The organism is Variovorax sp. UMC13 (assembly GCF_014170375.1).
GTDB lineage: Bacteria > Pseudomonadota > Gammaproteobacteria > Burkholderiales > Burkholderiaceae_C > Variovorax.
This window is the reverse complement of sequence record NZ_LZZW01000018.1, coordinates 334,562-434,774: the sequence shown is the minus strand read 5'-3', so window position 1 is coordinate 434,774 and position 100,213 is coordinate 334,562. Positions and strand designations below refer to the sequence as shown.

Annotated in this window: 110 protein-coding genes and 1 pseudogene (1 of these 111 only partly in view); 52 read left to right on the top strand and 59 right to left on the bottom strand. The window is 68.1% G+C overall.

The features are described 5' to 3' along the window. Positions 1–207, top strand: a pseudogene (locus tag A9977_RS16835) (ABC transporter permease); the annotation flags it as partial. Positions 208–250: 43 nt separating this feature from the next. Here A9977_RS16835 and A9977_RS16830 read toward each other — a convergent pair. Further along, entirely contained in the window at positions 251–1,438 is a 1,188-nt protein-coding gene (locus tag A9977_RS16830) for a substrate-binding domain-containing protein (RefSeq protein ID WP_183025995.1), read from the bottom strand. A 340-nt stretch (positions 1,439–1,778) separates the two neighbouring features. Here A9977_RS16830 and A9977_RS16825 point away from each other — a divergent pair, with 340 nt between their 5' ends. Further along, entirely contained in the window at positions 1,779–2,366 is a 588-nt protein-coding gene (locus A9977_RS16825) for a YSC84-related protein (RefSeq protein WP_183025994.1), read from the top strand. Between the two features lie 81 nt (positions 2,367–2,447). Here the strand turns inward: A9977_RS16825 and A9977_RS16820 are convergent, their stop codons facing one another. After that, positions 2,448–3,299: an AraC family transcriptional regulator gene (locus A9977_RS16820; RefSeq protein WP_183025993.1), complete on the bottom strand. Its 852-nt coding sequence runs from the start codon at positions 3,297–3,299 to the stop codon at positions 2,448–2,450. Positions 3,300–3,403: 104 nt separating this feature from the next. On the opposite strand from A9977_RS16820, the gene A9977_RS16815 reads away from it, so the two are divergent. From A9977_RS16815 to A9977_RS16805, 3 genes are read left to right on the top strand one after another with little or no spacing between them, the layout of a single operon-like run. Beyond that, complete coding sequence (locus tag A9977_RS16815) at positions 3,404–4,381, top strand: tripartite tricarboxylate transporter substrate binding protein (RefSeq protein WP_183025992.1); 978 nt, start codon at positions 3,404–3,406, stop codon at positions 4,379–4,381. A gap of 3 nt (positions 4,382–4,384) precedes the next feature. After that, on the top strand, positions 4,385–5,263 hold the full coding sequence (locus tag A9977_RS16810; RefSeq protein ID WP_183025991.1) for a PhzF family phenazine biosynthesis protein: 879 nt from the start codon (positions 4,385–4,387) through the stop codon (positions 5,261–5,263). Continuing rightward, on the top strand, positions 5,250–5,681 hold the full coding sequence (locus tag A9977_RS16805) for a RidA family protein (RefSeq protein WP_183025990.1): 432 nt from the start codon (positions 5,250–5,252) through the stop codon (positions 5,679–5,681). Before A9977_RS16810 ends, A9977_RS16805 begins: the two co-directional genes overlap by 14 nt. Here A9977_RS16805 and A9977_RS16800 read toward each other — a convergent pair. Further along, a complete protein-coding gene (locus A9977_RS16800) occupies positions 5,670–6,050 on the bottom strand; it encodes a helix-turn-helix domain-containing protein (RefSeq protein WP_183025989.1) in 381 nt (126 codons plus the stop codon). The genes A9977_RS16805 and A9977_RS16800 overlap by 12 nt on opposite strands. Positions 6,051–6,108: 58 nt before the next feature. Between A9977_RS16800 and A9977_RS16795 the strand changes: the two genes are divergently transcribed. Beyond that, on the top strand, positions 6,109–6,924 hold the full coding sequence (locus tag A9977_RS16795; protein WP_183025988.1) for an SDR family oxidoreductase: 816 nt from the start codon (positions 6,109–6,111) through the stop codon (positions 6,922–6,924). 9 nt (positions 6,925–6,933) lie between these two features. Here the strand turns inward: A9977_RS16795 and A9977_RS16790 are convergent, their stop codons facing one another. Beyond that, the gene (locus A9977_RS16790) at positions 6,934–7,776 is read right to left on the bottom strand and encodes an oxidoreductase (protein WP_183025987.1); all 843 of its coding nucleotides are present in this window, start codon (positions 7,774–7,776) and stop codon (positions 6,934–6,936) included. A gap of 211 nt (positions 7,777–7,987) precedes the next feature. On the opposite strand from A9977_RS16790, the gene A9977_RS16785 reads away from it, so the two are divergent. Both A9977_RS16785 and A9977_RS16780 read left to right on the top strand, forming a co-directional pair. Then, positions 7,988–8,938, top strand: a complete 951-nt coding sequence (locus A9977_RS16785; RefSeq protein ID WP_183025986.1) for an AraC family transcriptional regulator — start codon at positions 7,988–7,990, stop codon at positions 8,936–8,938. 305 nt (positions 8,939–9,243) lie between these two features. After that, positions 9,244–10,431 carry a porin gene (locus A9977_RS16780; protein ID WP_310936149.1) on the top strand — a complete coding sequence of 396 codons (1,188 nt, stop codon included), beginning with the start codon at positions 9,244–9,246 and terminating at the stop codon, positions 10,429–10,431. 72 nt (positions 10,432–10,503) lie between these two features. Here the strand turns inward: A9977_RS16780 and A9977_RS16775 are convergent, their stop codons facing one another. Both A9977_RS16775 and A9977_RS16770 read right to left on the bottom strand, forming a co-directional pair. Further along, positions 10,504–12,039, bottom strand: coding sequence for a sigma-54-dependent Fis family transcriptional regulator (locus A9977_RS16775; protein ID WP_183025984.1), 1,536 nt, complete (start codon positions 12,037–12,039; stop codon positions 10,504–10,506). A 48-nt stretch (positions 12,040–12,087) separates the two neighbouring features. Further along, a complete protein-coding gene (locus A9977_RS16770; RefSeq protein ID WP_183025983.1) occupies positions 12,088–13,047 on the bottom strand; it encodes a LysR family transcriptional regulator in 960 nt (319 codons plus the stop codon). Positions 13,048–13,148: 101 nt separating this feature from the next. Here A9977_RS16770 and A9977_RS16765 point away from each other — a divergent pair, with 101 nt between their 5' ends. Further along, positions 13,149–14,153 carry an aldo/keto reductase gene (locus tag A9977_RS16765; RefSeq protein WP_183025982.1) on the top strand — a complete coding sequence of 335 codons (1,005 nt, stop codon included), beginning with the start codon at positions 13,149–13,151 and terminating at the stop codon, positions 14,151–14,153. Between the two features lie 22 nt (positions 14,154–14,175). On the opposite strand, the gene A9977_RS16760 is transcribed toward A9977_RS16765, so the two are convergent. After that, complete coding sequence (locus tag A9977_RS16760) at positions 14,176–15,018, bottom strand: dienelactone hydrolase family protein (protein ID WP_183025981.1); 843 nt, start codon at positions 15,016–15,018, stop codon at positions 14,176–14,178. Between the two features lie 132 nt (positions 15,019–15,150). After that, positions 15,151–16,158 (bottom strand): zinc-dependent alcohol dehydrogenase family protein, encoded by a 1,008-nt coding sequence (locus tag A9977_RS16755; protein WP_183025980.1) that lies wholly within the window; start codon positions 16,156–16,158, stop codon positions 15,151–15,153. A 108-nt stretch (positions 16,159–16,266) separates the two neighbouring features. Here A9977_RS16755 and A9977_RS16750 point away from each other — a divergent pair, with 108 nt between their 5' ends. From A9977_RS16750 to A9977_RS16700, 11 genes are all read left to right on the top strand, one after another. Then, entirely contained in the window at positions 16,267–17,118 is an 852-nt protein-coding gene (locus A9977_RS16750) for a LysR family transcriptional regulator (RefSeq protein ID WP_183026021.1), read from the top strand. A gap of 101 nt (positions 17,119–17,219) precedes the next feature. Continuing rightward, positions 17,220–17,975: a TetR/AcrR family transcriptional regulator gene (locus A9977_RS16745; RefSeq protein WP_183025979.1), complete on the top strand. Its 756-nt coding sequence runs from the start codon at positions 17,220–17,222 to the stop codon at positions 17,973–17,975. Then, positions 17,972–19,504 carry an efflux transporter outer membrane subunit gene (locus tag A9977_RS16740; RefSeq protein WP_259651993.1) on the top strand — a complete coding sequence of 511 codons (1,533 nt, stop codon included), beginning with the start codon at positions 17,972–17,974 and terminating at the stop codon, positions 19,502–19,504. Before A9977_RS16745 ends, A9977_RS16740 begins: the two co-directional genes overlap by 4 nt. Further along, the gene (locus A9977_RS16735; protein ID WP_183025978.1) at positions 19,501–20,676 is read left to right on the top strand and encodes an efflux RND transporter periplasmic adaptor subunit; all 1,176 of its coding nucleotides are present in this window, start codon (positions 19,501–19,503) and stop codon (positions 20,674–20,676) included. The genes A9977_RS16740 and A9977_RS16735 overlap by 4 nt, the downstream gene beginning before the upstream one ends. Positions 20,677–20,691: 15 nt before the next feature. Beyond that, positions 20,692–23,802, top strand: a complete 3,111-nt coding sequence (locus tag A9977_RS16730) for an efflux RND transporter permease subunit (protein WP_183025977.1) — start codon at positions 20,692–20,694, stop codon at positions 23,800–23,802. A gap of 9 nt (positions 23,803–23,811) precedes the next feature. Beyond that, entirely contained in the window at positions 23,812–24,498 is a 687-nt protein-coding gene (locus A9977_RS16725) for a response regulator (protein WP_183025976.1), read from the top strand. Beyond that, a complete protein-coding gene (locus A9977_RS16720) occupies positions 24,479–25,951 on the top strand; it encodes a sensor histidine kinase (RefSeq protein ID WP_183025975.1) in 1,473 nt (490 codons plus the stop codon). Before A9977_RS16725 ends, A9977_RS16720 begins: the two co-directional genes overlap by 20 nt. A gap of 249 nt (positions 25,952–26,200) precedes the next feature. Continuing rightward, positions 26,201–26,623 carry a tripartite tricarboxylate transporter TctB family protein gene (locus A9977_RS16715; RefSeq protein ID WP_183025974.1) on the top strand — a complete coding sequence of 141 codons (423 nt, stop codon included), beginning with the start codon at positions 26,201–26,203 and terminating at the stop codon, positions 26,621–26,623. Next, positions 26,623–28,155: a tripartite tricarboxylate transporter permease gene (locus A9977_RS16710; RefSeq protein ID WP_183025973.1), complete on the top strand. Its 1,533-nt coding sequence runs from the start codon at positions 26,623–26,625 to the stop codon at positions 28,153–28,155. Before A9977_RS16715 ends, A9977_RS16710 begins: the two co-directional genes overlap by 1 nt. A gap of 284 nt (positions 28,156–28,439) precedes the next feature. After that, entirely contained in the window at positions 28,440–28,745 is a 306-nt protein-coding gene (locus A9977_RS16705; protein WP_183025972.1) for a hypothetical protein, read from the top strand. Between the two features lie 236 nt (positions 28,746–28,981). Continuing rightward, positions 28,982–29,314, top strand: a complete 333-nt coding sequence (locus A9977_RS16700) for a hypothetical protein (protein ID WP_183025971.1) — start codon at positions 28,982–28,984, stop codon at positions 29,312–29,314. Positions 29,315–29,326: 12 nt separating this feature from the next. On the opposite strand, the gene A9977_RS16695 is transcribed toward A9977_RS16700, so the two are convergent. The 31 genes from A9977_RS16695 to A9977_RS16545 form a co-directional block, all read right to left on the bottom strand. Next, complete coding sequence (locus A9977_RS16695) at positions 29,327–30,118, bottom strand: DNA adenine methylase (RefSeq protein ID WP_183025970.1); 792 nt, start codon at positions 30,116–30,118, stop codon at positions 29,327–29,329. Beyond that, complete coding sequence (locus A9977_RS16690; RefSeq protein WP_183026019.1) at positions 30,066–30,278, bottom strand: Com family DNA-binding transcriptional regulator; 213 nt, start codon at positions 30,276–30,278, stop codon at positions 30,066–30,068. Before A9977_RS16690 ends, A9977_RS16695 begins: the two co-directional genes overlap by 53 nt. Positions 30,279–30,486: 208 nt before the next feature. Continuing rightward, the gene (locus A9977_RS16685) at positions 30,487–33,006 is read right to left on the bottom strand and encodes a glycosyl hydrolase family 28-related protein (protein WP_183025969.1); all 2,520 of its coding nucleotides are present in this window, start codon (positions 33,004–33,006) and stop codon (positions 30,487–30,489) included. Continuing rightward, the gene (locus A9977_RS16680; RefSeq protein ID WP_183025968.1) at positions 33,003–33,347 is read right to left on the bottom strand and encodes a hypothetical protein; all 345 of its coding nucleotides are present in this window, start codon (positions 33,345–33,347) and stop codon (positions 33,003–33,005) included. Before A9977_RS16680 ends, A9977_RS16685 begins: the two co-directional genes overlap by 4 nt. A 2-nt stretch (positions 33,348–33,349) precedes the next feature. Further along, positions 33,350–33,949 (bottom strand): hypothetical protein, encoded by a 600-nt coding sequence (locus tag A9977_RS16675; RefSeq protein ID WP_183025967.1) that lies wholly within the window; start codon positions 33,947–33,949, stop codon positions 33,350–33,352. Then, positions 33,949–37,755 (bottom strand): DUF1983 domain-containing protein, encoded by a 3,807-nt coding sequence (locus A9977_RS16670; RefSeq protein ID WP_183025966.1) that lies wholly within the window; start codon positions 37,753–37,755, stop codon positions 33,949–33,951. Before A9977_RS16670 ends, A9977_RS16675 begins: the two co-directional genes overlap by 1 nt. Further along, entirely contained in the window at positions 37,743–38,156 is a 414-nt protein-coding gene (locus A9977_RS16665; RefSeq protein WP_183025965.1) for a DUF6950 family protein, read from the bottom strand. Before A9977_RS16665 ends, A9977_RS16670 begins: the two co-directional genes overlap by 13 nt. Beyond that, a complete protein-coding gene (locus A9977_RS16660) occupies positions 38,156–38,767 on the bottom strand; it encodes a hypothetical protein (protein ID WP_183025964.1) in 612 nt (203 codons plus the stop codon). The genes A9977_RS16665 and A9977_RS16660 overlap by 1 nt, the downstream gene beginning before the upstream one ends. Then, on the bottom strand, positions 38,764–39,390 hold the full coding sequence (locus A9977_RS16655; RefSeq protein WP_183025963.1) for a hypothetical protein: 627 nt from the start codon (positions 39,388–39,390) through the stop codon (positions 38,764–38,766). Before A9977_RS16655 ends, A9977_RS16660 begins: the two co-directional genes overlap by 4 nt. Further along, a complete protein-coding gene (locus tag A9977_RS16650) occupies positions 39,387–42,467 on the bottom strand; it encodes a phage tail tape measure protein (protein WP_183025962.1) in 3,081 nt (1,026 codons plus the stop codon). Before A9977_RS16650 ends, A9977_RS16655 begins: the two co-directional genes overlap by 4 nt. 13 nt (positions 42,468–42,480) lie before the next feature. Further along, positions 42,481–42,738, bottom strand: a complete 258-nt coding sequence (locus tag A9977_RS16645; protein WP_310936151.1) for a DUF1799 domain-containing protein — start codon at positions 42,736–42,738, stop codon at positions 42,481–42,483. A gap of 83 nt (positions 42,739–42,821) precedes the next feature. Continuing rightward, entirely contained in the window at positions 42,822–43,208 is a 387-nt protein-coding gene (locus A9977_RS16640) for a hypothetical protein (RefSeq protein WP_183025961.1), read from the bottom strand. A gap of 28 nt (positions 43,209–43,236) precedes the next feature. Then, positions 43,237–44,172 (bottom strand): phage tail tube protein, encoded by a 936-nt coding sequence (locus tag A9977_RS16635; RefSeq protein WP_183025960.1) that lies wholly within the window; start codon positions 44,170–44,172, stop codon positions 43,237–43,239. A gap of 1 nt (position 44,173) precedes the next feature. Then, positions 44,174–44,350, bottom strand: a complete 177-nt coding sequence (locus A9977_RS16630; RefSeq protein WP_183025959.1) for a hypothetical protein — start codon at positions 44,348–44,350, stop codon at positions 44,174–44,176. Continuing rightward, the gene (locus tag A9977_RS16625) at positions 44,347–44,775 is read right to left on the bottom strand and encodes a hypothetical protein (RefSeq protein ID WP_183025958.1); all 429 of its coding nucleotides are present in this window, start codon (positions 44,773–44,775) and stop codon (positions 44,347–44,349) included. The genes A9977_RS16630 and A9977_RS16625 overlap by 4 nt, the downstream gene beginning before the upstream one ends. A 6-nt stretch (positions 44,776–44,781) precedes the next feature. Next, on the bottom strand, positions 44,782–45,318 hold the full coding sequence (locus tag A9977_RS16620) for a gp436 family protein (protein WP_183025957.1): 537 nt from the start codon (positions 45,316–45,318) through the stop codon (positions 44,782–44,784). A 13-nt stretch (positions 45,319–45,331) separates the two neighbouring features. Beyond that, a complete protein-coding gene (locus A9977_RS16615; RefSeq protein ID WP_183025956.1) occupies positions 45,332–46,240 on the bottom strand; it encodes a Mu-like prophage major head subunit gpT family protein in 909 nt (302 codons plus the stop codon). A 53-nt stretch (positions 46,241–46,293) separates the two neighbouring features. Further along, positions 46,294–46,716, bottom strand: a complete 423-nt coding sequence (locus A9977_RS16610; RefSeq protein WP_183025955.1) for a hypothetical protein — start codon at positions 46,714–46,716, stop codon at positions 46,294–46,296. Positions 46,717–46,782: 66 nt separating this feature from the next. Further along, entirely contained in the window at positions 46,783–47,880 is a 1,098-nt protein-coding gene (locus A9977_RS16605) for a phage protease (protein WP_310936148.1), read from the bottom strand. Between the two features lie 129 nt (positions 47,881–48,009). Next, positions 48,010–48,570 carry a phage virion morphogenesis protein gene (locus tag A9977_RS16600; protein WP_183025953.1) on the bottom strand — a complete coding sequence of 187 codons (561 nt, stop codon included), beginning with the start codon at positions 48,568–48,570 and terminating at the stop codon, positions 48,010–48,012. Beyond that, complete coding sequence (locus tag A9977_RS16595; protein ID WP_183025952.1) at positions 48,570–49,823, bottom strand: PBECR2 nuclease fold domain-containing protein; 1,254 nt, start codon at positions 49,821–49,823, stop codon at positions 48,570–48,572. The genes A9977_RS16600 and A9977_RS16595 overlap by 1 nt, the downstream gene beginning before the upstream one ends. Positions 49,824–49,927: 104 nt before the next feature. Continuing rightward, positions 49,928–51,571, bottom strand: a complete 1,644-nt coding sequence (locus A9977_RS16590; protein WP_183025951.1) for a DUF935 domain-containing protein — start codon at positions 51,569–51,571, stop codon at positions 49,928–49,930. Between the two features lie 18 nt (positions 51,572–51,589). Next, positions 51,590–53,269 (bottom strand): hypothetical protein, encoded by a 1,680-nt coding sequence (locus tag A9977_RS16585; RefSeq protein ID WP_220811830.1) that lies wholly within the window; start codon positions 53,267–53,269, stop codon positions 51,590–51,592. Continuing rightward, positions 53,269–53,856 (bottom strand): phage protein Gp27 family protein, encoded by a 588-nt coding sequence (locus tag A9977_RS16580; protein WP_183025950.1) that lies wholly within the window; start codon positions 53,854–53,856, stop codon positions 53,269–53,271. The genes A9977_RS16585 and A9977_RS16580 overlap by 1 nt, the downstream gene beginning before the upstream one ends. A gap of 3 nt (positions 53,857–53,859) precedes the next feature. Next, entirely contained in the window at positions 53,860–54,168 is a 309-nt protein-coding gene (locus A9977_RS16575) for a hypothetical protein (protein ID WP_183025949.1), read from the bottom strand. Beyond that, positions 54,165–54,521, bottom strand: a complete 357-nt coding sequence (locus tag A9977_RS16570; RefSeq protein WP_183025948.1) for a hypothetical protein — start codon at positions 54,519–54,521, stop codon at positions 54,165–54,167. Before A9977_RS16570 ends, A9977_RS16575 begins: the two co-directional genes overlap by 4 nt. 102 nt (positions 54,522–54,623) lie before the next feature. Then, positions 54,624–55,037: a hypothetical protein gene (locus A9977_RS16565; protein ID WP_183025947.1), complete on the bottom strand. Its 414-nt coding sequence runs from the start codon at positions 55,035–55,037 to the stop codon at positions 54,624–54,626. Then, on the bottom strand, positions 55,034–55,594 hold the full coding sequence (locus A9977_RS16560) for a transglycosylase SLT domain-containing protein (RefSeq protein WP_259652007.1): 561 nt from the start codon (positions 55,592–55,594) through the stop codon (positions 55,034–55,036). Before A9977_RS16560 ends, A9977_RS16565 begins: the two co-directional genes overlap by 4 nt. A 107-nt stretch (positions 55,595–55,701) precedes the next feature. Beyond that, on the bottom strand, positions 55,702–56,049 hold the full coding sequence (locus A9977_RS16555) for a putative holin (protein WP_310936150.1): 348 nt from the start codon (positions 56,047–56,049) through the stop codon (positions 55,702–55,704). A gap of 145 nt (positions 56,050–56,194) precedes the next feature. Beyond that, the gene (locus tag A9977_RS16550; RefSeq protein ID WP_183025945.1) at positions 56,195–56,623 is read right to left on the bottom strand and encodes a hypothetical protein; all 429 of its coding nucleotides are present in this window, start codon (positions 56,621–56,623) and stop codon (positions 56,195–56,197) included. A 294-nt stretch (positions 56,624–56,917) separates the two neighbouring features. Further along, positions 56,918–57,487: a helix-turn-helix domain-containing protein gene (locus A9977_RS16545; RefSeq protein WP_183025944.1), complete on the bottom strand. Its 570-nt coding sequence runs from the start codon at positions 57,485–57,487 to the stop codon at positions 56,918–56,920. A 78-nt stretch (positions 57,488–57,565) separates the two neighbouring features. On the opposite strand from A9977_RS16545, the gene A9977_RS16540 reads away from it, so the two are divergent. The 19 genes from A9977_RS16540 to A9977_RS16455 all read left to right on the top strand — a co-directional run bounded on the left by A9977_RS16540 (position 57,566) and on the right by A9977_RS16455 (position 71,062). Further along, positions 57,566–57,778, top strand: a complete 213-nt coding sequence (locus tag A9977_RS16540) for a DNA-binding protein (RefSeq protein ID WP_310936146.1) — start codon at positions 57,566–57,568, stop codon at positions 57,776–57,778. A gap of 78 nt (positions 57,779–57,856) precedes the next feature. After that, positions 57,857–58,357 carry a hypothetical protein gene (locus tag A9977_RS16535; RefSeq protein ID WP_310936145.1) on the top strand — a complete coding sequence of 167 codons (501 nt, stop codon included), beginning with the start codon at positions 57,857–57,859 and terminating at the stop codon, positions 58,355–58,357. Further along, positions 58,354–58,665: a helix-turn-helix domain-containing protein gene (locus A9977_RS16530; RefSeq protein ID WP_183025943.1), complete on the top strand. Its 312-nt coding sequence runs from the start codon at positions 58,354–58,356 to the stop codon at positions 58,663–58,665. Before A9977_RS16535 ends, A9977_RS16530 begins: the two co-directional genes overlap by 4 nt. 16 nt (positions 58,666–58,681) lie before the next feature. Beyond that, the gene (locus tag A9977_RS16525; protein WP_183025942.1) at positions 58,682–59,602 is read left to right on the top strand and encodes a hypothetical protein; all 921 of its coding nucleotides are present in this window, start codon (positions 58,682–58,684) and stop codon (positions 59,600–59,602) included. 13 nt (positions 59,603–59,615) lie between these two features. Continuing rightward, positions 59,616–61,403, top strand: a complete 1,788-nt coding sequence (locus A9977_RS16520; protein WP_183025941.1) for a DDE-type integrase/transposase/recombinase — start codon at positions 59,616–59,618, stop codon at positions 61,401–61,403. 7 nt (positions 61,404–61,410) lie between these two features. Next, positions 61,411–62,646, top strand: a complete 1,236-nt coding sequence (locus tag A9977_RS16515; RefSeq protein WP_183025940.1) for an ExeA family protein — start codon at positions 61,411–61,413, stop codon at positions 62,644–62,646. Beyond that, on the top strand, positions 62,643–62,792 hold the full coding sequence (locus A9977_RS16510) for a hypothetical protein (RefSeq protein ID WP_183025939.1): 150 nt from the start codon (positions 62,643–62,645) through the stop codon (positions 62,790–62,792). The genes A9977_RS16515 and A9977_RS16510 overlap by 4 nt, the downstream gene beginning before the upstream one ends. A 29-nt stretch (positions 62,793–62,821) precedes the next feature. Continuing rightward, positions 62,822–62,989 carry a hypothetical protein gene (locus A9977_RS16505; protein WP_183025938.1) on the top strand — a complete coding sequence of 56 codons (168 nt, stop codon included), beginning with the start codon at positions 62,822–62,824 and terminating at the stop codon, positions 62,987–62,989. Then, positions 62,986–63,447, top strand: a complete 462-nt coding sequence (locus A9977_RS16500) for a hypothetical protein (protein ID WP_183025937.1) — start codon at positions 62,986–62,988, stop codon at positions 63,445–63,447. Before A9977_RS16505 ends, A9977_RS16500 begins: the two co-directional genes overlap by 4 nt. Beyond that, on the top strand, positions 63,444–63,704 hold the full coding sequence (locus tag A9977_RS16495) for a hypothetical protein (protein WP_183025936.1): 261 nt from the start codon (positions 63,444–63,446) through the stop codon (positions 63,702–63,704). The genes A9977_RS16500 and A9977_RS16495 overlap by 4 nt, the downstream gene beginning before the upstream one ends. Before the next feature lie 12 nt (positions 63,705–63,716). After that, a complete protein-coding gene (locus tag A9977_RS16490; protein ID WP_183025935.1) occupies positions 63,717–64,337 on the top strand; it encodes a DUF3164 family protein in 621 nt (206 codons plus the stop codon). Next, positions 64,337–64,750: a hypothetical protein gene (locus tag A9977_RS34085; protein WP_220811828.1), complete on the top strand. Its 414-nt coding sequence runs from the start codon at positions 64,337–64,339 to the stop codon at positions 64,748–64,750. Before A9977_RS16490 ends, A9977_RS34085 begins: the two co-directional genes overlap by 1 nt. Then, on the top strand, positions 64,750–65,241 hold the full coding sequence (locus A9977_RS16485; protein ID WP_183025934.1) for a hypothetical protein: 492 nt from the start codon (positions 64,750–64,752) through the stop codon (positions 65,239–65,241). Before A9977_RS34085 ends, A9977_RS16485 begins: the two co-directional genes overlap by 1 nt. Then, complete coding sequence (locus tag A9977_RS16480; protein WP_405054689.1) at positions 65,238–65,522, top strand: hypothetical protein; 285 nt, start codon at positions 65,238–65,240, stop codon at positions 65,520–65,522. Before A9977_RS16485 ends, A9977_RS16480 begins: the two co-directional genes overlap by 4 nt. 3 nt (positions 65,523–65,525) lie before the next feature. Beyond that, positions 65,526–66,224, top strand: coding sequence for a DUF2786 domain-containing protein (locus A9977_RS16475; RefSeq protein ID WP_183025933.1), 699 nt, complete (start codon positions 65,526–65,528; stop codon positions 66,222–66,224). Beyond that, complete coding sequence (locus tag A9977_RS16470; RefSeq protein ID WP_183025932.1) at positions 66,221–66,892, top strand: gp16 family protein; 672 nt, start codon at positions 66,221–66,223, stop codon at positions 66,890–66,892. Before A9977_RS16475 ends, A9977_RS16470 begins: the two co-directional genes overlap by 4 nt. Beyond that, on the top strand, positions 66,889–67,266 hold the full coding sequence (locus tag A9977_RS16465) for a Mor transcription activator family protein (RefSeq protein ID WP_183025931.1): 378 nt from the start codon (positions 66,889–66,891) through the stop codon (positions 67,264–67,266). The genes A9977_RS16470 and A9977_RS16465 overlap by 4 nt, the downstream gene beginning before the upstream one ends. A gap of 212 nt (positions 67,267–67,478) precedes the next feature. After that, complete coding sequence (locus A9977_RS16460; RefSeq protein WP_259651992.1) at positions 67,479–69,653, top strand: TonB-dependent siderophore receptor; 2,175 nt, start codon at positions 67,479–67,481, stop codon at positions 69,651–69,653. A 152-nt stretch (positions 69,654–69,805) separates the two neighbouring features. Next, positions 69,806–71,062, top strand: coding sequence for a retroviral-like aspartic protease family protein (locus tag A9977_RS16455; RefSeq protein WP_183025930.1), 1,257 nt, complete (start codon positions 69,806–69,808; stop codon positions 71,060–71,062). Between the two features lie 19 nt (positions 71,063–71,081). Here the strand turns inward: A9977_RS16455 and A9977_RS16450 are convergent, their stop codons facing one another. The 3 genes from A9977_RS16450 to A9977_RS16440 all read right to left on the bottom strand — a co-directional run bounded on the left by A9977_RS16450 (position 71,082) and on the right by A9977_RS16440 (position 74,278). Continuing rightward, on the bottom strand, positions 71,082–72,596 hold the full coding sequence (locus A9977_RS16450; protein ID WP_183025929.1) for a tripartite tricarboxylate transporter permease: 1,515 nt from the start codon (positions 72,594–72,596) through the stop codon (positions 71,082–71,084). 1 nt (position 72,597) lies between these two features. Continuing rightward, entirely contained in the window at positions 72,598–73,134 is a 537-nt protein-coding gene (locus tag A9977_RS16445) for a tripartite tricarboxylate transporter TctB family protein (RefSeq protein ID WP_183025928.1), read from the bottom strand. 184 nt (positions 73,135–73,318) lie between these two features. Next, positions 73,319–74,278 (bottom strand): tripartite tricarboxylate transporter substrate binding protein, encoded by a 960-nt coding sequence (locus tag A9977_RS16440; protein ID WP_183025927.1) that lies wholly within the window; start codon positions 74,276–74,278, stop codon positions 73,319–73,321. Positions 74,279–74,398: 120 nt separating this feature from the next. Here A9977_RS16440 and A9977_RS16435 point away from each other — a divergent pair, with 120 nt between their 5' ends. From A9977_RS16435 to A9977_RS16425, 3 genes are read left to right on the top strand one after another with little or no spacing between them, the layout of a single operon-like run. Further along, entirely contained in the window at positions 74,399–75,085 is a 687-nt protein-coding gene (locus A9977_RS16435; RefSeq protein ID WP_183025926.1) for a response regulator transcription factor, read from the top strand. Continuing rightward, positions 75,085–76,491, top strand: a complete 1,407-nt coding sequence (locus A9977_RS16430; protein ID WP_183025925.1) for a sensor histidine kinase — start codon at positions 75,085–75,087, stop codon at positions 76,489–76,491. The genes A9977_RS16435 and A9977_RS16430 overlap by 1 nt, the downstream gene beginning before the upstream one ends. A gap of 8 nt (positions 76,492–76,499) precedes the next feature. Next, positions 76,500–76,919 (top strand): RNA-binding S4 domain-containing protein, encoded by a 420-nt coding sequence (locus tag A9977_RS16425; RefSeq protein ID WP_183025924.1) that lies wholly within the window; start codon positions 76,500–76,502, stop codon positions 76,917–76,919. 22 nt (positions 76,920–76,941) lie between these two features. Here the strand turns inward: A9977_RS16425 and A9977_RS16420 are convergent, their stop codons facing one another. The 9 genes from A9977_RS16420 to A9977_RS16385 form a co-directional block, all read right to left on the bottom strand. Next, positions 76,942–77,490, bottom strand: a complete 549-nt coding sequence (locus A9977_RS16420; protein ID WP_183025923.1) for a GNAT family N-acetyltransferase — start codon at positions 77,488–77,490, stop codon at positions 76,942–76,944. Further along, entirely contained in the window at positions 77,487–78,482 is a 996-nt protein-coding gene (locus A9977_RS16415; protein WP_183025922.1) for a succinylglutamate desuccinylase/aspartoacylase family protein, read from the bottom strand. Before A9977_RS16415 ends, A9977_RS16420 begins: the two co-directional genes overlap by 4 nt. Before the next feature lie 5 nt (positions 78,483–78,487). Further along, positions 78,488–79,966, bottom strand: a complete 1,479-nt coding sequence (locus tag A9977_RS16410; RefSeq protein ID WP_183025921.1) for a sodium:solute symporter — start codon at positions 79,964–79,966, stop codon at positions 78,488–78,490. After that, positions 79,963–80,178: a DUF3311 domain-containing protein gene (locus A9977_RS16405; protein WP_183025920.1), complete on the bottom strand. Its 216-nt coding sequence runs from the start codon at positions 80,176–80,178 to the stop codon at positions 79,963–79,965. Before A9977_RS16405 ends, A9977_RS16410 begins: the two co-directional genes overlap by 4 nt. Before the next feature lie 94 nt (positions 80,179–80,272). Then, positions 80,273–81,703: an NAD-dependent succinate-semialdehyde dehydrogenase gene (locus tag A9977_RS16400; RefSeq protein ID WP_183025919.1), complete on the bottom strand. Its 1,431-nt coding sequence runs from the start codon at positions 81,701–81,703 to the stop codon at positions 80,273–80,275. Between the two features lie 53 nt (positions 81,704–81,756). Then, positions 81,757–81,942 (bottom strand): hypothetical protein, encoded by a 186-nt coding sequence (locus tag A9977_RS34310; protein WP_259651991.1) that lies wholly within the window; start codon positions 81,940–81,942, stop codon positions 81,757–81,759. A 36-nt stretch (positions 81,943–81,978) separates the two neighbouring features. Continuing rightward, positions 81,979–82,977, bottom strand: coding sequence for an MFS transporter (locus tag A9977_RS16395; RefSeq protein WP_259651990.1), 999 nt, complete (start codon positions 82,975–82,977; stop codon positions 81,979–81,981). Positions 82,978–82,994: 17 nt separating this feature from the next. Continuing rightward, complete coding sequence (locus tag A9977_RS16390; protein WP_183025918.1) at positions 82,995–83,495, bottom strand: flavin reductase; 501 nt, start codon at positions 83,493–83,495, stop codon at positions 82,995–82,997. Between the two features lie 32 nt (positions 83,496–83,527). Next, on the bottom strand, positions 83,528–84,895 hold the full coding sequence (locus A9977_RS16385; RefSeq protein WP_183025917.1) for an LLM class flavin-dependent oxidoreductase: 1,368 nt from the start codon (positions 84,893–84,895) through the stop codon (positions 83,528–83,530). A gap of 130 nt (positions 84,896–85,025) precedes the next feature. On the opposite strand from A9977_RS16385, the gene A9977_RS16380 reads away from it, so the two are divergent. After that, entirely contained in the window at positions 85,026–85,583 is a 558-nt protein-coding gene (locus A9977_RS16380) for a helix-turn-helix domain-containing protein (RefSeq protein ID WP_183025916.1), read from the top strand. A gap of 117 nt (positions 85,584–85,700) precedes the next feature. Next, complete coding sequence (locus A9977_RS16375; protein ID WP_183025915.1) at positions 85,701–85,889, top strand: hypothetical protein; 189 nt, start codon at positions 85,701–85,703, stop codon at positions 85,887–85,889. A 21-nt stretch (positions 85,890–85,910) separates the two neighbouring features. Here the strand turns inward: A9977_RS16375 and A9977_RS16370 are convergent, their stop codons facing one another. Continuing rightward, entirely contained in the window at positions 85,911–86,144 is a 234-nt protein-coding gene (locus A9977_RS16370) for a hypothetical protein (protein WP_220811826.1), read from the bottom strand. A 299-nt stretch (positions 86,145–86,443) separates the two neighbouring features. On the opposite strand from A9977_RS16370, the gene A9977_RS16365 reads away from it, so the two are divergent. Then, a complete protein-coding gene (locus A9977_RS16365) occupies positions 86,444–86,827 on the top strand; it encodes a hypothetical protein (RefSeq protein ID WP_183025913.1) in 384 nt (127 codons plus the stop codon). A 100-nt stretch (positions 86,828–86,927) separates the two neighbouring features. On the opposite strand, the gene A9977_RS16360 is transcribed toward A9977_RS16365, so the two are convergent. The 7 genes from A9977_RS16360 to A9977_RS16330 all read right to left on the bottom strand — a co-directional run bounded on the left by A9977_RS16360 (position 86,928) and on the right by A9977_RS16330 (position 94,634). Beyond that, positions 86,928–87,200: a hypothetical protein gene (locus A9977_RS16360; protein WP_183025912.1), complete on the bottom strand. Its 273-nt coding sequence runs from the start codon at positions 87,198–87,200 to the stop codon at positions 86,928–86,930. Positions 87,201–87,473: 273 nt separating this feature from the next. Further along, positions 87,474–87,692, bottom strand: coding sequence for a hypothetical protein (locus A9977_RS16355; protein ID WP_183025911.1), 219 nt, complete (start codon positions 87,690–87,692; stop codon positions 87,474–87,476). Positions 87,693–87,820: 128 nt separating this feature from the next. Then, a complete protein-coding gene (locus A9977_RS16350; RefSeq protein WP_183025910.1) occupies positions 87,821–89,689 on the bottom strand; it encodes a bifunctional diguanylate cyclase/phosphodiesterase in 1,869 nt (622 codons plus the stop codon). 123 nt (positions 89,690–89,812) lie between these two features. Then, complete coding sequence (locus A9977_RS16345; RefSeq protein ID WP_183025909.1) at positions 89,813–90,253, bottom strand: molybdopterin-binding protein; 441 nt, start codon at positions 90,251–90,253, stop codon at positions 89,813–89,815. 235 nt (positions 90,254–90,488) lie between these two features. Further along, positions 90,489–92,126 (bottom strand): 3-(methylthio)propionyl-CoA ligase, encoded by a 1,638-nt coding sequence (locus A9977_RS16340; protein WP_183025908.1) that lies wholly within the window; start codon positions 92,124–92,126, stop codon positions 90,489–90,491. 34 nt (positions 92,127–92,160) lie between these two features. Continuing rightward, on the bottom strand, positions 92,161–93,393 hold the full coding sequence (locus A9977_RS16335) for an ABC transporter substrate-binding protein (RefSeq protein WP_183025907.1): 1,233 nt from the start codon (positions 93,391–93,393) through the stop codon (positions 92,161–92,163). 14 nt (positions 93,394–93,407) lie between these two features. After that, a complete protein-coding gene (locus tag A9977_RS16330; protein WP_183025906.1) occupies positions 93,408–94,634 on the bottom strand; it encodes an ABC transporter substrate-binding protein in 1,227 nt (408 codons plus the stop codon). Between the two features lie 185 nt (positions 94,635–94,819). Here A9977_RS16330 and A9977_RS16325 point away from each other — a divergent pair, with 185 nt between their 5' ends. The 7 genes in view from A9977_RS16325 to A9977_RS16295 are tightly spaced (at most 43 nt apart) and all read left to right on the top strand, a layout consistent with a single transcriptional unit that may run on beyond the window. Then, a complete protein-coding gene (locus A9977_RS16325; RefSeq protein WP_183025905.1) occupies positions 94,820–96,010 on the top strand; it encodes an acyl-CoA dehydrogenase family protein in 1,191 nt (396 codons plus the stop codon). Between the two features lie 19 nt (positions 96,011–96,029). Continuing rightward, positions 96,030–97,133 carry an acyl-CoA dehydrogenase family protein gene (locus A9977_RS16320; RefSeq protein ID WP_183025904.1) on the top strand — a complete coding sequence of 368 codons (1,104 nt, stop codon included), beginning with the start codon at positions 96,030–96,032 and terminating at the stop codon, positions 97,131–97,133. After that, the gene (locus tag A9977_RS16315; protein ID WP_183025903.1) at positions 97,130–98,311 is read left to right on the top strand and encodes a CaiB/BaiF CoA-transferase family protein; all 1,182 of its coding nucleotides are present in this window, start codon (positions 97,130–97,132) and stop codon (positions 98,309–98,311) included. Before A9977_RS16320 ends, A9977_RS16315 begins: the two co-directional genes overlap by 4 nt. A 28-nt stretch (positions 98,312–98,339) precedes the next feature. Then, on the top strand, positions 98,340–99,011 hold the full coding sequence (locus tag A9977_RS16310) for a nitroreductase (RefSeq protein WP_183025902.1): 672 nt from the start codon (positions 98,340–98,342) through the stop codon (positions 99,009–99,011). Positions 99,012–99,013: 2 nt separating this feature from the next. Further along, on the top strand, positions 99,014–99,592 hold the full coding sequence (locus A9977_RS16305) for a MaoC family dehydratase N-terminal domain-containing protein (protein WP_183025901.1): 579 nt from the start codon (positions 99,014–99,016) through the stop codon (positions 99,590–99,592). A 5-nt stretch (positions 99,593–99,597) separates the two neighbouring features. Beyond that, positions 99,598–100,071 carry an acyl dehydratase gene (locus A9977_RS16300; protein ID WP_183025900.1) on the top strand — a complete coding sequence of 158 codons (474 nt, stop codon included), beginning with the start codon at positions 99,598–99,600 and terminating at the stop codon, positions 100,069–100,071. 43 nt (positions 100,072–100,114) lie between these two features. After that, positions 100,115–100,213, top strand: partial view of a tripartite tricarboxylate transporter substrate binding protein gene (locus A9977_RS16295; protein ID WP_183025899.1) — the 5' end (the start) only. It continues 897 nt past the right edge of the window; only the first 99 of its 996 coding nucleotides appear in the window; its start codon is at positions 100,115–100,117; its stop codon lies beyond the right edge, outside the window.

Below are 100,213 nucleotides of genomic sequence, written 5' to 3'. Positions count from 1 at the left end.
ACCAACAAGCTCATCAGCACCATGGAAGGCATGAGCTTCGACACGCCCAAGGGCAAGATGACCTTCCGCAAGGAAGACCACCAGGCGATGCAGTCGATGTACCACTTCAAGATCAAGGTCGACCCGGCCTTCGCCTGGGGCGTGCCGGAGCTGGTGCACGAGATCAAGCCCGAAGAGATGGACATCCCGATCAAGAACAAGCGCTGATCGGTCTTTCTCCCTCCCCCAGCGGGGGAGGGAGAAAGACCGATCAGCGCTTGTTCTTGATCGGGATGTCCATCTCTTCGGGCTTGATCTCGTGCACCAGCTCCGGCACGCCCCAGGCGAAGGCCGGGTCGACCTTGATCTTGAAGTGGTACATCGACTGCATCGCCTGGTGGTCTTCCTTGCGGAAGGTCATCTTGCCCTTGGGCGTGTCGAAGCTCATGCCTTCCATGGTGCTGATGAGCTTGTTGGTGCTGGTGTCGCCGTTGGTCTTCTTGAGCGCCGTCACCACCGCCATCGCGGCCGAGAAGCCACCAGCCGTGAAGAAGTCCGGCGGCGTCTTGAACTGCTTGTAGTGGGCCGAGACCAGCGCCTCGTTGACCGGGTTCTTCGGGATGCCGAAGTAGTAGTAGGCCGCACCTTCCATGCCTGGCAGGCTCTTGTAGGCGGCCATGGCCGGCAGGATGTTGCCGCCGGTGGCGATCTCGATGCCGTAGCGCTTGAGGTCGAGGTCGACGATCTTGAACGGGTTGCCGGCGCCGGCCCAGACGATCCAGATGATCTTGCGGCCGGGCACGTCCTTGAGCTTGTCGATCAGGCGCTGCGCACCGGCGGTGAAGTCGGTGGTGGCGGGCGGCAGGTATTCCTCGTGCGCCAGCTTGGCCTTCTTGAGCGCGCCGGCAAAGGCCTTCACGCCGTCGCGGCCGAAGGCGTTGTCCTGGGCCAGCGTGGCGACCGTGACGCCGGCCTTGTCGACCGCGACCGCGTTGGAGATCGCGTCCTGCGAGCTGTTGCGGCCGGTGCGGAAGATGTACTTGTTCCACTTGTCGCCGGTGATCGAGTCGGCCACTGCGGGCTCGACGATCAGGATCTTCTTGTACTCCTCGGCCACCGGCAGCATGGCCAGCGCCACGCCCGAAGCGGTCGGGCCGACGGCCAGCGCGGCCTTGTCGTCGGAATACGCGGCGGCCAGCAGCGACTTGCCGAGGTCGGGCTTGCCCTGGTCGTCCTTCTCGATCACGACCAGCTTCTTGCCGTTGACCATCATGGTGCCGCCGGTGGCGTAGTCCAGGCCCATCATCAGGCCGGTCTGCGTCTGCTTGCCGTAGGCCTCGAGGGCGCCGGTCTTGCTGTAGACGTGGGCGATGCGGATTTCGTTGGACTGCGCATGCGCCGTGAGGGCGGCGGTGCAAGTGGCCAAGGCGGCCAGAGCGACGAGGTGGCGACGGTTCATGGTGGATGTCTCCTGGTTTGAATGACTGAATATTGCACATGTCGTGCCAACCCGGAAACACTTGATTGCAAACGACTTTTCATTGGACGCCACACGCCACGACCTCGTTTCAGTCATTCGATATGTCCGACATTCAGGCAATTGACTGAAAATCGATCAGGGTTTTCCACAGGAAGACGGATCGCCCGCGACCGGGCTCCCAAACCGCCCGACTTCGCGTAGGCCGTCTCCCTCAGTGCGTTTTTCGCCCTGCCAGCCGACTTAGCATCCGTCCGGGCCGCTTGATTTCCCGCCGCAGATGCGGGACCGGCAGGCCCGATTCATACAAGGAATTCGAACCATGCAAAAAAGCTTCACGCTCCGCACCCTCGTCACCACCGCCGCGATCGCCGCCTGCAGCGTGGCCTTCGTCGGCTGCACCACGACCCGTCCCGGTGACACCGGCACCAAGACCTCTTCGCGCGCCTCGATCGACGCCCAGGTCGACGCGTCGCTGTCGAAGCTGTACGACACCGTGCCGGGTTCGCGCGAGATGGTCGCCAAGTCGGCCGGCGTGCTGGTCTTCCCGGCCGTGGTCGGCGCCAGCTTCGGCGTCGGTGCCGAATACGGCCGCGGTTCGCTGCGCACCGGTGGCCGCACCCAGGCCTACTACAGCACGACGGCGGGTTCGATCGGCTTCCAGGCCGGCGCGCAATCCAAGGCCGTGATCTACCTGTTCAACACCCAGGACGCGCTGGCCAAGTTCCGCGCGAGCAAGGGCTGGACCGCCGGCGCCGATGCCACCGTGGCCGTCGCCAACATCGGTGCCAACGGTGCAGTCGACACCAACACCATCCGCCAGCCGGTGGTCGGCTTCGTGCTGACCAACGTGGGCCTGGAGGCCGGCGTGTCGATCTCGGGCGCCAAGATCACCGAAGTGAGTCTGTAAGTCCGCCGCCGCGCGCCGGTATCACCGGCCGCGGCGCCGCACCAACGAGCAAGGGCCCCGCTGCGCGGGGCCTTTTTGCGTTCAGGGACGCGGCAGCGCCGCGTTCCGGATCTCCGCCGCCGTCAGTGCCCAGGTCTTCTGCAGCACGCGGGCCAGATAGGACCCGGATTCCCAGCCCACCTGCTGCGCGACCGACAGCACCGAGTCCGATGTGGTGGCGAGCAGGTAGCGTGCACGGTCGGCGCGCTGGACCTGTTGGAAGGCCAGCGGCGACATGCCGAACTCGGCGCGGAAGCTGCGTTCGACCTGGCGCCGCGACAGCCGATGCCGCAGCGCGAAGGCCTCGAGCGGCAGCGCCTGCGACAGGTCTGCAACGATGGCGTCGGCCAGCGCCTGCGCCACCATGCGCGCGGGCGTGCGCCGTTCCTGCAGCAGCGGATTGGCGCTCAGGCGCGCGGCTTCCATGATCAACGCGCCGCAGTACACCGCGCCGTTGTCGCTGTCGGCGCCCGCGCCGGCGCGGGCCACTTCCAGCATCTTCTGCGACAGCATGGCGAGTGCGGCGCTGCCCGCGCGCATGCCTTGCGGCGGCCGCTGCACGCCGTTCGCACGCAGGGCCGTGCTCCAGAAATCGGGATCGATGTAGACCGCGACGTGGGTCTGGCGCAGCGTCTGCGCGGCGGTCGCATGGGCGGCGCCGGCGGCGAACCACACGAAATCACCGGGCGCGGACTGCATCGCCTCGCCGCGTGCATCGACCACATCGAAGCGGCCCGCGACCGGTACGAAGAGCATGTCGCAATCGTGCGCATGCAGCGGGGTCGCATAGCCCTCGCGCGTGTTGGCGACCATCGTCGCGCGCCGGGCCACCCCTTCGGCGAAGAGCGACATCGGCGGTGGCGGCGCGGACGGTGGCGGGCGTTGCATGGTCATGGGATTGTCGCAATTGGCTGTGCTGGCGTCGCGATCGGGTGCATGCGCCGTGCTGCGCTCGACAGAATCGGAAGCCGTCGCATCGCACATGCAAGGAACATGCAATGACCTCGAGAACCCTTCGCCGGACCTGGCTCGCCGCCACGGCCGCCGCCCTGCTCGGCCCGGCCATCGCCTGGTCGGCCACACCCTACCCGGCCAAGCCGGTCACCATCGTCGTGCCCTTTCCCGCCGGCGGCGGCACCGACGTGATCTTCCGCTCGGTGCAGGTGCGGCTGCAGGCCGAACTCGGCGTGCCGGTGATCATCGACAACCGCGCGGGTGCGGGCGGCACGGTGGGTACGGGCTACGGCGCCAAGGCGCCGGCCGACGGCTACACGCTGGTGGCCGCGACCACCACCACCATCGCGTCGGCCCAGGCCGTCTACCCCAAGCTGCCCTACGACCCGCTGGCCGACCTGACGCCCGTGGGCACCATTGGCAGCACGCCCTTCGTGCTGGTCGTGACGCCCGCGCTGCCGGTGCGCACCCTGGCCGAATTCATCGCCCATGCGAAGAGGCATCCAGGCGCGCTCAACTACGGCAGCATCGGCAACGGCACCTCCAGCCACTTGGCGGCCGAGCTGTTCAAGCAGCGCACCGGCATCGAGATGACGCACATCCCCTACCGCGGCGCCGCGCCTGCGCAGTCGGACCTGATGGGCGGCCAGATCCAGGTGCTGTTCGACAACCCGACCGCGCTGGTGCCGCAGGTGCGCGCCGGCCGCATGCGTGCGCTGGCCATCAGCGAGCCCTCAGCCGTGTTCCAAGACCTGCCGACCTTCGAGGCCAGCGGCGTGAAGGACTTCAAGCCCGCGCTCTGGTATGGCCTGATGGCGCCGGCCGCCACGCCCGCCGAGCTGGTGCTGCGCGTGCGCACCGCCCTCGACCGCGCACTGCAGGACCGCGCGCTGCGCGCCGACATGCTGGCCAAGGGCGTGGCGCCGCTCACGCTGAGCCCGGCGCAGTTCGCCGCGCAGATCAAGGCCGACATCGCGCTGTGGGGCGGCATCGCGCGTTCCGTCAACGCCAAGGCGGACTGAGCCATGGAACTGATTCGCGTCTTCCCCAGCCCCGGCAGCGAGCGCGGCGGCAACCCGGCCCCGGTGTGGCTCGCGGCCGACGGACTCTCGACCGCCCAGATGCAGGAGCGCACCCGCGCCAGCGGCCACGAGTCGGTCTTCGTGCTGCGCGCGTCCGACCCCGCGGCGCATGACTGGCGCATGCGCTACTTCGTGCCGCGCCACGAGATGGAGATGTGCGGCCACGCCACCCTCGGCGCACTGTGGCTGCTGCACCGCGACGGCCACTGGAGCGGCCGGCCCACCACCGTCGAGACCCTGAGCGGCACGGTGCACGGCCGCCATGTCGACGGCCTGGTCGAGATCAGCCAGCCGCGTGCCACGGTGCAGGCCGTGGGCGAGGTGCTGCGCGACGAGATCGCGCGCTGCCTGCGCATCGCGCCCGCACAGATCCTCGGGACTGTGCTCAACGCATCGACCAGCCGGGTCAAGACCCTGGTGCGGCTTGCAAGCGTCGAGACGCTGCATGCGCTGCGGCCCGATTTCACCGCCGTCGAGGCGCTGTGCGAGCGCCTGGGCTCGACCGGCCTCTATCCCTATGCGGTGGCAGACGGTGCCGAGGCCACGGTCAGCGCGCGCCAGTTCCCCAAGTCCTCGGGCTACCCCGAGGACGCCGCCACCGGCATCGCGGCCGCGGCGCTGGCCTGGGGCCTGCGCGAGGCGGGGCGGGTCGGCGAGGCTGCGACACTCGTGACCGTGCGCCAGGGCGAGGCCATGGGTTCGCCCTCGGCCATCTTCGTGCGGCTGCCGGCGGCCACCGCGACCACGGAAGGCTGCTGGCTGCGCGGCGAGGCCCGGGCGATGCCATCCCCTTCTTCGAAAGAAAGCCATGACAGCCATTGAACGTGCCCGGCCCGCGGGCCTCTACGCCAGTTTTTCCCAGGCCGGCGGCCTGCTGCATTCCAGCGGCGTGGTCGGACGCCACGAAGGCAAGCCGATCACCGGCATGCTGGCCGGCCCCGAGGACGTGGCACGCGGCGAAGCCGCCGTGGTGGCTGCGGTCGGCGCGATCCTGCGCGCCGTGGAAGACGAATTCGGCAGCCTGGCCGCGGTGAGCAAGGTGGTCACGCTCACCGGCTACCTGCAGGCCAGCGCCGACTTCACGCAGCACGCCGCCGTGATGAACGCCGCCTCGGCCGTGCTGCAGCGCGCCTTCCCCGACGCGCCGCTGCCCGCGCGCACCACCATCGGCGTCGCCTCGCTGCCGGGGGGCGGGGTGGCGGAGGTGTCGATGGTGCTGGCACTGGCTTCAGCCGGCTGACGCCTCCCGCGCCTCGGCCCACACCAGGATCGCATCGAGCGCCGGGCACAGCGCCTGGCCCCAGGGCGTGAGGCGGTAGTCGACGCGCGGCGGCAGTTCGTCGTAGGCCGTGCGCTCGACCAGGCCATCGGCCTCGAGCTGGCGCAGTTGCTGGGCCAGCATCTTCTGCGAGATGCCATCGATGCGTTTCTCGAGGTCGGAGAAGCGCTGCACCTTCCCGTCGAACAGCTGGAACAGGATGACCAGCTTCCATCGCCCTTCGAGCAGCCCGAGCGCCGCCTCGACGTCGATGGCGGCCGACAGCGGCGTGTAGTGGGGCCGTTGCTTGCCCTTTTCCGGAGCGCTTACTTCGAGGTGCGTTCTTGTCATGGCACGAGGGTATCGCGAGCATCGAGGCCTTGCCATCCAGCCTTGAAAGCGCCCCCGCATGACGCCCTCTTCTCCCCTCTCCTCTTCCTCGTTCGGCAACGATCTCCAGGGCCGCCGTGCCCTGGTCACCGGCGGCAGCAAGGGCATCGGCCAGGCCGTCGTGGCCCATCTGGCGCGTGCCGGTGCCACGGTGCTGACCACCGCGCGCCAGCGGCCGCCGGCCGGCGCGCTCCCCGAGGGCGTGCGCTTCGTCGAAGCCGATGTGTCCAGCGCCGACGGCTGCGCCACCGTGGCCGCGGCCGTGCAGGCGCAGCTCGGCGGCGTCGACATCGTGGTGCATGGGGTGGGCGGCTCGTCCGCCCCGGCCGGCGGCTTCGCGGTGCTCGACGACCGCGAATGGCAGCAGGCGCTCGACCAGAACCTGATGCCTGCGGTGCGCCTCGACCGCGCGCTGCTGCCCGGCCTGCTGGCGCAACGCAGCGGCGTGATCGTGCACGTCACCTCGATCCAGCGGCAACTGCCCTTGCACGAAGCCACCACCGCCTACGCTGCGGCCAAGGCGGCGCTCTCGACCTACAGCAAGAGCCTGTCGAAGGAAGTCGGTCCCCAGGGCGTGCGCGTGGTGCGCGTGTCGCCGGGCTGGGTCGAGACCGAGGCCGCGGTCGGACTGGTCAACGAGATCGCGCGCAAGGGCGGCACCGACTACGAAGGCGCGAAGCAGGCGCTGATGGCCTCGCTCGGCGGCATCCCGCTGGGCCGCCCGGCGCGGCCGGAGGAAGTGGCCGAACTGGTCGGCTTCCTCGTGTCCTCACGCGCCGCCGCGATCACCGGTGCCGAATACGTGATCGACGGCGGGACGGTGCCGACGGCCTGAGGCGCAGGTTCAAGCGAAGTCGGTCGAGGCCGACACCCCTTCCCAGCGCGTGATCTCCGCGGCCATCGTGCCGAGCTTGGCCCGCACCAGCGCGAGCGAGTCGGTGCCCAGCAACAGGTGCGCCGGGGGATCGCGTTGCTCGACCAGGTCCAGCAGCACCTGCGCGGCCCTGGCCGGGTCGCCGGCCTGCTGGCCGCTCTTGGCCTGCCGGGCCGCGCGGATCGGGTCCATCAGCGCGTCGTAGTCGGCGATGCTGCGCTCGGCGCGCACCATCGAGCGGCCGGCCCAATCGGTACGGAAGGAGCCCGGCGCCACCGCCGTGACCTTGACGCCGAAGCCCTTGACCTCCTGCGCCAGCACCTCGGAGATGCCCTCGAGCGCGAACTTGCTGCCGCAGTAGTAAGCGATGCCCGGCATCGTGATGAAGCCCCCCATCGAGGTGATGTTGAGGATGTGGCCCGTGCGGCGTTCGCGCATCGTGGGCAGCACCGCCTTGATCATCGCCACCGCACCGAAGACGTTGACGTCGAACTGGTGCCGCATCGCGTCGAGCCGGGATTCTTCCAGCACGCCCTCGTGGCCGTACCCCGCGTTGTTGACCAGCACGTCGATGGGGCCGACGCGCTGCACGATCGCCGCCACCGCCGGCGCGATGGCCTCGAAGTCGGTCACGTCGAGCCGCAGGCCGTGCGCCCGGCCGCTGGCATGCGATTCGAAGGCTGTGCGCGCGGCGTCGTTGCGCACCGTGCCGACGACGGTGTGGCCGGCGGCCAGCGCGGCCGAAGCCAGGGCCTGGCCGAAACCGGAGCTCACGCCGGTGATCAGGAAAACACGGGAAATGGGGGCGCTCATGACGTTCCTTGTAAGGCGGCTGCGTCGGCCCGCCGACGGAATGGCGGCGGCCTGCAGGCGCGGATGACATGCACCGATGCTAGGAGTCGAGGCCCTGCGCGCGAAGACCTGCGCGTCTCGCATCCTTGCCTGAAACGATGAGCACTGAAGAGGCAGGCGTGCACCTGAAGGTGTAAAACAACGGCAACCACTGCCTGAAAGACTCCGCCCCATGAACGCCCTCCGCGGCACCTCTGCCCCTGTCGCGCGCCAGATGGTCACGCTGCTCGCGGCCCTGGCGCCGGACGAGGGCTACAACCTCACGGCCCTGCCCGACGTGCGCTTCCTGCGCTCGAACCGCCCGCTGCGCCGCGCGCCGGTGCTCTACGACCCGGGCGTGGTGATCGTCTGCCAGGGCTGCAAGCGCGGCTTCCTGGGCCAGACCACCTACCTCTACGACGCCCAGCACTACCTCGCGGTGTCGGTGCCCGTGCCCTTCTCGATGGAGACCGACGCCAGCGCGGAGGAACCGCTGCTCGCGATCTACCTGCGGCTGGACTTCACGGTCGCCAGCGCCCTGGTGCTGCAGCTCGACGAGGCCGGCATCGCGGCCGACGCGCCGCCCCAGGGCCTGATGTCCACGCCCATGGATGCGGCCTTGCAGGAGGCGGTGCTGCGCTTCCTGCGCGCCATGGGTTCGCCGCTCGAGGCCGCGATCCTCGGGCCGGCACTGGTGCGCGAGATCTACTTCCGCGTGCTGACCGGGGCGCAGGGCCCGTCGATGCGCGCCGCGCTCGCGGCCAAGGGCCAGTTCGGCAAGGTCGCCAAGGCGATCCGCCGGATCCACGGTGGCTACAAGGAGGCACTCGACGTCGACCAGCTGGCCAGCGAGGCCGGCATGAGCGTGCCCTCCTTCCACAGCCACTTCAAGGCCGTGACGCAGACCTCGCCCATGCAGTACCTGAAGTCCACGCGTCTGCACCAGGCGCGGCTGCTGATGGTGCGCAGCGGCATGACGGCGTCCGCCGCCAGCGGACAGGTCGGCTACGAAAGCGCCTCGCAGTTCAGCCGCGAGTTCAAGCGCATGTTCGGGCTCAGCCCGGTCGAGGAAGCCGAGCGCATGAAGCGGGCCTTCGCGCTGCCGCACCCGGGGGCGGGGTCGGCCTATGTGGCTTCGCACTGACCGAAATGCGACCGAAAGCGTCACCCGCGCAAACAACATTAATAAGAAAAGTGAACTGAGAAGAAACTGAGTTCTTTCGCTATCACCTCGCTGCACCCGGCCATCGCCGGGACGGTGCTCCTTTCCTACCATCGGCCTCCGGAAAAAAGAATGCCTCGGATGTCCCGAGGTTGCACAGAGAGACAGTTCAGATGGAAAGAATTCACGCGCACCAGGAAGCAGCCCGGCGGCAGGCCCCACGGTTTCGACATGTCGGAGGCCTCGTCATCCGGCAGCTCACGAAGCGTCCGGCGCGACGCACCTGCGTGGCGTGCGCCGCACTGGCCGCCGCTGGGCTGGCATCGGCGCAGTCGAGCGTCACCCTCTTCGGCGTCGTCGATGCCGCGCTCAGCGGCTACAGCAACCGCTCGAGGGACGAGCGCCCCGGCGCCGTCAACCAGGGCAGCGTCAGGACGAGTCAGACGGCCTTGACCAACTCGGGCTACAACTCGAGCCGCCTGGGCTTCCGTGGCACCGAAGACCTGGGAGGCGGCATGGCGGCCGGCTTCTGGCTCGAAGGGCAGCTCACGAACGACGACGGCAACGTCGGCGGCCTGAGCTTCACGCGTCGCTCGACCGTCAGCCTCTCGGGCCCCTGGGGCGAGGTGCGCCTGGGGCGGGACTACGCCGCCACCTTCTGGAACGACACGGTGTACGACCCCTTCGGTACGGTGGGGGCCGGCGCCACGCTGCTCATGGCGGCGCAGCTCTATCCACTGCCGACCGGCACGCGCACCTTCGGCGGCAATCCCAACTACGTGCGCACCAGCAACAGCGTCGGGTACTTCCTGCCGCCGAACCTGGGCGGCGTCTATGGCGAACTCCAGTATTCCCTGCCCGAGAACGTCGGATCGTCTCAGCCCTCGTCCACGCCCGTGGCCGCGAACAGCACGCGCACGGGCCGCTATGTCGGCGGCCGCATCGGCTACGCCAGCGGACCGCTCGACATCGCGATCGCCTACGGCAACAGCGCCATCGGCGACAACCACGATGCCGGCACCACGGATTCGGTCAAGACCGTGAACCTGGGCGCGTCCTACGACTTCGGCGTCGTCAAGCTGCTGGGCGAGGTCTCCAGGCTGCGCACGCGCCGCGCCTACGATGCCGCGCCGCCGGTGCGAACGCCCGATGTCGACACGACCGGCTTTCTGCTGGGCCTGACGGCGCCCGTCGGTGCCGGCCTGGTCCGGGCCTCCTGGTCGCAGGTCGACTATGACCTGAACCGGGTGACGCCTCCGGGGATGGCCGCCCTGCCCGACCCCAAGGCCCGCAAGCTCGCGCTGGGCTATGTCTACAACCTGTCGAAGCGCACCGCGCTCTACGCCACCGTGGCGCAGGTCCGCAACAGGAACGGCGCGGCCCTGGTCACCGGCGGACCGGCGCTGGTCAACACCGCGAGCTTCACGCCGCGGACGTCGACCGGCTACGACCTGGGCATCCGGCACGCCTTCTGAGGCCGACGCCTGCTGCGCCATGGCGAAAGCGATGGCTGCGCTGCGTCATGGCGCCGGACGGGCGATGGCCGTTCAGTCCTCCGCCATCCGGTCATACAGCGTGGCGCGCGAGATCCCCAGCAGCCGCGAAGCCGCGAGCTTGTTGCCGCCGGTGGTGGCCATCGCGGCGGCGATGGCGCGGCGCTCCAGCTCGGCGATCTGCTCGGCCATCGGGCGCAGCAGGCGGGCCTGGTCGGCGTCGTCGCCGATCGGGACCAGCGGCTCGGGCGCCGCGATCTTCTCCAGGCCGGTCTCGGCCAGCACGCGCTTGACCTCGGCCGCATCGATGCGGGTCGCATCGCTGCGCATCGCCAATTGCTCCAGCACGTTGCGCAGCTCGCGGGTGTTGCCGCGCCAGTGCTGAGCGGCCAGCAGCGCCAGCGCGTCGGGCAGCAGCTCGGGCGGGGCCTCGCCGCTGCGCTGGGCCATGTCCTCGCCCAGGGCTTCGACCAGCGCGGGGATGTCGCTGCGGCGCTCGCGCAGGGGCGGCACGCGCAGCGGCAGCACGTTGAGCCGGTAGTACAGGTCTTCGCGAAAGCGCCCGTCGCGCACCAGCGCCGGCAGGTCGCGCGAGGTGGCGGCGATCACGCGCGCATCGAAGGGCACCAGCTTGTTCGAGCCCAGCGGCTCGATCTCGCCTTCCTGCAGCGCGCGCAGCAGCTTGGCCTGCAGTGCCAGCGGCATGTCGCCGATCTCGTCGAGGAACAAGGTGCCGCCGTCGGCGAGCTTGAACTTGCCCTCGCGCCCCTTGCGGTCGGCACCGGTGAAGGCGCCGGGCGCGAAGCCGAAGAACTCGGCCTCGAGCAGCGTGTCGGGCACGGCCGCGATGTTGAGGCTCACGAAGGGTCCGTTGGCGCGCGCCGAGGCCGCGTGGATCGCATGCGCCAGCAGTTCCTTGCCGGTGCCGGTCTCGCCCAGCAGCAGCACCGGGCTCGAGGACTGCGCCGCGCGCCGCGCATGGCGCTTGACGTCGACCGCCGCCGGGCTGCTGCCGATGAAGCTGGCGAAGGTGTGCTTGGCGCGGCGCTGGCCGTCGGCGCCGGCCTGCTTCCACAGCGGATGGTTGCGCTGGGTCGCGAGCTCGCGGCGAGCGTCGTCGAGGTCGCGCTGCAGCATCGCGAACTTGCTGATCAGCGGCTGCAGCGTGGTCTGCGGATGGTCGAACAGCACGATGCCGATCGCGCCGATCACCTCGCCCAGCGCGGCGTCGCCCTCGGCGCCCGCCACCTCGGCATGCAGCGGGATGCGGCTCACGACGAAGGTGCCGGCCTTGTTGGTCAAGAGGTCGATCAGGATCGGCTTGCCGCTTTCCAGCACCTCGCGCATCTGCGTGTTGTGGATCACTTCCTCCACCGGCCGGCCCACGAACTGGTCGACCGAACTGAAACCCAGCGCCGGCAGGAAGCGCTTGTAGCCCTCGTTGACCCAGACGATGCGGCCGCTGCGGTCGACCAGGAACATGCCCTGGCTGATGCTGGAGAACAGGTGGAACATCGAGCGCGCGGCGAGCGCGAGGATGCCCTGGGGGTCGAGGGGGAGCGCAGGCGGTGGCGCCGGGACGGTAGGCATGCGCGGGATCGTAGCGCGAGCGCTGCGACCCTTGCCCGGCGCCCTGCCTCAACGCCGGTTTCGCCGGACCTTGGCCGGCGGCGCCGCATCCGCCGCGGCGGCCTTGGCCCGGCCGAGATCCACGCTCGCCAGCAAGGTCTCGCGAAAAATGCCGACCAGCGGCCGCAGGTTGACCTTGTGCCAGGCAGCCCACAGCGGCGTGCGGTGGTCGAACCATGGCACTTCGCGCAGCACGACGCCGGCCGGCGCGTGATGCCGCAGGCTGCTCTGGACCATCGCCAGGCCCAGCCCGGAGGCCACGAGGCCCAGCGCGGTCAGCGGTTCGCTGGCTTCCATCCGAACGTCCGGCATGAAGCCGGCACGCGTGCAGGCGGCCACGAAGTTGTCGTGCCTGAGCGCATCCTCCTCTTGCATCACCGCGATCCATTCCTGGCCGGCCAGGTCGGCCGGCGCCAGCACGGCGCGCGCGGCCAGCGGATGCGCTTCGGGCAACGCAAGCAGCATCGGGTCGCTCAGCACCTGGGCGCAGTCCAGGTCGGGGTCGTCGCGCGTCGGCGGGTCGCACAGCAGCGCGATGTCGAGGCTGCGCTGGCGCAGGCCTTCCAGTTGCCCGGGCGAGCGCAGGCTGTACAGCGCCACATGCACCTTCGGGCGGCCGGCGCGCAGCGTGCGCAAGGCCGCGGGCAGCAGGCCGGAGTGCATGGCGTTCTCGATGTAGCCGATGCACAGGCCGCCTTCGTCGCCCCGGCCCAGCCGTTTCGCCATCGCCTGCAGGCGGTGGCCATGGGTGAGGAAGGCGCGCGCCTCGGCCAGGAAGGTGCGCCCGTCGCGCGTCAGGCGGATGCGCTGCTGGCTGCGCTCGAACAAGGTCAGTTCGAGCTTCTCCTCGAGCTGGGCGATCTGGCGGCTCAAGGGCGACTGCGAGATGTGCAGCTTTTCGGCCGCGCGCCCCACGTGTTCTTCCTCGGCGACGGCCACGAAGTAGGCCAGTTGGCGAATGTCCAGCATCTAAGACCTTCAGTGACTCAAGTTGGTCGAATTATGTCTTGGACAACATCAAGCGCGAAACCCACACTTCGCATCCTGATTCACTTTTCCCACCAGACACCATGCGCATCCGCGACCAACTCACCGGCCGACTCGGCTTCGGCACCGCCCCGCTGGGCAACATGTTCCGCAACATCCCCGAGGCCGAGGCGCTCGCCACCGTCGACGCCGCCTGGGACAGCGGCATCCGCTACTTCGACGCGGCACCGCTCTATGGCGCCGGCCTGGCGGAGATCCGCCTGGGCGAGGCGCTGGCCAGGCACCGGCGCGACGACTACGTGCTGAGCACCAAGGTCGGCCGCCTGATCCTCGACGAGGTGGTCGACCCGTCCGCCCGCGAACTGGGCGAGAAAGGCGGGCTGTTCGAGTTCGGCCGGCCGAACAGGATGGTCGACGACTACTCGGCCGACGCCACGCTGCGGTCGATCGAGGACAGCCTGAAGCGCCTGAAGACCGACCGCATCGACATCGTCTGGGTGCACGACATCGCCCAGGACTTTCATGGCGACGACTGGCTGCGGCAGTTCGAGATCGCGCGCACCGGCGCCTTCCGCGTGCTGACCCGGCTGCGCGAGGAAGGCGTGATCCGGGCCTGGGGCCTGGGCGTCAACCGGGTCGAGCCCTGCGAACTCACGCTGGACCTCGCGGAGTCGAAGCCCGACGGCTTCCTGCTGGCCGGCCGCTACACGCTGCTCGACCACGAACGCGCGCTGCAGCGCCTGATGCCGGCGGCCGCCAGCCAGGGGGTCGACATCGTCGTGGGCGGGCCCTACAGCTCCGGCATCCTGGCCGGCGGCACGCACTTCGAGTACCAGAAGGCGCCGCCGGAGATCCTGGCCAAGGTGGCGCGCATCCAGGCGATCGCGCAGCGCCATGGCGTGCCGATCAAGGCTGCGGCGCTGCAGTTCTCGCTGGCGAACCCGGCCGTCGCGGCCGTGATCCCGGGCGCCAGCCGCCCGGAACGCATCGAGGAAGACCAGGCGGCGCTGAAGGCGGTGATTCCCGCGGCCTTCTGGGACGAGATGCGCGAGGCGCAGCTGGTGGAGAGCGACGCGCCCTTGCCCTGAGCCCGCGCCCCCGGCGCCGCGGTCAGGCCAGCGCCGTGCCGAAGGTCGCCAGCAGCCGCGCCCAGGCGCGTTCGGACTGGGCCGCGTCGTAGACCTGGGTGTCGGGCGGGCACCAGCCGTGCGCTGCGGGGTACACCTCCACCTCGGCCGGGAGCTTCGCGCTCTCGAACGCGGCGCGCAGCGTGAGCTTGGCTTCCGGGTCCTTCTTGTCGTCGTTCTCGGCCACCGCGATCAGGTAGCGCGCCTTCGTCTGGCCCACCAGGCGATGGGGGCTGTCGGGCGCCGCGGTCACCATGGCGGCGCCGTGGAAGGTCCCGACCGCGCCCACGCGCTCGGGCGCCACGGTAGCCGTGCGAACCGCGATCGGGCCGCCCATGCAATAGCCGGTGGTGCCGAGCTTGCGCGCCTTGTCCACCTCTTTTTGGGCATCGAGCCAGGCCACGAAGGCCTTGCCGTCGCTCAGGTGCATGGCCGGCGTCAGGGCCTGCATCAGCGGCAGCACTTCGGCGATCGGCGTCTGGCCGCCCTGCGCGGCGGTGGGCGCCTTCTTCTGCCGGTAGAAGGGGTTCACCACCAGCACGCTGTAGCCCGATTCGGCCAGCCGCCGTCCCATCTGCCTGAAGGCCGGGCGCAGGCCGAACACGTCGGGCCACACCAGCACGCCGGGTGCCGGGCCCGAGGTGGGGGCGACGAAGTATGCGTCGCAAACGCCATCGGCGGTGGTGATGCTCACCTCGCGCTCGGACACCGCCACCGCGTTGGCCACGCCGGGCAGTGCGGTCAGCAGGCCCGCGGATGCGGCCAGTGCACCGAAATCGCGGCGGGTGTACTTCTTGAGTTCTTCGGGATCGTTCAGCTCACACATGGTCGGTTTACCTCATAAGGTGGGATCGGTCGGACGTCAGCTTGTGCCACGAATCGCGAAGGCCAGCAAGCACGCAGGTCTTCCAGGGCCTGTGCGTGACGCCGATGACGGCCGGCCGACCTGCGGGCGCGATCAGCCGCCCACCACCAGGTCCACCACCAGCTTGCCCTGCGCGCCGCCGGCCTTCAGCACCCGGTAGGCCTCGCACACGGCATCGAGGCTGAAGCGCCGGTCGTCCAGCTGGACCGACAGCTGCCCGGCCGCGGCCATGCGCGCCGCCTCGCGCAGGATCTCGCCGTGGTGGGCCGCGCCTTCGCCGGTGAGCATGGGCAGCAGCGTGAACACGCCCGAATAGGTGGCGGCGCGGAAGGACAGCGGCGCCAGCGCGTGGGTGCCCCAGCCCAGGCAGCTCACCACGTGCCCGAAGCGGCGCACCGCCTGGAAGGAGGCGTCCAGCGTCGCGCCGCCGACCGTGTCGTAGACCACATCGAAGCCCTGCCCCGCCGTGTGCTGCGCCACGTAGTCGGGCACGGCCTGCGCGCGGTAGTCGATGGCGGTCGCGCCCAGGCTTTCGATGAAGGCGCGCTGCCCGGCGGTGCCGGTCGCGAAGACCTGGGCGCCGCGGGCCCGGGCGACCTGGATCGCGATGTGGCCCACGCCACCGGCCCCGCCGTGCACCAGCACCTTCTGCCCGGCCCGCACCCCGGCACGATCGACCAGGCCTTCCCAGGCGGTGATGAAGACCAGCGGCAGCGCCGCCGCCTCGCGCAGGGCCAGGCCGGCCGGCACCGGCGCGAGCAAGGCGGCGTCGACCGCCGCATATTCGGCCAGCGAACCCTGCAGGCCCGCGACGCCGCCGGTCATGCCGAACACGCGATCGCCGACGCCGAAGGCCGTCACGCCCGCGCCCAGCGCGGCCACGGTGCCGGCCAGGTCGATGCCCAGGACCGCGGGCAGCGGATGGCGCGCGTGCGCCGCTTCGCCGGCATGGATCTTGGTGTCGAGCGGGTTGACCGCGCTCGCGTGGATGCGCACCAGCACCTGGCCGGCCGCCGGCTGCGGGCGCGGGACGGAGGCGATGCGGAAGGCGCTGCCGTGGGTGTCGAGCACGGCGGCGGTCATGGTGGGAGCGGGGGTCATGGTGAAGTCCTGTGAATCAGAGATGCGCCATTGTTCGACCCACGACATCGTTTGAAAATAGACAATACTGATCTCTCTTTATTCACTTTTGAATGGATCGCCATGCCCATGGAATGGAGCGACCTGCGCGTGTTCCTCGCGATCGCGCGCACCGGCACGCTGGGTGCGGCGGCACGCAGCATCGGCCAGAGCCAGCCGACCATGGGCCGGCGGCTCAACGCCCTGGAGTACGCGCTGGGCCAGGCGCTGTTCCAGCGCACGCGCGAAGGCTTCGTGCTGACCGACGAGGGCTCGGCCGTGCTCGCGCATGCCGAGCGCATGGAGGAAGAGGCGCAGGGCCTGGAGCGCCAGCTGTCCGGGCGCGAGCGCCACCTCGAGGGCATGCTCCGGCTCTCCTCCTCCGACTGGTTCGGCGCCCACCTGCTGGCGCCGGTGCTGGCCGAGTTCGCGCAGCTGCAGCCGCGCGTCACGGTCGAGCTGCTGACCAGTGCCGCGCATCTGAGCCTGCCGCGGCGCGAGGCCGACATGGCTTTCCGCATCCGGCCCTTCGAGGAGCCCGAGGTGGTGTCGCGCAAGCTCATGCACATCGGCTACGGCGCCTACCTGCACAACGAGCGCGCGGCCCCGCAGGCCGGCGACGGCACGGGCGTCACGCTCATCACCATGGACACCGCCTTCGGCGGCATGCCCGATGCGATCTGGCTCAAGAAGACACTGCCGAACGCGCAGGTGATCTCGCGCAGCAACAACCGCGACGTGCAGGCGCGGCTGTGCGCGCTCGGCGCAGGGGTCGCGGTGCTGCCGCGGCCGCTGGGCGATGCGCTGCGCGGCGTGCGGCTGCTCGACCTGGGCGAGGCGCCGCCCGGGCGCGACACCTGGGTCGGCTACCACCGCGACATGCGCCGGCAGGCGCGGCTGCGGGCCCTGCTGGACCTCGTGGTCGCGCGCCTGGGCGGCTGATTCGCCATGGCCGCGGGTCTGTCTCCCTGCCCGAATGTTTCAGTCGTCGAAACAAAATAAGTCAATCAATCGATTGATCTCCATGCTGTAATGGGCGCCGCATGACCACGCCCACAGCCCCACCGCCGCCCTCCCGCGGCCCCCGCAGCGACGGCGTCGAGGCGCGCTCGCGCATCCTCTACACCGCGCTGCGCCTGTTCGCCGAAGGCGGCTTCGCCAAGACCTCGACCCGCGAGATCGCCAAGGCCGCGGGCGTGAACATCGCGGCGATCAGCTACTACTTCGGCGACAAGGCCGGCCTCTATGCGGCCACCTTCAACGAGCCCATGGGCGGCAGCGCCAACGACCTGGTAAAGCTGTTCGAAGACCCGGCGCTGCCGACACGCGAGGCCCTGCGCCTGTGCATGAACGCCTATGTCGAGCCGCTCAAGCGCGGCGAGATCGTGCGCCAGTGCATGCGCCTGCACATGCGCGAGATGGTCGAGCCGACCAGCCAGTGGGCCGAGGAGATCGAGCGCGACGTGCGCGGCCCGCACGAGGCGCTGGTGGGCATCCTGTGCCGTCACCTCGGCGTCAAGAAGGCCGACGACGATGTGCACCGGCTGGCGCTGGCCGTGAGCGGCCTGGCGATGCAGCTGTTCGTGATGCAGGACCTGGTCGACACGCTGCGCCCCTCGCTGCTCAAGTCGGCCCAGAGCATCGACACCTGGGCCGAGCGCCTGCACCTCTACGCGATGGCCATGCTCGAGGCCGAGGCGGCCCGCCGGGCCGCGACCGCGGCACCCGTTTCCACCATCCCCACCACGCCAGCCTCGAAGCCAGCCACGCCCAAGACTTCCAGGAAGAAAAGCCCATGAACCTGCGCCTGCCGATGACCTCCCCGACCTTCGGCCCGGCCTCCCGCCGCCTGGCCCTGCTGTGCCTGCCGCTGGCCCTGGCCGCCTGCGGCCTCACGCGGCCGCCCGCGGTCGCCGATGCGCCGGTCCCCCCGCAATGGAACGCGCCGCTGCCGAAGGCGACGGCCGCGGCCGCCCTGCCCCACGCCGGCTCGCTGCCCGGCCTGAGCGACTGGTGGCGCCAGCTCGACGACCCGGTGCTGCTCGCGCTGATCGAATCGGCGCAGGCCGTGAGCCCGACCGTGGCCAGTGCCTCAGCGCGCATCGTCGAGGCGCGCGCCACGCGCGTGCAGTCGGGCGCGGCGCTGCTGCCCACGCTCGACGGCACGCTGTCGGCGCAGCGCAGCAACTCGCCGACCAGCGGCACGGGCGGCGGCGCGAGCGAGTCCAGCACCTCGCTGCCGGGCGTGACCACGCTGCAGGCCGGCCTGCAATCGAGCTGGGAGATCGACCTGTTCGGCGGCCGCCGCGCCAGCCGCGACGCCGCCCAATCGCGGCTGCAGGGCGCCAGCGCCAAGTGGCACGACGCCCGCGTGTCGGTGGCGGCCGAAACGGCCAATCAGTACTTCGCCGAGCGCGCCTGCCAGCGGCAGCTGGCGGTGGCCGAGTCCGACGCGCGCTCGCGCGGCGAGACCGCGCGGCTCACCGACCTGTCGGCCAAGGCCGGCTTCACGGCCCCCGCCGATGCGGCCTTGGCACGCGCCAGCGCCGCCGACGCCGCGGGCCGGCTCACCCAGCAGAGCGCCCAGTGCGCGGTGCTGCGCAAGGGCCTGGTCGCGCTGAGCGGGCTCGACGCGCGCGCGCTCGACCAGCAACTGGCCACCGTGCCGGCCGACCGCGCGCTGCCCCTGGTGCACGCGGTCGCCAGCGTGCCGGCCCAGATGCTGGCGCAGCGGCCCGACGTGTTCGCGGCCGAGCTCGCGGTGGCCGCGGCCAGTGCCGACGTGGGCGCGGCCGAAGCCGACCGCTATCCGCGGCTCACGCTGCAGGGTTCGGTCGCGGCGCTGCAGTTGCGCAGCGGCGGCGCCAGCCAGGACCTGCAGACCTGGACCATCGGCCCGCTGGCGCTCACCTTGCCGATCTTCGATGGCGGCACGCGCGCGGCCAACGCCGCCTCGGCCAAGGCCCGCTACGACGAAGCCGTGTCGCTCTACCGCGGCAACGTGCGCACCGCGGTGCGCGAGGTCGAGGAGGCGCTGGTCAACCTGCAGGCCACCGACGAGCGCACGGGCAACGCCGACATCGCGGTGCAGAACTACCAGGCCTCGTTCAACGCGACGCAGGCCCGTTACGAGAGCGGGCTCGCCAGCCTGTTCGAACTCGAAGACGCGCGCCGCACCCTGTTCGCGGCCCAGACCGCTCGCGTGGCGCTGCAGCGCGAACGGGCCGAAGCCTGGGTCGCGCTCTACCGCTCGACCGGCGGCGGCTGGACGCGGCACGATGCCGCGCTCGCGCAGAACACCTCCTCCCTTTCCTCGACGACGCCATGAAAAGACTCAACCGCTCCACCCTCATCGCCGTGCTGCTGGCCGTCGTGGTCGTCGCCGCGCTCGGCTTCTGGCTGCTGCGCAAGCCGGCCGACAAGACCCCGGCAACGCAGCCCGCCGCCGCCAAGGAAGGCGCCGCGCGCCCGGCGCTCACCGTCTCTGTCGCACGGGCCGAGCCCAGCGAACTGAACGTCACGCTCGCGGCCAACGGCAACGTGGCGGCCTGGCAGGAGGCCAGCATCGGCTCCGAGTCCAACGGCCTGCGGCTGGCCGAGGTGCGCGTGAACATCGGCGACGTGGTGAAGAAGGGCCAGGTGCTGGCCGTGTTCTCGCCCGAGACCATCAACGCCGACGTGGCCCAGGCCCGCGCCTCGCTGGCCGAGGCCAAGGCGACCGCGGCCGACGCGGCCGGCAACGCGGCCCGCGCCCGCACGCTGGCCCAGACCGGCGCGCTGAGCCAGCAGCAGATCAACCAGTACCAGACCACCGAGCAGACCGCCAAGGCGCGCGTCGAGGCGGCCGAGGCGGTGCTGGCCGCGCAGCAGGTGCGCGGCCGCAACACGCAGGTGCTGGCGCCCGACGACGGCGTGATCTCGGCGCGCACCGCGACCGTGGGCAGCGTGGTCGCGGCCGGCACCGAGCTGTTCAAGCTGATCCGCAAGGGCCGGCTCGAATGGCGTGCCGAAGTCACTTCGGCCGAACTGGGCCGCGTGGCGGTCGGCACGCCGGCCACCGTGGTCAGCGCGAGCGGCGCCGAGGTCAAGGGCACGGTGCGCAGCATCGCCCCGACCGTCGACCCGCAGACGCGCAATGCGCTGGTCTATGTCGACATCCCCAACGTGCTGCAGAACACCGGAATCAAGGCGGGGATGTTCGCGAATGGCGAGTTCCAGCTCGGTCGCAGCAATGCACTCACCGTGCCGCAGGCCGCCATCGTGCCGCGCGACGGCTTCAACCACCTGCTGGTGCTGCAGCCCGACCAGCGTGTGTCGCAGCTGAAGATCCAGACCGGCCGCCGCGTCGGCGACCGCGTGGAGGTGCTGACCAAACTGCCGGCCGACGCGCGCGTGGTGGTGCAAGGCGCGGGCTTCCTCAACGACGGCGACCTGGTGCGCGTGGTCGACACGCCCGCGGCCGGCGCCCCTGCATCGGCCGCCTCGGCCGCGGCCAAGTAAGGAGCCTCGCTCACCATGAACGTTTCCGCCTGGTCCATACGCAACCCGATTCCCGCGGTGATGCTGTTCGTGCTGCTCACCTTCGGCGGGCTGCTGTCCTTCAACGCGATGAAGGTGCAGAACTTCCCGGACATCGACCTGCCGACCGTCACCGTCACGGCGGCGCTGCCCGGCGCCGCGCCCTCGCAGCTCGAGACCGACGTCGCGCGCAAGCTCGAGAACGCGATCGCCACCATCCAGGGCCTCAAGCACATCACGACCAAGGTGCAGGACGGCGCGGCCACGCTGATCGTCGAGTTCCGGCTCGAGAAGCCGGTGCAGGAGGCGGTCGACGACGTGCGCTCCGCGGTGCAGCGCGTGCGCGCCGACCTGCCGGCCGACGTGCGCGACCCGGTCGTCACCAAGCTCGACTTCGCGGCGCAGCCGGTGCTGGCCTACACCATCTCCTCGACCAAGATGGACGCCGAAGGCCTGAGCTGGTTCGTCGACAACGACGTGACCAAGAAGCTGCTGAGCCTCCCCGGCGTGGGCGCGGTCAACCGCGTGGGCGGCGTGACGCGCCAGGTGCACGTCGACCTCGACCCGGCCAAACTGCAGGCGCTGGGCGCCAGCGCGGCCGACATCTCGCGCCAGCTGCGGCTGGTGCAGACCGAGAGCGCGGGCGGCCGCTTCGACCTCTCGGGCAGCGAGCAGCCGGTGCGCACGCTGGCCACGGTGCAGTCGGCCGACGAGCTGCGCGACATCCAGATCCCGCTGTCCGACGGCCGCCGCATCCGGCTCGACCAGGTGGCGCGCATCAGCGACACCATCGCCGAGCCGCGCGCCACCGCGCTGCTCGACGGCAAGACCGTGGTCGGCTTCGAGGTCGCGCGCAGCCGCGGCGAGAGCGAAGTGGCCGTGGGCAAGCTGATCCAGGGCGCGCTGGCCGAGATGCGCACCCAGCACCCCGACATCCAGCTCAACGAGGCCTTCAACTTCGTCAAGCCGGTGCAGGAGGAATACGACGGCTCGCTGCACCTGCTCTACGAAGGCGCGATCCTGGCGGTGATCGTGGTCTGGCTGTTCCTGCGCGACTGGCGCGCTACCTTCGTCTCGGCCATCGCGCTGCCGATGTCGGTGATCCCGGCCTTCATCGGCATGCACCTGCTGGGCTTCTCGATCAACATCATCTCGCTGCTCGCGCTGTCGCTGGTGGTGGGCATCCTGGTCGACGATGCGATCGTGGAGGTCGAGAACATCGTGCGCCACCTGCGCATGGGCAAGACGCCCTACGAGGCGGCGATGGAGGCGGCCGACGAGATCGGGCTGGCGGTGATCGCCACCACCTTCACGCTGATCGCGGTGTTCCTGCCGACCGCCTTCATGAGCGGCGTGGCCGGCAAGTTCTTCAAGCAGTTCGGCTGGACCGCCTCGCTCGCGGTGTTCGCCTCGCTGGTGGTGGCGCGGGTGCTCACGCCCATGATGGCGGCCTACATCCTGAAGCCCATCGTCACGCAGGAGAAGGAAGCCGGCTGGCTCAAGCTCTACATGCGCGCGGCCGAGTGGTGCATGACGCACCGCTTCGCCACCATGGTGATGGCCACGCTGTTCTTCTTCGGCTCGATCGCGATGATCCCGCTGCTCAAGACCGGCTTCATCCCGCCAGACGACGGCTCGCAGACCCAGGTCTACCTCTCGCTCGCGCCCGGCGCCACCCTGTCGCAGACCACGGCCACGGCCGAGGAAGCGCGGCTGCGCGTGATGAAGATCGCGCATGTGAAGAGCGTCTACACCACGGTGGCGGGCGGCAGCGCGGGCGGCGATCCCTTCGCCGGCCTGGGCACGCCCGAGACGCGCAAGGCCACGCTGACCATCCAGCTCGACCCGCGCGGCGAACGCCCGCGCAAGCAGCTGATCGAGGACCAGATGCGCGCCGCGCTCGAGTCCCTGCCCGGCGTGCGCAGCACCGTGGGCCTGGGCGGCTCGGGCGAGAAGTACATCCTGGCGCTGTCGGGCGAAGACCCGGTCGCGCTCACGGCCGCGGCCCGCGCGGTCGAACGCGACCTGCGCACCGTGCCCGGCCTGGGCAACATCACCTCCACCGCCAGCCTGGTGCGGCCCGAGATCGCGGTGCGCCCGGACTTCGCGCGCTCCGCCGACCTGGGCGTGACCAGCACCGCCATCGCCGAGACCCTGCGCGTGGCCACGCTGGGCGACTACGACCAGTCGTTGCCCAAGCTCAACCTCGCGCAGCGCCAGGTGCCGATCGTGGTCAAGCTCGAGGACAGCGCGCGCCAGGACCAGGCGCTGCTCGAACGGCTGACCGTGCCCGGCACGCGTGGCCCGGTGATGCTGGGCCAGGTCGCGAAGATCACGGTCGAGGGCGGCCCGGCCGTGATCGACCGCTACGACCGCTCGCGCAACGTCAACTTCGAGATCGAGCTGTCGAAGGTGGGCCTGGGCGATGCCAAGACCATGGTCGCCGCCCTGCCCTCGATGCGCAGCCTGCCGCCGGGCGTGCGCGTGGCCGAGATCGGCGACGCCGAGGTCATGACCGAGCTGTTCGGCAGCTTCGGCCTGGCGATGCTGACCGGCGTGCTGTGCATCTACATCGTGCTGGTCTTGCTGTTCAAGGACTTCCTGCATCCGGTGACCATCCTGTGCGCGCTGCCGCTGGCACTGGGCGGCGCCTTCGTCGGGCTGCTGATCGGCCAGAAGGCCTTGTCGATGCCCTCGCTGATCGGGCTGATCATGCTGATGGGCGTGGCGACCAAGAACTCGATCCTGCTGGTCGAGTACGCGATCGTGGCGCGCCGCGACCAGGGCATGAGCCGCTGGGATGCGCTGCGCGACGCCTGCCACAAGCGCGCCCGCCCGATCATCATGACCACCATCGCGATGGGCGCGGGCATGATGCCGATCGCCTTCGGCTGGGGCGCGGCTGACGCGAGCTTCCGCTCGCCGATGGCGATGGCCGTGATCGGCGGTCTGATCACCTCCACCGTGCTGAGCCTGCTGGTGGTGCCGGCGGTGTTCACCTATATCGACGACATCGAGCACTGGATCCGGCGCACCGTGCGTCGGCTGCGCGGTCAGCCCGCCGACCTGCACATCGACGAGGACCTGAAGCCCGCCCTGCCGCGCTAGGATCGGCGCATGCGTCTGCTCCTGGTCGAAGACGAAGCCGAAATGGCTTCCTGGCTCCTGCGTGCCTTCAAGCAAAGCGGGTACGTGACCGACCATGCGCCCGATGCGGCCATGGCCGCCTCGCTGCTTGCCTCGGGCGACCACGACGTCATCGTGCTCGACCTGCAGCTGCCGGACCGGCACGGCCTGTCGGTGCTGGCCGACCTGCGCGCCGCGGGCAACCGCACGCCGGTGCTGATCCTCACGGCCCAGGGCTCGGTCAAGGACCGGGTCAAGGGCCTGAACACCGGCGCCGACGATTTCCTGAGCAAGCCCTTCGCGATCGAGGAACTCGAGGCCCGTCTCGAGGCCCTGGCGCGCCGCGCGCGCGGCAGCCCGCATGCCGCGCTGCGCTGCGGCTCGCTCTCGCGCGCCCACGGCAGCCGCGCCTTCATGCTGGGCGACACGCTGCTGCAGCTCACGCCGCGCGAGAGCGCCGCGCTCGCGGTGCTGCTCACGCGCGCCGGCTCGCCGGTCGAGAAGTCGCAGCTCTCGGCCAAGGTCTTCCCGGCCGACAGCGACGCCGGCCCCGACGCCATCGAACTGGTGCTGCACCGGCTGCGGCGCAAGCTGGCCGGCGGCGACGTGCGCATCGTCACCGTGCGCGGCCTGGGCTACATGCTGGAGAGCACCGGGCATGACGCCGCCGGCGACTGAAGCCCGCAGCCGCTTCGGCATCCGCGCGCGGCTGCTCGCGCTGCTGCTGCCCTGCATCCTGGGCCTGCTCGCGCTCGACAGCTGGAACGACTACCGCGCCCTGCGCGACCTGGTCCAGGGCGCCTACGACAGCGTGATGCTCGACGCGGCCGATGCCCTGCGCCGCAGCGTCTCGCCTGGGCCCGACGGCGCGCTGCAGCTCGACGCCAGCGCCGCCCAGGTGCAGCGCATGTTCGATGCGGCCAGCCGCAAGACCGGGCACCTGCGCGTCGAACTCGTGCCGCAGGGCACGGCGGCGGGCGCGGGGCGGCTGTTGCTGGGCGATGCCGATCTACCACCGCCGCCCCGCAGCGGCGACAGCGCCTCGCCGGTCTGGTTCGACGGTCACTACCAAGGCCGCGCCGTGCGCATGGTCGCGCTGCGCAGCACCGTGGCCGACGGCCACGGCCAGGCCTACGAGCTGCGGGTGCAGACGGCCGAGGGCACCGAGCCGCGCGATCGGGCCGAAGCGGCTTCGCTGCGCCAGCAGCTGTTCCGCGATGCGCGCATGGTGCTGATCGTGGTGCTGCTGGTCTGGCTGGGCGTGACCTGGTCGCTGCGACCGCTCGAGCGGCTGCGGCGCTCGGTGGTGCAGCGACGGGGCCAATTGCCCGAGCCGCTCGATGCGGGCGGCGTGCCGCACGAGGTGGCGCCGCTGGTCGAGGCGGTGAACCACAACGTCGCCAGCTACCGCGGCCTGCTCGACCAGCAATCGCAGTTCCTGGCCGATGCCTCGCACCAGCTGCGCACCCCGCTGGCCATCATGCTGACCCAGGCCGGCGTGGCGCTGCGCGAGAAGGACAGCACGCAGCTGCACGCCACGCTGCGCGCCATGGTCACGCAGATCGCGCGCAGCCGGCGCCTGTGCGAACAGCTGCTCTCGCTGGCCCACGCGAGCGACGCCGCGTCGCCACAGGCCGCCGAAGTCGCCGACCTCAACGCCATCACCAAGGACGTGGTGCTGCAGTACCTGACGCTGGCGCACGAGAAGGAGCAGGACCTGGGCTGGGTCGACGCGCGCGAGGACGCTCCGGCCGGCGCCGCGCCGAGCCCCGCGGTGCCCGTGCAGGCCGACGCGGCCGAGCTGCACGAGGCGCTGGCCAACCTCGTGCACAACGCGATCGTCTACACGCCCGTGGGCGGCCGCATCACGGTCAAGGCCGGCAGGGTCGAGGGCATGGCCTGCGCCGAGGTCAGCGACGACGGCCCGGGCATCGCAGCCGCGCGGCGCGCGGAGGTCTTCGAGCGCTTCCGCCAGGCCGGCGACCGCGCCGGCGGCGCCGGCCTGGGCCTGGCCATCGCGCGCGCCTATGCACAGCGCAACGGCGGCGACATCGTGCTGGCCGAGGCCGATGGCGGCACCGGCCTGCGCGCCATCCTGCAGCTGCCACCGGCCACGCGACAGGCCGGCTGACCGACCGACCGACGGGGCTACGGCATCGGCGTGTCACCGCAGTGAATGCCCTTAGCGGCAGGTCAGTGATAACACGTATTTTGGGGCGCAGCAGGCAAAACGAAAGCCGATTGGAAGCATCGTTTTCTACGATTCGCCGCCTGTCCACCATTGCTCACAGAGAGCCCCGATGGCCAGGCGTGAACCACAAGGAGACCTTTGCATGCCACGCCATCACCCCCTCATCCCTTCGCCCGCGGGAGGGACGCCATGAACAACCGCAACTTCGTGAGAGGCGTGGTCATCATGGCCATCGCGCTGCTCTTCGGCGGCGTCGCGTTCTCGTACAGCCTGGGCAACCTGGCCCGCTCCGGCCCCGGCCTGTTCCCGCTGATGGTGAGCGGCTTCCTGTTCGTGATCGGCCTGATCACCTCGGCCCGCTCCTTCTTCGTCGAGCGCCTGCCGGTGGACTACGGCGTGAAGAACATCGTGCTGATCCTGCTGAGCCTGATCGGCTTCGCGGTGATCTCCGAGTACATCAACATGATCCTCGGGATCATCTTCCTGGTGTTTTGCTCGACCTTCGCGGGCACCTCGTACTCGGTGGTGCGCAACATCAAGATCTCGATCGGCCTGGTCCTCGTCGCGTTCGCCTTCAAGAATTTTCTCGGCCTGAACCTGCCGCTCTACTGATGGAAGTCCTCAACAACCTCGCGTTCGGATTCAGCCATGCGCTGACCATCCAGAACCTGCTCTACTGCGCGCTCGGCTGTACCGTCGGCACGCTGGTCGGCCTGCTGCCCGGCCTCGGTCCGCTCTCGACCATCAGCCTGCTGCTGCCGCTGACCTACTCCATCCCCACCGGCGGCGCCCTCATCATGCTGGCCGGCATCTACTACGGTGCGCAGTACGGCGACAGCGTGAGTGCGATCACCATGAAGATCCCGCACGCCAGCAGCATCGTGGCCTGCATCGACGGCTACCAGATGACGCTCAAGGGAAAGACGGGGTTGGCGCTGTTCACCGCGGGCATCTCCAGCTTCATCGGCGGCACCGTGGCGATCGTGGTGCTGTCGACGATGGCGCCGGCGCTCGGCGAGGTCGGCTTCCTGTTCGGCCCGGCCGACTACTGCGCGCTGATGCTGCTGGGCTTCTTCTGCGTGAGCTTCGTCAGCAGCGGCAGCCTGCTCAACGGCCTGGCGATGGCCATGATCGGCGTGCTGCTGGGCATGGTCGGCACCGACGTCAACAGCGGCGTGGCGCGCTACACCATGAACCTGGCCTTCCTGCAGGACGGCATCGGGCTCATCAGCATCGCGCTGGGCTGCTTCGGCATCGCCGAGGTGGTGAAGAACCTCGACAACAAGAACGTGCTCACGCCCTTCAACGGCAAGATCAAGCTGATGCCGACCTGGCCCGAGTTCAAGCGCATCATCCCCAGCGCGCTGCGCGGCAGCGTGATCGGCTCGGTGCTGGGCATCCTGCCCGGCGGCGGCCCGACCATCGCCCAGTTCGCGGCCTATGCGGCCGACAAGAAGTTCAGCAAGTACAAGCACGAGATCGGCACCGGCTGCATCGAAGGCGTGGCCGGCCAGGCCGCCGCCGACGAGGCTGCCGCCCGCACCAGCTTCATTCCGCTGATGGCCATCGGCATCCCCGAGAACGCCGTGATGGCACTGATGATGGCGGCCTTCATCGTCAAGGGCATCCAGCCGGGTCCCAACATGATCGCCACGCACCCGGACCTGTTCTGGGGCCTGGTGGCCAGCATGTGGGTCGGCAACTGCTTCCTGGTGGTGCTCAACGTGCCGCTGGTGCGCTACTGGCTGTCGGTGTTCAAGATTCCGTACACCGTGCTGTTCCCCGCGATCCTGTTCTTCTGCTGCATCGGTACCTACAGCATCAACAACAGCCTCGACGACATCTACACGACGGCCGTGTTCGGCCTGATCGGCTACCTGTTCCTGCGGCTGGACATGGAGGCGGCCCCGCTGATGCTGGGCTTCATCCTGGGCCCGATGCTGGAAGAGAACTTCCGCCGCTCGATGCTGCTGAGCCGCGGCAGTTTCAGCGCCTTCGTGACCCGCCCGATCAGCGCCACGCTGCTCAGCGTGATCGGCATCGTGATCGTGTGGCAGGTGGTCGCCTTCCTCCGGCGCGCCATGAACAAGAAGCAGGCGGTCCCCGCCGCCGTGCCGGTGGACGCGATTCCCCTGGGCAAGTGAGACGCGGCGACGAGGGGTTCGAGACCGCCCTCCTCGCCGCCGGCTTCGGATGGGGCAGCGGCCTGCATGTCGCAATGACGATGCAACGACGGCGCACTCCAAGGTTGAAGCGCGGCGCGATAAATTGCGTCCGGCTAGTGCGATAACTACCGCGTCTTCTCGTTACGCCTGTAGCAACCGAATTGCCTTAGAAGCAAACTCTGTGAGGCAGTAGGTACCATGTGGGCACGCCGCGTTTCGGCGACCCCCCTGGCGCGGGCTTGCGGCGCCTTGAAATGAACCCTATGACGATGTACACCGATCGTGTCTTTCGTAACGAGACGGTCAACGTGGATGACAACACCTACGAACGCTGTGAATTTGAGTTTTGCCGCATCGTCTATGCGGGTGGCCCAGCTCCTAGGCTGTTAAAAAACAACTTTGAAAGCTGTGAGTTTGTCTTGGATGGAGCAGCCGGTCGGACCTTGGCCTACATACGCGGGCTATATCTAGGCGGCGCGCGCGACCTCGCGGAGGACTTCATCACCGCGATACGTACGCCGGACGATGAGCTGCCGCCGCGGGATCCCAGCAAAGGCCCACAGCGATGAGTTCGGCGCCTGGTGCTGACTCCAGTGCCGCCGACGCCGCCGCTAAGGACGCGGCTCGTTTAATCAGTAAGTTCACCCGTAACCGCACGGCGAGCATTGATGAGCCCTCCGTCGAGTACAGCGGAAACAGTATCGGAGGCCGGAGCAAAGGCAATGTCGTTAGCCTTTCGGTGGTGCCCCCCCCTCCAGTACCACCTCGCTCAAGGGGCTCGGACGAGCCGCCCTATGATGACCCCATGCAAGAACGTGTGGAGAAACTGGAAGACTTCGCGAATGATGCTCGTGATCGGCTCGCGCGCATCGAGACCAAGCTCGACCATATCGGCACCGAGGTTGGCAACTTTAAGTGGTGGGTTGTTGCTCAGATCGCCGCTGTAGTTCTCACTGTTCTGGGAACCAGCCTGGTGATCCAGCAGATGACGGTGGCCACCTTCCAGGCTGCTGGGCAGCAGGCTAATCCCCCTGCACAACCTCAGGCGCCAATTATCATTAACGTGCCACCCGCAGCGCCCGCAGCGCCCGCAGCGCCCGCAGCGCCCGCAGCGCCAACTAGCTCGCCGGCGAAATAAGGGCGCGACTGGTCAGAAAAGGCCCGCAGGCTCTCTGTCTCGGTCCCAGCTGTAGATGACCAGTTCACGCCTTTCCGCCCTGTTCGCACCGCCGCCCACGGTGTAGTCGATGGCCAGGCTCTCCATGTCGAAGCCCTCGAAGCACCGACGGATGTCCGGGTGGTCGTTGAGGCTGATGATCGCCTTGCCCTTGAGCTGGCGTAGCTTGGCGGCCATCAGCTCGTACTGGGGCCACTCGAAGGGCACCCCGTAGCCCTCGGTCTGCCAGTACGGCGGGTCCAGGTAGAAAAGCGTGTGCGCCCGGTCATAGCGGTCCATGCAGGCCGCCCAGTCGAGCTGCTCAATGTAGGCGCTGGCCAGGCGCAGATGCGCAGCGCTCAGGTTCTCCTCGATCCTCAAGAGGTTGATGGCCGGCGCGGTGGTGGCCGTGCCCCAGGTCTGGCCGTCGACGCGCCCGCCAAACGCCTGCTGCTGCAGGTAGAAGAACCGCGCCGCTCGCTGCACATCGGTCAGGACCTCGGGCGGGGTGGCCTGGGTCCACTTAAAGATCTGGCGGCTGGACAGCGCGTACTTGAACTGCCGGACGAACTCTTCCAGGTGGTGCTTGACAACCCGGTACAGGTTGACCAGGTCGCCGTTCACGTCGTTGATCACCTCGACCTCGGCGGGGTGGCGCAGGAAGTACAGCGCGGCACCTCCGGCGAACACCTCGACATAGCAGCCGTGCGCCGGGAAGCGGCTCAGCAGCAGGTCAGCCAGGCGGCGCTTGCCTCCGAGCCAGGGGATGATGGGTGCGGGGTTCATGAGTCGCTCTTTCGGTTGAAAGGCGCTCAAGGCGCTCAGGTAAGGAGCTCGTGGCTCTCAGGGTGTTCAGGGCCCCGCAGCGGGGGCATTTGATGACCAGGTGCGTGTACACGCCGCTGCCCAGCTTGCGGCCGCAGGCGCCGCATCGTATTTCTTCCATTTGCAAGCCAGTTCCTCTATTTGGAAATTTGGTAGGCTCGGCCGCACTCTGTACAGGGTGGCGGGCCTTGCCGGCTTGCAGGCTCGATCTGCAGGTTGGGTCTTGGGGAGGTGTTAGCGCACCGACCCAGGTCGCCCGTCTTTTTTTTGTGGCAGCGGTATCGATTCCGAACTCGGCCCGGCCTGCCGCTCTGCGACCGTGCTTCTCTCTAGAACAGAGTCGAGATGAACTCAGCCATCACGCGCAACGTGCCGCTGTTGAAAGTTACGGAGGCTCCGGTGATGTTGTAGGCCGTCACGCGAACGGTGTTGGCGGCCGTGACAGCTGCTCCAAGGACCACGCCTGGCGGCAGCGCCGAGTGCGTGACTTTGGGGATGGCGTGGACGTTCGTTGCGACGCCCACGATCGCGACGTCGGTGAACACCGAAGCGTTGGCAGCGATGGCGCCAGGAGCCCAGGTGCCCGTGTAGGGCAGCACATTCCACGAGTTGTCCTTCTCGATGACTTTGCCGGTGATGCCGACGAGATAGGCACGGTCCTCCGCAGCACTGACCATGTTCGAAGCGTTGCCATCGATCTGCAGCGACTTGCAGATCACCGACCTGGCACTGACCGCACCCGACGCCGCGGCCGACGCCGTCGACTGGTTGATGTTGTTTCCATCGATGATGATCGTGGCAGTCGGGGCATCGATGTCTCGCAGGCTGACACCTCCCGCAAAGTATCCCGAGTCGAAGTCATCGAGGTTGTTGCCAGTAGCGGTGATGCGGCCAAACCGCGCGCCGGCAAATGAATCGCCTTGCTGCGAACCCGTTTGGTCACCGAAGCCGATCTGCGCCCGCTTGAGATTGTTGTCGACCACGGAGACCTGCTTGCATTGCCCGATGTACAGGCGGTTCGCCGTCCCGCCAGTGAAGTGGAAGGTGTTGTCAGCGAGATGCGCGGAGTGGTAGTACTTGACGGCTGAAAGGGTCGATCCGCTCGTCTCGGAGGCCGAGCTGATCACCATGTTCCCCGTGATTTTCACAACGCACTCCCCGACGTTGTAGGTTGGATTTGCATTGCCGTAGAACCCCTCGAACACGAAAGGCACTTGGGTGTCAGTGAGGATGGTGTTGCCATTGATCACAGCGGACAGGGTGATGCCGGCGGTGCCACGCGACGTTTTGTTCTCGATGACTCGCCCGAATCCGGTGCTCTCGATCGAGTTGCCGCCGATGGCGATATTGCGGGTTCCCGAGAAGAGATCGATCAGTTGCTTGTGGCCGCCACCTCCCACACCACGGATGACGTTGCCGTTGATGGCGACCCGCGAGGAGTCCCCCGCGCCGGGGTTGTAGCCGGCCGTCGTGCCCTTGATCTTGATTCCGCGGTGCACGCCGACCAGGGCGATCTGGTTGTTGGCCAGGACCACGTCCGAAACGCCACCGATGGTCACGCCGTCGTTCTCGTTGACGACGGCCTCATAGGCGGAGAGGTCGATGGACAGACCGCAATTCGTCATCGAGAAACGCGAGTTCGCTGACGCGTTCAGCGGCGTCTCGACCCGAACCCGGCCATTGATCAGCAGGCAGCCGTCGAGCTTCACCCCATTGCGGTTCGGGCCGTAGATGGTGTACGGAGCGACGTTCGGGCTGGTCGCGGAGATGTTTCGGCAGGCAATTGCGACAGCGGTCATGCTGACCCCGTCCGCACCGAGCTGCAGGGCGACCGCATTGCCGCTCTCAATGAGCGCACCTCGGCCGTCAATGGCCGTGTAGACGGTCAGGGCACTTGCCGCGTAGTACCGGCCACCGGACAAATCGACGGTGGCCCCAACCAGGCGCGCGTAGTCGAATGCCTTTTGCAGCGCCACAGCGTCATTCGTCACGCCATCGCCGACGGCGCCAAAGTCCTTCGCGCTGATGTTCTCGCGCAGCTTGGCCAAGGCGTTTCGAACTACCGAACCGGCCCCGCTCTGAACGTAGCCGAGAAGCGCCGGGCCCGTGGGCAACGCAAGATTGGTCGCATCGATGTTGGGAATCAGCCAGCCGCCGCCCACGCGGAGGTGCTCATATGGCACTGTGCCGACGAGAACCACGCAGCGGTCTCCATCAGCACACGGCGCACCGCTGTGCGGCTTATTCGTTGGTGGCGTTGCGTAGACCCCGGGGTACACGCGATCCTCGTAGTCCTTGCGCGTGGTGTCAGCCGCCAACGCGGAACCGATCGCCAGGCCGGCCGACGTGCCAGCCGCGTCGCGGAGCGCTTCAAGCTCGGGCGTTGAGACAGTGGCCCCCTGGTCGAGCCACGCCGAGCCCGTCCACACGTGCATGTGGCCATCGACCATCCAGGCATCACCAGGAGCGTTGCCGCTGGGCGGCAGCTCGCCCACGGTGTTCTTCACGCCCTTGAGCGCGACGCCCTTACCGACCAGCGTGCCGTCCTGCCAAGCGTCTTTCAGCTCGCCGAAATCGCCGAGCACTCCGTTGAGCTGCTTGGCCAACGCGACGACGTAGCCCTGTGTCGGGGCGATCGAATACTCTGCGCCGGCCACGGTCGCTCCGCCGTATGGCGTCACCAGCTTGAGCGAGGTGTCGCTGGTGACGCGCTGAACCTCGACCAGGCCAGCGGGCGTGAAAAAGATGCCGCCGGGCAGTACGTTGTCCACCCATTCGGTGCCGACGCCAGCGACGAGATCGGAGCCCGACGTCAGCGTGACCAGACCCTCGCGATACCAGGTGGTCATTGCGCGGGCTCCTCGGCAACTGCAGCGGGCTCGGCCGCGTACACGGGCACCGCGTCGGCCAGCACGTTGGTGCCTCCGGTTTCCGCGTTCAGGATCTGACGGCAGAACCAGTCCGGCCATGCCGCCGAGTCGCCGGTCGGCGCGTCCTTGATCTGTGCCGTGATGTGCATCAGCGGCTGCTTGCCGGCCTCGGCCGCAGCCTGCGACACGAAGCCGGCCAGCGTCACGGCGCTGGTGCGCGTGCGCAGCTGCACCAGATGCTGCACGACCACGTGATAGCTGGCCATGCCGCCCGTGCCGGGGTCTTCGATGGGCTTTTCGAGCCCGATGATCTGCTGCATGGTCACTCCTCAGGTGTTGGCCAAGCGATCGCATCGATCTGCGCGCGCGTGGCGTTGGGGTTCTGGATGGCGTCGCGCAGGGCCTGGCGGGTGCCCACAAGCCACTGCGAATCGGTTCGGAAGGTATTGACCGCTTCGAAGGTCCTCATGCGCATGTCGGCCGGGTCGATGCCCCGCGCTGACGCGATGCCGTCGAGGTACGGCGTGGGTGTGTTGTTGTCGGCGGCCCAGGCCAGTGCCTCGGCTTCCTGTGCGGCCCAGGTCTGACGCTCCTCGAGCGGGTAGCCGGCGATCAGCGCGGCCGACTCCTGCGAGAAGCGCTGATTGATCTCGAACAGCTTGGCCGCGCGCACCTGGTCGAGGGTGCGCGAGTCGGCCCACACTTTCGTCGGCCAATCGAAGACATGCAGCGCGCTGGGCTGCTTTGGGATGGGCAGCCACGCGGAGCCCGAACGGTAGGTGTTCAGCGGGGCCGCTTCATCGAGCGAGGTCAAGCCCGGCACGAGCGGCAGCTCGAGCGTGTGGCCGCGCATCACGACTTGGCCGTGCGCATCGATGGCGCAGAACGGGCGAGTGCCGGATGGCGTCGTGTTGTCGCTCATCAGGCGCCTCGCTTCTGCAAGTCGACCATCAGCAGCACCGGCGCGCTGGTCGAAATGATGGGTGCGGTCGACCAGCTGGCGGAGATCGTGTGCGTGCCGGGGCCGTAGTCCACCAAGCTTCCGCAAGTCACAGGTGTGGACTGATACAGGTTGCTGATGCCGCCTTCAGAGCCAGGACCTTGACGGGAGATGACAGATTGGGAGGTCGCGGTCGCGGTGGCGCCTGTCACAAACAAGCCGGCGGCGAACCTCGCCTCTTCGATCTCGCCGGAATTGCCAGCGATAGCCAATGACGATGCGCGCCACACCTGTCCAGCCGGGACGGTGAAGGCCACGGCCGCGTTGGACAGGCCATCCGACGCCAGGGAGATGCCCAGGGCAAAGCCGGCCACCTTGAGCGTCCCGATGTCCGCGTCCTTGATCTTGGCGACGTTGATGAAGACCACGCCGCCCTCGACGCGGAAAGGGGCGTCCAGAGCCGAGGAGCTTGCATCGGCTGCCACCACGAATCGGTCGGCGAAGACCACCACCTCGGACTGCGTCGGCGCGCCACCGCTGCCCGCCGACACGCCGATCGACAGCCCCGCCAGCGCGCGGCGGCCCGTGCTGCCGACAACCTCGGTGCGGATCATGTACTGGGCCGCGACATTGCCGTTGAGGCTGGCCAGCGTGTTGGCCTGAACCTCGACGCTGCCCGACAGGCTGCCAACGCTCGACTGGATCGTGGTGATCTGCGAGGCCACGGCGCTGAACTGAGTGGCGGTCGTCTCGGTCAGCGTGGCCACCGCGGCCGTCGTGGTGTCCGTGATCGCCGCCACCAGATCGAGGCGAGACGCGGTCGCCGACTGCGCTGTGGCGAGAGTGGTGATCTGCGTCGAGACGATCGCATGGTTCTCGTCGACGGTGGACGACAGCGCCGTGAATTTGCTGGCCAGGGCCGTGGCGTCGGTCACCACGACCTCGATCGCCTCGTAGACGCCAGCGCGCGTGCGGGCCAGCTTGCCGTCGGACGTCAGCGCACCCTGCATCTGCAGGCGGGCCACCTCGTCGAGGGCCGCGTCGACCTTGCCGCGCAGGTTGCCGATCGCGCTGTCGAGCGACCCCAACGTGACGGTGTTGGTGTAGCCCGGCGCGCCACGGTTTCCAGCGACGTCGACGGCCGTCACCCAGTAGCGGTGATCGCCGAACTTGGGCTGCACGCCACTCCAGCTCAAGGCCAGAACCTCGGTGACATATGTCGATGTCTCCCAGGTCGCGCCGATGCGGATCTCGTAGTGCGCGATCGGCTGCGTGGTCTTGCAGTCCTGCCACAGCAGCGCGACGGTGTTGCGGTTGTTCACCGTGCCGTGCGGGTCGGCCTGCGCCGGCGGATCGATCTCCACGGTCTTGAAGACCGGCTCCGACCACTGGTCGATGGTGTTGTGGTGGGCGGCCCACACCGCCTGGCTGCCCACGGGAAACCAGCCGAGGTTCGCGCTCGAAGCGCGGCCGTCGAACAGGATCGTGCCCTCGGCCAGTTCCCAACTCGGCCCACGGCGCAGCTGCGTCGCCGACCAGCCCAGTAGGTCGATGCCCTCCGGCTCCTGCCAGTAGGCAAAGATGCCGGTCAGCTCGGGCTCGACGTGCAGGCCCAGCACGCTGTCGGGCGGCCCCTCGAGGCCGTGCACCTCGTGCTGGATCATCGACCAGTTGCTGCTGGCGTAGGCGGTCAGGAACTGCACGCGGATCACGTACGCGTTGTGGACCTCGAGGCCCAGCAGGTACAGCTCGGTCGAGTTGCCCGGCAGGTCGCGCGACTCCCAGGCCGAGCCGTTGGCGGCCAGGCGCCACTGGACGCGCACGACACCGCTGCGCACCACCGCCTCGTCCGCCGCCAACGCCCACGACACCTTCACGCGAACAACCATCACGCCGTCCTGCTGGACCATCTGGCTCTCGCCGCTGAGCGCGATCAGGTCGAGCGGCGGGCCCGGCTTGAGGAAGGGGCTCGGCAGCTCGGTGTTCGGCGCCGGGTCCGCACGTGTCTCGTCGACCAGGTCGTAGAAGGTCTCCTCGTCCTCGACGCATTGCAGCGTGAGGGGCGCGTTTTGGGTGTAGCCCCAGTCCTGGACGCGAAAGCGCTTGTTGGTGAAGCCGTAGAGCGCGCTCGAGACCGTGATCCGATTGCCGGGCTGCAGCTTCCAGGCGGACATCTTCGGCCGGATCTGGACAACGAAGCCGCCGCGGCTTTGCTCAACCAGGATGCGGCTGATCTGGTGTGCGCGGATGTGGTTGCCGGTGAACGACAGCGTGGTGTCGAAGAACTTGTCCTTCTCGTCGATCGCCCGGAAAGTGGGATTCTGGTAGGGGGTGAAGTCCTCGGAAACGCCGTTGCGCACCGAGTTGACATAGGTGCCGCGCACTCCGTTGAAGTGAGCCGTGCCGATGTTGCAGGTCTGCACCACGGAGGTGGGCGCCAGCATGTCGTTGTCGGTCAGGGCCATCACTGGAGTCGACCAGGCGCCCGCCTGGATGCGCCACACGCCGCCCGACTCAAGCGAGAAGCCAGCCATGGCGTCCTCGATCTGCTGCCTGGTGGCGTCACGGTCCTGGTCGGAGCGGAGCATGCCGTCGCAGGTGTAGCGGGCCCGCGAGCCGCCGTAGGTAGCGGCGTCGGAGTCCACCGTCGCCTGGTCATAGACCGCCACGTCGCAGTCGTTCGCTGCGGCGATCAGGGCGTCCATCTCGACCTGGGTAGTGAAGTCCGCCTTGTAGCCGACCTCCGAGGTGATGAAGTCGGCCAGGCACAACGCTGGGTTGCGGCTGTACGCCACCTGGTTGGTCCGAGGGTCGTAGACCTTCTTGCCGCGCAGCTTCACAGTGATCTGTGGCACGCCGCCCTGGAACTGCTCCAGGAGCAGGTTCATCGTGATGACCAGGTAGGTGAACCCGCTGAGCTTGTGGTCGATGGTCCACTGGTCGGGCCTGGCCGCGCGTAGGAACGCGTCCGCGGTGTCCACGCCGCCGGGTGAGAGGTGGACCTGCACATTCAGCGCAGCGCCCGCGCCGTTGACCCAGTAGGCGACACGCCCCTTCACGCCCTTTTCACCGACCAGCGCTCGGCCGCCGAAGGAGTTCGGCAGCTGTCCGAGCACCACGCCCGCCAGCGGGCCGCCGTCAAGGGCGGTGATGCTCTGCAGCTCGAAGCCCTCTACGTCGAGGCGCAGCGGCAAGATCCAGTAGCCGGCCGGGTAGATCTCGGTACCGCCCTCGGTCTCGCGCCGGAACTCAGTCAGCTCGAATTCGGCGGTCTCCAGGCGGCGCACGCCTTCGTCGAGCTGGAAATTGGCCCCGGTCGCATACCCCTGGGGATCGAGTTCTCCGACCCATTCGCCGCCCATGTAGATCGCCTCGACTGCGTCACATTCGTGCGCGGCCAAAGCCAAGACGACGTGTTTGAACTGGTCTCGATCGCCACTGGTCAGCAGCGCAACGACTGAGCCACCGATCGGGGCCGGCGAGCCGTAGACCATGACCCAAGGCGAGTCCGAGGCGATGACGTTGGTCGTGCGGTCCTTGAGGTTGGCGGCTTCCTGCTCCGCGAGGCGCTGGGCCATCGCCCGCGCCTTCTTCTTGGCTTGTACCGAGCCGTAGACCGCGTAGGCCGTGGCTGCGATGACCGCGCCGTAGGTCACGACGAAGGCGGCGGCGGCGCTGCCGATGTACGGAGCCAGGAAGGCGACGATGGTGATCGGGTCGGCGCTCGCGGCCGAGCTCAAGCCGAGCAGCGCCAAGAAGACGAGCGTGCAGCGGATCAAACGCGCCATGCAGCCACCCCACTGGTGATCGGGAGGAAAACCAGGCCGTCGTTGTCCGGCGCCGCGATGTGCGAGCCGGTGCATACCCCGAAGGTGAACCCACGCACGCGGCCAACCGGTCGACCGCTCATGACCAGCATCACGTCGCCACGCTGCGCCAGCAGCGGAGGGAGGTCAGCTCCAAGCCGCTGGGTGGCCATGGCCTGGTAGCCGCCGGCGGCACGGACCAGGCGCAACGCCGCAAGAAGGTTCCGAGCCTCGAAGGGCCCGCCCGGCGATCGGAGATCCGCAAGCGGGTCTGCCCCGGTCTTGGCAAAGACCCAGTCCGCGGCAATGTGCGCGCAGTCCTGCAGGAAGTACTCGAACGGCGTGTTGCGGCGCGCGTCGATGAAAGCGTCGAGGTCAGCCATCAGCCCTTCCTCCGCGCGATCTCGTTCAGTCGGCCCTGAAGGCTCTTCGACAGCCAGACGGACGGATTGCCGATGAGCGAGGTGAGGTACTCAAAGCCGCGTTCACCTGGGCGACGCGCCTGGTGCTGCGCCTGGTTCATCCGCAGGGCGGCCGGGTTGCTGCGCACGTCGTAAGAGGCGGTGCGGCAGTCCAGCGAGATGCTGCCGCTGCTGCCGTCCCGAACAATTTTGGCCTGGTCCATCACGCCAGCGAACCGCAGCACCGGCTCACCGCTGAGCTGGTGGGTGTTGGCGTCGAGCAGCGCGACCCACAGGCGCATGGGCCTGTCCTTGTACTCGTTCGGGCTGCCGAGGGCGATCGACCGGGTGCCGATGTCGACGAGCGAGAGACCCAGCGACAGCTTCTCTTCGGCGCCATCTTCGGATTCGTGCAACTGGCCGATCTGACCGAGGCTGCCGACGCCTTTCCAGGTCTGCCCCATCACCGTGACATCAAGTGGCCAGGTGGTGAACCTGGCCGTGCCGGCTCGCAGCTGCAGTTCCACCAATGCAAGGGCGCCATGCGCCGAGCTGCTCGCCGCGGCCTCAAAGCCGCTGTTCGTCGTGATCATGATTCCCAGCTCTCCACCAGCTCGAGGCTGAAGCCACCTTGCGTATGCCCCTCCGACGACCAGCCAGCCTTTGAGTCGGCCCGGCGCATAAGACACACCGGGCGCTCCCAGACGACCGCGCTGCCGGCCACGACCGGCCGCCGCAGCACGAAGCCGAATGCGACCGTGAGCAGCCCCGCCTCGTCGACGACCGCGTCGGACTGGACGTGCAGCAGCTGCGGGTCGAGGCCCCCCTGGTTCACGCCGATCCAATCGCCCGTCAGGAGCGTTTTGCCGGCCTGAGCCAGGCCAGCCTGGATCGACAGCGTCGAAGCCCCTGCTGGGGCCGCCAGCGCCGTCCAGGCGCCCCGCGCTGTGCCGCGCGGGAACGGGTGTTGCAGATCGAAGACCGCCAGCTTGTTTACCTTGCCCGGCAGCGCGTGCTGCAGTCGGCGCCAGGCGGCGGCCTCCGCGACATTGACCAGGCGTGATTCGCTGACCAGGCTGCACGTGCGTCGGGCGGGGCCGAGCACCACAACCTGGGACGAGCCCGTGTCGGTGTTGCTGAAGTCCAGGTCGAACGACATGAATCCGAAGTCCTGCCGCTGGACAGGCAGGGTCACGGGGAGCAAGACGATGCTCATGCGGGGACCACCTTCCGGCGCTTCAGCTCCTCGAGCTGCGCCTCGTTGTTCTGGTTCTGGGCGCGCTGGATGTCAGCCATGATTGACGCGCGGTCGGTGCGCGAGTCGATGTGGAAGTTGTTCGTCGGCGCGAAGTAGATGCTTGACGCCGCCGCGCCGCCGCCCTGGGCCGTGACGCCGAGCCGGCCCTGCGAGTCGCGGGTGAGCGGCATGATGGCTTCGGGTCCGGCCTCAGCGAAGATGCCAGCGCCCTTGGCGAATGCGAAAGTGCGGGGCGTGTCGTAGACGCCGTTGGAGTAGCTACTCAAGCTGGGCGAGCTGTACACGCCGCCTTTGGCGTTCTTCGTGGCGCCGCCGAAGATTCCGGTCACCGCGCCCATGATCGAAGAGCCCCAGCCCGACGCCGCGCTCCCAATGCTGGCCATGGCGGCCTTGATCTGCATGCGGATCAGCTCGGTGGCGACGAAGTCGCCGAGCGACTTGAAGTCGGCCTTGCCGGTCGCAACAAGCGATGTGAGGCGGTCCTCGATGCCGTCCAGGGACTGGTCGAACAAACCCTTTGTCTGCCCAGCTACGTCGCGCGCGCCGTCGAGGTAGTTCGACCAGGACTCCTTTGCGCCATTGCTCCAATCGCCTTGAGCAACTGCGAGGTCAGCGTAGTAGGCCTCGTTGGCTGCAAGGGCCTGAGCCATCGCATCACGGATCTTCTGCACATCGGCCAAGTACTTGTCAGACCCGAGCAGGTCCTTGCTAGCAGCATCCTTGGTGAGCTGGTCTTCGAATCGTTGATGTTCCCGCCGAATACCCTTCTGGGAATCCATCCGCTCGCGCGCCTGACTTCCCATTCCGACAACGCTCAGGGAGCGGTCGTACTGCTCTTCTCGGCTCTGTGCCCCAGATCGCAGGCTGATCGTTACGCCTGCAGCGGTCTGGTTGTACTGTTCCAGAGCTTTGACACGCTCCTCTTCGGCCTTCACCTGCTTCTTCTTGATCTCTAGAAGCGCCTCGTTCGCAACGTTCTCTTGCAGCTGGACCTTAATGCGATCTGCCCCGGCCAACAGGCTCTTTTGATCTGCGGTGAGGATTGCCTTGCCCTTGAGGTCGGCGATCTGTTGCAGAAACTCAGCTTGCTTTTTTTGGGCTCCCGTCAGCTTCTCTTCGCTGGCCAGCTGGGTGAGAACAGCCGCGTTCGATTCCTTGAGCTGTTGGATGTAGCGCGTCGCGGCGTCGTCCTGGTACGCCTTCGGCTTGGCCGTTTTACCGCCCAGCTCTTTCTCGATCGCAGCAATCTCTTTGCGCTGGGCTTCAGCGCTTGGCACGGGCAGCCCTGCGGCCTGGGCATCGACGATGGCCTTCTTGTACTTTTCTACCGCCTTCTGGGCCTCTCCGGCCTTGTCGATCCGCTTGCGAATATCCGACAAAAACTGCGACGCGGCGATGCCAGCGTTTTCAGACTGGACGCGCTTCGCATCCGCCGCGGCCCCGGCGCTCTGCGCGCTCTGTGTCGCACGCAACGCCGCCAGCGCCGCCTCCTGCTGAACAATTCGGTCTTGGCCCGACGCCGAACGAGCACCGAGGCCTGCCCGCGCCTTGTTCAGTCGGTCTTCTGCCTCGGCGATCTTTTGCGTCAGTGTGTCTTCGCGACCGAGGTTGAGCATCGCGTCCCAAGCGGCCTTTGCGCCGCTCTTCACGCCGTTCCACGAGCGCTCGATGACACCGAGGTTCGCCACGATCTGATTCTTCCGTTGCTCCATGGCCGACGCATAGGTGCGCTGCGCGAGCGCGGCCGCCTCTTCTTCACGACCTTGATCGGTCAGCGCCTTGATCTGGGTGTAGACCGCAGCCGTGAGGTAGTTGTACTGTTCCGTAAGCCGGATGCTGGCTTGCACAGGTTCCTTGCCCAGCGCGGCCAGGTCATCGACGGTCTTCTTGACGGGCACACCCACGTAGCGCTCCAAGTCCAACGCTACAGAGGTGAAGCTCTGCAGGCTCTCGTAGGCAACGCGTCCGCTCCCGGCCATGGCAGCCAGGCCCGCGGCAGCTGCACCCTGAGTGCCGCTGACCACGCTGATGGCCCGCGCCATGTCGGAGAGCTGGCTCACTGTCGCGCCGGCCGCATTGCCGCTCATCACCAGCGCGTGGCGGTAGACGTCAACCTCCTTGGCTCCCTGGTAGTAGGCCAGCCCGACAGCAGCTCCTGCGACTGCGACGCCGCCAAGAGCGACCTTCATCGGCGACAGCAGCCCGGTCAACGTGCGAATCGTCGGCCCGATGCCGCCGAACGAGTCCTTGATCTGTCCACCCTGCTGGATGGCAATCAGCCAGATCGGCATGCCGCTGGCGATGCTGGTCGTGATGTCGGTGATCTGGGCCGGCAGCATGCGAAGCGCGGCCTGCGTCTGGCCGGCCGAGACGCCGAGGCGCCGGCCGCCGGCGTCGAGCTGCTCCATCTGACGGATCAGCACTTCCGCGTCGTCGCCCACGCCCAGCTTCCCCGCCCGGTATCGGAGAACGTCGCTGCCGCTCTTGCCCTGCAGAGCGATCTGCTCGCGCAGGCCGGCGAGGAAGGCGGTCTGCGAGTCGCTGGCTGCTCGCCGCGCCTGTGCGGCCTCTCGCTGGGCAACCTCTTCTTGGCGAGCCGCCTCTGCGGCCTGCTGCTGGGCGGTGCGCTGCTGCTGCAGCTGTTGAATGAAAGGCTCGGCTTCTTTCGTGACGCCGGCCTGCGCGGCGCGGTGGCGCAGCAGCTGCTCGGCGGACATGCCGTAGGTTTCTGCCTGGTCGCGCAAGCCTGAGAGGAAGCGGGCTTGAACGTCAGCTGCGACGGATCGCTCGCGGTTGGCTTCGCGTTGAGCTGCAGCCTCCTTCTGAGCGCCATCGGCCACCTTGGCCTGCGCCGTGCCGACCTGGGCGACCTGGGCCGCCAGTGCGGCCAAGCTGCGTGCGCCGCTCTCGGCCGCCTCGGCCACCCGCTGACCGAACAGCTCGAAGGCCTGGCTCGAGCCTTGCGTCTCGGTTTTGACCGACGACGCGTCGACCGAGATCTTGACGCCGAGGTGCTCGATGGCGGTCGTGGTCATGCTTCTTTCACCCTCAGTTACGGATCAACTTCTCTTCGTCCTCGAGGACCTGGACCTGCGCGAACACGTCGTCTTGCTGCCCTTCGGGTACGCCATAGCGGCGCATCACGATCTCGACGCCGCCGTAGTCCAGGCCGAGCCAATAGGAGCTGGCCATGCCGACCGCTATGCGCCATTGGCTTGTGCAGCCGAGGTAGACAGTCCATGCCAGCTCGTGCTCTGGCCAGAGCTCGTAGTCCGGCGTCTGCCCAACCTGGCGCGCCTTGGGAATCAGGCGATCGACGTCGACGCCGAGCAGCTGGCAATCAGCAAGCAGCTGGGCATCGACTACGTTTCGGTCGGCGTCGTCCGCTCCTAGGCGGCGACGGACGGCGCCGCGGAGTTTTTTAGGGCGGCCTCACGCTGCGTGACAGCGAAGTTGTCGAAGAAGGCCACGCCCATGGCCTGCTCCAATCCGTCCCACGCCTCGTTGGCTGCGCGGCGCTCTGCGTGCGTGTACACAACGGGCTGCTCAGCCTCGTCGAGCATGCCGCCCCAGCCGATCACAAGGCGGTCCAGGGCATCGCGCAGCGACACCTTGCCGTCGACGATGTCCTTCACGGTGGCCTCGCGCTCACTGGTCGTCAGTCGACGAAAGTGCACGCTGAAAACGTGCTTGAAGAACGCGCCGTTCTCGCCCGGGAGATACAGGGTTGCGGGAACGACGACCACGGCCGGTGCGCCTGAAATTTTGACTGCCATTGCTTGAATCCTCTTGTGGTGGTGGCGATCAGCGGACGACGATGGCGAACTCGTCGTCACCTGCGGACGTCGGGACGTACTCGAGCGGCACCGTGATCATTTGGACGCCGTCCTGCTCGGCGTAAGTGGGCTTACCCAGCTGGACGTTCGGACCATTCAGTTCGATCACGTTGGAGGCGCCTGGGCCATGGCGGAATGCGAGAGGTCCGCGCGTCGAAGCAGCAGCCAGGCCGACCCAGTCTTTGGTGGCGATCGGCGTGGCCTGGAAGGTCACGCTGCCGACGCTCTTGCGAGCGGTGATGGCCACGCTGTCGACGTTGATCAGATCGCGCTTGACAACCGTCAGACCCATGTCGAAGCTGAAGGCGCTTGCCGCGACCTGGACGCCGTGCAGCGACAGCGTGGTGTTGGCCTTGTTGATGCCGTACGGGTCGCTGAAGGGCGTGTAGTCGACCACGGGTTTGGCCTGGTCGGTCACGGGCGAATAGGCGCCGGTGAACTCGAACTCGAACTTCGGCAGCGTCTTGGCGTCACCTGCCAGGCGCACCGTACCCATGGCGTTTGTGAGCTTGTGGAGCAAGCCGTCCACCGAGACGTAGATCGTCACGCTCTCCATGCCGTCGGAGACAGGCGCGAAGACCGCCTGCACGCCGGCTTCTACCGTCACGGCACAGGCGCACGCCCGCAGGAGTGCGGCATAGGCGGGTGCAGTCCCGGCGGCGGCTACGCCCGCGGCCTCGACGGAGAATGAGACCTTGCGGAAGAAGCTGACCATGGTGCTGCCGCTGCCGCCGAAATACGGCCGCAGGTTGTCGCGCTCGACCGAGTCACCGTCGATCGGGGTCACCGTCACGTTACTGGCCAGGATCGCGTTGGCGTCGCCGGTAGGGACCGAGTCGGTGCCTTGGACGGCTTCGATCTTCGCGAGGATCGCAGTCTTGCGAGCGAACTTCTCGTTTGCCATTTCAGGCTCCTTGCTTGAGTTGAGGGTCTTGGGCAGGCTCGCTGCGCTCCGTCAGGACGCGCTTGCCGTCGACGAGGCGGTAGGCCCCGCCCTTGCCGTGGTTCGCGTCCCGGCCGGGCGCCGGGGCCGACACGGGGCCAGCCTTCGGCGCGGTCGACGCCGCGTTGTTCGTGTTCATTGGGGGCTCCTGTAAAAGCTGATCAGCTGGAATTCGTCGCTCCACCACAGCTTCCCGTCGCCCTCGGCCTGGACGAGTTCGCCGCTGGTGAAGATCACCGGCTCGCCGACCTGGTCGTCTGGCACCCACCCGACCAGCGCATCGAAGAGCTGCGTGCGCAAGCCGTTGAGGTCGACAAGAGACGCGGCGCCGGTGTTGTCACGAACGTTCTCGATCACCAAGATCACGCCGAACAAGGAGGTCAGGCGCTGCCTGGTCGGGCCGGTCGTCGGGATTTCTCGGCCCTGCTCGACAAGCGGCATCACATAGGCCGACGGTGCGACCACGACGCCGCGCATGGCGGCATCGAGGTCGGCGCTGCCGCCGATGGCGCGCAGGCCGATGAGCTTTGTCCGCAGCCGAGCGATGACGGGGCTCAGGTCCATCTGGGCCTACCGAAAGCTGCGGAGCTGGTCACGGCCGAAGACCGTGGGTGCACCCGCGAAGCGCACGTCGGTGCTGCCGCTGCTGCCGGCCTGGGCCGGATCGTCCGCGCCGAGGCTGTACTTGCCCTCGGCGAGCAGCTTGAGCATCTTCACGGCGTCGCGGTAGTCGCGGGCGATCGGGTCTTTCGACTCGTCGGTGATGCGGCCCTTGTGCAGCATGTAGCGCGAGATCGACCGCGCCCAGGCGCCCAGCACGCTCTTGCCGGTGCTGCTCGGCGGCAGCTCCAGGGGGAGCGAATAGCCGCGCTGAGCCAGGAAGCCGTCGATCACAGCGCCAGCCTCGTCGACCGCGTCTTTGATGCGCGCCACCGCTGCATCGGCCGAGGCGATTGCATCAGACGGCCAGGCTGCGCGGTCGACGCCCCGCAGCGTGGCGTCCATGAGCGCGGCCTCGACCACCACCAGGTGCTCGGCGCCGGCCACCTGGGCCAGCTCGCGGGCACCGGGGCGCTCGGCCAGGTCGACGAGGGTGACGTAGGGCATCAGCAGCTACCGCTCAGTCGAGCCAAGGGGCGACGATGACCTTGAGGCGGTTCGCCAGCGGGTTGGCTTCGGTGCCGCCGGCCACAGCGATGGTGGCGCTCTCGAACAGGCGCTTGGCCTTGAACTCGAGCGTCGACGGCACGACGATGACGCTGGCGCGCAGGCCGAGCGGGCGGCCGTGGTCGCCCTTGCGAGCACCGATGGCCGTGATTGCCGCCTCGGCGTTTTCCACGTTCAGCTCCTTGTTGCTGGCTTGTGCCAGCTGCCAGAAGCCGAAGCCACCATTGCCGCGGCGGTCGGTGCCGTACTTGAACTCGGCCTTGTCGAAAACGTTGTCGTCCGTCTCGGAGTCCTTGGCCACGAAGTTCGGCGACTTGCGGTTCTGGTAGATCAGCGGCTTGAGGGCACGCGACGTGTCCATCACGTACCAGCTCGAGCCGTTGCCGCCGTCGTCGTCCAGGTTGGAGACGTTGACGGGCTTGCCTTTTTCGTTGAGCACCGGGTGCTGAGCGCTGAAGAAGGGGACCTTGTCATAGCCCAGCTCAGCGCGACCGAGGGCCAGCAGCTCGAAGATGGTCTGGTCCGGGTGCGCGGCAACGCTGCGACCCATTTCCTGGAACAGCGGGCTGAACGTGCCGTACTGGTCATCTTCGATGGCAGTGCGCGGGACGCCGATGGTCAGCTCGAACGGCTTGTTCTTGATGGTGTAGCCATGGTTTGCGATCCCGTGCACGACGCGATCGCCGATCCACTCGCGCATGTTGGGCAACTGGCCGAGCCAGCCGTATTCCTCGCTGGAGGTTGTGCTGGGCACGATGGTGGCGATCAGCTCGTGCTGGCTCGCGGCCTGGCCGAAGCCGTTTTGGAAGTTCGCCTTGAAGGCGACGTAGAGGGAGCGCAGGTTGGCTTGGTTGACGAGCATGTGGGATCTCCGAAGTGGTCGCAGGGGTGAGCGGGTCGAGGGGGTGCCCGGGTTTAGGGAGCGGCGGTGGTCACGCTGGCGGTGCCGACGTCGACCCACACCTCGCCGTCGTCGATGTCGACCACGGTGCCGGCCACGGCTGTGCCGGTCTTGCTGACGGTCTGGTCGTCGGCCACGAAGGCGACGCCGCCGATGTCGGGTCGCTTGAGCTCGGCGGCGCCGGTCGAGTTCGCGAAGCGGTAGACGCCGCGAGCACCTTCGGTACGAACGGCACCGATTGCGCCGCCGGTGTTGTCGGCGCGCTGCTCCGCGACAGCGCGGACGCGAGTGCCGCCCGCGGTTGCGGGCACAGCGTTGCCAGCGGCGTTGAGCGCGTACAGCGAGCCGGCGAAGATGACGGTTGCAGCAGCAACGGGGTCGCTGACGAGAGCGCCAGCACGGCGCGGGGTGTTGCGGTCAGCAGAGAGAGCAGCCATGAAGGCCTCCTAGGTCAGGTGTGAGGACGGTTGGGAATGGAGCGGTCTTGACGCGGGGGTGCTGGGTCAGGTCTTGGCCTTGGCGAAGGCTTCAGGCGTGACGCCGGTCGCAGCGGCGACCGCGGTCTCGTCGGCGGTCAGGCCGTTTTCGCCCTTTGCCGGCGGCTGGCCACGCGTCTGCGTGCCGCTGAGTGCCGCGATCGGGGCGGCGGCCTTGAGGTAGCTGCTCAGCGCCGCGAGGTTGGACTTCCCAAGGTCCCGTGCCCAGGTTTCCATCGCAGGAAGCAGGCGGCCATCATCCAGCGCGTCACCAACCTGCTGGTCGATGTCGCCCTGCAGCTGGCGCGCCGAGAGCGCTGCCAGGTTGGTGCGCAGCTCTTCGACCGTACCGATCGGCACGTACTTCGCCGGGTCCGGCACGCCCGTGGAGCGCAGGCTCGAGCACGCGGCGATCACGGAGTCGGCCGAGGCGTCATCGCCCAGCTTGAGCGCGGTGCGAGCGGCAGCGGCCTGCGCGCGAGCGGTGGTCACGTCGGTCAGGCTGCCGATGGCGGTGAGCGCAACGACGGCCTGGTCTTCGGTGGTGGTCTCGGGCAGGCCGAGGGCGGCCAGCAAGGCCTTCAGCAAAGGGTTCAAGGTTTTCTCCTGCGAGGGTTGGGGACGGGAAACGAAGGCAGCCGTCGCGGCGGCGAGCAGCGACAGCGGCGCCATGCCATGGATGGCCGGGTTGTTGGTGAGCGCGCCCATGTGGACGTCGAGCACGGCCCCCGTCGAGCGCGAGTACTCGAAGACCGGGCTGAAGTAGAGGTACTCCTTGGCGTCGATGAGGCCTCGGGCCCGCGGCGTCAGGTCGGCCACGGCGAACAGGCCTTCCCCTTCGACCCAGCGGAGATCGCGCATCCAGCCGGCGGCGGGCGCGGGCTGGCCGTTCTTCTCCTTGTTGAGGGTCTGGTGCTCGTAGTCGATGACGCTGGGATTTGCTCGCGCTCGGAAGCGATCGATCACGCTGGACGCGCTGGCCGCAGTGATGTGCCAGGGCGGCGAGTCCATGTCGCGGCCGTCGTTCGGCAGGAAGCTGCCGGCGGGCGTGACCTGCAGCAGCACCGAGCCGTCAGCTTGGACGGTGGGCTTCGCCAGCTCGAACACGCACGCGGCGATGGCCACGGCGCTTGTGGCGACTACAGGGGGGGGGCGAAGCGAAGGCATGCCCGCATCGTCTGCGGGAGGCCGGGGGGGCGTCTTAGAACCGAGGTGCCTAACTTCGGTGCATAAGACCGGCGCTTGTGACGGCGCTCAGCGGGCGGTGCGTTCCCTGATCCAGTCGCGGACGATGTCGATGACGCTCTTGCGATCGGCGTCGGAAATGCCGAGGAACGGGCGTGCTGGCATTTTGATCTCGTGAGCGCCGATCATCACGTTGCGCTCCTCGGCCTTCTTGTGCTTCTTGCCGGCGAACAGGATGCGACCGGACACAGTCCGCAGCCGCACCTTGGCCTGGCGCGCGGCCCTGGTGAACACGCCGCCGAACTGGTGCATCGCGGCATACGGCGAGTTGGTGCCAACCACTGCGGCCGTCTCCCCCTCTGGCTGGTACCGGATGCCGCCGCGAAGGTAGCCGCGGAGCGTGAGCACCTTGTCCTTGTTGTACTTCTTGCGCCTGGCGTAACGCGGTTGCAGCGGTTGCCAGGGTGTGCCGTCGGGTGCCTGCTGCGCTGCGAACCGGTCCTTGGTGGAGCGGAGCAGGTATTCGCCCAGGCGCGGCACGAGGTCGCCGGTGCCGTCTTGGCCAAGATGGCCGAGCAGCACCTTGACCTCGCCTTTGCTGACCTCGACCTTGAGGTGCGTGCCGGCCATCAGTCCTCCGCGCTTTCGTCCGGTCGCCGGTACAGGCGCACGCCGAGGCGCCAGGCGTCCAGGTCGACCGTGCGGCCGTCGCGCGCCGTGATACCGAGCCAGCCGTCCTGGCCGTGCTCGAACACCGCGAGTGCCGGCTGCTGCTCGCCCTCGATGTCGAAGCGGGCGATGTAGGTTCGGCGCACAACAGCCCGATCGGACTCGGGCAGCCATTCCAGGCGCGTCCAGATCTCGTCGGGGCCCAGCAGTGCATGTGCCAGGAGTGGAATGCTGCTGTCATCGATCCGCGGATTCCACTGGCCGCTGGCGTCAGTGAACAGCTCGCGGCCTACGACCAGGCGCTCGCCGATCACGTCACGTGCTACGGCCGGCCGCGCCAGGCTGGCACCGAACTGCTCGAGGAAGTCGCTGACGTACGACTCGGTGCCGAGGCCGGCAGGCGGCAGCGCGGCGGCGGGAAGCGGCCGCGGCGCTGGAAGGGGCTCGTCGGGACGTCGGTTTGGGAGTCCGATGTCGCTCGGGGCCGCCAGCGGCATGGCTCCCGCTGCCCCTGAACGCTCGCTCGGGATGGCGCTGCGCGAGCGCGCTGCACCAGGTGCGTACTCAAACCCGGGATCGATCCCTTCGGGCACGCGCACCGTGCGAGGGCCCAGCTCGCTGCGCGCACCGATCGTCCGGTCTTGTAGTGCGACCGCAGGCGCTGTGTCGGGCCCACCCTTGCCCATGCGATCGAGGTCGCGCTGCCAGAGGCCGCGCACCTCGCAGTGGCAGCCCCAGCCGTTCGGCGGATAGTGCGTCTGCCACCAAGGATCATCCTTCGCGAGCACGAGCCCGTTCCAGCTCTGGTGCAGGGGCCGTGGGTGCTGGACCCAGTCCTGGTGAACGTACTCCCAGAACGGCGCGGCCTGGAGCTGCTCGTGCCGGCCTGCCGCATAGCTGGTGCTCAGGTTCGTGTCGTAGATGACGCGGCTGCGCCAGTCGCGCCCGCCGTTGTAGTCCCAGCCGTGGGTGGAGACGATGCGGTCGAAGTCTTTGCGGAAGTCCTCGAGCGTGCTCTGCCCGTCGATCGCCTTCTGCACAGCGCCCCGGAAGTCGGAAACGATGGCGTCGCGATTCGCGCCAGCGACGACGAACGCCCAGTCGTGCTCGCGGGTGTAGATGTCGGTCCAGCCGCTGGTCGGCAGGCTGACCTTTCGTGCGAAGAACTGGGCCTGCTCCCGAAAGGGCAGCGACCCGTATGCGGCATCAGCCATGAAGGCCCCCTGTAAAGTCTTTAGAGGGCTTTACAGGCCCCGGGGCAGGCCGAGCCGCGCCCGTGGGCACGGAACCGCCTTCTAGCCCCTTCTGGCGCGTCGCATCAACCACGGGCGCCGCCTGCCTCTCGCAGCACTTCGTGCCGGCCAGCCAGCTCGGCCGCGCGCATCGCTTCGGCCATGGCGTCGGCGTACTGGTCCAAGGTCATGTCAGGCAGCAGCGACTCGAGCCCGTCGCGGATCTCGCCAAGCGAGGCAGCACGTTCGACCAGGTCGCGGATGAGGCTGACCCAGTTGGCGACCGCTGGCGCGAGGTCGGTGGCCAGGCGCCCCGCCATCAGCATGGGAGGCGTGGAGACCGAGGCTGCGGGCTGGGAGGTGGCCACCGCGACGCCGAGAAGTCGCGCCACGGCGGCGGCACGCGCGCCGGTGGGGTCGTTCGCTGCGGGCGTCACAGGTACTACCAACGGACCGGGCGCGGCGGCGGTGCCGAGCACCTCTTCGCCGGCCTGGGCCTGTGGAATGCCGAGCTTCTCGTGCACCCACTGCACTGTCGGCCGCACGCCGATGGCCACCAGCTTCGGCAGCGCGTCGGCGTAGGCCGTCAGGTCCTCGGCCTCCTGAGCGTTTAGGCGCATCTGGGGGGCGCGCCGGATGCCGCCAGGCGCGAGCCCGTTCAGCGCCGCGATCGCGTAGACCAGGTCGCGGCTGGCCGTCGAGTTGACCTGGCGGATGTCTGAATCCCGGAGATCCTTGCGGACCTCGTTGTGCACGTTGCCGAGCGCGTTGGTGCTGCTCTTGCCGTCGGCGCCGCTGGTGAGCGTGCCGCCAAGGATGACCTTGCTCTGGTTCTTCTCGCACCAATCGATCATGAGCGCGAACGCATCGGGGTCGCCGGTGGCCGCGTCGTGGAACTCGAGCAGCATGCCCTCGGGCACGATGCCGGCAGCGTTGTGCCCGATGCCAACCAGAGCGCGCAGCAGCGTGGCCTTCTCGCGCTCGGATGCCGAAGGCGGGTACTTGCCAAGGCGCAAGGGGATGCCGTAGATCTCCAGGAACTCGGCCAGGTCGCCGACGCTGTAGTTCTTGAACAGGTAGGTCCACACCAGTTGCCGGAACAGCGCCGCGCGCTCCAGGTAACCGCTCTTCGCCTTATGCACGTGCGTGATCCAGCCGAAGGGCTGGAGAGGCTCACCCGGCACACCGTCGATGGAGGAGTTGGTGCGCAGCCGCAGCTCCTGCCGGAAGCCGCGATGCAATTGGAACCAGCTTTGCGGACGATGCGTGATCGTCTTGGGAAGCCAGTAGCCCTCGAGTCGATGCCACTCGATCTCCAAGCACGAGAAGCCCTTGCCGATCGCGTCGGTGACGTCGAAGAGCATGTCCTCAAAGTCAGGCACGTCGGTCATCAGCTCGCCGAGCTTCTCGGCGTTCTTCTTCTCGGTCGCGTCGGCGTTGACCGGTGGGACGATTTCCCACTCGAGCAACAGCGCCCGGCGGCGCTTGCCCATCTCGCTGGCAATGTGCCCATCCTTTTCCTCCATGTCCTCGAACAGCTCGAACTGCGAGGTGAGGTCGCCGTTCTCGGCGGCGTCGAGGATCTGTGCCAGGCGGCTGGGGGTGAGGCCGCGCGTGGGGTGGCTCTGCAGCTCGCGCTGCAGGTGGCCGAGCCGCGAGGTCTGGGGCTCGGCCAGTTGGCCGGTCTGGATGGGCTGGCCATCGGCCCCGAGAATGCGTGAAGTTGCCATGGAGTTCTGCCTGGTCGGCTACCAGCCCTGCGGTTCCGGTAGCTGTACATCGGCGGTGCCGCCGTCGAAGCTGTCGGACATGCGCGAGCTGCTTTGGTTGTCGAAACCGCGCGGGTGGGCCGGCGCGGGGGTGTATGCGATGGCGCCGCTCATGTTCAGGCTGGCGAACCATCCGAGCGCGAGCATCACGGCCGAGTCGCCGTGACGCATGAGATCGGGGTCCTTGATGTCAGCACGACGAATCGTCGAGACCATGGCAATGCCGTCGATCTCTTCGATCGCGCGCAGGTCGCTCGCCATATCGGCGTCCTGCGGCAGGTCTAGCATCCCGTCCTCGAAGCCCTTGATCAGCTTCGGCATCCAGGTGCCGTACCAGTTGCGGCTGAGCTTGACCTGGTGCACGTGGGTGTGGCCGAAGCGATCGGCGGTCTCTTCAGCAAGCGTCTCACCGGAGCCTGTCGCGTCCATGGCGCCGCCGCAGCGGTTAGGCAGGCGCTCGATGGCGTACCAGGTGATCTGCTTCTGCTGGGCGTAGGGCACCTTGTGCATTTCGATCGAGATCGGCAGCTGGCGCCGAAGCCCCGACCCGATAGCCAGGCCGCCCCAGATCGAGAAGTCTCGGTGTCGTGCGTAGTCCTGCGCGAATACATGGCGCAGCCGGACATCGAGCTTGGCGAGCACCGGTGCGAGGTAGCGCGCGATCCAATCGGCCACCCACGCGGTGCGCTCCTGGGGAGACTTGCGCACAAAGTCATCGTCCAGCGCCAGGCGAAGGACGTTCTCGGCCGGTAGCACCTGTGCCTGCTCGATCCAGATGCCTGGCAGGCACACGCCGTTCCCGTCGCGTGGAATGGCGTCCAGCTCCTCACGCATCGCCGCCTTGCGCACGCCGTAGCCGTTGCGGATCTTGGCGTACCACGCCTTCTTGCGCTCGGGCTCGGGCGTCCAGCCCTTCATCATGCAAACGCTCTCGTAGAGGCCGTTGGCCACCGCGTCGTCGAAGGTGACCGTCATGACCGCGGCCTCGACGCCATAGCGACCGGCCTCGATGTCCTTGACGAACAGGTTGAACGGGTTGCCCTTGCCGTTGTGCGAGCTGATGACCGTGATCTGGCCGCCCCAGATCAGCAGCGCCGTGGCTGCGTCGAGCACTCCCTGAACGTCCGGGTGAAACGCCGCCTCGTCGATCACGACATGGCCCTGCAGGCCACGGATGTTGGCGGGGCGGCTGGACAGCGCGCAGACTTGGAAACCGCTGGCGAACCGGATGCGGTAGGCGTTGATTTGGCGCGTGTTGCCCTTCTCGTCCTGATCCTGGAACAGGAATTCTTCGATTCCCGAGATGCCTTGGCCCTGTGCCAGCGCGATCACGCGGGCGAACTTGGCGCAGTAGCCGATCGCCTCGAGGCCCTTCTCCTTCGTGTCACCGATGTAGAACACGTTGTCGCCGCCGGCCGACTTGCGTGAGGCGGCCACGATGGTCTTGTTGAGCATCGTGCCGAAGGTGATGCCGGTCCGACGTCCCTTCGGGATCGCGATGATCGACGCCTTGATGGCTGCTGCCTGGCGCTGGTGCAGCATGAGCACACCATCGGCCAGCGGGTTGAAATTGTCGGGAATGCTGCGCACGCTCGCGGGCAGATCGTCCCATTCAAGGACGCGCAGCGTGCTGGCCAAGGGTTTGACGATGGAAACCATCAGCCGATCCCCAGTACCTTGCGCCGCCAGAAGTCGACCTGGGCCTCATCCATGCCCTGGGCTTTCGCGGCCTCCTGCAGGTTGGCTTCCTGAAGCACGCGCTGCTCCTCGAGGACCTTTCGGCGCGTGTCTTCCTCCACCTTCGCCTGAAACTGCTTGAGGTTCACGCTGCTGCGCGTCAGCGTCGCGATGTTCTTCGCCGCGGCGCTGAGCATGGCCACGCGGTCACCGGCGTCGACGTCTTCCTCCTGGGCTTCCTGCAAATTGAGGATCGCCTCGAAAAGCTCGGTCTGCACAAGCGCCGTCAGTGCTTCGCTGCGGGCGTCCTGGCTGTCGCCAGCATGCTGCCGGATCAGAAGGGCCGCCTCGGTGCTGGCCTTGATAGCGGACAGGCGCCGGTCCAGCTTGCTGCCATAGCGATGGATCGCGGAGCGACTCGGCAGCGTGCCCGCCTGCGCTTCGGCCGGGAAGCGCTCTTGCAGATCCCTGATCAATTCATCGAGGGTCTGCGCGCCGGTGGCAAGCATGGCCTCGATGTAAGCCTTGATGTCGATCGGCAGGCGGACGATGGAGCTTTGCCGGGCCATGAGTTACCAGTACCTCACTGGCCGCGCGATGCCCGGCTCGCAGTCGATCGTGTACTCGGCGACGTCGGTGCCAAAGCGCGTGAGGTCGCAAAACCATTGCCCGTTCGGCTCCTTCTTCAGCTTGACGAGCTCGCGATCGAACAGATAGTCCAGCTCGCGGCGCAACTCCAACGGCGTCGCGTCGAGATAGATAGCCTGGGCCGTCGACAGCACGACACTGTCGTTGGCGCCGAACGGCCGCGCGTGGTTGAGTGCCAGCAGGATGAGCCAGCGCATGCCCTCGCGGCGCACCTTGGCGTGGTCGATGTTCATGATCCTCCTCCGGGTTTATAGGCAGCACGCAGCTGGCTGTTCTCGACTCTCATGGCGATCGCATCCAGCTTGGCTTCGATGGTGGTCTGGCCGCGGATGTAGTCGTCGCGCATCACGTAGCGCATCGGCAGGTCGGCCTGAAATTTGAGGAACTCGCGTTCGACGCGCTGCCACTGGATCGTCTCGTCGCGATTGACCTGCTCGATGCCATCCAGCCGCCCGGCGAGTTGGGTGAAGCGCTCGTCCAGGCCGCTTTGTATCTGCTTCAACAGGAGCACGCCGATCGCGCCCAGGGACGCGACGAACGCGCCCAGCAGGCCGACCAGTTGCCAGAAGTCCGCCTGAATGGTCATTGCTGTCCGCCGTCGAGAAAGTCGAGCAGATCGGCGAAGCGTCCAGCGCAGATGCCGTATAGGTCGTAGAGGTCCTTGAGTGCGACAGCCACAGGATCTACCTCACGGCCCGACGGTGCTGGCGCCGGGGCCGGGCACCGTACCGAGGACTCCGCCGGCAGCGGCTTTTGCAGCGTTGCCCTGGGCGGTGGCGAGACGGCGCATGACGTCGTCATCAAACAGACAGCCAGCACGGCTATCGGCAGTAGCGGCAAGCGCATTCTTGAACTCCTGGGTTGTCTCGGCGTCGGCAACGCCGCGGCGCGTGAGCGCCACGCGCATGGCCTTGCTGACCTTGGTGGCTTCGGTGATCAGCTGCGCATGCGAGCCGATCAATCCCGTCAGGTCCTTCACCGCTTTCGCGTTGTCTTTGGCGAGCACTGCCGCCTCGCCCTCGGCGTGGCCGTAGACGATGCCGCCGCCCGCGCTGGCCAGGCTGGCAAGGACGACGGCCAGGAGCCAGGTCGAGGTGCTCACAGCGTCGGACCCCAAGTCGCGTAGCGCGGCTGCAGGTCGATCAGGATGCGACGCGGGTACGTGAGGTTCTCTACGCAATGGCTGCGATGCCGCTTGGCGCTGCCGCACGCGGCGTCGACCGCCGCGCGGTCACCGGTCGACGCATTGCGAGCTTCGGCCTGCCAGTGCCCCAGTCCACCGTTGTAGGCGCGCAGCGCCACCCACATGCGATCACGCGGGCTGTAGGCGGCCGGTGCACGCTCGTAGAGCCATAGGTCGTAAACCACCAGGGCGCGCATCGCCCATGCAGGGTTGAACGGCTGGTTGGCCTTGAGTGCTGGGTCGATGCCCGCGATCCATTTCGATGTGCCTGGCATGAACTGCGCCAGGCCGGCCGCGCCGACGTGCGACACCGCGCCAGGCTTCCATGCCGACTCGGTGTGCACCTGGGCGGCGAACACCGCGACGGGTGCATTCAGGCCCCACACGGCACGCGCGGTGCGCGTCAGGTCAGCACGGTATGCAGCTGCGGCCTGAGGCACCTGGGCCTGAGCGGGCGAGCCCATGCAGGCCAGCATGGCGACAACAAGCACCGTGACCACGGCCACAACCGCAGTGGCTCGCCGGTGCCATCGTTCGCACAGCGCCATCTGGCGCTCGAAGTCCTTGTCAGCCTGCCAGTGCATCACAGGCCCAGTGCGACACCAATGACGACGGCGCCGACAACGACCGCGCGGCGCATCATGGCCGCGCAGTAGACGCGTGCGTAGTTCGGCACCACCGGAAAGTCGACGTCGTTTTCGGGCTCGTCGGTTCCTCGGCGCCAATCACGGCAGAGATAGCCGTCGGGGCGCGCGTAGGGGAACAGCGCCCGGTCCGCCCAGTAGCCCAGCACGACGGCCAAGGCAATGAGGGAGCCCTTGTAGAGCACGACGGGCAGTTGCACCGGCGAGATCAGCGCGATCAGGGCCAGCAGCACGACGGCCAGAATGAGCCAGAGGCTGTTGCGCGGCGCGCGCAGCCAGACGGGGATGGTTTCTTTGAGTTCCACGGGATGCTCCTCGGAAGGTGGACTGACACAGGAAGCTGTCAGTTTTCCGGGGAATGGAACTGCTGTCTTGGGACGCCGGTGCATACCCGACGCACCGTGCGATGGGCGGCACGGCCGCCTTCAATGGCTAGAGATTGGCTTCAGCCGCGATTCGTGCCCAGAGCTCGTCCAGCTTTATCGACGCGGCTTGGTCGGCGCGCTCGGCGTTCACCCTGTCGCCGTATTGCAACCGTGGTAGCGCCTGCATGGCGGCCGTCCACGCCGCGTGGTAGTCCCTCACGAGGGCGGCAGTCGGTGGCTGCGCTGCAGCAGAAACCGCCTTTGGGCTGCTGCTCTCGTTGGCGATTGCAGTCTCGACGCACGCCTTGGTACGTGCATAGCGGGAGGCCTCCTCCAAGGACAGCGCGGCCGACATGGAATAGCTGCACTCGTTGTACGCCTTCTTGGTGGACTCACGCCATTGGCGCAAATCGCTTTGCGCGTGTGCGCTAGGTCCAGCCGCCGCGAGAACAGCTAGGAGCAGGAATAACCGGGAATTGCGGATGGCCAATTTCATTCATCGCCTTCAAGGGGTTGGGGCCTGCTAGGCCTTCGGAAATGATGCGCGGTCGAACTCAATTGATCGGCGCCCACATGCTGGCCTGGTCGAGCACGCGGCTAGTGCAGCACCTCACCGGGCAACCACGGCATCTGTCACGGCTGGGCTTGTAGTCAAAGCCCGCGCGCGCCTGGTTGATCACGATGACATCACCGCCGACGCGCCCGATCTGGACCGAATTATTTCCTCGATTTTCCTGCTGGGGCCGCAACCTCGCAGCCCACTCCAACCACTTAGGCATCCGTGTCTCCGTTATTTGACGGAGCCACTTTTAACAGTTGTTTTACCTTTGGCGCGGCCAATCTGAATTGACCCTCGGCCGTTGTTTCGCTGCGTGATGCTTTGGTCGGCCGAATTGCCAATTCCTTCCGCCCTCGGGACTGCGCCGTCAATCGCCAACCTGAGCAGCATCTGCTTCGCTTCTCGATTCATCGCGCGATAGCTCGTCAGCAACAGCTCTTCGTCCGCCGGCAGGGGATCGTGCAAGTGCTTGACGGCGTCCAGGGTGCGCTTGAGCTGTTCACTGGGCGTTCCGCCTCGCTCGGCCTGCATAGCGGCGGCGAGCTGCAGCTGCGCGGCCAGCACGTCCTGGCTCGCTTTCTCGACGGCCTTTCCACTTCCGCTAAGGATCACGAAAGGATCAAGGCCAAGGGCGGGTTCACGTTGCGCCAGCGCCCAGAGCTTCTCCTCGGGGAAGGCGTCGCGCTTCTTCCGATCAGAAAACGCGGCCTTCGTCATGCCCAACGCCTTCGCCACCTCCTGATCGGAGGTGACTCCGAGGGCCTGCTTCAACCGCAGCAGCTTTTCATCGAAATTTCGCACGCGCACTTTCCTCTTGACTGAATCAAGATTTCTTGACTATGATTCACACTGTTTCGCCGCCTATCCCACGGATTGACGGTGAAAACCATTCCGGAGAAAGCCATGACTCAGCCAACCCCAAACCAGATCAAACACAACCTTCGCAAGCAGGGCCAGACCCTCAAGCAGTTCGCTGCAGCCCACGGGTTCGCCTACAGAACCGTCAGCGACGTCATCCGGGGTGTCCGGGTCGGCAACTTCGGCGAGGGCCGCGACGTGCGCCTGAAGTTGGGGCTGCCCGTCAACGACTGAGGTCGTGTTCGCAATGAAGTTTAGCGACGCGGTGCACCTGTGCACCACCCCCAGCCAGACCCTTTTTTTGGAGCGCCCGTGACAGCACCCAACACCGCAATTCCAGTGCGCCGCCGGAATTGGAAGCTCATGCAGCCGAACAGCCTGCGCCACGCGCTCGAACTCTGCAAGGACCACGCACTTGAAAAGCTCAACCGCTCGGTCCCTGGCATCGCTTCGGAGATGGGTCTCGCCGACCACTGGAGCCTCTACAAATGGCTTCAAAACGGTCGTATGCCGCTCTGCTTCCTGATCCCGTATGAGAACGCCTGTGGGATCGACTTCGTCTCGCGATGGCTTGCCTCAAGCAAGGGGCGAGTGCTGATCGACATGCCCACTGGTCGGAACCTCAGGGAGACCGACGTGGTCGAGCTTCACAACGGGTTCGGCCAGGCGCTCCAGCTCCTGACGTCCTTCTTCAAGGGCGACGCGAAGCCCGAAGACACGACTGCCGCGCTGACCGCCCACCTTGCGCAGGTCGCGTGGCACCGCGCAAACGTCGAAAAGCACACCACCCCCGAACTGGATTTCGGCCAATGAGCGCCGACGACACAAAGGGCAGCGCGCAGGTGATGAGGGCTCTGCGCATGGTCACCCTGCTGGCAGCTGAACCGCTGCGAGGCCTCTCCAACAAGGACCTCGCTACGGCCCTGAGCTGCCCAGCCAGCTACGTCACCCGGACAGCCGAGTCGCTCATCGAGCTCGGCTGGGCGGTCAAAGACGAAACGACGGGTCGATTCCGGATTGCTCGGGAAGCCGCACGCATCGGCATCCGGACCATGGCGGCCCTTGATCAACACGAGCGGCAGCTCTCCGAAGTCCGCCGCAATTTCACCATTTCCGACTAAGCAAGGACAGAACGACATGGCACGCACGCCCACTCAAACGATCACGGCACAGGGCCCGACCGTGGATGAAGCAGCGCTCGAGCGCGCTGAAAGCGCCGGCACCGAGCTGGCCCGCCTGCAGGAAGATGCCGCCGGCAAGGTGCAGGCCTTGGCGCTTTCGCTCGGCTACGACGGGCAGTTGTCGGTCGGCACGCTTGAAGACGAAATTCGCTTCTATCAGCGTCGATCGGTAGAAGCTCTGCTCGAGAGCGGAAAGCGCCTCTTGCTGCTGAAGCAGATGACGCCGCATGGTGACTTCAAGGCGCGCGTCGAGCTGCTCGGGTTCTCCGACCGGACTGCACAGCGCTTCATGCAGGCCGCAGCCAAGACGGCCAAATCCGCCAATTTGGCGGCTTTGAGCACGCAGGTGAAGAGCGCTAGCGCCTTCCTGGAGTTGGTCACGCATGACGACGACGTCCTCGAAAACCTCCAGGAGATCGACAACATCGAGCGGATGAGCCCGAGCGAGCTTCGGGCGGCGCTGCGCCAGTCCGAGAAGGATGCGGAATTCAACGCGCAGAAGCGTCAGAAGGCCGAGTCAGAGCGTGACGCAATGGAGAAGAAGCTGGGCGGCAAACGTCCGGTGTCAGTGCCGCTCGATGAACGCATCACGCCGTTCCAACTGGAAATCGCCGAGCGCCAGAGCCTGCTGGACAAGGCGCTCGCAGCGCACCACGAGGCAGTCATCGCGCTGGAGGCTTGGTGGAACGAAGAGCCAGCCGACGGCGAGAGCAATGAGATGCCCGCCAGCGTGCGGATCGTGCTGCTCAGCCTCGACGACTCGGTCAACCGCACCGCCAGCGCCGTGGGTGCGCTGCAGGCCGAGCTCTCAACGCGTTTCGGCGTGTACATCGATGAAGCCCGCCAGTACCAGATGGCGACCGGCGAGCGTGGCTGAGGTGATCGACTCCATGCCTGCACTCTCACCCGAAATCCACGACTACATGCGTGGGCTCGCTCAGCGCCTGGACGCCGTCGGGCACGGTGGCGCGACGCCGCTGGTGCGCGAGGCTGCTGAGTTCTTGGCCTGGTCACCGCAGACCGTGTATCGCCAGCTCAAGGCGGCTGTAGGTTGGTCGTCGGGCCGCCGGGCACGCTGCGACAAGGGCTCGACCAGCGTATCGCTCGACGCGCTCGCCACCTTGGGCGCTGCGCAGCGCGAAGCTGTGCGCGAGAACGGGAAGCAAACGCTTTTCACCACCACCGCGCGCGGCATGCTGGAAATGAACGGCATCGAGTTCGGGGTCGGCAACAGCAGGCTCAACACCCTGCTGCGCGATCGCAAGCTCAACGTGGCAGCACAGCGCGTCGCGGCCCCGGTCCAGGAGCTGCGCGCGCCGCACCCGAACCACACGCACCAGGTCGACCCGTCGCTGTGCCTGGTGTACTACCTCAAGGACCGCCAGTACATCGTGCGCGATAGCGAGTTCTACAAGAACAAGCTGGACGCCATGGCGAAGGTGAAGTTCAAGGTGTACCGCTACGTCATGTACGACAAGGCCAGCGCCACCATCGTGCCCTGGTACTGCGAGGCGGTCGGCGAAGACCAGCACAACCTCTTCAATTTCCTCATGTTCGCCTGGGGCGTGCAGCCGGGCCGGCTGTTCCGCGGCGTGCCGAAGTTCATGCTGTGGGACAAGGGCAGCGCCAACCAATCGGCCGCGATCAAGAACCTGCTCAAGCAGCTTGAGGTCACGCCGCTGGACCACCAGGCCGGCAACGCGCGGGCCAAGGGTGGCGTCGAGAACGCGAACAACATTGTCGAGACACAGTTCGAGTCTCGACTGCGGTTTGAGCCGGTCGACAACGTCGACCAGCTCAACGCCGCCGCGAGCGCCTGGGCCAATTCCTACTGCGCGAACCTCATCCCTGGGCAGGACACGCGCCTGCGCCGCCGTGGCATGGTTGGCGCGACCGCACGCTACGACCTGTGGCAGCTCATCACCGAGGACCAGCTCCGGCTGCTGCCGCCGGTGGACGTCTGTCGCGCCCTGATGGCGAGCCGCGAGGTCGACCGCCTGGTCCGGCCGAACCTGACCATCAGCTTCCGGCACCCGGCCGCCAATCGCCCGGCCGACTACAGCCTGCGCGGGCTGGACGGCATCAGCGTCGGCGACAAGGTGCAGGTCCGCGCTCTGGTGTACGGCGAATGCGCCATCCAGGTCGAGGTTCCCCGCTACGACGGCGAAATGATGATCCACCGCGTCGAGCCGGTGCAGGGCTTCGACCGCTTCGGCCAGCTCGAAGCCGCGGCCGAGATCGGAGCCGAATACAAGGCCATGCCGCGCACCGAGGCGCAGCATGCCACGGCCACGATGGACGCCAAGGCCTACCCGGGCATGGATGCAGACGAGGTCAAGGCAGCACGCGACAAGAAGACGGCGCCCTTCGAGGGAAAGCTGGTCGCGCACAGCTATCTGAAGGACATCGAGCAGCCGACCTACCTGCCGCGCGCGGGCTCCGAGATCGAGGCACCAGCTCACGTGCGCATCGAGCCCACCAAGCTGGACGCGGTCGACGCGATGTTGAGGGTGGCGAAGGGCATCGGCCGCTACCTGACGGCCGACGAGAACGCCTTCATGACCGCCCGGTACGCAGAGGGCGTGCCGGAGGACCAGATCGAGGCGCTGATCGCGCAATTCACCGCGCCGGTCCAGGCGGAACCCATGCGTGCGGCCGGTGGCCTGCGCGCGGTCTGAGGAATCCATGCTCAACCTGAAAGCCGCGCTCATCAGCGTCAAGCGCAAGCAATCCGATCTCGCTCGCCACCTGAAGGTGTCGGGCGCCACCGTGAATCTGATCATCAATCTCGACCGCTGGCCCAAGGGGCTCGGCGGGAAAGAACTGCTGCAGGAACGCATCGCGAAGTTCCTGCGAGCCAACGGCGCGGACGAGGCCACGGTGGCCGCTGCGTTTAACGAAGCACCGGACACATCGCGCGCCAACGCGATGTGCCCGATGGCGGGTTGCCCCGCTCACTCCGGCCCCCAAGCCCATTCAAAAACCGAGGACGAGAACATGCTACTGCGGAAACACACCATCAACCGCGCCGCGCGCGCGCACTTCAAGATCCCACGCGACCCGTTCACGGGCGAGATGGAAACCGAAGCGGACGTCTTTCTCTCGGACGACATCCGGTATGTGCGGGCGTCGATGCGTCAGACGGCCAAGCACGGGGGCATGCTGGCCGTGATCGCGGAGAGCGGCGGCGGCAAGAGCACGCTGCGCCACGACCTGAACGAGTGGATCAACACCAGCGGCGAGCCGATCACCGTCATCGAGCCCTACGTGCTCGGCATGGCCTCGTCGGAACGCAAAGGGCGACCGCTCAAGGCCGAGGACATCACGGGCGCCGTGATCCGCGCTGTGTCGCCAGGCACCTCGCTGCGCGCGGCGACCAGCCAGCGCTCGGGCCAGATGCACGACATCCTCAAGGCCAGCGCCCAGATCGGCCGCAAGCACGTCGTGATCATTGAAGAGGCCCACGACCTGGCTACGCCCACGCTCAAGCACCTCAAGCGCTTCTATGAGCTGCAGGACGGCTTTAAGAAGCTGCTGGCGATCATCCTGATCGGCCAGACCGAGCTGGAGCTGAAGCTCTCCGAGCGCAACCCAGAGGTGCGTGAGGTGGTGCAGCGCTGCGAGATGGTCAAGCTGCCGCCGCTCGACAACCACGTCGAGGCCTATTTGCGCCACAAGTTCACCCGCGTCGACGTGGACCTCGACGCCGTCATGGCGCCCGATGCGATCGAAGAGATCCGCAACCGCCTACAGCAGGCCGTGACGGAAAACACACGCGGCAGCCGCGTCGTGCGCAGCCAGTCCCTGTGCCACCCGCTGGCGATCAACAACCTGGTCAGCGCGGCGATGAACGAGGCCGTGACCATCGGCGCCGCCAAGGTGACGGCCGGTCTGATCTCTGCGGTAGCGAGGGCCGAATGAAAACCTTCCTGCTGCGCATCGTCATGCGCGATGGCTCGACTGGCCACCACCACGGCCTCTACGCCGACGGCTTCGCTGCTGTCATCACGGCGCTGGAGAACTTCCCCGAAGCCATGCGCATCAGCGCGACGCGGGTGATGGCATGAGGCGCACTCCACCCGAGACGGTCGTTCAGATGAAGAACGACACCCTGTTCATGGTGATCTGGGTGCTGTTGTGCGTCGGCTCGTTCCTGGCCGCCGTGGCCGTCAACGACTACAGCAACGAGGAAATCCAGCGTGTTGAGGCCGTGTACACCAAGGGCATGGCTGAAGGCTCGGCTCTCTGCGGAGGTCGGCCATGAGCATGTTCGACCTCGGACGCCCTAAGGACGTCCCGGCCAAGGTGCTGAGCCCGGTGCGCGCAGCCATCTTCGGCCAGCTGCGGGCCCACGGCGAGCGCAGCACTGCACAGCTCCTTGAGGCCTTGCTCGCGGTAAACCTCGTCACTGCGGACGACCTGGCGCGCGACCCCTACTGGATGCAGAAGAGCCTGGCGCGCCTGCGCTCCAGCAAGCGCATCGACAAGCGTATCAACGAAGTCGGAAAGCTCGTCTGGTTCGAGGGCCAGGCGCCGCAGGCGTCAGTCGCACCGTCACCTGAGTCGACGGGACGCGTTGCCGCGCCGCGCCACATCAACGTCATGCACGGCCCGAAGTACCAACCGGCGCCCTGGGTTCCGGCCCGCGCCGGTGCGCTGGACCACGCCAGCGTCGACAGCCTGATCGGTGGCCGGCGCGTGGCCTTCGGGAGCGCCGCATGACCGCCGCACAGCGCCTGCAGGTGGTCCTCGTGGCGCTGCTGCCTGGCGACGGTACTGCGGTCCCGGCGACGGCGTTGCAGCGTGCCGTGGGCTGCACCGCACGCGACGTGGCCGAGGCGTTCGACGTACCTGTCGTCGCCGGCATCGTGCGCCACGACGTGATGTCGGACAGCTATGCCGCCTTGAAGAAGGGGAGCGCGCTGCCGCACCATGCCGACCAATTTCCGCCTGAGGCGGCACCCATCCACCAACCGTAGGAGCTTTATTTCATGACTTCCCCGACCACCGTTCCCGAGGGTTACATGCGCGACCCGCAGGGCCGCCTCGTGCCCATCAACCTGGTGAAGCCGATCGACCAGGAGCGCGACCGCCTGGTCAACGAACTGGCGCCCCTCGCGCTTGAGCTGCACCAGAGGCTGGCCCAGTTCAAGGCGAAGGTGTTCGGCGACGTGACCGCGTTCGTCGAGCTGAGCGCCGAGCAGTACGGCGTAAAGCGCGGCGGGAAGAAGGGCAACGTCACGCTGCACACCTTCGATGGCCGTTACAAGCTCCTGATCGCCACGTCGGAGGCCATCACCTTCGATGAGCGCCTGCAGGCCGCGAAGGAGCTGATCGATGCCTGCGCCGCGGACTGGACGGACAACTCCCGTGACGAGGTCAAGATCGTGATCCAGGAAACCTTCCGTGCTGACAAGGAAGGCAAGCTGAGCGTGGGCCGCATCCTGGGCCTGCGCCGCTGGGCCATCACCGACCCGCGCTGGCAAGAGGCAATGCGCGCGATCGGTGAGTCGATCCAGGTCATCGGCTCGAAGCAGTACGTCCGCATCTACGAGCGCATCGGCGAAACCGAGCGCTACGCCGCCATCCCGCTCGACATGGTGGCGGTGTGATGTCGAGCGTCGATCAAGACGATGCAACAGGCGGTGCCTTCGAGCACCGCCTGGTTGACGCTGTCGCCGCACCTCGCCCCGCAGGTCTCGGCCCGAACAGCCCGTTTGCGATGGCAGCGCGATACCTTGGACTGTCCGAGGATTCGGTAGCTGCCGCACCACCACGCTCGGCTGAGACGGCAGCACGGGCCACCGCCGTACCGCCCCTCTCGAGTGCGCCGGTCGAGCCCTCGGGTTTGCCAGCTACTGGAGATCCGTTCTGGTGCTCCTTCTATGGCACGGGTGCCATCCGTCTCGCTATCGGTGACCAGCAGCGCTTCGTCTCTCCCGCACAGGCGAAGCGCCTGGCAGATCGCCTTGCAGCGCACGCGCAGGCCTGCGCTCCCATCACCAACAACAAGGACATCGCCTGATGACCGCTACCAGTTCTCTCCTTGGTCAAGCTGCGCCGATGGGCGGCCAGCTGATCTTTCCCCGTCGCCCTCGGGCGGCGGGGCCTTTCTCTGAACGCCGCATCGGCTCCTTCGATCGATCGGATCTGGCACTGACCATCATGGCCACGGTGGCCGCAACGCTGCGCGCGGAGACGATGCGCGGCGCTATCCGATGCGCGCTCTGGATCAACGAGACCGAGACGCTCGACGATCGCATCGACCTCGTCATCGCTGAGATCGAGCAGGGCCTCTTTCCCCAGGGCGAGCAACGCGCTATGACCTGCCGCACCCTGCGTTCGATGCGCAAATTGCTTGCGTTCGCCGACAGCAAGGGCGACATCTATGACACGCTCTGGCTCGCCGACCGCGCGCCCTGCAAGCTGCTCGAGTATCTCGATCTCAACATCGAGCTGCTCGAGCAGCAACGCGGGCAGCGACCAGCGGATCAAGGCGTGGGAGGTCGCGCGTGATCCGTATGGCCGCTCTCTCCTCGGCAACGGGCGCTGTGGGCGCGTTCCTGTTGCGTATCGACGTTCTCGCCGCTGCGACAGGCATCGTCGGCGCCTTCCTGATGGCGACGATGGCCGCACCCGCTATGGCCTTCGCGCTTTTCCTGGCCAGCAATTCGGCATGGATGACTTACGGAGCGAAGCACCGCCAGTGGCCGCTATTCAGCATGCAGCTCATCTTCTCCATCTCCAGCGTGCTGGGCCTGTGGAACTCGTGGCTCGGACCACTGATCTTGGGGTGAACCATGAACCGTGACGACGCCCTGAAGAAGATCAAGAAGTGCCTGGCGCTCGCGAAGAGCACCAGCCCGAACGAGGCCGGCATCGCAATGCGCCAGGCGCAACGCCTGATGGCGGAGCACGGCGTGAGCCCTGACGACGTCGCACTTTCCGACGTGAGCGTCGTGAAGTGCTCGACCCGGACGAACTCTCAGCCGCGCTGGGAGGTGAGCCTCGCTCGCATGATCGCGGAGGCCTTCGGCTGCGACCTGATCTGGTTGAGCGAGGGCCGGATGCTCGCCTCGCGCCGGGTCATCCATCGGGAAGTGGCTTTCATCGGCGTAGCCTCTGCGCCGAAGGTCGCTGCGTACGCCTGGGACGTCCTGTCGCGCCAGTGCGCAAAGGCGCGCCTGGCACATCTGCGCAAGCAGCCTGCGCGTTGCAAGCCCATCACCCTCACGGCCCGTGGCGATGAGTTCGCCATGGGCTGGGTGTATGCCGCGAATCAGCTGCTGGACGCATTCGCCAACCCGAGGCGGAACGTCCTGTTGATCGAGCAGTACAAGGCACAGACCTGGCCCGACAGCACGACGTTCCAGGCCAAAGATCGGACCGTCGGGAGGAACGTGACCGACGCGGATCGAGCCGCCGGGTTCGTGGCCGGCCTCGACGCGCAGTTGAACCGTGGCGTAGGCGGCGTGCCAGAAAGAGCGCTGCTCGCATGAAACCCGCCACCGCACCGACTAGGCCCGCGCGCTCGGCATCGGCCGCGGGCGACCGCGGCAGGCTGATCACCCTGATCCACGTCGCCAAACGCGACCTGCAGATGGACGATCCGACCTACCGAACCATGCTGCGCACGGCTGGAAAGGCCGATTCGACCGCCAAGATGGGCGTTCCAGCGCTGATGAAGGTCTTGGAACACGCCAAAAAGGCGGGTTTCAAGGTGCGTTCCAAGGCCGGCGATCGGCCGCTGGCGACCTCCACCGAGGCCCGCAAGGTTCGCGCGCTGTGGCTGTTCCTGCACCAGCTCGGCGCAGTCCAGGACCCAGCCGAGTCGGCTCTGGCCGCCTACGTGAGGCGCATTGCAAAGGTCGACGACCTGCGCTGGGCGCGGCACGACCAGATGTTGGCCCTGATCGAGACGCTCAAGAAGTGGGCGATGCGCTTCCTGCCGGCAGCTGTCGCCGGGCTCCGGGCCGACGCGGCAGCGCTGGCCGCACGCGGCGAGCTGACGGCCGAGCAGCTCGGGCACTGCCAATGGGCCCACAACGAGGTCAGCGGCGGTGAACTGACGTTCGATCGCCACTGGGCTGCCTGGGAGGCCTATGTCGCCATCGTGGGCCGGCCCGCGGCGGCACCGGTCAACTCCAACCATGAAGGCGTGATGTGAACGCAGAGACCCGCATGGGCGAGAGGCGCCACGAGCTGCTCGCCGACATGGTGCAGCTGGCCGAGCGGGTACTCGCCGAGCAGGAGGTGCCTCCGGCCGCTGCGGCCGTGGCGGTCAGCGCCCTGGTGGACCGGCTGACCTCCCATTGGGGCGGCCAGAACATTTACTTCCCGACAGACTATCAATGGCGCTTGGCGCGCGTCGAGCTGCAGATCTACGACGCCTTCACGGGCAACAACCAGGTCGAGCTGGCACGCATCCATGGCATGACGGAGAGCGGCGTCCGTCGGCTCATCGCTCGCGTCCGTGCCAAACTGGCATCGTTCAAGTCCGAGCAGCAGCTCGACATGCTCGAACCGCCGAGCGAATCTTGAAAAAACGGGCTGCGCGGCCCGTTTGCACTCCGCGTAACTGATTTACACCGAGGCCGTTTTCTAAATCCCGCCTTGTCCCCGTATATCCCAGTTATCGCACCAGCGCCTCTCCCTTTATCTCAGTCTCGTTCACAAGGTTTCCAACGAATCTAAATGGGAATCGTTTTTATCTGTAGACTCGCCCCTCCTAAAAACACGAGGAGGGCTTTTCGTTGCGCTACAGATCTTTCATCACTCCCCCCTTCGGCCAGGTCGCGGCCGGCTTCGCCGCCATGGCGTCCGTCTGGGCGGCCCATGCCCAACAGGGCCCTGACGCCCTGCACCCCGCGGGTGCGCGCGCCCTCGACACGGTCACGGTCACGGCCGACGCGCTGGACCCCGACGACGCCCGCCCCCGCGGCGGCGTCTCGACCGCCACCAAGACCGCCCTGCCCCTGAAGGACATTCCGCAGACGGTCGACGTGATCGAGGTGAGCAAGTTCAAGACCTACGGCATCAACGACCTGAGCGTGATGCTCGACGGCACGCCGGGCATCGACACCACCTACGACACGCGCGGCGACGGCATCACCATCCGCGGCTTCGACGCCAGCTCGGGCGACATCTACCGCGACGGCGTGCGCGCCGGCGGGCAGATCCGGCGCAGCACGGCCAACGTCGAGCGCATCGAGATCCTGAAAGGCCCGGCCTCGGTGCTGTACGGCCGCGGCAGCGGCGGCGGCATCGTCAACCTGGTGAGCAAGCAGGCCAGCTTCGACGCGGTCAGCAGCATCGGCTTGCGGGCCGGCTCGTGGAACAACCGGGGCGCGACCATCGACCTCAACCGCGAGATCAACCCCAATACCGTGGTGCGCCTGACGCTGGACCGCGAACAGGCCGACAGCTTCCGCAGCGGCATCCAGAACGAGAACACGATGGTGTCGCCCAGCATCCTGTACGACAACCATCGCGGCCTGCGCTGGCTCGGCCAGTACACGCAGGACACGGTGTGGCGCCGGCCCGACCGCGCGCCTGCCTACGACAGCCTGCCGGCCGACGTGTCGATCCGAACCGCCTATGCGCATCCGGACGACTTCATCGAGGACAGGATGAAGATGTGGCGTTCGGTGCTGAGCTACGACTTCACGAGCGACTGGTCGCTCAAGTGGACCAGCGTGCTGCACGAGGCCAGCCAGGACTTCGACCATCTCTACGGCGGCAGCTACTGCCGCCCGAACGGCACCCTCCTGAGCAACGGCCGCCGCTGCACCACCCCCGGCCGCATGACCTTCACCCGCGCCTGGCAGCAGACGGACAACCGCACCTTCACCAACGCGCTGGACCTGACGGGCAAGTTCAAGACCGGCGCCATCACGCACGACCTGCTGCTGGGCTTCGAGCTGGCCACCGAGAAGCGCAACCCCAGCCTGTCGACCTCGATCACCGACCCGGCCATGGCATACACCGCGTCGGTCGATCCGTACAACCCGGTGTGGCTTGTGCCCAAGCCGCCGCACGGTCCGGCCCGCACCGTGAACCAGCACCGCGCCGAATCGCGCGCGCTGTACGTGCAGGACCTGATCGGCCTGAGCGAGCAATGGAAGCTGCTGGTCGGCGCCCGCCAGGAAAGCTTCGACTTCGCGAGCCGCAACGTGCTCATCGACAAGGAGCGCAGCTACGACGGCAGCCAGCTGAGCCCGCGCGTCGGCGTGGTGTGGCAACCCGTGCCCGCGCACAGTTTCTACGCCTCGTATTCCAAGAACTTCTCGCCCTACGGCGGGCGCGGCATGATCAGTGTGGCGGTGGAGGACAACGCGGTCTACGACGAGGAGCCGCAGGTCTCGCGCCAGTTCGAGATCGGCACCAAGAGCGACTGGCTCGGCGGCCGGCTCTCGACCCAGGTGTCGCTCTACAGCCTGGAGTTGCTCAACATCCGCTACCGGCCCGACCCCGACAAGGATCCCTTTCGTTGGGCGGTGCGCGGCGCCGAGCGCTCGCGCGGCCTCGAAGCCAGCATCACCGGCCGACTCGCGAAGAGCTGGTACGTGCGCGGTGGCGTGGGCCTGCAGCAGGCCAAGGTCACGCAGGACCTCACGACGCCGGCCAACGTCGGCAAGTTCAAGCCCAACGTCGCGCGCAAGAACGGCAGCATCTTCGTGCGCTATGCACCCGAGAGCCCCTGGTACGGCGAACTCGGCGTGACCTACCGCGGCCCGATCTACAACGCCATCGACAACCTCAGCGAGCGCTCCGGCTACACCCGCTGGGACGCCTCGGTCGGCTGGCGCGCCATGCCCTGGACCGTGACCCTCGCCGTCACCAACCTGAGCGACAAGCGCTACTGGCGCGCCACCTCGATGCCGGGCGCACCGCGGGCGGTGTTGTTGAGCGGGAGCTACGTGTTCTGAGGCCCGACGTCGCGTCGATCCGAGCCGACCTGAGCCCCATCGCTCGCCATCGCGATGGGGGTCAAGGCGGGCGAGGACGGCAAGTCAGTCCTGAGTCAGCGCATCGCACCGAGCATCCCCGGACAAAGAAAACGAGCGACAGGGATGCAAGCATGACGAAGATCCAGCACAGGGATTGCCTTTCCGCGGCCGCGAACATTCGCCTCGACACGCGCCGCATACCGCCCCGGGGCGTTGCGTCGACCGGCGGTGCCTGTCAGAGCGCCCTTGAGCAAGACCCACAAGCACCGGGAAGCTTCCCCATGGCTCGGACGAATCCGGGTGCTGCGCACGAAATTCCTCCCCGTTTTGCATGGCTTTTGATGGTCGCATTGGCGATGTGCGTGCACGGCGTCAGTGCGCAAACGACCTCGCCGATGCCAGCGCCCCCCGCGGTCGACACGCCACCGTTGGCGTCGTCGTCCGCCGTCGCCACCTGCCATCCTGTCGCCAGTGCGGTGTTGCCGATGCGGCTCTACCAAGGACGTTTTCTGGTCGAGATCGGCATCGACGGCCGCTCGCTGCCCATGATGGTCGACAGCGGCGCGCAGCACAGCACCATCACACCGGCCATGGCGCAAGCCCTCGGACTGGAGCCCAATGAGCGCCACCGGGTCCGGGTCCGTGGTGTGGGAGGTCTCTCGCAACCCACGCCGGCGGTCACTGCCTCGCGCCTGACGTTCGGCAGCTCGCAACGGCTGGGCTACGACCTGACGGTGGCCGAGATCGCGCGCGCGGGGGACGACGGTGATCCGCAGGCTCCCGTAGGTCTGCTGGGCGCCGACCTCCTCGCCTCCTATGACGTCGAGCTCGACTTTCCGAAGCAGACGATGACGCTCTACCCGGTCAATGCGCTCTCCGATTGCACCGGGGACTTCGTGCCGTGGCGGGGAGCCCACGACCGCATCGACGCGGTGCACAGCGCGGAGAATGCGTTGCTGATTCCCGTGGTCCTGAACCGCCATCCGGTACTGGCCTTGGTGGATACCGGGGCACAGCGCAGCCTGGTGAGCCACGACGCGGCAATTGCCGCCGGCGTCGACCCGGCGGTGCTCGCGCAGGAACCGATGGGCGCCTTGACGGGCATGAACGGCCTGTCGGTCGCGGCGCATCGCCACCGCTTTGCGAGCATGCGTGTGGGGCGAGCCACTTTCGCGCGCGCGCCGGTCCTGGTGCAGGACCCCTCGGACAAGCAGGCCGAGATGCTGCTGGGCCTGGACTTCCTGCGTTGGCGCAAGCTCTGGCTGTCGTACGCGACCGCGCAGGTGTTCATCCAGTTCACGCCTGGCCCCAGGGTACGGCCGACGCTCCCGGCCGAGCCGGTGGCCGCGGCTGCGGCGCAACCCGGCTCACTTTCTTCCGGGCGCTGAGATCGGGCGGCGCTGCGGCTCAGGCGAGCTGCGCGCGCTCCTTGCGCATCGCCATCGCCTTCGCGATGCGCGGCAGCGTCAGCACGGCCAGGATCACCACCACCAGCGTGATCGACATCGGGCGCTGGAAGAAGACCATCGCACTGCCCTCGCCGATCGACATCGCGTTGCGCAGCTGCGCCTCGGCCAGCGGGCCCAGGATCATGCCGACCACCACCGGCGCGGTCGGGAAATCGAAGCGCCGCATGATCACGCCCAGCACGCCGATGGCATACAGCAGGAACAGGTCGAAGGCGCTTTGGCGCATGCCGTAGGCACCGACCGTGGCGAAGATCAGGATGCCGGCGTAGAGCTGGGGCTTGGGGATCTTCAGCAGCTTGACCCACAGACCCACCATCGGCAGGTTCAGCACCAGCAGCATCACGTTGCCGATGTAGAGCGAGGCGATCAGCGCCCAGACCAAGGCGGCCGAGGTGGTGAACAGCTGCGGGCCGGGCTGGATGCCGTAGTTCTGGAACGCGCCCAGCAGGATGGCCGTGGTGTTGCTGGTCGGGATGCCCAGCGTGAGCAGCGGGATCAGGGCCGCGGTCACGGTCGCGTTGTTGGCGGCCTCGGGGCCGGCCACGCCTTCGATCGCGCCCTTGGTGCCGAACTCCGCCTTGTCCTCGGGGTTCTTGACCAGCTTCTTCTCCATCGCGTAGCTCAGGAAGGTCGGGATCTCGGTGCCGCCGGCCGGGATGCACCCGAAGGGCGTGCCGATGGCGGTGCCGCGCAGCCAGGCCGGGACCGAACGCTTCCAGTCGCGCTTGCTCATGTGCACGCGGCTGAGCTTGTTCTGGCCCTCGACCACCTTGCCTTCGTACAACACGGCGTAGAGCACCTCAGCCACCGCGAACAGCCCGACCGCGACCAGCACGATCTCGATGCCGTCGAGCATCTCGGGAATGCCGCCGGTGTAGCGGCCCTGGCCCGAGATCTGGTCGAGGCCGACGCAGCCCGCGGCCAGGCCGATGAACAGCGCCGTCATGCCGCGCAGCGTGCTCTTGCCCAGCACCGCGCTCACCGTGGTGAAGGCCAGCAGCATCAGCAGGAAATACTCGGGCGGACCCAACTTGACAGCGAACTCGGCCACGAAGGGCGCGAACAGCGTGACGATCACGGTGGCGATGGTGCCGGCCACGAAGGAGCCGATGGCCGCGGTGGCGAGCGCGGCGCCCGCGCGGCCGCTCTTGGCCATCTTGTTGCCCTCCATCGCCGTCACCATGCTGGCCGTCTCGCCAGGCGTGTTGAGCAGGATCGAGGTGGTCGAGCCACCGTACATGGCGCCGTAGTAGATGCCCGAGAAGAAGATCATCGAGGCCGTGATGTCGACCTTGCCGGTGATCGGCAGCAGCATCGCCACGGCCACGGCCGGGCCGATGCCGGGCAGCACGCCGACGGCCGTGCCCAGCGCGCAGCCGACCAGGCACCAGAGCAGGTTGATGGGGGTGATGGCGGTGGCGAAGCCCGCCATCAGGGCATTGAAGATGTCCATGTCAGAGCCACCCGGTGGAAGTCAGGCCCGGCAGGTTGATGGCCAGGAATTTCGTGAAGGTCCAGAACACGGGCGCCGCGATCAACGCGCCGGTGACGGCGTCGATGACCCAGGTGCGCGGCGCGTTCACGCCCGGCTGCCCGCTCGCGCGGCGCAGTCCCTGCACCGCCATCACGTAGCACAGCGTGCAGCTCAGGATGAAGCCCAGCGAGGTGATCAGCGCCGCGTTGAGCAAGAGCCCCGCCGACACCCAGACGAAGCCGGGCCAGTAGGCGCCCTCGGCCCCCGTGGGCGCATCGAGCTCGCGGAAGCCGCCGGTGCGCGCTTCCCAGAGGATCCAGGCGCCGCACAGCATCAGCACGATCGACACCAGCCAGGGCAGGAAGTTGGGCCCGACGCCGCCGTAGCCGGCCTCGGACGAAATGTCGATGGCCCCGAAGGCCAGCGCCATGCCGGTCAGCAGCACACCCGCGCCGACCAGCGTCTGCGGCCACAGCGCCGCAGCAGGCGACGCGACCGAGGATTCTGGAGTTGTCATTTTTTGCTCCCACAGTCGTGGAAAAAATAGAAAGGCTCCCGCTAGAAGCCAAGGCAATGCGCACGAAGTGCGCGAGCCCGAAGAACACCAGGGACACCGCGGAACCGGCTCTGCCGGGCCGCCGGTGTCGCCCCCGGATGGGGGAAGGGAAGCGACACGAAGTGCGCGCCCCCTCGGGGGCGAGTCAGATCATTCCGGACTTGGCCATGATCGCCCGCAGGCTCGCGAAGTCGTCGTCGACGAACTTGGCGAAGGCGTCGCCGGTCAGCACCGACGAGGTCCAGTCGTTCTTCTTCAGCGCCTCGGCCCAGGCGCCGCTCTTGAGCGCCGCCTGCAGCATGTCGATGGCGGCCTTGCGCTGGTCGGCCGTCAGGCCCGGTGCGCCGTAGACGCCGCGCCAGTTGCCGATCTCCACGTCGATGCCCAGTTCCTTGAGCGTGGGCACGTCGATGCCGGGCAGCCGCTTGGCCGAGGTGACGGCGATGGCGCGCATCTTGCCGGTCGCGATGTATTCGGCGAATTCGCTGTAGCCGCTGCCGCCCACCGTGACGTTGCCGCCCAGGATGGCCGCGGTGGCCTCGCCGCCGCCGCGGAAGGCCACGTAGTTGATCTTCGACGGGTCGGCGCCGACCTTCTGCGCGATCATGGCCGCGGCGATATGCTCGGTGGAACCGCGCGAACCGCCGCCCCACTTGACGCTGCCCGGGTCCTTCTTGAGCTGCTCGACCACGTCCTTCATGGTCTTCAACGGCGAATTGGCCGGCAGCACGAACACGTTGTATTCGGTGGTGATGCGCGCGAGCGGCGTGGCCTGCTCGAGCTTGACCGGCGGCTTGCCGGTGATGATGCCGCCCAGCATGACCGAGCCCATGACCATCAGCGCATTCGGATCGCCCTTGGAACCGTTGACGAACTGCGCCAGGCCCAGCGCGCCCGCGGCGCCGCCCTTGTTGTCGTAGGTCACGGTGTCGGCGACCTTGGCATCGGTCAGGGCCTTGCCCAGCGCGCGCCCGGTGGTGTCCCAGCCGCCGCCGGGGTTGGCCGGAATCATCATCTTGACGTTGGGTGCGGCATGGGCCGACAGGGGCAAGGCGCCCGCCGCGGCCAGTGCGGCCAGTGACTTCAAAAAGGTATCGCGACGCATCGTATGTCTCCTTATGCCATGGAAGCTGAGTAGAACCTGAACGCCGCTATGATGCGCCGCCCCGCTGTCAGTTGGCTGTCCGCCGAACTGGGGTAAACACCTGCCTCCCCTCCTTCCTTCATGAAGCTGCTGCTCGTCGAAGACGACCCCACCATGCAGACCACGCTGCAACGCACGCTGGGCCGCCGCCGCATCGACGTGCGGGTCTGCGGCGACGGCGCGCTGGCGGTGGCCCAGTGGCAGGCGCTGGAGCCCGACGTGGTGGCGCTCGACCTCAACCTGCCCAACCTCGACGGCCTGCAGGTGCTGGCGCGGGCGCGCGCCGCCGGCCTGCGCACGCCGGTGCTGCTGCTGACCGCCCGCGGCACGGTGGGCGACCGCATCGTCGGCCTCAACGCCGGTGCCGACGACTACCTGCCCAAGCCCTTTGACCTCGACGAGCTGGAGGCGCGGTTGCGCGCCCTGCGCCGGCGCCACCAGGGCGCCGAGGCGGGCGCGCCGCCCGACGGCCCGCGGCCCGTGGGCGGCCTGCGCTACGAGGCCGACAGCGGCGCCATCTACCACCGCGCCGAGGTGCTGGAACTCACGCCGCGCGAGCTGGCGCTGCTCAAGGCGTTGATGACCAACCCGGGCCACGCCGTGGCGAAGGAACGGCTGTTCGAACTGGTGTTCCCCGGCGAGGTCGACGTGCAGTACGAGGCTGTGGAGGTGGTGGTCTACCGCCTGCGCAAGAAGCTCGCCGGCACCGGCGCCGCGCTCATGACGCTGCGCGGGCTGGGCTACCTGCTGCGCGAAGAGAAATCCTGATGGTCGAACGCGCGTCCTCGCTGCGCGCCCGCCTGCTGCTCGGCATCCTGGTGCCGGTGGCGGTGGTGATCGCGATCAACAGCGTGAGCCTCTACCGCCAGAGCCTGGCGGCCGCCACGCTGGCCTACGACCGCACGCTGCTGGCCTCGGCCAAGACCATCGGCGAGCAGCTCGACGTGGTGGGCTACGACGATGCCGCGGTGCTGCGCGCCGTGGTGCCCTACTCCGCGCTCGAGGCCTTCGAGGCCGACAACCAGAGCCGGATGTACTACCGCGTGTCCAGCATGCGCGGCGAGATGATCTCGGGTTTCGACGAGCTGCCCTTCTGGCGCGGCCAGCTGCCGATCCGGCCGCCCTATGCCTCGCTGGTCGATTTCTACGACGCCGAGTTCCGCGCGCACCCGGTGCGCGTGGCGGTGCTGCTGCAGCCGGTGGCGAGCTCGACCGGCCGCGGCATGGCCGTGGTGCAGGTGGCCGAGACCCTGGAGCTGCGCGAGACGCTGGCGCGCAAGCTGCTGCTCGACACCCTGTGGCGCCAGGCCGTGCTGATGGGCGTGATCGCGGCGGTGACCGCGCTGGTGGTGCAGCGCGCCACGCGCGCGGTGCGCACGCTGGGCGAGGCCATAGAGGCGCGCCCGGCCGACGACCTGTCGCCCATCGATGCGGCTGGCGCGCCGCGCGAACTGCGCCCGCTGGTCGAGGCCACCACCCGCGTGATGGGCCGGCTGCAGGCCCTGCTCGACCACCAGAAACGCTTCGTGCGCGACAGCGCGCACCAGCTGCGCACGCCGCTGGCGGTGCTCACCGCCCAGGTGCAGTCGGCCCGCCGCGGCGACGTGCCGGCCGACCAGGCCCTGGGCGAGATCGCCGACACGGTGACGCGCGCCACCCTGCTGGCCAACCAGATGCTGTCGCTGGCCAAGGTGGAGCAGCTGCGCCAGCAGCCCGAATCGAGCACCCTGGATTTCGGCGAGATGGTGCGCCAGGTGGCGCTCGACATCTCGCCGCTGATCGCCGACCGCGCGCTCGACTTCGACCTCGACGCCATGGCCGTGCCGGTGCACGCGCACCGATGGATGCTGCAGGAGCTCGCGCGCAACCTGCTGCACAACGCCATCAAGCACAGCCCGGCCGGCGGCGAGCTCTCGGTGCAGGTGCGCGCCGATGGCGAGCACGCCGTGCTGCGGGTGCGCGATGCCGGCCCCGGCATCTCCTCGGAATTGCGCCAGCGCCTGTTCGCGCCCTTCGCGGCCGGCGACATGGCCAGCGGCTCGGGATTGGGCCTGACGATCTGTCGGGAAATCGTGCATGCGCTGGGCGGCAGGATCACACTGGACAATCGGGTCAGCGACGGCCGCGTCGTCGGGCTCGATGCCATCGTGCATCTGCCGCTGGACAAAGGATAAGGACAGGAATGGACCGTCTGCGCATCGACAAATGGCTCTGGGCCGCGCGCTTCTACAAGACCCGCTCGCTGGCGGCCGAGGAGATCGGCAAGAACCGGGTGCAGGTCAACGGCGACGTGGCCAAGGCCTCGCGCGAGGTCAAGGCCGGCGACACCGTGGCCTTTCGCCAGGGGCCTGCCCATCGCACCGTGCGGGTGCTCGGCATCAGCGGCCAGCGCGGGCCGGCGCCGGTGGCGCAGCAGCTCTACGAGGAAACGCCCGAGAGCCTCGCGGCCCAGGCGGCGGCGCGCGAGCAGCGCCGCATGGGCAGCGAGCCGGCGCTGAGCATCGAGCAGGGCCGCCCGACCAAGAAGGACCGGCGCCACCTCGACGACGCCTCGCGCAGCTGGGGCTCGCGCTGGAGCGCCAGCGTCGACGACGACAGCTGAGGCCCTGTCGACGCCGGACCGTTCAGCCGTCCACCGGCTGCGCCGGCGTCTCCAGTTCGAGCTGGTAGAAGGCCGCATCCAGCCAGCGCCCGAACTTGAAGCCGACCTGGCCGAAGGTCCCGCAGTGGCTGAAGCCCAGCCGCTGGTGCAAGCCGATGCTCGCGCCGTTGCTGGCGTCGATGCACCCCACCAGCACATGCACCTCGGCCGCCCGCGCCCGTTCGATCAGGGCGGCCATCAGCAGCTTCCCCAGTCCCCGCCCCCGGTGCGCGGGATGCAGGTAGACGCTGTGCTCGACCGTGTACTTGTAGGCCGGAAAGGCCCGGAAGGTGCCCCAGCTGGCGAAGCCGGCCAGCCGACCCTCCGCGTCGACCGCACCGATCACCGGAAAGCCATGGGCCCGCTTGGTCGCGAACCAGGCGGCCATGGCTTCCGGCGGCCGGGGCACGTAGTCGTACAGCGCGGTCGAATGCACGATGGCGTCGTTCAGGATCGCCAGGATGGCACCCGCGTGCTCGGCCTCGGTGCAGTCGATCAGGCGAATGCCGGCGTCGGGGTTGGCGGTGTTCATGGAAGCTCCTCGGTTGAAACAGGCCGTGCGCGCCGGCGGCGTGCGAAGCGCACCACCGTGACGCCCGCGCGTGCCTGGCGCAGCGAGGGCATCACCAGCACGCAGTCGTCGTAGGGTGTCACGATCGGCTCGCCATTGAAACCGATGACCGTGCCCGCCGCCGGAATCACCTCGAGGCCCTGGAAGGGTTGCGAGAAGCGCACCGTCTCGTCGCGCGCCACCACGCCGCCCGTCACCTCGAGGACCCACTGGCCGTCGGCATCGGGCAAGCGCCAGCCGGGCAGCCCGGCGGCGCCGTCCGCCGCGTCGATGCTGCCTGCGGCCACCAGGAAGCGTGCGCACTGGTCCTGCGCCACGCGCCGGCTGTGCGGGTCGCCGTGGAAGCCGCACTCCACCAGCAGCGAGCGCGCGCCCGCGGCGATGCTCTCGGGCGTGCCGAAGCGGCCGAAGTCGCGCATCCGCACGCCGTCCTTGTGGCCGGCATCGACCACGATGTGCTCCGGCGAGGCCATGGCGACGGCCAAGTCGACGTTCGCTGCCGCCAGGCCGGTGAGCGTCAGCGGCAGCCCGGGCTCGTGCATCGAATGCAGGTCGAGCAGCCAGTCGGCGGCCTCGACGAAGGGCGCGAGCTCGGCGGCGCGGCGCCGTTCGAGGCTGGTCGGCTGGCGCAGGCGCTCGGGCCACCACTGCCGGTTGAGGTCTTCCTCGACGAAGCGCGCGGCATCCGGATTGGCAGGGTCGAAGCGGTCGAAGGCCGCGAGGTTGCAGAAGGCCAGCGTCAGGCGGCCGCGGCGCGGGCGCAGGCCCGCGTCGAGCAGGCCCTTGAGCGCCCAGGCGCCGCAGAGTTCGTTGCCGTGCACCAGCGCCGTGATCAGCACATGGCGCCCGGCGAGGCCCGAATCGAACTGCCAGACGCCTTCGACACCGGTGTTGCCGGCGCGCCAGCCGTCCAGATCCGGCGCTTCGAGCAGGAAGGGCACAGCGGGTTGCATGGCGTTCATCCTTGTTGTTGCTGCAGGCGCGGGCCGGCGTGGCGCGGCGCCCGGGTCAGCGCGGACACCACGATCAGCGTGAGCACGTTGAGCGTCAGGGCGACCATGCCCACGTTCAGGTCCTTCAGCGCGTCGGGCAGGAAGGGGAACAGCGTGGCGACCGACAGCTTGTTGAGCGACAACACGGCCACGGCGGCTTCGCCGACCAGGATGCTGGCGAAGGCCGCGACCTTGGTCACCGGGTTGACGCGCAGCAGGCTGGCGAGCAGCACCGGGAACAGCTGCGTCACCAGGCTGTAGGCCATCAGCAGCAGCGCCACGATGGTCTGCCCGCCCTGCAGCGTGAACCACAGCGCGACGCCCATCACCGCCGGCGCCATCAGCCGCGCCACGCTGATGATCCGGATCTGGCTGGAACGGGCGCGCAGCGGGCCGTAGATGTTGTTCGCCACCAGCGTGGCGGCCGCCATCAGGATCATCGAGCCGGGCACGATCGCGGTCAGCACGCCGGCCGCGCCGATCAGGCCCACCACCCAGGGGTCGAAGGTGGCCATCGAGATCTTGAACAGCGCCAGGTCGATGTCGGCGCCCTTGAGCCCGGGCACCTGCAGCACCGCAGCGAAGCCGACGAAAAAGATGAACAGCAGCATCAGCTGGTAGATCGGCAGCACGAAGGCGTTCTTGCGCAGGCCGCGCTCGCCCTTGGCCGAGAACGAGGCCATGAACATGTGCGGCCACATGTAGAAGCCCAGGGTGCTCAGCAGGATGGTCGAGACCATCCAGACCGCGCTCTCGCCCTTGGCCGGCAGGGCCAGGAAGCCGGGCTTGGCCTGCTCGATGGCCTCGAACATGTGGCCGATGCCGCCGTAGTAGTGGAAAGGCAGGTAGAGGCCGAGGAAGATCGCGACGCCCATCACGAGGATGTCCTTGAGCACCGAGGTCCAGGCCGAGCCGTGGATGCCCGAGACCATGACATAGGCCGTGATGACCAGCGCGCCGATCACCGTGCCCTGCGTCGAGCTGATCACCGAGTAGGAGGCGACGCTGACGATGATGCCCAGGCCGCGCAGCTGCAGCACCAGGTAGGGAATCAGCGCCACCGCACCGACCACCGCGACCAGGATGCCGAGTGCCGGGCTGTCGTACTTCGCGGCGAAGAAGTCCGGCTGCGAGACCAGCTTGCGCTGCTGCGCATAGCGCCAGATCGGCGGCAGCAGCCAATACGAGAGGATGAAGCACAGGCTGCCGTAGCCCAGCATGTAGTAGGCCGGCCCGCCGTGCCCATAGGCGTAGCCGCTGCCGCCGAGGAAGACGAAGGTGGTGTAGATCTCGCCGGCCATCAGCAGGAACACGATGGCGGTGCCGAAGCCGCGTCCGCCCACGGTCCACTGCTCGAGGTTCATGTCCTTGCCGCGCTGCGCCCGCAGGCCCAGCCAGAGCACCAGCGCGATGGTGAAGAAGATCAGGACGATGGAGATGTTCATTCGCCCTCTCCCACCGCGTGCTCGGGGCCGGCGTTGGCCGGATCGAGGCGGTAGACGATCGCCATCACGACCGAGGTCAGCACCAGGGTCAGCGACATCCAGGCCAGCAGGAAAGGCATGCCCAGCACCAGGGGTGCGACGCGGTTGCCGACGAAGGGACCCAGCAGCACCGATGCGACGGGCAGCAGGGCCAGAGAACGAAACCAACTCATTTTTGTCTCCTTGGTTGAAAAGGGGTGGCGTGCGAAGGCCACGGGATGCCTTGCGGCTCCCGGTGTGTCCTTCGAGGAACTTCGTGGCGGGTGCTCAGTGCACCTTGTGCGAGATCGACTTCGCGTGCGTGTAGCACTCGAGGCCCTCGGTGCCGCCTTCGCGGCCGTAGCCGCTGTCCTTGACGCCGCCGAAGGGGGTCTCGCTGACGGCCGACACCAGGTGGTTGAGGGCCAGGTTGCCGAGCTCGAGGCCTTCTCCCAGCGCGTGCGCATTCCGCGCCGATTCGGTGAAGGCATAGCCCGCGAGCCCGAAAGGCAGGCTGTTGGCCTTGGCGATCGCCTCGCCGAGGTTCGCCACGCGCGCGATCAGGCACAGCGGGCCGAAGGGTTCCTCGCGCATCGCCAGCGCATCGTCCGGCACCTCGGCCAGCACCGTCAGCGGGAAGTGGTAGCCCGTGCGGCCGATGCGATGGCCACCCGAGACCAGGCGCGCGCCGCGCGCCACCGCATCGTCGACCATGGCCTGCAGCGCCTCGAGGCGGCGGGCGTTGGTGACCGGGCCGATGTCGCTGCCGGGGGCGGTGCCGGGGCCGACGCGGACCGCATCGGCCTCGGCCTTGAAGGCCGCGACGAAGGCGTCGTAGACCGCGGCGTGCACATAGAAGCGGGTCGGCGCGACGCAGACCTGGCCCGCGTTGTTGAGCTTGCCCTTGACGCAGGCGATCGCGGCCGCGACCGGGTCGGCGTCCTCGCAGACGATCACCGGCGCATGGCCGCCGAGCTCCATGATCACCGGCTTCATGTGGCGGCCCGCCAGCTCGGCCAGGTGCTTGCCGACGGCGGTCGAGCCGGTGAAGGTGACCAGGCGCACCACCGGGTCGGCGATGAGCCGCGACGAGATCGCGGCCGGATCGCCGAACACCAGGTTGAGCACGCCGGGCGGCAGGCCCGCGTCGACGAAGGCCTGGGCCAGCAGCACGGCGCCCGCGGGCGTTTCCTCGGCCGCCTTGAGGATGATCGAACAGCCCGCGGCCAGCGCACCGCCGACCTTGCGCGCCGGCGAACTCATGGGGAAGTTCCAGGGCGTGAAGGCCGCCACCACGCCTGCGGGCTCGCGCACCACGGTGTGGCGCATGCCGGGCTCGGCCGGGATCACGCGGCCGTAGAGCCGGCGGCCCTCCTCCGCGTCCCAGGCGATCAGGTCGCAACCGCGCAGCACCTCCGCCCGGGCCTGCGCCAGCGGCTTGCCCTGCTCCAGCGTGATCGCCAGGGCGATGGTCTCGACCCGCTCGCGCATCAGGGCCGCGGCCTGCAGCATGACGCTGGCGCGCTGTTGCGGCGCGGTGCGGCGCCAGACGGCCAGGCCGCGCGCGGCCGAGGCGAGCGCGGCATCGATGTCGTCGGGGCCGGCCACCGGCACCCGGCCGATCTCGGCCTCGTCCGAAGGGTTGAGCACCGGGCGGCTGTCGGCGCAGCGCCGCCATTGGTTGTCGATCAGCAGGCGGATTTCGGGATAGGCACTCATGATTCGCGTCGCGTGGAGGTCGGAGAAAAGAAGAAGTCGAGGCGGCGGCGCCGCTAGCGCCTGCCGCCGGCCAGCCGCAGGGCCTGGGGCCGCTGCCGCAGGCGGAACATCGCCACGCAGCCGAGCAAGGGCCCGATGGCCAGCATGCCGAAGGCGCCCGGCCAGCTCGCGAGGGCGACCACGTGCGGCACCAGGTGGATGCTGACCAGGGTCAGCAGGAAGCCGGCGCAGGTCTGCACCGTCAGCAGGGTGCCGACCGAGGACGGCTCGGCCAGCTAGGCGATGCTGGCCGAGAACTGCGCGGAATCGGCGATCACGCTCACGCCCCAGACCAGCGCCACCGGGATCACCACCCAGGGCGAGGCGCCCAGCAGCCAGCCCATCAGCAGCGCGCAGGCGGCGCTGGTGGCCATGGCGGCGATGGTGACGGCGGTGCGGCCGATGCGGTCGGCCAGCACGCCGCCGCCCCAGGCGCCGAGCACGCCCGCCGCCACGGTGGCGAAGGTCCAGAGGCTGGCGCTGTGGCCGGCGTCGGCCATGCCGTTGAGGCTGAAGCTGGCCTGCAGGAAGACCGCGAGCCAGGCCCACATCGCATAGAGCTCCCACATGTGGCCGAGGTAGCCCAGGTTGGCCAGCCGCACGGCCGGGTCGCGCCAGGCCTGGGTGAAGGCCGACAGGTCCAGCCGCGCGGCCCGCTTCATGTGCGGCCCGAGTTCGCAGGCCAGCACCGCCAGCCCCGACAGCGCGGCGCAGGCCGCGGCGACGGCATAGACCCAGCGCCAGTCGAGCCCGCCGCTGGCCGCCAGCAGGTGCGGGCTGGCCGAGCCCAGAGTCAGCGCACCGACCAGCAGGCCGATCAGCAGGCCCAGGTCGCCACGCGCCCAGGTGGCGGCCAGGCGCATGCCGACCGGGTAGACGCCGGCCATGCACATCCCGGTGAGAAAACGCAGCGCATAGACCAGCGTGCCGGTCGGCGGCAGGAACACCAGCCAGGCGGTCGCGGCCGCGGCCACCAGGGCCGAGCCCATGAACAGCCGGCGCGGATCAAAGCGGTCGGCCAGCGAGAACAGCGCGCTCAGGATGGTGCCGACCACGAAGCCGGCCTGTAGCGAACTGGTCAGCAGCGCCGCGGCCTGCGCGCTCACGGCCTGGCTCTGCTTGACCGTCGCCACCACCGAGGCCGAGGAGAACCAGACCGTCATGGCGCCGACCTCGCACAGCAGCAGGATGGCCAGCGAGCGGGCCTTGTGGCGGTAGGGGTCGACCATGGGCATCGGCTCGGTGGCGGGGTTCAGCGCAGGGCCGAGGTGGCCTGGTTGAGCCGGTGGTAGCCGCGCCCGAAATACACCAGGCCGTCGCCGCGCTCGGCGGTGCGCACCGCCTTCACGGTGCAGGAAAACACCGTGTGCGTGCCGACCTCCATCGCCGAGACGATCTCGCAATCGAGCGAGGCCAGCGCATCGCGCAGCGCCGGCGCGCCGGTGGCCAGCACATCCCACTGCGCCAGGCCGAAGCGCTCGTCGGCGCTGATGTTCTTGGTGGCGAAGCGCTCCGCGATGCCGCGCTGGTCGGCCGAGAGCACGTTGACGCACAGCGCGCCGGCCGCCTTGAAGGCCGCGTTGTTCTGGCTGCTGCGGTTGATGCAGACCAGCAGCGTCGGCGGCTCGTCGGTCACGCTGCAGACGGCCGAGACCGTGCAGCCCACGCGGCCCTCGGCGGCGTGGCCGGTGATGACGTTCACGGCGGCGCCGAGGTTGGCCATCGCTTCCTTGTAGCTTTGCTTGTCGAGCATGTCGTCTCCTGCCAATGAATAGGGGCTGGGGCTCAGGCCGCGGCGGGCCGGCGGTGCTGGGCCACCGGGTGGCTGGCCGGGAGGCGGTCCTGGCCGAACAACTTGCCGCGCAGCGAGCCTTCGGCATAGCGGGTCTTGTAGACGCCGCGTTCCTGCAGCAGCGGCACCACCAGCGCGATGAAGTCGTCGAAGCACTCGGGCACCACGGTGCGCGAGAGGTTGAAACCGTCGACGTCGGCCTCGGTGGTCCAGGCGATCAGGGCATCGGCGATCTGTTCGGCCGAGCCGACCATCGGCGGCTGGCGGCTGCCCAGCACCATCTGTTCGAGCAGCTTGCGGCGGGTCCATTGCGGGCCGGCGCTGCGCGTCATGGCCTCGACGTTGGACACGATGGCTTGGCTCTTGCCGGTCTCGATCGGCTCGTCGATGTCGTACTTGGCGAAGTCGATGCCCATCGACGCCGCGGCATGGGCCAGCGCCGCCTCGGAGCTCACGTAGCGGCGGTACTCGGCGTACTTCTCCTGCGCTTCGGCCTCGGTCCGCCCGGTCACCACGGTGGCGCCGAGGAAGACCTTGATGTCGCTGCCGGCGCGCCCGCGCTGCACCGCCTGCTGGCGGATGTCGTCGACGATCTTCTTCACGCCCGGCTTGCTCTGGCCGTTGACGAACACGCATTCGGCATGGGTCGCGGCAAAGCGCGAGCCGCGCGCCGACGAGCCGGCCTGGTAGAGCACCGGCGTGCGCTGCGGCGAGGGTTCGCTCAGGTGCATGGCGTCGACCTTGTACTGCGGCCCCTGGTGGTGCACCGCGTGCACCCGGGCCGGGTCGGCGTAGAGGCCGCGGGCCTTGTCGGCCAGCACGGCGCCGTCTTCCCAGCTGCCTTCCCAGAGCTTGTAGACCAGCGCCATGTACTCGTCGGCCAGGTCGTAGCGGTCGTCGTGCGCGGTCTGGCCGGTGAGGCCGACGGCGCGCGCGGCGCTGTCCAGGTAGCCGGTGACGATGTTCCAGCCGATGCGCCCGCCGGTCAGGTGGTCGAGCGTGGACATGCGGCGCGCGAAGAGGTAGGGAGTCTCGTAGGTCAGGTTGGCCGTCACGCCGAAGCCCAGGTGCCGGGTCGCAGCGGCCATGGCCGGGATCAGCAGGGTCGGGTCGTTGACCGGCACCTGGACCGCGCCGCGCAGGGCCGCGTCGGCGTTGCCGCCGAGCACGTCATAGACCCCCACCACGTCGGCGAAGAAGATGCCGTCGAACAGGCCGGCCTCAAGGCGACGTGCGTAGTCGGTCCAGTAGTGGATGTCGAGGTAGCGCGCCGACTGGTCGCGGGGGTGCGTCCACAAGCCCTGCTGGATGTGGCCCACGCAGTTCATGTCGAAGGCGTTCAGATGGATTTCACGGCGCATGTCTCTCTCCTTGTGGCGGTGCATCGCGGCGAAAGCTGGCGCTGGCGCCACGGCGATGGGTGTTCAGTTCGTCCATCATAGTAGACGATCAACTACTTTGAAAGATTTTTTTTTGATCCAATAGCGGCACATGAACGACGACCCCACCGACGCGATCTCGGCTTCCATCAAGAAAGAACGGGTGGCGCGCGGCCTGTCGCTGGCCGACCTGTCGGAGCGTTCCGGCGTCTCCAAGGCCATGATCAGCAAGATCGAACGCGGCGAGGCCAGCCCCACGGCCACCGTGCTCGGCAAGCTCTCGGGGGCGTTCGGGATGGCGCTGTCGGCGCTGCTGGCACTGGCCGAGAAACAGGGGGAGCGGATCAGCGTGCGGGCGACGCAGCCGGTCTGGCGCGATCCCGAGACCGGCTACCTGCGGCGCGCGCTCTCGCCGCCCGACCACGGGATGCTCGAGCTGCTCGAGATCGAACTGCCGGCCAACGTGCGGGTGCCCTACCCCGCCACCGCCTTCGTGTTCCAGCACCAGCAGATCCTCGTCACCGAGGGCACGCTGGAGTTCCAGGAAGGCACCACGGTCCACAGGCTGAACCACGGGGATTGCCTGCAGCTGGGCCCGCCGGTCGACTGCAGCTTCTTCAACCCCGGCCAGAAGGTCTGCAGGTACCTGGTCGCCCTGGTGCGGCGCTGAGCGTGGGCATCGGCCATCGCGCCGACCGGCCTAGCCAAACGGCGTATTGAAGTGCGGCATGGCGCAGCGCAGACTGCCCTCCCAGCCCCCGCCCCGGGCGCCATTCGAGGACACACCATGCAAACACTGTCGAATGCGGAATTCTTGGCCCTCTGGTTCGCGTTGGCCGTGGTGGGGCTCGGCGCGGTGATTGCATTCGCGCGTCCGAACGGCCCCCTGACGGACGCGCTGGCGCGGCGCGTCAGGCGCTCGATCGCCACCCTGCAGGAGGGCTCGACCAGCGTCCACGAAGGCTCGTCGACCTAGGGCACCGGTCGCGCCGCTGGTTCAGCGCGAGCGCAGCACCGGAAATCGCTTGACCATCTGCCGCCCGAGCGGCGTGACGGCGGTCACCGTGGCGGGCGGCTGGTCGTGGCCCGACAGCGTGCGCACGGGCAAGGGAATCGTCGCCTTGATATGGCCCGCGAGCTGGAGCACGCGCAAGCCGTCGACGTCCTTTCCAGGGAAGACGGTGACCGGCAGGCGGGATTGGGCGAGTTGATGGAGCAGGTGGAGTGACACCCGTCGAGTATCGCGTTGCGGCATGTCACGCCACGCCGGGCACCGGTCAGGAATCGTGCGCAGCCGAGGCAAATTGCAGCCCTCGACCGCCTTCTTTCAGGCCCTCCCGCGAGCGATGAATACCAAAGAATTCACCTTTGCCCTCGCGTCCCTTGACCCTTCCCTTCCGCGTCCCCCACAGGCCTCGCCATGCAGCGAAAGCGCCTGCCCTCCCCCGTGAACAAAGCCCGCTGCCGTGAAGAAGTTAACATTGGGTAACAGTTCGACGCGAACATACTGGTGCGTCAACCGGAGATCTTATGAGTCAGTGGGAATTGGAATTTGCAGAAGCCGTCGCAGCGCTGGAAGCGGCCTACAAGGCCGACCAGCGCGCGTACGACGAGCTGCGCGACCCGCTGAAGGCGTCCTGGGCCCTGCTGCCGACCTGGATGTGGCCGGAACCGGACCGCGTGGGCCAGATGCTCAAGGCACGCAATGCGCTGATCGCGGCCGAAGACGGGGTGCGCGAGCTGGTCAAGCGCCAGAGCGTCGCGGTGCGCAACACGCGCGCGCGGCGCCAGACGATGTACCAGCAGCGCGCCTTCGCACAGACCTCCACCGGTGAAGTCTCGCAGGCGGGCGAACTGTCGGTGTCGGTCCGTCAAGCGTCCGATGGCCCCACGCCCGTCCCGCCGAGCGCCTGACGGAACATCGCAACGGGCCAGATGAAGCAAGGCCGACCCATTCCTTCGAATGGGTCGGCCTTTTTTTCGCTACGGTCCGGACCGCGCTGGCCCGGCGGGATCACTGCAGCGTGGTGTGCTGCAGGTCGATCGAGGGACTGATGAACATGGGGGAGACGGCGCCGCCGCGGCGCGGTCCGGTCTGGCCGCACACGGCCTGCAATGCGATGTAGCCGGCGGCCAGTGCCGAGTGGTAGCTGCTCGCGGGCGCTTCCGCCGAATCGATGGGCTCGTAGATGCCGGCGTCGTCGTTCTCCTCCTGGAGCACCCAGAAGTACATGCCGGGCCACGGCTCGTCGACGGTCAGTGCAATGCGGCGAAGATCGGTCGTCATGTCTTTTTCCAGCTTGAACGAGGGATGGCGAGCGTCGGCGAGGGCCCGATTGCGTGAGGCATTTTGTTCTCACTTAACAATCTGTGACAAACCTCGCCGGCACCCCGATTAAGCCGTTCTTTCGCCTGGAATGCACGGGCCCCAGGGCGGTCCGACCCCGCAATCAGTGACAAATCCCGCGTTTTTCAAGAAACTTTAGTTCTCTTTTTGATCGGGAATACGCTCCGCAGGCTGCGCACCAGGAAACCGGAGAGCCCAGCCTCGGCCGCCCCCTCAGTTGGCCGCGGGTCCCGGGCCTGCCGGCGGCGGGAAGCCCAGCTCGTCGAGCGTGGGCGCCATGCCCGCGGCCGCCCGCACGGCCAGCACCGAGGCCAGGGCCGCATCGTGGTCGGCGAAGGCCTGCGCGCTGCGCGCGAAGAGCGCGTTGTCGTGTCTGGAGCGAAGCTCCCAGAACCATTGGTTCCCCGAGCCGTTGTGGACGACGAATTGCATGACATCTCCTCGTGAACAGGTCGCCGAGTGTCCGCGCAAAGCCGGCCGCGCGGCGAGGTCGCGGGCAACTTTTCCGGCCATGTCTTGCGCTGGATCAAGCTTTGGCGAGATCGCGGGCGCTTTTTCGCTCAGGCCACCGGGGCCGCCTGCCACCGGCTCGCGCAGTCCTGCGCCAGCAGCGGCCGGCTGAAGTAGAAGCCCTGCACCAGGCGGCAGCCGATGGAGCGCACGAAGGCCAGGTGCTCGGCCGTCTCGACGCCCTCCGCGATGATCTCCAGGTCGAGCTCCTCGGCCAGCCTGCAGATGGCGCGCACGATCACCGCGTTGCGCGGATCGGTGTGGCCAGCCTGCATGAAGGACTGGTCGATCTTGATCTTGTCGAGCTCGAAACGCCGCAGGTAGCTCAGCGAGGCGAAGCCGGTGCCGAAATCGTCGAGCGCGACCTGCACGCCCAGGCGCCGGAAGCGGCTGATGATGCCGGCCGCGTTGTTGTGCAGCAGCACGCTCTCGGTGATCTCGAAGATCACCCGTTCGGGCCGGATGGCGAAGCGCGCCAGCGCACGCTCCACGAACACGCAGAAGGTGGCATCGGCGAACTGCCGGGCCGAGAGGTTGATCGAGATGAAGACGTCGTCGGGCCAGGTGGCGGCGTCGCGGAAGGCCTCTTCCACCACCCAGCGCCCGATGGAGACGATCTGGCCGCTGCGCTCGGCCACCGGGATGAAATCGGCCGGCGATACATGGCCCAGTTCGGGGTGGGTCCAGCGCAGCAGCGCCTCGAAGCCGACGGTGCGGCCCCCGTCGACATCGACGATGGGCTGGAAGCGCAGATGGAATTCCGCGCGCTTCTCGGCTTCCGCCAGCCCCTGGCGCAGCCGCTGCTCGCGCAGCGCCCGGTCGCGCATCGCGGGATCGAAGAGCAGATGGCGCGCCCGCCCCGCGCCCTTGGCCGCGTAGAGCGCGATGTCGGCGCTCTTCATCAGGGCCCCGGCGTCGTCGGCCTCCCCCGCCGCCTTGAAGGCGATGCCCATGCTGGCGGTGGCCGTCAGGTGGGCGTCGCCCACGTCGAAGGGTGCGGCCAGCGACTTCGCGATGCGCTCGCAGCAGGCCTCGGCCCGTTCGCCCGCGCGGGGGCCCAGGAAAACGATCGCGAACTCGTCGCCGCCCAGCCGCGCCACCAGCTGCGCGCCATCGACGACCTCGGCCAGCCGCGCCGCGAACTGGATCAGGAAGACGTCGCCCGCGTCATGCCCGAAACGGTCGTTGATCTCCTTGAAATGGTCGATGTCGAGCAGCACGATCGCGCAGGCCCCGCCGGGCGGCTGGCTCGCCAGTGCGACGTTGAAGCCGTGCCGGTTCAGCACGCCGGTCAGGGCGTCGTGCCGCGCATCGCGGTCCGACCGGCGCTTGAGCCGCAGCACGAAGCCCATCAGCGCCAGGCCGACGAGCACCAGCACCACCACGATCACCGACACGCCGGCGATGACCCGGCCGAGGTTCTCCTGCTTGCGCGAGATGTTGTCGGTCAGCACGGTCTGCGCGCTCGAGGCAAGCCGCAGGATGCGGCCGTTCAGCGGCAGCAGTTCGCTCAGCACTTCGCGCGCCGCCGCGGGATCGCCGAGTTCGGCCAGCCGGGGCTCCACCCGATGGATCGCCGCCGCCGCATCGGCGTATTCGGCGGCGCCCTCCGGCACCTGGGTCAGCGCGGTGAAGGTCTCGCTGTTGCGGATGATCTCGAGGCGGTTGAGCAGGATCTGGTAGCGCAGCTCCACCTCGGCCTGGCTGGTCTGCGAGCCCGGCAGGAAGCGCTCGGCCACCGACAGCTCGAAGCGGAACAGCTCGGCCGACAGCTGGCCGCTCTCGATCGTGATGTTGAAGCGCGTCGACTGCGAGCTCCACATCAGGTAGTTGGCCAGCGTGACCGTCACCGCAATGCCTGCCACCACCAGCGCCACCACCGCCATCAGCACGGTTCGAAAGTGGCGCAGGGGTTTCAAGATCGCGATCCTTCATGGGCCGCGCGCACCGACGCCGTGGCCCGGTCCCGTGCGTCGCGCACCTGCCCTGGCGACCGCGGCGTCGGTGTCGAGGCGCACGGCAGCATCCTCATCCGCACGGTCCTAGAGCACGTCGATCTGGCACAGCTGCCAGACCGCGTAGAGATAGAAGCTGTCGGAGCGCAGCTTGGAATCGCGGTCGAAGGGGAAGACCACGAAGATCGGCCCCTTGTCCGCGATCGGCAAGGGGGCGCCGTCCTTGGCGATGGCCAGGATCGCGCCGTTGCTGGCCAGGTCCTCGATGTCGGCCACCACCGCATAGTCGTTGAGCGCGATCAGCCGCACCCGGCTGCCCTTGGCCTTGAGCGAACTCAGGAAGGTGCCCACCGCCACGCCGCTGTAGGTGACCGGCGTCTTGTTCCAGGGAGTGGCCGTCTTGAAGGCGGTCTGCGGCATGGCCTGCAGCGCCTCGAGGTCGAAGCGCCGGTTGCCGGCCGCATCGGCGCCCTCGATGGCGCCGCGCACCAGCAGGATCGGCGCGCCGGCGATGGCGGGAGCCGACAAGCCGAGCGCCAAAGCGGAGGACCCCGCGAGGAAGGCGCGTCGGCTGACAGTTCTCATCATCGTAGTTCTCCGAAAAGTGTCCGGTGGTGCCACGATACATCGGCAACCCCGCCAGCGGAGACATCGTTTGCATTCGAGCATCCAGTGGGAAGCCCTTGCGGCCTGGACGATGAACGATTCTATAGAGACACGGGCGCACCGCGCGCCGGCCCCGCCGGACCGGCGGTGGCCTCGCTCACGCGGCGTCGAACACCCGGTCCTTGAACTGCTCGCGCAGCTTGGTCTTGAGCAGCTTGCCGGTCGCGGTGTGCGGCAGCGCATCGACGAAGGTCACGTGGTCGGGCAGCCACCACTTCGCGACCTTCTGCGCGAGGAAGGCCTGCAGCTCGGCGCCCGTGACCTCGGCGCCCGCGCGCCTGACGATCACCAGCAGCGGCCGCTCCTGCCACTTGGGATGCGGAATGCCGATCACGGCCGCCTCGGCCACCGCCGGATGCGCATTGGCCGCGTTCTCGAGGTCGATCGACGAGATCCATTCGCCGCCCGACTTGATCACGTCCTTGGCGCGGTCCACCAACTGCACGTAGCCGTCGGTGTCGACGGTCGCCACGTCGCCGGTCGGGAAGTAGCCCTCGGCGTCGAGCACCGGGCCGCCCTCGCTCTTGAAATAGCCGCTCGCGATCCACGGGCCGCGCACATGCAGGTGGCCGAAGGCCTGGCCGTCGTGCGGCAGCCGCTGACCGGCCTCGTCGACGATCTTGAGCTCCACGCCCCAGACGCCGCGGCCCTGCTTCATCTTGACCGTCGTCTGCGCCTCCTTCGACAGGCCGCGGTGCTTGGGCAGCAGGTTGCCGATCACGCCGATGGGGCTGGTCTCGGTCATGCCCCAGCCCTGCACGAAGTCGGCGCCGAAGTCGCGCTCGAAGCGCTCGATCATGCTGCGCGGCGTGGCCGCACCGCCCACGCCGATGCGCTTCAGGCCCAGGGCCAGCGTGTCGATCTCGGGATGTGCATCGAAGTACTGGAACTGCATCAGCCAGACCGTGGGCACGGCCTGCGAGAAGGTGACCTTCTCGTCGCGCATCAGTTCGTAGAGGCTTTGGCCGTCGAGCTTGGGACCGGGCATCACCAGCTTGGCGCCCGCCATCGCGGCCGAGTACGGCATGCCCCAGGCGTTGGCGTGGAACATGGGCACGGCCAGCAGCAGCGTCATGCCCGAGTTGACGTTGAAGGTGTCGGGCGCGCATTCCATCAGCGAATGCAGCACGGTCGAGCGGTGCGAATACAGCACGCCCTTGGGATTGCCGGTGGTGCCCGAGGTGTAGCACAGGGACGAGGCGGTGCGCTCGTCGAACTCGGGCCAGGTGTAGTCCTCGCTCTGCGCGGCGATCAGTTCCTCGTAGCACAGCAGGTTCGGCACATCGATCGCGGGCATGTGCGCGCGGTCGGTCATGGCCACGAAGGTGTGCACCGTCTTGAGCGCAGGCGCGAGCTGCGCCACCAGCGCGGCGAAGGAGATGTCGAAGAACAGCACCTGGTCTTCGGCATGGTTGACGATGTAGTCGATCTGCTCCGGGAACAGCCGCGGGTTCACCGTGTGCAGCACCGCGCCCGTGCCCGAGACGCCGTAGTACAGCTCGAGGTGGCGGTGCGTGTTCCAGGCCAGCGTGCCGACGCGCTGCCCGGGCGTGATGCCCAGCGCCTGCATCGCGTTGGCCACGCGCTTGGCGCGGCGCTGCACCTCGCGGTAGTTGGTGCGGTGCACCGGGCCCTCGACGGTGCGCGCGACGATCTCGGTCTCCGGGTGGAAGGTGGCCGCGTGATCGATCAGCGACGAGATCATCAGCGGGCGGTCCTGCATCAGTCCGAGCATTCTTGTGTCTCCGGTGGTTCTTTGGAAATGGCGCTCATTTGACGGCAATGGACTGGCCCATGGGCTCGAATTCCTTGCCGTTGAAGCGCACCAGCTGCAGCGTGCTGAAGGGCCAGTAGTCGGTGCTCGAGGTGTTGAGCGCCACGCCGGGCAGCAGCATGCCGGTGCTCACCGCCTTGAGGCTGGTGGCCTGCTTCAGCACGTTCTCGCGCGTCAGGTTGTCGCCCGCGGCCCGCAGCACCTGCTCCATCGCCTGCGCCACGCCGTAGCCGTACACGCCGGCGGCGTTGGTCACGTCCTGGTCGGGCGCGTATTTCTTCATGAAGGCCAGGAACTCCTTGGTGGCCGGGTCCTCGGCCCAGCGCGGCTGCGTCGCGTCCTTGAAGAAGGCCATGGCCATGATGCCGTTGGACTTGTCCAGGCCGGCCGGCTCCAGCGTCATCTTCACGTAGGCCGACACATAGGTCAGGTACTGCTGCTTGGGGCGCCAGCCGATGTCGTAGACCTTGCGGATGGCCTGCGCCGCGAAGCGCGCCGTGGCGAAGTTGACGAACACGTCGGCGCCCGAGGCCTGCAGCTTGATGATCTGCGAGTCGACCGTCGGGTCGGCGATCTCGAACGAGGCCTCGCCCACGATCATCGAACCCGCCTTGTCGCCCAGCCCCTTCTTCAGGCCCTTGAGCAGGTCCTTGCCGAAATCGTCGTTCTGATAGAGCACGGCGATCTTCGCGCCGGGCATCGTCTTGAGGATGTTCTTCGCGTAGAGGCTGCCCTCGCCCTCGTAGCTGGGCATGTAGGGCGTGGTCCAGGGGTTGTTCTTCGGGTCGTTGAAGCGGTCGGCGCCCACGCCCAGCAGCAGGTGCGGCACCTTCTTGGCGTTCATGTACCGCATGATGGCCGCGTTCGACGCCGAGCCGAGGTTGCCGTAGACGGCCAGCACCTCGTCCTGCTCGACCAGCTTGCGCACCACCTCGGTGGTGCGCGGCGGCGTGTACTGGTCGTCGTAGCTGATCAGCGTGACCTTGCGGCCGTTGATGCCGCCCTTGTCGTTGATCATCTTGAAGTAGGCCTCGTTGACCTTGCCGACGATGCCGTACGACGAGACCGGGCCGCTGTAGGGCATGGCCATGCCGAGCTTGATCTCGGTGTCGGAGGCGCCGGTGTCGTACTTCTTCTGAGCGAGCGCCATGCCGCTGCCCAGCAGGAGGGCCGCGCCGGCCAGCAGCAGCGCGGTGCGCCGAGGGAGGGTGTGGTTCTGTTGCGTCATGTCGTGCTCCGGGCTCAACGGCCCATCACCGGGCCGAAGGGCTCGTAGTGCGTGCCGGTGAAGCGCAGCAGCTGCATGCGCTCGATCGGGTAGAAGTCGTCGGCCGCGGTCTTCACGTCGATGCCCGGGTAGAGCATGGGCAGCGTGAGCTGCAGGTTGGCCGAGATCTTCATGATGTTCTCGCGCGTGAGGTTGTCACCCGCCTTGCGCAGCACGTATTCCAGCGTCTGGGCCGAGGAGTAACCCAGCACGTTGAGCGAATCCGTCATGTCGCCGCCCGGGTAGTACTTGGCCATGAAGGCCTTGTAGTCGTCGAATTCCTTGGTGTTCTTCCAGCGCTCGTCGGCCGGGTCGCGCAGGTAGGTGGCCGAGATCACGCCCTGGGCGTTCTCGTAGCCGGCCGGCTTGATCACGGCCGAGACCGACACCGACACGCTCGACAGGTACTGCGTGGGCTTCCAGCCGATGTCGGCCGCCTTGCGGATCGCCTGCGCCGCGAACTTGGGCGTGGTGATGCTGAAAAAGGTGTCGGCGCCCGAGGCCTTGAGGTTGACCATCTGGCTGTCGATGGTCGGGTCGGTCACCTCGTAGGTCGACTGCGCCACCACCATGCGCTTGGCCTTGTCGCCCAGCCCGTCCATGAAGCCCTTGAGGAAGTCCTTCCCGAAGTCGTCGTTCTGCATCAGGATCGCGATCTTCGCGTCGGGCTTGGTCTTCAGGATGTGCTCGGCGTAGATCAGGCCTTCGGTCTGGTAGGTCGGCTGCCAGCCCATGGTCCAGGGGAAGTCCTTGGGGTCGCCGAAGCGCGTGGCGCCGGTGGCCACGAAGAGTTGCGGCACCTTCTTCGCGTTCATGTAGCGGCGGATCGCCATGTTGTGCGCCGTGCCCAGCGGGCCGAAGAGCACCAGCACCTCGTCCTGCTCGACCAGCTTGCGCGCCTGCTCGACGGTCTTCGAGGGCGTGTAGGCGTCGTCGAGCGAGATGAACTCGACCTTGCGGCCGTTGATGCCGCCTTCGGCATTGATCTTGGCGAACCAGGCGCTCGCCGTCTTGCCGATCGTGCCGTAGGCCGAGACCGGGCCCGAGTACGGGACGATGTGGCCGATCTTGATCGTGGTGTCGGTGGCGCCGGTGTCGTAGCGCTTCTGGGCGTGCGCGGCGAACACCGCGGCCACGCCGAGCAGCAGCGCGGCACCGGTGCGCAGGAAGCTCTTCGACGGGCGGGAGGGGAATACGGGCATGACGGTCTCCTGGTTTTTTCTGTTGCGCCACGGTCGGCGTCGGGACGGATCGTAGGCAGCCGCTCCGGCCGGCGGCATCGTCGGAAGAGACGATTGAGAGGCCCGGGCCTTGGTCCTAGCATGGGCCGCACAACAGCCAGACCGGAGACAAGCCGCAGGCCCGCGCCTGCCGGCAGCCACAGCCGATGAACCTCAGTTCGACCCCGCGCTACGAAGCCTTCCGCCAGGAGATCCGCGCCTTCCTCCGGACCCACGGCCATCGCTCGGCCACCGCCCCGACCGCGCAACGCCCGCCCGCCGCCGCGCTGGCCTGGCAGCGCCTGCTGCTCGAACACGGCTACGCGGGCCGCACCGTGCCGCGCGAGTACGGCGGCTACGGCGCCGCGCCCGACGTGATGGAGGCCTACCTGATCACCGAGGAGTTCACCCGCGCCGGCGCCGCCCCGCCCCTGGGCAACCAGGGCATCTCGATGCTGGTGCCCACGCTGCTCGAACTGGGCACCGAGGCGCAGCGGCGCGAATGGATCGCGCCCACCTTGCGTGGCGAGGTGCTCTGGTGCCAGGGCTACTCCGAGCCCGGCGCCGGCTCCGACCTGGCGGCGCTGCAGACCCGTGCCACCGAGGACGGCGAGGATTTCCTGGTCAACGGCCAGAAGATCTGGACCTCGACCGCGCACGTCGCCGACATGATCTTCTGCCTGGTGCGCACCGAGCCCGGCGCGGCCAAGCACGCAGGCATCAGCTACCTGCTGTTCTCGATGCAGACGCCCGGCATCGCGGTGCGCCCGCTCCAGACCATGACCGGCCATGCCGAGTTCAACGAGGTCTTCTTCACCGACGTGCGCGTGCCCCGGCAGCAGATCGTGGGCCGGCGCGGCGAAGGCTGGAAGGTGGCCAACGCCACCCTCAAGCACGAGCGCGGCTCGCTGGGCAATGCCGCGGTCACGACCCAGCGCTACCAGGAGCTGGTCGAGCTGATGCAGGCCGAGACCGTCGACGGCACGCGGCTGATCGACCTGCCGGTGCTGCGCGACCGCCTGATGCGGCTGCAGGGCCAAGTGCTGGCGCAGAAGTGCCACGGCCTGCGCCTGCTCACCGCGGCCGCCGCGGGCGAGGACCTGGGCCTGGCGGCGTTGGTCGTGAAGCTGCAGGGCTGCGAGCTGCGCCACCAGCTGGCCGGGCTGGCGATCGACGCGCTGGGCGAGCTCGGCCTGCTGATGCACGGCAGCCCGCACCTGCGGGCGCAGGCGATCTGGCAGGAGCGCTACATGTTCGACCTCGGCCTGATCATCGGCGGCGGCACCGCGCAGATCCAGAAAAACATCATCGCGGAACGCGGCCTCGACATGCCGCGCGAGCCACGCCTGGCCGCCTGACGCGCACGGAGACCCCCTCATGGAATTCGCACTTTCCCCCGACCAGCGCGCCCTGCAGGACAGCGTGCGCCGCAGCCTCGAACGCGCCTGCCCGCTCGAGCGCGTGCGCGCCGTGGCCGCCACCGACGAACCGTTGGACCGCGCGGTGTGGCAGACCCTCTGCGAGATCGGCGTGCCCGCGCTGCTGGTGCCCGAGGCGCACGGCGGCCTGGGCCTGTCGCTGCTCGATGCCGCACTGGTCGCCGAAGAACTGGGTCGCCATGTGGCGCCCGTGCCCTTCCTGGGCAGCGCGGTGCTTGCGCCGCTGGCCCTGCGCGAGGCCGGCAGCACGGCGCAGCAGGCCGAATGGCTGCCGCGCCTGGCCCGCGGCGACTGCATCGCCGGCGTGGCCATCGCCGAGCGCGTGGCCGGTGCGCGCGACGGCGCGGGCGTGCAGGCCGGCGATGGCCGAGTGAACGGCAGCGCGCTGTTCGTGCTCGACGCGGCGCAGGCCGATGTCTTCATCGTGGCCGACCGCAGCGGCGGCCTGCACCTGGTCGCCGCCGATGCACCGGGTTTGCAACGCGCAGCCCTGCGCAGCATCGACGCGACCCGCCCGCTGGGCGAGTTGGCATTCGACAACGTGCCCGCGCAGGCCCTGCCCGGCGCCACGCCCGTCACGCTGGCGCGGCTGCGCAGCGCCGCCTGGGCCCTGCTCGCCGCCGACACGCTCGGCGCGAGCTGGGCCATGATCGACCAGGCCGTCGCCTATGCGAAGGAGCGCCGCCAGTTCGGCCGCGTGATCGGCTCCTTCCAGGCGGTGAAGCACCTGTGCGCCGAGATGGCCGCGGGACTGGAACCCGGCCGCGCGCTGGTCTGGTACGCGGCCCATGCCTTCGACGCGCTGCCCGGCGAGGCCGAGCTGCTGTCGGCACATGCCAAGGCCCACCTGTCGGAGACCGGCACCTTCGTTGCGCGCACCGCCACCGAGGTGCATGGCGGCATGGGCATCACCGACCTGCTGGGCCTGCACTTCTGGTTCAAGCGCATCGGCTTCAACCGCCAGGTGCTGGGCGGCCCCGAGCGCCTGCGGCAGCACGCCGCGCAACTCCAAGATTTCGAAGCAAGGAAGGAAACAACATGACATCGCCCCGCATGCTCGAAGGCCTGCGCGTCACCGACCTCACGACGGTGATCTTCGGCCCCTACTGCACGCAGATCCTGGCCGACCTCGGCGCCGAGGTGATCAAGGTCGAGCCGCCCGAGGGCGACAGCATCCGCATCATCGGCACGCCGCCGCACACGCCGCTCATGAGCCCGGTGCACCTGCGGCTCAACCGCGGCAAGCGCTCGGTCGACTGGGACCTGAAGAGCGAGGCCGGCCGCGCCGCCATGCACCGGCTGATCGAGACCAGCGACATCTTCATCCACAACGTGCGCAGCGACGCCATCGCCCGCGCCGGCCTGTCGTACGAGGAGGTGCGCGCGATCCGGCCCGATGTGATCTACGTGCACTGCACCGGCTTCGACCAGCGCGGCCCCTACGCCAAGCTGCAGGCCTACGACGACATCATCCAGGCCGCCTCGGGCGTGGCCTCGCTGCCGCCGCGTGTCGACGGCAACCCGCAGCCGCGCTACGTGCCGATGACCATGGCCGACAAGGTCTCGGGCCTGCACGCGGCCTATGCGGTGCTGGCCGCGGTGATCCACCGGCTGCGCACCGGCGAGGGCCAGAAGGTGGAGGTGCCGATGTTCGAGTCGGTCACCAGCTTCAACCTGGTCGAGCATCTGTGCGACATGACCTTCGTGCCGCCCACCGGCCCCTCGTGCTACCCGCGCCAGGTCGACCCCACGCGCCAGCCGATGAAGACCCGCGACGGCTACCTCGCCCTCGCGCCCTACCTCGACGAGCGCTGGGTGCGCTTCTTCGAGGCCACCGGCCATCCCGAGGTGCTGCAGCAGCCGCCGTTCGCCGACAAGGCGCTGCGGCGCAAGAACACCAGCCGCATGTACGAGGCCGCCGCCGCGATCCTGCCCGAGCGCGGCACCGACGAGTGGCTGGAGATCCTGCGCCTGGCCAACATCCCGGCCATGCGCGTCAACGACATCGACGACCTGCCCACCGACCCGCACCTGCAGGCCACCGGCCTGTTCCGCCAGCGCACCCACCCCACCGAGGGCGAGTACCTCGAGGTGCGCCCGCCGGTGCAGTTCTCGGCCTTCGACTACGCCGAGCTGGGCCATGCGGCCGCCTCGGGCCAGCACAGCGCCGAGGTCGCGGCCGAACTGGGCGTCGTGATGCCGAAGCGCGACGCACACTGAGCTCCCCTCTTCCACCATCGGACATCCCATGAACATCCAGGACGCGATCGCCAGCCGCCGCTCGGTGCGCCACTTCCTCGACCGGCCCGTGCCGCCCGACACCCTCCGGCGCGTGCTCGAACAGGCGCTGCGCGCCCCTTCGGGCGGCAACCTGCAGCCCTGGCACCTGCACCTCGTGGGCGGCGAGCGGCTGGCCGAACTCAAGGCGCTGATGCGCGAGCGCGTGCAGCAGGCCCCCACCGGCGAAGGCAGCGAGTACGACATCTACCCGCGCGAGCTGGTGTCGCCCTACCGCGACCGGCGCTATGCGGTGGGCGAGCAGATGTACGCGCGGCTGGACATCCCGCGCGAGAACAAGGCCGCGCGGCTGCAATGGTTCGCTCGCAACTACCAGTTCTTCGGCGCGCCGCTCGCGCTGTTCTGCAGCGTCGACCGCCGCATGGGGCCGCCCCAATGGTCGGACCTGGGCATGCTGCTGCAGAACGTGATGCTGCTGCTGCGCGGCGAAGGCCTGGACAGCTGCGCGCAGGAATGCTGGGCGATCTACCCGAAGACCATCGGCAGTTTTCTCGCGCTGCCGGTCGAGCGCATGCTGTTCACCGGCATGTCGATCGGCTATGCGGACCCGGACCATGCGCTAGAGGGCTTCATGACCGAACGTGCGCCGCTGGCCGAAGTTGCCGAGTTCATCGGAATCTAACCATGGCCGCACCCGACACCGACTGGCAAGCCGCCTGGCAGCCCCTGGTCGCCCGCGTGGGCGAGGACTTCGGCAGCGCCGAGACCTTCCACGGCGCCGACGCCATCGACCCCAGCGCGGTGCGCCGCTACCTCGAGGTGCTGGAGTTCGACTGCCCGCTGCACACCGACGCGGCCGTGGCACAGAAGCACGGCCATGCGGCGCCCAGCGTGCCGTCGACCAGCCTCATGACCTGGACGCTGCCACCCATGTGGTCGCCCGGCCAGCCGCCCATCTTCAGCAGCGACGCGCGCGACGCCGAGCCCGAGCGCAGCCCGCTCAAGGGCGTGCGCCCGCCCGGCATGCCGCCGACCAGCGCCTACATGGCGACCGACTACGAGGTCGACTACCTGCGGCCGGTGCACGTGGGCGACCGGCTCGCGCGGCGCGGCAACCGCCTGGTGCGCTGCCAGCCCAAGGCCACCCAGGTCGGCCGCGGCGCCTTCACCACCTGGGAATACGAGATCGTCGACCAGCACGCCGAGGTCGTCGCGCGCTGCCGCTTCAGCATGTACCACTACAACCCCCACGCCGCCGCATGAAGCGCATGAGCCATGAACCCAACCCCGTCATCGACTGGACCCGGCAGCGCACCTGGAGCGAGATCGCGGTCGGCGACACGCTGCCTCCGCTGCGCTTTCCGCTGACCGTCTACCGCATGGTGATGGCCGCGGGCGCGAACCGCGACTTCAACGCCATCCACCACAACACCGAACATGCGCAATCCACCGGCGCGCCCGAGATGTACGCCAACGTGATGTTGCTGCAGGGCATGTGGGAGCGCACGGTGCGCGAGTACATCGGCCTGGCAGGCACGCTGCATGCCATCCGCGGCTTTCGCATGAGGTCCTTCAACACCGCGGGCGACACGGTGGTGGTGCAGGGCCGCGTCGAGCGCAAGTGGATCGACGAGGGCGCCGACGCGGCGCAGCGGCACCGGCTCGAACTCCAGGTCTGGAGCGAGAACCGGCACGGTGTCTCGGTCGGGCCGGGGGCCGTGGTCGTGAGCCTGCCGGCCTGAATCGTCGCCCCCCAAGCCAGAAGAACAACCCCGGAGACAACCCATGAACGAAGACACCCGCCTTTCGCGCCGCCACGCGCTCGCCCTGCTGGGCGGCGCCCTCACGGCCGGCACGGCCCTGCCATCGATGGCCCAGCCCGCG

Excerpts from the sequence above, each read along its gene's own strand:
- A9977_RS16830 (WP_183025995.1), bottom strand. The coding sequence starts at position 1,438 with ATGAACCGTCGCCACCTCGTCGCTCTGGCCGCCTTGGCCACTTGCACC.
- A9977_RS16825 (WP_183025994.1), top strand. The coding sequence starts at position 1,779 with ATGCAAAAAAGCTTCACGCTCCGCACCCTCGTCACCACCGCCGCGATC.
- A9977_RS16820 (WP_183025993.1), bottom strand. The coding sequence starts at position 3,299 with ATGACCATGCAACGCCCGCCACCGTCCGCGCCGCCACCGCCGATGTCG.
- A9977_RS16815 (WP_183025992.1), top strand. The coding sequence starts at position 3,404 with ATGACCTCGAGAACCCTTCGCCGGACCTGGCTCGCCGCCACGGCCGCC.
- A9977_RS16810 (WP_183025991.1), top strand. The coding sequence starts at position 4,385 with ATGGAACTGATTCGCGTCTTCCCCAGCCCCGGCAGCGAGCGCGGCGGC.
- A9977_RS16805 (WP_183025990.1), top strand. The coding sequence starts at position 5,250 with ATGACAGCCATTGAACGTGCCCGGCCCGCGGGCCTCTACGCCAGTTTT.
- A9977_RS16800 (WP_183025989.1), bottom strand. The coding sequence starts at position 6,050 with ATGACAAGAACGCACCTCGAAGTAAGCGCTCCGGAAAAGGGCAAGCAA.
- A9977_RS16795 (WP_183025988.1), top strand. The coding sequence starts at position 6,109 with ATGACGCCCTCTTCTCCCCTCTCCTCTTCCTCGTTCGGCAACGATCTC.
- A9977_RS16790 (WP_183025987.1), bottom strand. The coding sequence starts at position 7,776 with ATGAGCGCCCCCATTTCCCGTGTTTTCCTGATCACCGGCGTGAGCTCC.
- A9977_RS16785 (WP_183025986.1), top strand. The coding sequence starts at position 7,988 with ATGAACGCCCTCCGCGGCACCTCTGCCCCTGTCGCGCGCCAGATGGTC.
- A9977_RS16775 (WP_183025984.1), bottom strand. The coding sequence starts at position 12,039 with ATGCCTACCGTCCCGGCGCCACCGCCTGCGCTCCCCCTCGACCCCCAG.
- A9977_RS16770 (WP_183025983.1), bottom strand. The coding sequence starts at position 13,047 with ATGCTGGACATTCGCCAACTGGCCTACTTCGTGGCCGTCGCCGAGGAA.
- A9977_RS16765 (WP_183025982.1), top strand. The coding sequence starts at position 13,149 with ATGCGCATCCGCGACCAACTCACCGGCCGACTCGGCTTCGGCACCGCC.
- A9977_RS16760 (WP_183025981.1), bottom strand. The coding sequence starts at position 15,018 with ATGTGTGAGCTGAACGATCCCGAAGAACTCAAGAAGTACACCCGCCGC.
- A9977_RS16755 (WP_183025980.1), bottom strand. The coding sequence starts at position 16,158 with ATGACCCCCGCTCCCACCATGACCGCCGCCGTGCTCGACACCCACGGC.
- A9977_RS16750 (WP_183026021.1), top strand. The coding sequence starts at position 16,267 with ATGGAATGGAGCGACCTGCGCGTGTTCCTCGCGATCGCGCGCACCGGC.
- A9977_RS16745 (WP_183025979.1), top strand. The coding sequence starts at position 17,220 with ATGACCACGCCCACAGCCCCACCGCCGCCCTCCCGCGGCCCCCGCAGC.
- A9977_RS16740 (WP_259651993.1), top strand. The coding sequence starts at position 17,972 with ATGAACCTGCGCCTGCCGATGACCTCCCCGACCTTCGGCCCGGCCTCC.
- A9977_RS16735 (WP_183025978.1), top strand. The coding sequence starts at position 19,501 with ATGAAAAGACTCAACCGCTCCACCCTCATCGCCGTGCTGCTGGCCGTC.
- A9977_RS16730 (WP_183025977.1), top strand. The coding sequence starts at position 20,692 with ATGAACGTTTCCGCCTGGTCCATACGCAACCCGATTCCCGCGGTGATG.
- A9977_RS16725 (WP_183025976.1), top strand. The coding sequence starts at position 23,812 with ATGCGTCTGCTCCTGGTCGAAGACGAAGCCGAAATGGCTTCCTGGCTC.
- A9977_RS16720 (WP_183025975.1), top strand. The coding sequence starts at position 24,479 with ATGACGCCGCCGGCGACTGAAGCCCGCAGCCGCTTCGGCATCCGCGCG.
- A9977_RS16715 (WP_183025974.1), top strand. The coding sequence starts at position 26,201 with ATGAACAACCGCAACTTCGTGAGAGGCGTGGTCATCATGGCCATCGCG.
- A9977_RS16710 (WP_183025973.1), top strand. The coding sequence starts at position 26,623 with ATGGAAGTCCTCAACAACCTCGCGTTCGGATTCAGCCATGCGCTGACC.
- A9977_RS16705 (WP_183025972.1), top strand. The coding sequence starts at position 28,440 with ATGACGATGTACACCGATCGTGTCTTTCGTAACGAGACGGTCAACGTG.
- A9977_RS16700 (WP_183025971.1), top strand. The coding sequence starts at position 28,982 with ATGCAAGAACGTGTGGAGAAACTGGAAGACTTCGCGAATGATGCTCGT.
- A9977_RS16695 (WP_183025970.1), bottom strand. The coding sequence starts at position 30,118 with ATGAACCCCGCACCCATCATCCCCTGGCTCGGAGGCAAGCGCCGCCTG.
- A9977_RS16690 (WP_183026019.1), bottom strand. The coding sequence starts at position 30,278 with ATGGAAGAAATACGATGCGGCGCCTGCGGCCGCAAGCTGGGCAGCGGC.
- A9977_RS16685 (WP_183025969.1), bottom strand. The coding sequence starts at position 33,006 with ATGACCACCTGGTATCGCGAGGGTCTGGTCACGCTGACGTCGGGCTCC.
- A9977_RS16680 (WP_183025968.1), bottom strand. The coding sequence starts at position 33,347 with ATGCAGCAGATCATCGGGCTCGAAAAGCCCATCGAAGACCCCGGCACG.
- A9977_RS16675 (WP_183025967.1), bottom strand. The coding sequence starts at position 33,949 with ATGAGCGACAACACGACGCCATCCGGCACTCGCCCGTTCTGCGCCATC.
- A9977_RS16670 (WP_183025966.1), bottom strand. The coding sequence starts at position 37,755 with ATGGCGCGTTTGATCCGCTGCACGCTCGTCTTCTTGGCGCTGCTCGGC.
- A9977_RS16665 (WP_183025965.1), bottom strand. The coding sequence starts at position 38,156 with ATGGCTGACCTCGACGCTTTCATCGACGCGCGCCGCAACACGCCGTTC.
- A9977_RS16660 (WP_183025964.1), bottom strand. The coding sequence starts at position 38,767 with ATGATCACGACGAACAGCGGCTTTGAGGCCGCGGCGAGCAGCTCGGCG.
- A9977_RS16655 (WP_183025963.1), bottom strand. The coding sequence starts at position 39,390 with ATGAGCATCGTCTTGCTCCCCGTGACCCTGCCTGTCCAGCGGCAGGAC.
- A9977_RS16650 (WP_183025962.1), bottom strand. The coding sequence starts at position 42,467 with ATGACCACGACCGCCATCGAGCACCTCGGCGTCAAGATCTCGGTCGAC.
- A9977_RS16640 (WP_183025961.1), bottom strand. The coding sequence starts at position 43,208 with ATGGCAGTCAAAATTTCAGGCGCACCGGCCGTGGTCGTCGTTCCCGCA.
- A9977_RS16635 (WP_183025960.1), bottom strand. The coding sequence starts at position 44,172 with ATGGCAAACGAGAAGTTCGCTCGCAAGACTGCGATCCTCGCGAAGATC.
- A9977_RS16630 (WP_183025959.1), bottom strand. The coding sequence starts at position 44,350 with ATGAACACGAACAACGCGGCGTCGACCGCGCCGAAGGCTGGCCCCGTG.
- A9977_RS16625 (WP_183025958.1), bottom strand. The coding sequence starts at position 44,775 with ATGGACCTGAGCCCCGTCATCGCTCGGCTGCGGACAAAGCTCATCGGC.
- A9977_RS16620 (WP_183025957.1), bottom strand. The coding sequence starts at position 45,318 with ATGCCCTACGTCACCCTCGTCGACCTGGCCGAGCGCCCCGGTGCCCGC.
- A9977_RS16615 (WP_183025956.1), bottom strand. The coding sequence starts at position 46,240 with ATGCTCGTCAACCAAGCCAACCTGCGCTCCCTCTACGTCGCCTTCAAG.
- A9977_RS16610 (WP_183025955.1), bottom strand. The coding sequence starts at position 46,716 with ATGGCTGCTCTCTCTGCTGACCGCAACACCCCGCGCCGTGCTGGCGCT.
- A9977_RS16600 (WP_183025953.1), bottom strand. The coding sequence starts at position 48,570 with ATGGCCGGCACGCACCTCAAGGTCGAGGTCAGCAAAGGCGAGGTCAAG.
- A9977_RS16595 (WP_183025952.1), bottom strand. The coding sequence starts at position 49,823 with ATGGCTGATGCCGCATACGGGTCGCTGCCCTTTCGGGAGCAGGCCCAG.
- A9977_RS16590 (WP_183025951.1), bottom strand. The coding sequence starts at position 51,571 with ATGGCAACTTCACGCATTCTCGGGGCCGATGGCCAGCCCATCCAGACC.
- A9977_RS16585 (WP_220811830.1), bottom strand. The coding sequence starts at position 53,269 with ATGGTTTCCATCGTCAAACCCTTGGCCAGCACGCTGCGCGTCCTTGAA.
- A9977_RS16580 (WP_183025950.1), bottom strand. The coding sequence starts at position 53,856 with ATGGCCCGGCAAAGCTCCATCGTCCGCCTGCCGATCGACATCAAGGCT.
- A9977_RS16575 (WP_183025949.1), bottom strand. The coding sequence starts at position 54,168 with ATGAACATCGACCACGCCAAGGTGCGCCGCGAGGGCATGCGCTGGCTC.
- A9977_RS16570 (WP_183025948.1), bottom strand. The coding sequence starts at position 54,521 with ATGACCATTCAGGCGGACTTCTGGCAACTGGTCGGCCTGCTGGGCGCG.
- A9977_RS16560 (WP_259652007.1), bottom strand. The coding sequence starts at position 55,594 with ATGCTGGCCTGCATGGGCTCGCCCGCTCAGGCCCAGGTGCCTCAGGCC.
- A9977_RS16550 (WP_183025945.1), bottom strand. The coding sequence starts at position 56,623 with ATGAAATTGGCCATCCGCAATTCCCGGTTATTCCTGCTCCTAGCTGTT.
- A9977_RS16530 (WP_183025943.1), top strand. The coding sequence starts at position 58,354 with ATGAGCGCCGACGACACAAAGGGCAGCGCGCAGGTGATGAGGGCTCTG.
- A9977_RS16525 (WP_183025942.1), top strand. The coding sequence starts at position 58,682 with ATGGCACGCACGCCCACTCAAACGATCACGGCACAGGGCCCGACCGTG.
- A9977_RS16520 (WP_183025941.1), top strand. The coding sequence starts at position 59,616 with ATGCCTGCACTCTCACCCGAAATCCACGACTACATGCGTGGGCTCGCT.
- A9977_RS16515 (WP_183025940.1), top strand. The coding sequence starts at position 61,411 with ATGCTCAACCTGAAAGCCGCGCTCATCAGCGTCAAGCGCAAGCAATCC.
- A9977_RS16510 (WP_183025939.1), top strand. The coding sequence starts at position 62,643 with ATGAAAACCTTCCTGCTGCGCATCGTCATGCGCGATGGCTCGACTGGC.
- A9977_RS16505 (WP_183025938.1), top strand. The coding sequence starts at position 62,822 with ATGAAGAACGACACCCTGTTCATGGTGATCTGGGTGCTGTTGTGCGTC.
- A9977_RS16500 (WP_183025937.1), top strand. The coding sequence starts at position 62,986 with ATGAGCATGTTCGACCTCGGACGCCCTAAGGACGTCCCGGCCAAGGTG.
- A9977_RS16495 (WP_183025936.1), top strand. The coding sequence starts at position 63,444 with ATGACCGCCGCACAGCGCCTGCAGGTGGTCCTCGTGGCGCTGCTGCCT.
- A9977_RS16490 (WP_183025935.1), top strand. The coding sequence starts at position 63,717 with ATGACTTCCCCGACCACCGTTCCCGAGGGTTACATGCGCGACCCGCAG.
- A9977_RS34085 (WP_220811828.1), top strand. The coding sequence starts at position 64,337 with ATGTCGAGCGTCGATCAAGACGATGCAACAGGCGGTGCCTTCGAGCAC.
- A9977_RS16485 (WP_183025934.1), top strand. The coding sequence starts at position 64,750 with ATGACCGCTACCAGTTCTCTCCTTGGTCAAGCTGCGCCGATGGGCGGC.
- A9977_RS16475 (WP_183025933.1), top strand. The coding sequence starts at position 65,526 with ATGAACCGTGACGACGCCCTGAAGAAGATCAAGAAGTGCCTGGCGCTC.
- A9977_RS16470 (WP_183025932.1), top strand. The coding sequence starts at position 66,221 with ATGAAACCCGCCACCGCACCGACTAGGCCCGCGCGCTCGGCATCGGCC.
- A9977_RS16455 (WP_183025930.1), top strand. The coding sequence starts at position 69,806 with ATGACGAAGATCCAGCACAGGGATTGCCTTTCCGCGGCCGCGAACATT.
- A9977_RS16450 (WP_183025929.1), bottom strand. The coding sequence starts at position 72,596 with ATGGACATCTTCAATGCCCTGATGGCGGGCTTCGCCACCGCCATCACC.
- A9977_RS16445 (WP_183025928.1), bottom strand. The coding sequence starts at position 73,134 with ATGACAACTCCAGAATCCTCGGTCGCGTCGCCTGCTGCGGCGCTGTGG.
- A9977_RS16440 (WP_183025927.1), bottom strand. The coding sequence starts at position 74,278 with ATGCGTCGCGATACCTTTTTGAAGTCACTGGCCGCACTGGCCGCGGCG.
- A9977_RS16435 (WP_183025926.1), top strand. The coding sequence starts at position 74,399 with ATGAAGCTGCTGCTCGTCGAAGACGACCCCACCATGCAGACCACGCTG.
- A9977_RS16430 (WP_183025925.1), top strand. The coding sequence starts at position 75,085 with ATGGTCGAACGCGCGTCCTCGCTGCGCGCCCGCCTGCTGCTCGGCATC.
- A9977_RS16425 (WP_183025924.1), top strand. The coding sequence starts at position 76,500 with ATGGACCGTCTGCGCATCGACAAATGGCTCTGGGCCGCGCGCTTCTAC.
- A9977_RS16420 (WP_183025923.1), bottom strand. The coding sequence starts at position 77,490 with ATGAACACCGCCAACCCCGACGCCGGCATTCGCCTGATCGACTGCACC.
- A9977_RS16415 (WP_183025922.1), bottom strand. The coding sequence starts at position 78,482 with ATGCAACCCGCTGTGCCCTTCCTGCTCGAAGCGCCGGATCTGGACGGC.
- A9977_RS16410 (WP_183025921.1), bottom strand. The coding sequence starts at position 79,966 with ATGAACATCTCCATCGTCCTGATCTTCTTCACCATCGCGCTGGTGCTC.
- A9977_RS16405 (WP_183025920.1), bottom strand. The coding sequence starts at position 80,178 with ATGAGTTGGTTTCGTTCTCTGGCCCTGCTGCCCGTCGCATCGGTGCTG.
- A9977_RS16400 (WP_183025919.1), bottom strand. The coding sequence starts at position 81,703 with ATGAGTGCCTATCCCGAAATCCGCCTGCTGATCGACAACCAATGGCGG.
- A9977_RS16395 (WP_259651990.1), bottom strand. The coding sequence starts at position 82,977 with ATGCCCATGGTCGACCCCTACCGCCACAAGGCCCGCTCGCTGGCCATC.
- A9977_RS16390 (WP_183025918.1), bottom strand. The coding sequence starts at position 83,495 with ATGCTCGACAAGCAAAGCTACAAGGAAGCGATGGCCAACCTCGGCGCC.
- A9977_RS16385 (WP_183025917.1), bottom strand. The coding sequence starts at position 84,895 with ATGCGCCGTGAAATCCATCTGAACGCCTTCGACATGAACTGCGTGGGC.
- A9977_RS16380 (WP_183025916.1), top strand. The coding sequence starts at position 85,026 with ATGAACGACGACCCCACCGACGCGATCTCGGCTTCCATCAAGAAAGAA.
- A9977_RS16375 (WP_183025915.1), top strand. The coding sequence starts at position 85,701 with ATGCAAACACTGTCGAATGCGGAATTCTTGGCCCTCTGGTTCGCGTTG.
- A9977_RS16365 (WP_183025913.1), top strand. The coding sequence starts at position 86,444 with ATGAGTCAGTGGGAATTGGAATTTGCAGAAGCCGTCGCAGCGCTGGAA.
- A9977_RS16360 (WP_183025912.1), bottom strand. The coding sequence starts at position 87,200 with ATGACGACCGATCTTCGCCGCATTGCACTGACCGTCGACGAGCCGTGG.
- A9977_RS16355 (WP_183025911.1), bottom strand. The coding sequence starts at position 87,692 with ATGCAATTCGTCGTCCACAACGGCTCGGGGAACCAATGGTTCTGGGAG.
- A9977_RS16340 (WP_183025908.1), bottom strand. The coding sequence starts at position 92,126 with ATGCTCGGACTGATGCAGGACCGCCCGCTGATGATCTCGTCGCTGATC.
- A9977_RS16335 (WP_183025907.1), bottom strand. The coding sequence starts at position 93,393 with ATGACGCAACAGAACCACACCCTCCCTCGGCGCACCGCGCTGCTGCTG.
- A9977_RS16330 (WP_183025906.1), bottom strand. The coding sequence starts at position 94,634 with ATGCCCGTATTCCCCTCCCGCCCGTCGAAGAGCTTCCTGCGCACCGGT.
- A9977_RS16325 (WP_183025905.1), top strand. The coding sequence starts at position 94,820 with ATGAACCTCAGTTCGACCCCGCGCTACGAAGCCTTCCGCCAGGAGATC.
- A9977_RS16320 (WP_183025904.1), top strand. The coding sequence starts at position 96,030 with ATGGAATTCGCACTTTCCCCCGACCAGCGCGCCCTGCAGGACAGCGTG.
- A9977_RS16315 (WP_183025903.1), top strand. The coding sequence starts at position 97,130 with ATGACATCGCCCCGCATGCTCGAAGGCCTGCGCGTCACCGACCTCACG.
- A9977_RS16310 (WP_183025902.1), top strand. The coding sequence starts at position 98,340 with ATGAACATCCAGGACGCGATCGCCAGCCGCCGCTCGGTGCGCCACTTC.
- A9977_RS16305 (WP_183025901.1), top strand. The coding sequence starts at position 99,014 with ATGGCCGCACCCGACACCGACTGGCAAGCCGCCTGGCAGCCCCTGGTC.
- A9977_RS16300 (WP_183025900.1), top strand. The coding sequence starts at position 99,598 with ATGAGCCATGAACCCAACCCCGTCATCGACTGGACCCGGCAGCGCACC.